91 protein-coding genes, 4 pseudogenes and 1 CRISPR repeat array are annotated in these 112,969 nt (G+C 41.4%); of the genes and pseudogenes, 46 read left to right on the top strand and 49 right to left on the bottom strand.

What is annotated here, in order from left to right:
* Positions 1-172, bottom strand: a pseudogene (locus FNW02_RS22620) (photosystem II q(b) protein); the annotation flags it as partial.
* Positions 173-347: 175 nt separating this feature from the next.
* Positions 348-698 carry a histidine triad nucleotide-binding protein gene (locus tag FNW02_RS22615; RefSeq protein ID WP_191759734.1) on the bottom strand — a complete coding sequence of 117 codons (351 nt, stop codon included), beginning with the start codon at positions 696-698 and terminating at the stop codon, positions 348-350.
* Positions 699-753: 55 nt separating this feature from the next.
* Here FNW02_RS22615 and FNW02_RS22610 point away from each other — a divergent pair, with 55 nt between their 5' ends.
* The 5 genes from FNW02_RS22610 to FNW02_RS22590 all read left to right on the top strand — a co-directional run bounded on the left by FNW02_RS22610 (position 754) and on the right by FNW02_RS22590 (position 6,361).
* Positions 754-2,283 carry a YifB family Mg chelatase-like AAA ATPase gene (locus FNW02_RS22610; protein ID WP_191759733.1) on the top strand — a complete coding sequence of 510 codons (1,530 nt, stop codon included), beginning with the start codon at positions 754-756 and terminating at the stop codon, positions 2,281-2,283.
* Positions 2,284-2,418: 135 nt separating this feature from the next.
* A complete protein-coding gene (locus FNW02_RS22605; RefSeq protein ID WP_191759732.1) occupies positions 2,419-3,435 on the top strand; it encodes a YihY/virulence factor BrkB family protein in 1,017 nt (338 codons plus the stop codon).
* 150 nt (positions 3,436-3,585) lie between these two features.
* The gene (locus FNW02_RS22600) at positions 3,586-4,128 is read left to right on the top strand and encodes a DUF421 domain-containing protein (protein ID WP_191759731.1); all 543 of its coding nucleotides are present in this window, start codon (positions 3,586-3,588) and stop codon (positions 4,126-4,128) included.
* A gap of 50 nt (positions 4,129-4,178) precedes the next feature.
* Positions 4,179-5,474 (top strand): adenylosuccinate lyase, encoded by a 1,296-nt coding sequence (gene purB / locus FNW02_RS22595; protein ID WP_191759730.1) that lies wholly within the window; start codon positions 4,179-4,181, stop codon positions 5,472-5,474.
* A gap of 332 nt (positions 5,475-5,806) precedes the next feature.
* Complete coding sequence (locus tag FNW02_RS22590) at positions 5,807-6,361, top strand: DUF4126 domain-containing protein (protein ID WP_191759729.1); 555 nt, start codon at positions 5,807-5,809, stop codon at positions 6,359-6,361.
* A 100-nt stretch (positions 6,362-6,461) separates the two neighbouring features.
* Here FNW02_RS22590 and hemH read toward each other — a convergent pair whose 3' ends face one another.
* Positions 6,462-7,628 carry a ferrochelatase gene (gene hemH / locus FNW02_RS22585; RefSeq protein ID WP_191759728.1) on the bottom strand — a complete coding sequence of 389 codons (1,167 nt, stop codon included), beginning with the start codon at positions 7,626-7,628 and terminating at the stop codon, positions 6,462-6,464.
* Positions 7,629-7,719: 91 nt separating this feature from the next.
* Here hemH and FNW02_RS22580 point away from each other — a divergent pair.
* Positions 7,720-7,902, top strand: a pseudogene (locus FNW02_RS22580) (SAM-dependent methyltransferase); the annotation flags it as partial.
* A gap of 158 nt (positions 7,903-8,060) precedes the next feature.
* Here the strand turns inward: FNW02_RS22580 and FNW02_RS22575 are convergent.
* Positions 8,061-9,317, bottom strand: a complete 1,257-nt coding sequence (locus FNW02_RS22575; protein WP_191759727.1) for an FGGY-family carbohydrate kinase — start codon at positions 9,315-9,317, stop codon at positions 8,061-8,063.
* 159 nt (positions 9,318-9,476) lie between these two features.
* On the opposite strand from FNW02_RS22575, the gene psaM reads away from it, so the two are divergent.
* Together psaM and FNW02_RS22565 are read left to right on the top strand one after the other, a co-directional pair.
* Positions 9,477-9,608: a photosystem I reaction center subunit XII gene (gene psaM / locus FNW02_RS22570; protein WP_096538979.1), complete on the top strand. Its 132-nt coding sequence runs from the start codon at positions 9,477-9,479 to the stop codon at positions 9,606-9,608.
* A 250-nt stretch (positions 9,609-9,858) separates the two neighbouring features.
* On the top strand, positions 9,859-10,263 hold the full coding sequence (locus tag FNW02_RS22565) for a slr1601 family putative cell division protein (RefSeq protein WP_191759726.1): 405 nt from the start codon (positions 9,859-9,861) through the stop codon (positions 10,261-10,263).
* 311 nt (positions 10,264-10,574) lie between these two features.
* Here FNW02_RS22565 and FNW02_RS22560 read toward each other — a convergent pair whose 3' ends face one another.
* Positions 10,575-11,300: a tetratricopeptide repeat protein gene (locus tag FNW02_RS22560; protein WP_191759725.1), complete on the bottom strand. Its 726-nt coding sequence runs from the start codon at positions 11,298-11,300 to the stop codon at positions 10,575-10,577.
* A 404-nt stretch (positions 11,301-11,704) separates the two neighbouring features.
* Between FNW02_RS22560 and FNW02_RS22555 the strand changes: the two genes are divergently transcribed.
* Both FNW02_RS22555 and FNW02_RS22550 read left to right on the top strand, forming a co-directional pair.
* The gene (locus tag FNW02_RS22555; protein ID WP_191759724.1) at positions 11,705-12,169 is read left to right on the top strand and encodes a hypothetical protein; all 465 of its coding nucleotides are present in this window, start codon (positions 11,705-11,707) and stop codon (positions 12,167-12,169) included.
* A 12-nt stretch (positions 12,170-12,181) separates the two neighbouring features.
* On the top strand, positions 12,182-12,736 hold the full coding sequence (locus tag FNW02_RS22550; RefSeq protein WP_191759723.1) for a glutathione S-transferase family protein: 555 nt from the start codon (positions 12,182-12,184) through the stop codon (positions 12,734-12,736).
* A 241-nt stretch (positions 12,737-12,977) separates the two neighbouring features.
* On the opposite strand, the gene FNW02_RS22545 is transcribed toward FNW02_RS22550, so the two are convergent.
* The 4 genes from FNW02_RS22545 to FNW02_RS22530 all read right to left on the bottom strand — a co-directional run bounded on the left by FNW02_RS22545 (position 12,978) and on the right by FNW02_RS22530 (position 15,253).
* Positions 12,978-13,469: a YajQ family cyclic di-GMP-binding protein gene (locus FNW02_RS22545; RefSeq protein WP_191759722.1), complete on the bottom strand. Its 492-nt coding sequence runs from the start codon at positions 13,467-13,469 to the stop codon at positions 12,978-12,980.
* Between the two features lie 100 nt (positions 13,470-13,569).
* Complete coding sequence (locus tag FNW02_RS22540; protein WP_191759721.1) at positions 13,570-13,965, bottom strand: MAPEG family protein; 396 nt, start codon at positions 13,963-13,965, stop codon at positions 13,570-13,572.
* A 154-nt stretch (positions 13,966-14,119) separates the two neighbouring features.
* Positions 14,120-14,623: a DNA recombination-mediator protein A gene (locus FNW02_RS22535; protein WP_162393974.1), complete on the bottom strand. Its 504-nt coding sequence runs from the start codon at positions 14,621-14,623 to the stop codon at positions 14,120-14,122.
* Positions 14,624-14,704: 81 nt separating this feature from the next.
* Entirely contained in the window at positions 14,705-15,253 is a 549-nt protein-coding gene (locus FNW02_RS22530; RefSeq protein ID WP_191759720.1) for a PadR family transcriptional regulator, read from the bottom strand.
* A 101-nt stretch (positions 15,254-15,354) separates the two neighbouring features.
* On the opposite strand from FNW02_RS22530, the gene FNW02_RS22525 reads away from it, so the two are divergent.
* Complete coding sequence (locus tag FNW02_RS22525; protein ID WP_191759719.1) at positions 15,355-15,876, top strand: DUF4188 domain-containing protein; 522 nt, start codon at positions 15,355-15,357, stop codon at positions 15,874-15,876.
* A 34-nt stretch (positions 15,877-15,910) separates the two neighbouring features.
* On the opposite strand, the gene FNW02_RS22520 is transcribed toward FNW02_RS22525, so the two are convergent.
* The 3 genes from FNW02_RS22520 to ebsA form a co-directional block, all read right to left on the bottom strand.
* Complete coding sequence (locus FNW02_RS22520; protein WP_191759718.1) at positions 15,911-17,005, bottom strand: DRTGG domain-containing protein; 1,095 nt, start codon at positions 17,003-17,005, stop codon at positions 15,911-15,913.
* Positions 17,006-17,236: 231 nt separating this feature from the next.
* Entirely contained in the window at positions 17,237-17,614 is a 378-nt protein-coding gene (locus FNW02_RS22515) for a nuclear transport factor 2 family protein (protein WP_191759717.1), read from the bottom strand.
* 343 nt (positions 17,615-17,957) lie between these two features.
* The gene (ebsA, locus tag FNW02_RS22510) at positions 17,958-18,332 is read right to left on the bottom strand and encodes a type IV pilus biogenesis protein EbsA (RefSeq protein WP_191759716.1); all 375 of its coding nucleotides are present in this window, start codon (positions 18,330-18,332) and stop codon (positions 17,958-17,960) included.
* A gap of 551 nt (positions 18,333-18,883) precedes the next feature.
* Between ebsA and FNW02_RS22505 the strand changes: the two genes are divergently transcribed.
* Positions 18,884-20,290, top strand: a complete 1,407-nt coding sequence (locus tag FNW02_RS22505) for a glycosyltransferase family 2 protein (protein ID WP_191759715.1) — start codon at positions 18,884-18,886, stop codon at positions 20,288-20,290.
* A 77-nt stretch (positions 20,291-20,367) separates the two neighbouring features.
* Here FNW02_RS22505 and FNW02_RS22500 read toward each other — a convergent pair whose 3' ends face one another.
* Entirely contained in the window at positions 20,368-22,374 is a 2,007-nt protein-coding gene (locus FNW02_RS22500; RefSeq protein WP_191759714.1) for a DNA polymerase III subunit gamma/tau, read from the bottom strand.
* 252 nt (positions 22,375-22,626) lie between these two features.
* Here FNW02_RS22500 and FNW02_RS22495 point away from each other — a divergent pair, with 252 nt between their 5' ends.
* From FNW02_RS22495 to aroF, 8 genes are all read left to right on the top strand, one after another.
* Entirely contained in the window at positions 22,627-23,310 is a 684-nt protein-coding gene (locus FNW02_RS22495) for a hypothetical protein (protein WP_191759713.1), read from the top strand.
* Entirely contained in the window at positions 23,307-23,504 is a 198-nt protein-coding gene (locus FNW02_RS22490) for a hypothetical protein (protein ID WP_191759712.1), read from the top strand. Before FNW02_RS22495 ends, FNW02_RS22490 begins: the two co-directional genes overlap by 4 nt.
* A 129-nt stretch (positions 23,505-23,633) precedes the next feature.
* Positions 23,634-27,398 carry a CHAT domain-containing protein gene (locus FNW02_RS22485; protein ID WP_191759711.1) on the top strand — a complete coding sequence of 1,255 codons (3,765 nt, stop codon included), beginning with the start codon at positions 23,634-23,636 and terminating at the stop codon, positions 27,396-27,398.
* 601 nt (positions 27,399-27,999) lie between these two features.
* Positions 28,000-28,401, top strand: coding sequence for a CAAD domain-containing protein (locus tag FNW02_RS22480; RefSeq protein WP_225225838.1), 402 nt, complete (start codon positions 28,000-28,002; stop codon positions 28,399-28,401).
* A gap of 524 nt (positions 28,402-28,925) precedes the next feature.
* The gene (locus FNW02_RS22475; protein WP_191759709.1) at positions 28,926-30,605 is read left to right on the top strand and encodes an alpha-amylase family glycosyl hydrolase; all 1,680 of its coding nucleotides are present in this window, start codon (positions 28,926-28,928) and stop codon (positions 30,603-30,605) included.
* Between the two features lie 92 nt (positions 30,606-30,697).
* Positions 30,698-30,967: a 30S ribosomal protein S15 gene (gene rpsO, locus FNW02_RS22470; RefSeq protein ID WP_191759708.1), complete on the top strand. Its 270-nt coding sequence runs from the start codon at positions 30,698-30,700 to the stop codon at positions 30,965-30,967.
* Positions 30,968-30,979: 12 nt separating this feature from the next.
* On the top strand, positions 30,980-31,450 hold the full coding sequence (locus FNW02_RS22465; RefSeq protein WP_191759707.1) for a PAM68 family protein: 471 nt from the start codon (positions 30,980-30,982) through the stop codon (positions 31,448-31,450).
* A gap of 253 nt (positions 31,451-31,703) precedes the next feature.
* A complete protein-coding gene (gene aroF / locus FNW02_RS22460) occupies positions 31,704-32,762 on the top strand; it encodes a 3-deoxy-7-phosphoheptulonate synthase (RefSeq protein WP_191759706.1) in 1,059 nt (352 codons plus the stop codon).
* A gap of 233 nt (positions 32,763-32,995) precedes the next feature.
* On the opposite strand, the gene FNW02_RS22455 is transcribed toward aroF, so the two are convergent.
* Both FNW02_RS22455 and FNW02_RS22450 read right to left on the bottom strand, forming a co-directional pair.
* Entirely contained in the window at positions 32,996-33,415 is a 420-nt protein-coding gene (locus FNW02_RS22455) for a YidH family protein (RefSeq protein WP_191759705.1), read from the bottom strand.
* Between the two features lie 58 nt (positions 33,416-33,473).
* The gene (locus FNW02_RS22450) at positions 33,474-33,887 is read right to left on the bottom strand and encodes a YidH family protein (protein ID WP_191759704.1); all 414 of its coding nucleotides are present in this window, start codon (positions 33,885-33,887) and stop codon (positions 33,474-33,476) included.
* 696 nt (positions 33,888-34,583) lie between these two features.
* On the opposite strand from FNW02_RS22450, the gene FNW02_RS22445 reads away from it, so the two are divergent.
* Entirely contained in the window at positions 34,584-36,785 is a 2,202-nt protein-coding gene (locus tag FNW02_RS22445; RefSeq protein WP_191759703.1) for an HAD-IIB family hydrolase, read from the top strand.
* A gap of 9 nt (positions 36,786-36,794) precedes the next feature.
* On the opposite strand, the gene topA is transcribed toward FNW02_RS22445, so the two are convergent.
* Positions 36,795-38,957: a type I DNA topoisomerase gene (topA, locus tag FNW02_RS22440; protein ID WP_191759702.1), complete on the bottom strand. Its 2,163-nt coding sequence runs from the start codon at positions 38,955-38,957 to the stop codon at positions 36,795-36,797.
* Between the two features lie 192 nt (positions 38,958-39,149).
* Here topA and FNW02_RS22435 point away from each other — a divergent pair, with 192 nt between their 5' ends.
* Positions 39,150-40,415, top strand: a complete 1,266-nt coding sequence (locus FNW02_RS22435) for a GAF domain-containing sensor histidine kinase (protein WP_191759701.1) — start codon at positions 39,150-39,152, stop codon at positions 40,413-40,415.
* 199 nt (positions 40,416-40,614) lie between these two features.
* Positions 40,615-41,523, top strand: a complete 909-nt coding sequence (locus tag FNW02_RS22430; protein WP_191759743.1) for an ATP adenylyltransferase family protein — start codon at positions 40,615-40,617, stop codon at positions 41,521-41,523.
* Positions 41,524-41,543: 20 nt separating this feature from the next.
* Here the strand turns inward: FNW02_RS22430 and recN are convergent, their stop codons facing one another.
* Positions 41,544-43,292 carry a DNA repair protein RecN gene (gene recN / locus FNW02_RS22425; RefSeq protein WP_191759700.1) on the bottom strand — a complete coding sequence of 583 codons (1,749 nt, stop codon included), beginning with the start codon at positions 43,290-43,292 and terminating at the stop codon, positions 41,544-41,546.
* A 285-nt stretch (positions 43,293-43,577) separates the two neighbouring features.
* On the opposite strand from recN, the gene FNW02_RS22420 reads away from it, so the two are divergent.
* Positions 43,578-45,566 carry an ABC1 kinase family protein gene (locus tag FNW02_RS22420; protein WP_191759699.1) on the top strand — a complete coding sequence of 663 codons (1,989 nt, stop codon included), beginning with the start codon at positions 43,578-43,580 and terminating at the stop codon, positions 45,564-45,566.
* 56 nt (positions 45,567-45,622) lie between these two features.
* Here FNW02_RS22420 and FNW02_RS22415 read toward each other — a convergent pair whose 3' ends face one another.
* Together FNW02_RS22415 and FNW02_RS22410 are read right to left on the bottom strand one after the other, a co-directional pair.
* A complete protein-coding gene (locus FNW02_RS22415) occupies positions 45,623-46,057 on the bottom strand; it encodes a hypothetical protein (protein ID WP_191759698.1) in 435 nt (144 codons plus the stop codon).
* A gap of 254 nt (positions 46,058-46,311) precedes the next feature.
* Positions 46,312-49,296 (bottom strand): valine--tRNA ligase, encoded by a 2,985-nt coding sequence (locus FNW02_RS22410; RefSeq protein ID WP_191759697.1) that lies wholly within the window; start codon positions 49,294-49,296, stop codon positions 46,312-46,314.
* A gap of 62 nt (positions 49,297-49,358) precedes the next feature.
* Here FNW02_RS22410 and FNW02_RS22405 point away from each other — a divergent pair.
* The 3 genes and pseudogenes from FNW02_RS22405 to FNW02_RS22395 all read left to right on the top strand — a co-directional run bounded on the left by FNW02_RS22405 (position 49,359) and on the right by FNW02_RS22395 (position 52,079).
* Positions 49,359-49,783, top strand: a pseudogene (locus FNW02_RS22405) (GxxExxY protein).
* A gap of 47 nt (positions 49,784-49,830) precedes the next feature.
* Positions 49,831-51,099 (top strand): MFS transporter, encoded by a 1,269-nt coding sequence (locus FNW02_RS22400; RefSeq protein WP_191759696.1) that lies wholly within the window; start codon positions 49,831-49,833, stop codon positions 51,097-51,099.
* A 14-nt stretch (positions 51,100-51,113) separates the two neighbouring features.
* Positions 51,114-52,079 carry an N-acetylglucosamine kinase gene (locus tag FNW02_RS22395; RefSeq protein ID WP_191759695.1) on the top strand — a complete coding sequence of 322 codons (966 nt, stop codon included), beginning with the start codon at positions 51,114-51,116 and terminating at the stop codon, positions 52,077-52,079.
* A 57-nt stretch (positions 52,080-52,136) separates the two neighbouring features.
* On the opposite strand, the gene FNW02_RS22390 is transcribed toward FNW02_RS22395, so the two are convergent.
* The 5 genes from FNW02_RS22390 to FNW02_RS22370 all read right to left on the bottom strand — a co-directional run bounded on the left by FNW02_RS22390 (position 52,137) and on the right by FNW02_RS22370 (position 58,068).
* Complete coding sequence (locus FNW02_RS22390; protein ID WP_191759694.1) at positions 52,137-52,661, bottom strand: EutP/PduV family microcompartment system protein; 525 nt, start codon at positions 52,659-52,661, stop codon at positions 52,137-52,139.
* Position 52,662: 1 nt separating this feature from the next.
* On the bottom strand, positions 52,663-53,904 hold the full coding sequence (gene argJ, locus FNW02_RS22385; RefSeq protein WP_191759693.1) for a bifunctional ornithine acetyltransferase/N-acetylglutamate synthase: 1,242 nt from the start codon (positions 53,902-53,904) through the stop codon (positions 52,663-52,665).
* 840 nt (positions 53,905-54,744) lie between these two features.
* A complete protein-coding gene (gene gatB / locus FNW02_RS22380; RefSeq protein ID WP_191759692.1) occupies positions 54,745-56,220 on the bottom strand; it encodes an Asp-tRNA(Asn)/Glu-tRNA(Gln) amidotransferase subunit GatB in 1,476 nt (491 codons plus the stop codon).
* A 378-nt stretch (positions 56,221-56,598) separates the two neighbouring features.
* Complete coding sequence (locus tag FNW02_RS22375) at positions 56,599-57,453, bottom strand: cyanophycinase (protein WP_191759742.1); 855 nt, start codon at positions 57,451-57,453, stop codon at positions 56,599-56,601.
* A 411-nt stretch (positions 57,454-57,864) separates the two neighbouring features.
* On the bottom strand, positions 57,865-58,068 hold the full coding sequence (locus FNW02_RS22370; RefSeq protein WP_191759691.1) for a hypothetical protein: 204 nt from the start codon (positions 58,066-58,068) through the stop codon (positions 57,865-57,867).
* A 319-nt stretch (positions 58,069-58,387) separates the two neighbouring features.
* Here FNW02_RS22370 and FNW02_RS22365 point away from each other — a divergent pair, with 319 nt between their 5' ends.
* Positions 58,388-60,295, top strand: coding sequence for an ATP-binding protein (locus FNW02_RS22365; RefSeq protein ID WP_191759690.1), 1,908 nt, complete (start codon positions 58,388-58,390; stop codon positions 60,293-60,295).
* A gap of 83 nt (positions 60,296-60,378) precedes the next feature.
* Here FNW02_RS22365 and FNW02_RS22360 read toward each other — a convergent pair whose 3' ends face one another.
* The 3 genes from FNW02_RS22360 to FNW02_RS22350 form a co-directional block, all read right to left on the bottom strand.
* Positions 60,379-61,422, bottom strand: coding sequence for a 3-deoxy-7-phosphoheptulonate synthase (locus tag FNW02_RS22360; RefSeq protein WP_191759689.1), 1,044 nt, complete (start codon positions 61,420-61,422; stop codon positions 60,379-60,381).
* A 161-nt stretch (positions 61,423-61,583) separates the two neighbouring features.
* A complete protein-coding gene (locus FNW02_RS22355; RefSeq protein WP_191759688.1) occupies positions 61,584-63,242 on the bottom strand; it encodes an alpha-amylase family glycosyl hydrolase in 1,659 nt (552 codons plus the stop codon).
* A 403-nt stretch (positions 63,243-63,645) separates the two neighbouring features.
* Positions 63,646-64,026 (bottom strand): DUF1823 family protein, encoded by a 381-nt coding sequence (locus tag FNW02_RS22350; RefSeq protein WP_191759687.1) that lies wholly within the window; start codon positions 64,024-64,026, stop codon positions 63,646-63,648.
* 231 nt (positions 64,027-64,257) lie between these two features.
* Between FNW02_RS22350 and FNW02_RS22345 the strand changes: the two genes are divergently transcribed.
* Together FNW02_RS22345 and FNW02_RS22340 are read left to right on the top strand one after the other, a co-directional pair.
* The gene (locus tag FNW02_RS22345; protein ID WP_191759686.1) at positions 64,258-64,581 is read left to right on the top strand and encodes a polyribonucleotide nucleotidyltransferase; all 324 of its coding nucleotides are present in this window, start codon (positions 64,258-64,260) and stop codon (positions 64,579-64,581) included.
* Positions 64,582-64,653: 72 nt separating this feature from the next.
* Entirely contained in the window at positions 64,654-64,950 is a 297-nt protein-coding gene (locus FNW02_RS22340) for an acylphosphatase (RefSeq protein WP_191759685.1), read from the top strand.
* Between the two features lie 52 nt (positions 64,951-65,002).
* Here the strand turns inward: FNW02_RS22340 and FNW02_RS22335 are convergent, their stop codons facing one another.
* Positions 65,003-65,989: a zinc-dependent alcohol dehydrogenase family protein gene (locus FNW02_RS22335; RefSeq protein WP_191759684.1), complete on the bottom strand. Its 987-nt coding sequence runs from the start codon at positions 65,987-65,989 to the stop codon at positions 65,003-65,005.
* A gap of 815 nt (positions 65,990-66,804) precedes the next feature.
* Here FNW02_RS22335 and FNW02_RS22330 point away from each other — a divergent pair.
* Positions 66,805-68,058 (top strand): Na/Pi cotransporter family protein, encoded by a 1,254-nt coding sequence (locus FNW02_RS22330; protein ID WP_191759683.1) that lies wholly within the window; start codon positions 66,805-66,807, stop codon positions 68,056-68,058.
* A 509-nt stretch (positions 68,059-68,567) separates the two neighbouring features.
* Here FNW02_RS22330 and FNW02_RS22320 read toward each other — a convergent pair.
* Positions 68,568-71,096: an NACHT domain-containing protein gene (locus tag FNW02_RS22320; RefSeq protein ID WP_191759681.1), complete on the bottom strand. Its 2,529-nt coding sequence runs from the start codon at positions 71,094-71,096 to the stop codon at positions 68,568-68,570.
* 583 nt (positions 71,097-71,679) lie between these two features.
* On the opposite strand from FNW02_RS22320, the gene FNW02_RS22315 reads away from it, so the two are divergent.
* Together FNW02_RS22315 and FNW02_RS22310 are read left to right on the top strand one after the other, a co-directional pair.
* Positions 71,680-72,219, top strand: a complete 540-nt coding sequence (locus FNW02_RS22315) for a hypothetical protein (protein WP_191759680.1) — start codon at positions 71,680-71,682, stop codon at positions 72,217-72,219.
* A gap of 294 nt (positions 72,220-72,513) precedes the next feature.
* The gene (locus FNW02_RS22310; protein ID WP_348535432.1) at positions 72,514-72,741 is read left to right on the top strand and encodes a hypothetical protein; all 228 of its coding nucleotides are present in this window, start codon (positions 72,514-72,516) and stop codon (positions 72,739-72,741) included.
* Here the strand turns inward: FNW02_RS22310 and FNW02_RS40190 are convergent.
* Complete coding sequence (locus FNW02_RS40190) at positions 72,713-73,033, bottom strand: hypothetical protein (protein ID WP_191759679.1); 321 nt, start codon at positions 73,031-73,033, stop codon at positions 72,713-72,715. The genes FNW02_RS22310 and FNW02_RS40190 overlap by 29 nt on opposite strands.
* Positions 73,034-73,216: 183 nt before the next feature.
* On the opposite strand from FNW02_RS40190, the gene cax reads away from it, so the two are divergent.
* From cax to FNW02_RS22290, 3 genes are all read left to right on the top strand, one after another.
* Positions 73,217-74,338 (top strand): calcium/proton exchanger, encoded by a 1,122-nt coding sequence (gene cax, locus FNW02_RS22300; protein ID WP_225225837.1) that lies wholly within the window; start codon positions 73,217-73,219, stop codon positions 74,336-74,338.
* A 239-nt stretch (positions 74,339-74,577) separates the two neighbouring features.
* A complete protein-coding gene (locus FNW02_RS22295; protein WP_191759678.1) occupies positions 74,578-75,225 on the top strand; it encodes a class I SAM-dependent methyltransferase in 648 nt (215 codons plus the stop codon).
* A gap of 172 nt (positions 75,226-75,397) precedes the next feature.
* Positions 75,398-77,503 (top strand): M3 family metallopeptidase, encoded by a 2,106-nt coding sequence (locus tag FNW02_RS22290; protein WP_191759677.1) that lies wholly within the window; start codon positions 75,398-75,400, stop codon positions 77,501-77,503.
* A gap of 391 nt (positions 77,504-77,894) precedes the next feature.
* On the opposite strand, the gene FNW02_RS22285 is transcribed toward FNW02_RS22290, so the two are convergent.
* The 3 genes from FNW02_RS22285 to FNW02_RS22275 form a co-directional block, all read right to left on the bottom strand.
* Complete coding sequence (locus tag FNW02_RS22285; RefSeq protein WP_191759676.1) at positions 77,895-78,593, bottom strand: DevA family ABC transporter ATP-binding protein; 699 nt, start codon at positions 78,591-78,593, stop codon at positions 77,895-77,897.
* 528 nt (positions 78,594-79,121) lie between these two features.
* A complete protein-coding gene (gene devC / locus FNW02_RS22280; protein ID WP_191759739.1) occupies positions 79,122-80,294 on the bottom strand; it encodes an ABC transporter permease DevC in 1,173 nt (390 codons plus the stop codon).
* Between the two features lie 141 nt (positions 80,295-80,435).
* A complete protein-coding gene (locus FNW02_RS22275; protein ID WP_191759738.1) occupies positions 80,436-81,656 on the bottom strand; it encodes an HlyD family efflux transporter periplasmic adaptor subunit in 1,221 nt (406 codons plus the stop codon).
* Between the two features lie 775 nt (positions 81,657-82,431).
* On the opposite strand from FNW02_RS22275, the gene FNW02_RS22270 reads away from it, so the two are divergent.
* Positions 82,432-83,277 carry a DNA/RNA non-specific endonuclease gene (locus FNW02_RS22270; RefSeq protein ID WP_191759675.1) on the top strand — a complete coding sequence of 282 codons (846 nt, stop codon included), beginning with the start codon at positions 82,432-82,434 and terminating at the stop codon, positions 83,275-83,277.
* A 211-nt stretch (positions 83,278-83,488) separates the two neighbouring features.
* On the opposite strand, the gene FNW02_RS22265 is transcribed toward FNW02_RS22270, so the two are convergent.
* The 4 genes from FNW02_RS22265 to FNW02_RS22250 all read right to left on the bottom strand — a co-directional run bounded on the left by FNW02_RS22265 (position 83,489) and on the right by FNW02_RS22250 (position 87,201).
* Entirely contained in the window at positions 83,489-83,887 is a 399-nt protein-coding gene (locus FNW02_RS22265; protein ID WP_191759674.1) for a nuclease A inhibitor family protein, read from the bottom strand.
* Positions 83,888-83,935: 48 nt separating this feature from the next.
* On the bottom strand, positions 83,936-84,640 hold the full coding sequence (locus tag FNW02_RS22260) for a DevA family ABC transporter ATP-binding protein (RefSeq protein ID WP_191759673.1): 705 nt from the start codon (positions 84,638-84,640) through the stop codon (positions 83,936-83,938).
* An 81-nt stretch (positions 84,641-84,721) separates the two neighbouring features.
* On the bottom strand, positions 84,722-85,897 hold the full coding sequence (gene devC, locus FNW02_RS22255) for an ABC transporter permease DevC (RefSeq protein ID WP_191759672.1): 1,176 nt from the start codon (positions 85,895-85,897) through the stop codon (positions 84,722-84,724).
* Positions 85,894-87,201: an ABC exporter membrane fusion protein gene (locus FNW02_RS22250; RefSeq protein ID WP_191759671.1), complete on the bottom strand. Its 1,308-nt coding sequence runs from the start codon at positions 87,199-87,201 to the stop codon at positions 85,894-85,896. Before FNW02_RS22250 ends, devC (FNW02_RS22255) begins: the two co-directional genes overlap by 4 nt.
* Positions 87,202-87,418: 217 nt before the next feature.
* On the opposite strand from FNW02_RS22250, the gene FNW02_RS22245 reads away from it, so the two are divergent.
* Together FNW02_RS22245 and FNW02_RS39625 are read left to right on the top strand one after the other, a co-directional pair.
* Positions 87,419-88,045: a TetR/AcrR family transcriptional regulator gene (locus FNW02_RS22245; RefSeq protein ID WP_191759670.1), complete on the top strand. Its 627-nt coding sequence runs from the start codon at positions 87,419-87,421 to the stop codon at positions 88,043-88,045.
* A gap of 54 nt (positions 88,046-88,099) precedes the next feature.
* Entirely contained in the window at positions 88,100-88,228 is a 129-nt protein-coding gene (locus FNW02_RS39625; RefSeq protein WP_263627818.1) for a hypothetical protein, read from the top strand.
* Here FNW02_RS39625 and FNW02_RS22240 read toward each other — a convergent pair.
* Positions 88,202-89,488: a hypothetical protein gene (locus FNW02_RS22240; protein ID WP_191759669.1), complete on the bottom strand. Its 1,287-nt coding sequence runs from the start codon at positions 89,486-89,488 to the stop codon at positions 88,202-88,204. The two genes, FNW02_RS39625 and FNW02_RS22240, sit on opposite strands and share 27 nt — an antisense overlap.
* A gap of 233 nt (positions 89,489-89,721) precedes the next feature.
* Positions 89,722-91,644 (bottom strand): tRNA uridine-5-carboxymethylaminomethyl(34) synthesis enzyme MnmG, encoded by a 1,923-nt coding sequence (gene mnmG / locus FNW02_RS22235; protein WP_191759737.1) that lies wholly within the window; start codon positions 91,642-91,644, stop codon positions 89,722-89,724.
* Positions 91,645-92,052: 408 nt separating this feature from the next.
* Between mnmG and FNW02_RS22230 the strand changes: the two genes are divergently transcribed.
* The 3 genes from FNW02_RS22230 to FNW02_RS22220 all read left to right on the top strand — a co-directional run bounded on the left by FNW02_RS22230 (position 92,053) and on the right by FNW02_RS22220 (position 96,094).
* Positions 92,053-93,480 carry a hypothetical protein gene (locus FNW02_RS22230; RefSeq protein WP_191759668.1) on the top strand — a complete coding sequence of 476 codons (1,428 nt, stop codon included), beginning with the start codon at positions 92,053-92,055 and terminating at the stop codon, positions 93,478-93,480.
* A 176-nt stretch (positions 93,481-93,656) separates the two neighbouring features.
* On the top strand, positions 93,657-94,523 hold the full coding sequence (locus FNW02_RS22225; protein ID WP_191759667.1) for a D-alanyl-D-alanine carboxypeptidase family protein: 867 nt from the start codon (positions 93,657-93,659) through the stop codon (positions 94,521-94,523).
* 62 nt (positions 94,524-94,585) lie between these two features.
* Positions 94,586-96,094, top strand: a complete 1,509-nt coding sequence (locus tag FNW02_RS22220; protein ID WP_191759666.1) for an NYN domain-containing protein — start codon at positions 94,586-94,588, stop codon at positions 96,092-96,094.
* A gap of 25 nt (positions 96,095-96,119) precedes the next feature.
* Here the strand turns inward: FNW02_RS22220 and FNW02_RS22215 are convergent, their stop codons facing one another.
* The gene (locus FNW02_RS22215) at positions 96,120-96,284 is read right to left on the bottom strand and encodes a type II toxin-antitoxin system HicB family antitoxin (protein WP_191759665.1); all 165 of its coding nucleotides are present in this window, start codon (positions 96,282-96,284) and stop codon (positions 96,120-96,122) included.
* 350 nt (positions 96,285-96,634) lie between these two features.
* On the opposite strand from FNW02_RS22215, the gene FNW02_RS22210 reads away from it, so the two are divergent.
* A complete protein-coding gene (locus tag FNW02_RS22210) occupies positions 96,635-97,210 on the top strand; it encodes a TIGR04376 family protein (protein ID WP_191759736.1) in 576 nt (191 codons plus the stop codon).
* A 521-nt stretch (positions 97,211-97,731) separates the two neighbouring features.
* Here FNW02_RS22210 and FNW02_RS22205 read toward each other — a convergent pair.
* Positions 97,732-98,028 carry a DUF3288 family protein gene (locus FNW02_RS22205; protein ID WP_191759664.1) on the bottom strand — a complete coding sequence of 99 codons (297 nt, stop codon included), beginning with the start codon at positions 98,026-98,028 and terminating at the stop codon, positions 97,732-97,734.
* Positions 98,029-98,259: 231 nt separating this feature from the next.
* On the opposite strand from FNW02_RS22205, the gene FNW02_RS22200 reads away from it, so the two are divergent.
* Complete coding sequence (locus tag FNW02_RS22200; RefSeq protein ID WP_191759735.1) at positions 98,260-100,716, top strand: ATP-dependent Clp protease ATP-binding subunit; 2,457 nt, start codon at positions 98,260-98,262, stop codon at positions 100,714-100,716.
* A 169-nt stretch (positions 100,717-100,885) separates the two neighbouring features.
* Here FNW02_RS22200 and FNW02_RS22195 read toward each other — a convergent pair whose 3' ends face one another.
* The 7 genes from FNW02_RS22195 to FNW02_RS22165 all read right to left on the bottom strand — a co-directional run bounded on the left by FNW02_RS22195 (position 100,886) and on the right by FNW02_RS22165 (position 110,779).
* A complete protein-coding gene (locus tag FNW02_RS22195; RefSeq protein WP_191759663.1) occupies positions 100,886-101,986 on the bottom strand; it encodes an AI-2E family transporter in 1,101 nt (366 codons plus the stop codon).
* A 102-nt stretch (positions 101,987-102,088) separates the two neighbouring features.
* Positions 102,089-103,522, bottom strand: coding sequence for a bifunctional orotidine-5'-phosphate decarboxylase/orotate phosphoribosyltransferase (locus FNW02_RS22190; RefSeq protein ID WP_191759662.1), 1,434 nt, complete (start codon positions 103,520-103,522; stop codon positions 102,089-102,091).
* Positions 103,523-103,696: 174 nt separating this feature from the next.
* Positions 103,697-104,296, bottom strand: coding sequence for a cytochrome b/b6 domain-containing protein (locus tag FNW02_RS22185; RefSeq protein ID WP_191759661.1), 600 nt, complete (start codon positions 104,294-104,296; stop codon positions 103,697-103,699).
* A 591-nt stretch (positions 104,297-104,887) separates the two neighbouring features.
* Positions 104,888-107,623: direct repeats of the CRISPR family, unit length 37 nt; unit sequence GTTTCAATCCCTAATAGGGATTTTAAGTAATTGGAAT.
* 369 nt (positions 107,624-107,992) lie between these two features.
* Positions 107,993-108,808, bottom strand: a complete 816-nt coding sequence (locus FNW02_RS22180; protein ID WP_191759660.1) for a DUF1838 domain-containing protein — start codon at positions 108,806-108,808, stop codon at positions 107,993-107,995.
* A gap of 118 nt (positions 108,809-108,926) precedes the next feature.
* Positions 108,927-109,619 carry a phosphoribosylanthranilate isomerase gene (locus tag FNW02_RS22175; protein WP_191759659.1) on the bottom strand — a complete coding sequence of 231 codons (693 nt, stop codon included), beginning with the start codon at positions 109,617-109,619 and terminating at the stop codon, positions 108,927-108,929.
* A gap of 173 nt (positions 109,620-109,792) precedes the next feature.
* Complete coding sequence (gene tsaB / locus FNW02_RS22170; protein WP_191759658.1) at positions 109,793-110,449, bottom strand: tRNA (adenosine(37)-N6)-threonylcarbamoyltransferase complex dimerization subunit type 1 TsaB; 657 nt, start codon at positions 110,447-110,449, stop codon at positions 109,793-109,795.
* 81 nt (positions 110,450-110,530) lie between these two features.
* Entirely contained in the window at positions 110,531-110,779 is a 249-nt protein-coding gene (locus FNW02_RS22165; RefSeq protein WP_162394043.1) for a Ycf34 family protein, read from the bottom strand.
* A gap of 85 nt (positions 110,780-110,864) precedes the next feature.
* On the opposite strand from FNW02_RS22165, the gene FNW02_RS22160 reads away from it, so the two are divergent.
* Together FNW02_RS22160 and FNW02_RS22155 are read left to right on the top strand one after the other, a co-directional pair.
* Positions 110,865-112,142, top strand: a complete 1,278-nt coding sequence (locus FNW02_RS22160) for a tRNA nucleotidyltransferase/poly(A) polymerase family protein (protein ID WP_191759657.1) — start codon at positions 110,865-110,867, stop codon at positions 112,140-112,142.
* A 40-nt stretch (positions 112,143-112,182) separates the two neighbouring features.
* Positions 112,183-112,803, top strand: coding sequence for a hypothetical protein (locus tag FNW02_RS22155; protein ID WP_191759656.1), 621 nt, complete (start codon positions 112,183-112,185; stop codon positions 112,801-112,803).
* A gap of 46 nt (positions 112,804-112,849) precedes the next feature.
* Here FNW02_RS22155 and FNW02_RS22150 read toward each other — a convergent pair.
* A pseudogene (locus FNW02_RS22150) lies at positions 112,850-112,969 on the bottom strand (IS630 family transposase); the annotation flags it as partial.

Raw genomic sequence — 112,969 nt, 5'->3', positions numbered from 1 at the left:
CGGGGGGAGCAGCGATGAAGGCGATGATGAAGCAGGTGGTGGCTGCTAGTAGGGTGGGGATCATGAGGACGCCGAACCAACCGATGTATAGGCGGTTGTTGGTGCTGGTGATCCACTCACAGAATTTGTCCCATACGTTGGCGCTAGAGCGCTGTTGTAAGGTTGCTGTCATGGTTTTATAAGTGCGTTTGTTGATGAATGAATTAGGTAGGCAAATTTGCTTACCTATGTTTATTACATTAGAACCAAAATTGAGATTTGTAAAGAAATATTACATATATATTGATTATGACAGTGAATTGTTTTTCTTATGAATCGCATCTCTAGACGCGATTCATCAGGTTTTATCAACCAGGGGGCCAGTTTAACTGCCGTCCTCCTAAGATATGCAGGTGTAAGTGAGAAACAGTTTGACCGCCGTCATCACCAGTATTGATAACAACGCGATAACCGTTTTTCAATCCAGCTTCTTCGGCAACCCGTTTAGCAGTTAACAAAAGATGTCCTAACAGAGCATGATCCTGAGATTCGGCATCAGATAGTTTGACAATGGGTTTTTTAGGAATAACTAGGATGTGAATCGGCGCTTGTGGGTGGATGTCTTTGAAGGCCAGCGTTAAATTATCCTCATAAACAATGTCAGCTGGAATTTCTCGCCGAATGATTTTGCTAAAAATCGTGTCTGTGGTTTCACTCATGCCAATTTACCAATTCATCTGCTAGAGATTCTAAAGGTTTAGAGCTGTAGAAGAAATGCTTGCCAGAGTTTGGAGCGCATCAATTGTAGGTATCGATGCCGTTAAAGTGGGTGTGGAAGTCGATATATCAGGGGGACTACCGGGAATTGTTGTCTTGGGACTGCCAGATTCAGCGATTCAAGAATCTAGAGAGAGGGTCAAGGCAACACTGAAAAATGCCGGTTTTGCCTTTCCGATGCGAAAGATTGTGATTAACTTAACTCCAGCTGATTTACGCAAGGAAGGTCCCTGTTTCGATTTACCGATTAGTGTGGGAATTTTGGCGGCTTCTGAGCAAGTTAGTGCTGATTTGTTGGGAGATTATCTATTTTTAGGGGAAGTTTCTTTGGATGGCACTTTACGGCCGGTAGCTGGCGTCCTACCGATCGCAGCTAATGCTCAAAAGATGGGAATTGCAGGTTTAGTTCTTCCTGCTGATAATGCACAAGAAGCAGCAGTGGTGCAAGGATTGGCTGTTTACGGCTGCAAACATCTGTCTGATGTAGTTAATTTTTTAAGTAATCCAGGGCGTTACAAACCTGTGCAGATGGATGTAGAGACGTCACATGTAACGTCTTTACTACATTCCGCAGATTTGCAAGATGTCAAAGGACAAGCTCATGCCCGACGTGCCTTAGAAATTGCTGCTGCTGGTGGGCATAATTTAATTTTTGTGGGGCCACCTGGTAGTGGCAAAACGATGCTAGCACGACGCTTGCCAGGAATTCTGCCACCTTTGTCATTTGCTGAATCTTTAGAAGTGACTCGTATTCACTCGGTAGCTGGTTTATTGAAAAATCGCGGTTCATTGGTACGCGATCGCCCTTTTCGGAGTCCGCATCACTCAGCATCCGGGCCTTCACTGGTTGGTGGTGGTACTTTCCCCCGCCCTGGAGAAATTTCATTATCTCACCGGGGTATTCTTTTTCTGGATGAACTCACGGAATTTAAACGTGATGTGCTGGAATTTCTGCGTCAGCCTTTAGAAGATGGCTACGTCACGATTTCTCGTACCAAACAATCGGTAATGTTTCCCGCCCAGTTTACTTTGGTTGCGAGTACCAATCCTTGTCCTTGCGGTTACTATGGCGATACCATTCAACAATGTACTTGTTCGCCACGACAACGTGAGCAATATTGGGCAAAGCTTTCTGGGCCGTTAATGGATCGAATTGATTTGCAAGTGGCGGTAAATCGCTTGAAACCAGAGGAAATTACCCAACAACCGACAGGAGAAGCATCAACATCAGTGCGTCAACGAGTACAACAAGCACGCGATCGCGCCATTACTCGTTTTCAAGAAGAAGTAAATCTGCGTTGCAACGCCCAAATGCAAAGTCGTCATCTGCAAAAGTGGTGCAAGCTAGATGATGCTAGTCGCAATTTATTAGAAGCAGCAATTAGAAAACTAGGCTTATCCGCAAGAGCTAGCGATCGTGTTCTCAAAGTAGGGCGTACTATTGCAGATTTAGCTGGAGAAGATGAGCTAAAAGCCAATCATGTAGCGGAAGCAATCCAGTATCGCACAATCGATAGAATGCAGTAGTGAAAAGCATAGAATCCGCTAAATTCTTCCTCAAGAAAGCTAGACAAACACCCTTGGGATGATGTCATGAACTAGAAAATCAGTATCCAATATATCAGGAAGTAAGCGACATTCCCTGAGAAGGAGACTGACTGGATGAATTTGCAGGCGATTTGGAAATTGTTACAAGAGACGTTTAAGGAATGGAATGAGGATAAAGCCTCACGGTTAGCGGCAGCATTAGCTTATTACACGATTTTTTCTATTGCGCCGTTGCTGATTATTGTAATTGCGATCGCAGGCGCAGTATTTGGAGAAGAAGCAGCCAGGGGTCAAATCGTCGGACAAATTCAAGGTTTAATTGGTAGAGAGGGGGCAGAGTTTATTGAAGCAGCCATCCAAAATGCTAACAAACCACAAACAGGCGCGATCGCCTCTATCATTAGTTTTTTAGTTCTGATATTGGGTGCTACTGGCTTATTTACCGAGTTGCAAGATTCTCTTAACACAATTTGGGAAGTAAAACCTAAACCTGGACGCGGTATTCTCAACATCTTTCGCCAACGCTTTTTATCATTCGCAATGGTTATAGGTATTGGCTTTTTACTTCTAGTATCACTAGTAATTAGTACAGCATTAACAGCGCTGGTGACATACTTTAGCAACATGATACCTGGTGTCGATTTCATCTGGCAGATAGTCAACTTTATCCTTTCCTTTGCTATAACTACATTGCTGTTCGGGTCAATATTCAAAGTTCTGCCAGATGTCAAAATTACTTGGAGTGATGTTTTAATTGGATCTGTTATTACTTCAATTTTATTCTCTATCGGCAGATTTTTATTAGGGCAATATCTAGGTAATGGTAGTTTTGGCTCAACCTACGGTGCAGCTGGCTCACTGGTGGTGATCTTAGCCTGGGTTAACTACGCCGCGCAGATTCTTTTCTTCGGTGCAGAATTTACTCAAGTGTATGCCAGAAGATACGGAAGTGGCATAGTCCCAAATAAGAATGCCATGCCTCTTTCTGGTAATAATAAACCCAATGATCATAATCAAAAGGTACAGCCCTCTTCTAATAAAAAGCCATCTTCTAGCTTGATTAATCGCTTAATCCGGTATTTTCGCAAACCCAAGCGTTTAAAAGAAAAAAGGAAAAATCAGAGATTTTAATGACTAAATGCTAGATATTTATGTTTACCTAGTTGGTAGATATTCAATGATTTAAAATATTGCAAAATTTAGTTATCTGAGCAAATCACAGATAATCTTATTCCGGATTTTGGCCAAAACTTTATTCAAGAATGAATAAAATAATCACTAATGGAAAAATGGTTGTTTATTGATTGGCAGGCTATCTTTATTCCTAGCATCAGCGTCTTTGAGTTAATTATACGCGGGTCGTTAGTCTACTTGGCGCTGTTCTCAGTGCTACGTATGCTTCCTAGCCGACAACTAGGAACCCTAGGAATTACTGACTTACTCGTAGTTGTACTATTTGCTGAAGCTGCCCAAAACGCAATGGCTAGTAACTATACATCAATTACAGAAGGCGCTATCTTAGTAGGAACTGTGATTTTCTGGAGTTACTTACTTAACTGGTTAGGCTATAAACTTCCCCAGTTTCAGCGTTTCCTTAATCAGCCACCACTGTTGCTAGTAAAAAATGGTCGGATGATTGAGCGCCATCTGCAAAAAGAATTGATCACCGAAGATGAGTTGATGAGCAAGTTACGTCAGCAAGGTGTGGAATTTTTAGCTGAGGTAAAATTCGCATACATGGAAGCTGATGGTAGCATTAGTATCATCACATCTGGTTTAAAAAGTAGTTCTACAGCTGAGCAAAAAGCAGAGTTAAAAAATTGATGTACATTAATTAGACTGTAAAATATGACGGTTGTATTCTGTGCCGAACTGTGATTGAGCGTTATACTTTGCCCGAAATGGGTAATCTGTGGAGTGAAGCCTATAAGCTAAAAACCTGGCTGCAAGTAGAGATTGCTGTTTGTGAAGCTCAGGCTGAACTAGGTTACATTCCATCTCAGGCGGTTGAGGAAATTAAGGCCAAGGCAGATTTTGACCCAAAACGGGTGTTAGAAATTGAGGCTGAAGTCCGCCACGATGTCATTGCTTTCTTGACAAATGTCAATGAATATGTGGGTGAAGCAGGACGCTATATTCATCTAGGTTTAACCAGTTCGGATGTGCTGGATACGGCTTTAGGACTGCAATTGGTTGCCAGTCTGGATGTTTTATTGCAACGCCTAGAAGATTTGATTGAGGCAATTCGCCACAAGGCACAGGAACATCGTCATACGGTGATGACTGGCCGATCGCATGGAATTCACGCTGAACCTATCACCTTTGGTTTTAAGCTGGCTGGATGGTTGGCAGAAGTGTTGCGAAACCAAGAACGCTTGAAAATTCTGCGCGAAACTATTGCGGTGGGTAAGATTTCTGGTGCAGTAGGAACCTATGCCAACGTTGAACCACGTGTAGAAGCGATCGCCTGCCAAAAACTCGGACTCAAACCCGATACGGCCTCAACACAAGTTATCTCCCGCGATCGCCATGCCGACTACGTGCAACAATTAGCCTTAGTCGCGGCATCCATTGAACGCTTTGCTGTAGAAATTCGTAATTTGCAAAAAACAGACGTTTTGGAAGTTGAAGAATTCTTCGCTAAAGGTCAAAAAGGCTCTAGTGCAATGCCACACAAGCGCAACCCCATCCGTTCCGAACGGTTAACGGGAATGGCGCGACTTGTCAGAAGTCATGCCGGTGCAGCTTTAGAAAATGTCGCACTTTGGCATGAGAGGGACATTTCTCACAGTTCTGTAGAACGGGTGATTTTGCCAGATGCTTGCATTCTGACCCACTTTATGTTGGTAGAAATAACCGACTTGGTGAAAAACTTGTTGGTCTATCCTGAGAACATGGAACGAAATCTCAACTGCTACGGTGGCGTCGTGTTCAGCCAGAAAGTGCTACTTGCCTTGATAGACAAGGGAAGCAGCCGCGAACAGGCTTATGCGATCGTCCAAGAAAATGCTCATGCCGCTTGGAACAAGCCAGAAGGCAATTTCCAGGACTTGATTAATAAAGACCCGCGTGTTACCCAAAAGTTGTCCCCAGCAGAAATAGAGTTGTGTTTTGACCCTCAGCAACATTTACGGCATTTAGAAGAGGTTTATAAAAGACTAGGAATTTAAATCAGTAAACAGTGAACAGTAAACACTAAACAGTTGGGGGATTTAAACCCGCCAGATAGTGCCTGCCACTAATCGGCTTTAGGTTATTAGTTTTGAGTTAAAAGTACTCATCCCCTTAGTTGTTCTCCTTAAACCCAATTATGTTTACTGTTTACCGTTTACTGTTAACTGATAAAAGAATACGCAAGTGTTGGTTAAACGATATATGTAAAGTTACTAAAAGTATTTAGTATTGCATTGCTAAATATCTTAATTTGTGCTGTAAAAATTACAAGCAATGGGTAGTATAAATAACAAATCTTGGCTTATTTATTAGCTCTTGGGATGCCTTGATGATTGAAATCCTAGCCACACTTTCTGCTTCTGCGGCAGCAGGAATGAGAATAGGCATACCTCTGCTGATCATTGGACTGTTGCAGGGCAATAACTTTTGGTCGCTTCCAATTTTATCTCATATTTACCCACCAGTTTTGCTGGGCTTTCTTACCAGTTGGTCGTTAGTTGAACTATTTGCTTCAAAAAAGCCAATGTGGCAGAGAGTAGTACAACTGGTTCAATTATTATTATCTCCCTTAGCAGGGGCAATCATGGGATTAGCAGTAGCCTCGGCAACAGCAACGCCAAACTGGCTAATTGCCTGTGTTGGGGGTTTGTTAGCTTTGGTACTCCAGCTAGTTCAAGTTGGTTGGTTTTATCGCTTGCGTGGCTTACCTTTGTGGGCAGTCTTCCTTCAAGATAGCTTGGGCGTTGCTCTAGTACTTTTTGCTTTTGATGCTCCTTGGCAAGGAGGATTAATTGCTTTAATCCTTCTGTGGTTTGCAGTTCGTAGCGCTAAGCAGTGGTATGACTGGTATCACAAAGGTAGGAGACTAGAGACTGGGGACTAGGGGAAAGGAGTCAACAGTCAAAGGTCAAGGATCATCTCTTTTCTCCTCTACTTTGATTCCTTGCTTCTTTCTCAGTCCCTAATACCTAATATCCAATCCCCTACTGCAAGATTCCGATCATGTGCAGCAAACCTTGACCGGTAATCAGCTCGATAATCAAAGCAATAAAACCTAGCATGGCAATCCGACCATTCCAGACTTCAGCGCTAGTAGTCAGACCCCATTCCCAACGCTCTTGGGGGTACATTTTTACCCTTTTCTTCATTTGAGCGGCTTGGGAAAGCTTGAAACTGGGATTTTTCAGCGCATCAATTACTAAATCTGCTAGTGCATTAATGAATACTGGATGGGTGTTAGGAGCAGGTACGCGACGGAAGTTGTGAATTCCTGATTCTTCAGCTACTTCCCGATACTCAATATCAATTTCTTGTAGTGTCTCAATGTGCTCTGAGACAAAACTAATAGGGACGACAACTAAATCTTTTACACCTTGTGCGCCTAATTCTTTGAGCGCGTCCTCGGTATAGGGTTGGAGCCATTCGACTGGCCCGACGCGACTTTGATAAGCCAAGGTGTGGGCATTGGGGCGATTGAGGGTCTGCATAATCAGGGCAGTACATTCCTCAATTTCTTGCTGGTAGGGGTCGCCTGCTTCTTCAACATAGCTCTTGGGAACGCCGTGAGCGCTGAAAAAGATATGAACCTGATCAGGATTAGGAAACTGATCAAGTTCTTGAGCTACGAGTTCCGCCATAGCTTGCAGATAACCTGGTTGTTTGTACCAAGAAGGAATGACGGTGTATTCAATGCGTTGAAGTTTGGGGTCTTCTTGCCAAAGTTTTTCTAAAAGTCGGAAGCTAGAACCACTAGTACTAATGGAAAATTGGGGGTACAGTGGCAGAATCACCAAATGTTCGATGTTATCTTGGGTAAGTTGAGCGATCGCTTCTTCGGTATAGGGATGCCAATAACGCATTCCCACGTAAATATTGGCTTCTTGTCCCAAATCACTTAACTGTTCCTTCAGGGCTTCTCCTTGCGCTTCTGTAATCCTTCGTAGTGGAGAGCCGCCGCCGATTTGCTTATAGTTTTCTTGGGATGTTTTGGTTCGCCGCGAGGCAATGAACCAAGCTAAGGGTTTTTGCAACCAGCGAAATGGTAGGCGAATAATTTCCGGATCGGAAAATAGGTTATACAAAAACGGCCCGACATCCTCTAATTTGTCGGGGCCACCGAGATTGAGTAATAAGACGCCTACACGACCCATAGCAATTGTTTTCCCCAAATCTTATCAGCTTTTTTACTAATGTTAACAATATATCTTTATTAAATAAAGTTAAACGGGGAGGCAAGATACAATGGCAACAGTTCTAAGAGACTGGAGTTACCAATATCAGTGGTTATATGATGTGATCTCAGGTTTAGCAGACTTAATTGTAGGTGGTGAAGCTCGTTTTCGGAAACTAGCTTTACAAGGCTTAACGATTCACTCACATACTCAGATTTTAGATTTATGTTGCGGTAGTGGGCAAGCGACACAATGTTTTGGTGAAATATTCAGATATTTGTGTCCTAGTGGTTGAAAAATTGACTTTTGAACCACCAAGGCATCAAGACACAAAGGTGAAAAGCCCAAAATTTACTAAATTTTTTTAGGATTTTTACCCACCTGAAAAAGCTACTACTTCTGACTCAGCACTTATTTCTCTACACTCCGCATTGCCAACAGCGCCGTTCCATAAGCCGCTTCTGTATAAATCGACGCTACTACAGGAACTTGTAAATGACGTGCCCTAATTGCAGTCCAAGTGTCATTTGCCGCGCCACCCCCAGCTGTATAAACACGGGTCAATTTGTCAGCGCCCATTTTTTGTAATAATTCATACCCGCGTGTCTCTATGCGGGCGATGCTTTCCAGCAAACCATGCAGAAATTTAATCGGATTGTCTGGGCGTGGTTCCAAGCGTGGGGGCAGATTTGGGTTGTTAATCGGAAAGCGATCGCCTACTTTCAACAGTGGATAATAATCTAACTCGCTGGCTTTTGATCCATCAATTTCATGGCTAAGGCTTTCTAACTCAGCATTACTAAAAAATTGCTTGAGCACTGCACCTCCTGTATTAGAAGCACCACCAGCGAGCCACAAATCACCTAGTCGATGACTGTAAATTCCATATCGCGCATCTTCTATGCGAGTATGACTCAAAAGTTTTAGTACCAACGTTGAGCCTAGGGAAGTCACTGCTTCACCAGGCAATATTGCACCACTGGCTAGAAAAGCGGCAATACTATCAGTCGTACCAGCACATACCAGGCAATCATGACGCAAACCAAAATTAGCTGCAATTTCAGGGCGCACTTCACTAATTGGAGTACCAGGAGGTAAAACTTTAGGTAGCTGAATTGATAGTTGCATCTTTTCCAGCCATTCTGGATATTTTAACTGTTCCACGTCATAACCCAGCTTTAAAGCATTGTGGTAGTCGCTAATGCCTAAATACCCATGCAAAAGAAACGCCAGCCAGTCGGCTTGATGTAGAAAATATTTAGCGTTGTTAAAAGAGGGTAATTGCCTCATCCATAAAAGCTTGACAAGGCTGGAGGTGGCGCTCAATACGTTATGATTGGGGGGTGCTACGCTCCTCAACTGCTCTAGCATAGATGAACCCCGCGCATCGTTATACAACAGTGGGGCATCTACAGGCTTACCAACAGCATCGCATACCAACACTGTAGAGGATGTACCATTAATTGCGATCGCCCTAATTTCTCGCCGCAATTCTTTCGGTATTTGTTCTAGAAGCTCAAATAAAGCTTTCTGCCAAGAATCTGGCATGTCACAGATAGGTGAATCCTCGAAGGCGTAACGTACCTCAATCTGGATACAAGCTTCATCGTCAATCACTATACCGCGTGCGCCAGACGTTCCGAAGTCGATACCCAAATACATATCCATGAGTTTGATAAATTTTGCTAATAAAGAATAACTAGTGACTACAGATTAAATAACTGCTTTTGTTGCATCTTGTAACAAGATATTCCACAATCTTGGCAAAACAAGGAAAAGTAGTAAACGAACTGTTCAAAATCTATTCAGTTTAGGAGGTTTCAAACCATGCCTATTTTAGATACTTTGTACCTCGCTCAAGTGTCTTCCATATCAGATACTCAAGTGTACATCGCTTTAGTTGTGGCGCTGATCCCAGGAGTTTTAGCTTGGCGGTTAGCTACAGAACTTTACAAATAACGTCCAATGTAAAACGGTTATAAAACCAATCATCCTGGCAGTACGGGGTGCATCCAGATACTTGTGGCTTTATGTCGTGAGTTATGCTGAAAAACTTGCACGTACGTAGGCCAGGTTCTTTTTAAAATCATGCGCTACGTGTAGCAATTTCCAAAAAATGAAGTAATATGGCTGCTAAATCAAGCAGTAATTAGTGCCAGGGTGCTTTTTACCGTGCTTCCCTTCACTCAAAGAGGCTTTTTTTAGCATCATGAACGCGATTCAACCGTCCAGACCCCCACTAAAACCTATACAAAAACGCCGGGTTGTCCCTCGACCAAAGCGCCACCTTCGTCAACGTTCTTACCAAGTGATGGCACTCGAAGGTACAGCCAAGATAGCGGTTAACCTTGTAATTACAGCAGCAGCGGCGTCTGCTCTAGCACAACTTTTACCTTATCACTGGTTACAGCAAGACAAGTTGCGAGAAATTCAGACTGAAGTCAAGCTGATGGAGGGACGTGTGAATAATTTGCAAGCGCAATTTAGCCGTAACTTTGATCCGCATCAGGCTAAAAGTATTATGCAAGAACAGAGCTACCGTTTCGACCCTAATCAGCGTCGGATTGCTTTTCCTAAAGAGACGACAGAAATTGAATCAACATCATCACCCTAAAGAAAATATTAAATTTTAATTTAAAGTTGTTTAGGTTTTTGTGATTTTGGCTATGTATAACATGAAATAATTTATACGAGTGCTAATAAGCAATAGTTAGTAGCTAATTTTTGAGTAGCTATGCAGGTTTCATTTATTAGCCATGAGCGATACAGCGTCGCTATCTTGCTGAAGTTCAGAATTAATAGGCGCACTTAAGCCGTGTCCGCCAAGCTTGCTTCTCTGTATAAGTGCGGCTCAGACTTATCTCCAATTTAAAATCCAAAATAAAGAATCACTTTTTTGAATCTTGAATGCTTAAAAGAGTTAATCTACGAGTTGGAATGCTGAGGAGATAGTAGTTCGTTGAGCCAATTTTCGAGTTGTAAGTGCAAGCGATAACTAGTAACATCCCTACTGTTGTCAGCGCAGGACAGTTGAGTAAGGGCGCGATGATAATCAGCGATCGCAAAATTCCAGTCACCCCAAAGATGATAAGTCCTACCGCGTTCTGCCCAAATATGAGCTTCTAATTGACCAAAAAGCAGTGCTATCTCAAAATTATCAATAGCCTCTTCGTATTGCCCTAAGTCACGTAAGGTAATACCTCGGTTAATCCAAGCCCGAACATGGCTAGGATTCAAATCTATCGCCTGATCGTAGTCGGCGATTGCTGCTGCTAATTCCCCGCAGGCTGCGTAGTAATTTGCTCGATTATTATAAGCACTAGCTAACTTGGGATTGAGTTGTAGTGCGGTATTGTAGTCACAAAACGCTTTTTGTGTTTCACCACTTTGAAAATAAATCAGTCCGCGGTTGTTATAATCAACAGCATTGTGAGGACGGCGGTGAATTAGTTGGTTTAGGAGGGCGATCGCTTCAGTATAATCTCCTTGTTGAGCTGACTTCAAAGCACAAGAGCGTAAGTAACTGTCTTTTGAAGCAGATTCGCCGCTACTTTTTGCTTCATGTTTTTGAGTATTAGCTGTACTATTTATAACAAATTCATAACGGTCACTTTGCGGGGCACCAGAAGCTAAAAATGAGTGACTATTCATATTATCTCGCCTGATTTGCCTACTCTGTGAAATCAAACTGTAGTTTTTTGATGGTGGTTTTGCCACTCTATTAAACTTATAAAGTATTTATCATTACTTAAAACCTATCTCAATACTGACTTTAAGCTCAAACTAGTGAAGGTCTTTGCCGCACATAAACAATTGATCCTCCAACCTAGTAATAGATACTTCATCCCCAAGTTGAATTCCAGAAATAGCAAATATCAACCTTAAAGACTAGTCAATTAGTAAGAGCGACAACTTGGTAGAATGCCAACAAGCCGTTCATTAGTGATTGCAAAGAGAACACAAAGGCAAGGGAACACGGAGAATGCAAAAACTATCTCTGTGCTTTCCCTAGCCTTCTCAACCACACTAGTTAAACCAAGTTACTAATTTTTCTGATGACAACTACAATTTCTTATCCCAATGCCCCCGATCTAGCCGCTGATGATTATATTGCGATCGGCTTAGCAACATGCTTCGTCAAGGAAGATGGAGAAGTTCATCAAATCGAAGTTATAGAACCTATTCCCTCCGCAGCTTTGGAAGCACTGTTAAAGGGCATTCCTACGTCCTATAAGCTGGCTTTTGCAACAACTTTGGGAGATGTGCTAGACAGCGATACATTGTGCTTACCAGATGGTTTTCCAGAGTCGGCTCAGTTCGGGGAAGAATTTGTATCAAGAGCCTTTGCAGCGGCTCGTACATACAAGCGTCGTGAATCAGCAAAATCTCTGATTCCCTTGGGTACAACCTACACTAAGTTTAAGTATTCTATTGAGCGCAAACGAGTACTAAATGCTGCTAGAGTTGTCACTAAAGAAGACAACATTAAGCAGCATTCCCACACTCACAAAGTTCTTTAGTCGTAAGTAATTATGCTGAAACTATATGGCGGCGCTCGTAGTCGCGCATCAATTGTTCACTGGTATTTAGAGGAACTAGAAGTTCCTTACGAATTTGTCAAGCTCGATATGCAAGCAGGTGAACATCGGCAACCTGAGTATTTGGCAATTAACCCCATTGGTAAAGTTCCAGCAATTGTTGATGGAGACTTTAAACTTTGGGAATCAGGAGCAATTTTGTTGTATCTAGCAGATAAGTATGGTAAGCCAGTTTCGCCAGAGGAGCGGGCTGTATTTTCTCAGTGGGTATTGTTTGCCAATGCTACTCTTGGCCCAGGAATTTTTACCGAAGCAAATCGGGAGCGAGAGATGCCCATTTTATTGACTCCGTTAAATGAAGTTCTTGGGCGGCAACCTTTTGTACTGGGTAATGAATTCACAGTTGCCGATGTGGCAGTGGGGTCTATCTTGAGTTACATTCCCATCATGCTGAAGCTAGACCTCAGTTCTTACCCAGCCGTGTTGAACTATATCCGGCGAATGTCTGAGCGTCCGGCATTTCAAAAGAGTATTGGTGCAAAGGCATAATTAAATCAGTAAACAGTAAACAGTAAACAGTAAACAGTAAACAGTTATCAGTCCTGACGGCGGATGTTGGGGGATTTAAACCCGCTAGATAGCGCATACCACTAATCGACTTTGGGTTATTAGTTTTTAGTTGGAAGTAGTTGCCCCTTTAGTGGTTCTCTTTAAACCCAATTCTGTTGACTGTTGACTGTTGACTGTTAATTGATGGAATTGGTGGGGAAGTGCCCACCGTACAAATTTTTTAACGATAATTTGTAAATTGCAAAGCAACAGGATAGTCTTCTTGCTTTAGCCGCTGGATGACAGTTTGTAAGTCATCTTTATCTTTGGCAGAAACCCGCACAGCATCACCTTGAATTGAGGCTTGTACCTTTTTGAATTCGTCGCGAATCAATTTGGAAATTTGCTTAGCGATTTCCTGGCTGATACCTTTTTTGAGTTTGATTTCTTGACGTACGCGGTTCCCGCTGGCTGATTCAACTTTGCCAAAATCAAAGATTTTTTGGGAGAGATTGCGTTTGGCGGCTTTTTCCCGCAGGATGTTGTGGACAGACTCTAAGGTAAACTCGCTGTCGGTGCTAACATTAATACTTTGTTCAGCTAACTCGACAGTAGTTTGAGTATCTTTGAGGTCGTAACGACCTTTGATATCACGCACAACTTGGTCAACAGCGTTAACCAATTCTTGTCGGTCAAAGTCGCTCACAATGTCAAAGGAATAAGTAGAAGCCATAGCAAATGTTGGATTATTTTAGATGTTGGATTTTGAATAGGGACTAGAAATAGGCGTTAGGAATAATCCCATTCCCCATTCCCCATTCCCCAGTCCCCAATTATCTAGTGGCTTGGATGATGCTCAAAAAGATGAGAGTGCCAGAGCTAAGGGAGCCAATGGCAAACATGAGCGATCGCAAAAGGGGTATATTCACAATATAAAAAATCGAGTATAACAAGCGAGCTGCAACAAAGGCGATCGCAGCCACGGCTGCTGTAGAAGAATTTACACTCGTTACATAAGCCATTAATGCAGCTGCGGCAAAGATCATAAATGCTTCAAAGGAGTTCTGATGTGCCCAAGTAGCTCGTTGAGCGTATGGTGGCAATTTATCAAACATTGCGCGAGGGGCAGAAGTATCATATCCAGTACGCGCACGGGCATAACCTACTACCAAAAATGGTATGTATATCAAAACGGCAGCAGCAGCAATAGAATACAAAAAAATTATCATTAGTTATTAGTCATTAGTTATTAATCACTAGTCATTGTCATTGGTCAAACACATAGACACACCAGCGGCTTCCCGCAGGGTAAGACAAAGCGAAAAGTTTGAACCGAGGCTTTCTCGGATCAAAACTTTTAAAGAGAAGACAAATGACAAATGACTAATCAAAATAAAACAATGTCACCACTTTTCTTTGTTCTTCTGCATCTTGGCAAGTTTGCAACAGAGTACGACTGTCGTGAAATGCAAAGCAGATTAGTTGCTGGCAACGCGAGACAATTTCCTTATTGCACAGGTAACTAGCTTCAGCAAGGGACAGATTATCATTACTAGGATTTTCTACTAGATGCATTACCTGTTCTAGTTGCTGGCGCGATTCCAAAGGCTGGCGTTCCAAGCTTTGGGGTAGGATTACTGTTAACAAATTGGCATCAGCCCGCATTGCTCCCTTGATGGCAGCTGAATTAGTACCGATAGCTCCAGAGGTAATGACCCGATTCCCTGACAAAACAAGGGCATAGGTCATCATTTCAATCAAATTCTGATGCGTAATCGGCACATGGCGAGAACCCAGCAAAGCAATTCGTTTAGAACCTGTTTGCTGGATTGTCGCTAGTTCTTGCGCTAATGTATCGAGGTTAATGAGGTCTATTGACTGGCTCAATGATGAACATAATCAGATTAAACGACCCAGATATTTTACCAAACAGCGTGTAGGTACGAAGCCAATTTGAGTTAAACGATACTACATTTTCTCGATTGTTTCGCTAAGTAACTCGATTGCTTGGTTGCACCAAGCCAGCCAATACGTTTCATAAGTAATGCCATTTAGGAGAGTTAGATAGCGAAATTTTGTGGATTCTGGTAGTTCTTGTGGATTCTGAAAATAACGCTGTTCTAAATCTTTGTAAGTAGACAATTTTTCTTGGTGGGCTTTTTGATGATGCTCTAGCTCCGCCAAGATCATCTGGCTAGGAGCAACATACCCAGCAAAGATTTTAACAAGTAAATCATCTTTAATTGGTGTGGGTTCACAAGGTTGAGCAATCCACTCTTTTAGTTGCTGTACTCCCAAGTCTGTAACCCTGTAGAGCTTTTTATCTGGGCGTGCTGCTTGGAGAATCGTCTCAGAACTGATCCACTCTTGATCTTCTAGCTTCGACAACTCCCGATAAATCTGCTGGTGACTTGCTGACCAGAAAAAGCCTACAGAGCCATCGAATCGCTTTGCTAAATCATACCCACTACATGGAGCTTCAATCAGAGCAGCCAGTATTGCGTGCGCTAAAGCCATAATTTTTAATTCACTACTTGACGTATGCAACTAATTGCATAATATTATTTTGTATGCAACTAATTGCACAATAACTTACAACAGTAAAGAGTTAACAGTATATGTCTCAAGTAATACCAGGACGATTTACCGCCGAGATTGACGAACCTTTTGTTGTGTTTCTCATTGGTATGCGAATCAATAAATTTTTTGCTTTCTCCAAATGGGTTCCTACAGCCAGAGCGATGTCACCCATGCTACGCAGCCTTCAACAGAATCCAGACAAAGGATTTCTAGGGGGAGAAACATTTATCTACTGGCGAGGGGTGGGACTGATTCAATATTGGCGATCGTTCGAGGATTTGGAGCGTTTTGCTAGAAATCCATCAGACCCACATCTAAAAGCTTGGCAAAGGTTTAATCAAGCTATTGGTGTCGATGGCAGTGTCGGTATTTGGCACGAAACTTATTTAATCGAGCCGGGAAGATATAAGGCGATTTATGGAAATATGCCTGTTTTTGGATTAGCTGCTGCAACTAAGCACGTTCCAGCTATGGGGCGGAAAGAGACAGCACGCCGTCGCCTGGGAGGTGACAACGTGCCAGGTGTACCCTCACCACCAACAGAGCCTTCTGGTATCTGAGCATGGATGCTCGCAATTGTTTGAGTTAATTGAGTTAAGGCAAAGCTGCTGCGGGAGTTAAACCGAGTTTAGATAACAGGCGATCAATGTCAAAATGCTCACTCATCAACTGGTGAATGCACTGAACCTTAATCGGTTCGTGGACACGCACTTGACCAAAAGTGCGATCAACGATTTCTACAGTGGTGAGGGTATCGAGGTCAACAGACAAAATGGGGATTTCTAGTTCTTCAGCACGACTGAGAATGAATGGGGGAGGTGGTAGTTGTCCGGTGAGGATCAGGCATTGGGTAGAAGTTTCTAAAGCAGCTTGCTGAATTTCCACCCGATCGCCTCCTGTCACCACTGCCATATTCCGACGTTTACGGAAATACTTGACAGCAGAGTTGACATTCATCGCGCCAATTGCCAGACTTTCGACCATCAAATCCAAGCGATCGTTGCGACACAGAACATCGGCATTTAACTGCTTTACCAGTTCGCCAACGCTGACGCTGCGCAGTAAATCGCTGTTTGGCAACATTGCCAGCACAGGAATACCCTGCTGTTCCAAAAACGGGCGCAAGAGAGTGTCAACAGCTTCTAGTTGTTTGGTGGGGATATCATTGATGACAACACCAATTAAGCGATCGCCCACACGCTGTTTAGCAGATAATAGCGCCTCAACTGAAAGCAGCGATTTGTAACGGGCTACTAAAAGCACAGCAGCATCTAATACCTCAGCTACTTGCAGTAAAGACAAGTCAAACAAATTGCCTTCTGACAAATCGCCAGGCCCCTCTAGCAAGACCAAATCTCCTCGGCACATTTGCAAATATTGTCGAATGAGGGACTGCTGATAATCGGTTTTGTCTTCGCCGTATAAGCGTTTTTGCACATTGGCTTCATTCAAAGCCAACATTGTGGGTGCAATGCGGTTTTCCGGCAGATTGAGACTAGAAGCAATGAACTGGACATCTTCCTCAATTACGCTTCCATCAGATGCATCTAAACAAGTACCTAACGGTTTACCGTAAGCAATGTCCAGTCCTTTTTGCTGTAGCTGATGAGACAAACCCAGAACAGTTGCAGATTTACCGCTGTAAGTCTCGGTTGATCCAATCAGCAAATATTTAGGGGATTTTGGCACACATGCACTCCTAATTTCAAAAGTCAGAAGAACCCAGTTCGGTGTTTACTAATTCTAGTTTGTTCTGACGAAAGCCTTCTGCTCTCATAAAGTGAGGTTTCCTAGGAGCTATTTTCAGTAAGGGAAATATCCAATGTTATTACTGGCATCACCGTGGTCTTTGATGCCAACCGAGAGTAAAATCGAACTTTCATTGATCAACAAAGCGATCGCTTCAGAATTTCCCAATGTTTAAGCCACCATACCTATATGGGCAGCAACGATGTGCCAAGTTCCGCTCGAAGAGACAGCCCAAACTCGTGTGAAACGAAAGTCACCATTTGCAGGGCTGCCATTATAATTACCAGACAATTGCATTCGGACTGAAACGATCGCCACCTCTCCATGTATTTGAATATGCTGCTCAGAAGGTTTCAACTCGTGTATTTTAATCAAACCAGATTCATGAGCGGCTAGATCATCTTGTTTTCCTAATAATTTTCCAAGATGATTGGTGAAGATAACTTCGGGGGCTAGTAGTTCATTCAAAACGTTTACATTAGAAGCAAGCATTGCCTGCCTAAGCCGTTCTTCGACGTTGATAATCTGAGTTTCAACTGTTGCAGTCATGGTGTTTCTTTCCTGAATATCAACAAACTTGCCTTGCGCTCTCACCCCGACCGAGGACTCGCAGTATAACTATTAAATCTGCTAAACCTTAAAGTAATGTATTTATAGCTGTTTATTACTCTTTGTTCTGTAGATGCTTTATTACAATTTTTTAACAAACTAAGTCCAGCAGCAAACACCATACACCAAAAAAACTTTTGAGTTCTTCCATAACTACTTAAAAAAGTAATCTTGTATTACTTTTTTAAATAATGATAAATCACAGGAATTAAAGTTCGTTGAGAGGTTACAGATTACAGATGTTCGGAAATAATCTGTTCTCTATAACCTGTATCCTATTCTCTTATTCTTCTATACGCAGTAGTTTGCGATAAAACCCTTGTGAAAAATCAGTTATGCGATGGCGCTTATAATTGTCCATAAGTTCAATTAAAAAATTAATAAACTCGAAACTAGCCATCATCAGTTCGTAATTTAGGTCAGCATTACCATCAAACTGAACTCGGCAACGCGTTAAGTCTGACGGTAGAGTAGCAACATTCCAGGTAGCAACAAAGGGAATATGCTCACTGGCTTCTATTTTTCGATGCCCTTCCAACACACCTTTTTGATAAAGACTGATGGCATAAGGTAAGAAATTGCGCCTAGCGCCCTGAATGTAAGGTAAGTAGACACTAGCTTGTTGTTGAGTAGCTGGCTGGATTTGCTCTATAGACATTGTTGAATATTCCTCAAGTTATTTGACAACTGGGGATATTAGTAGTTTTCAATAGTGTTCCCAAAAAATGTGTATTTGCACACAGCAGGTGGGGAGGAGCGGGGGAGTAGGGGAAGCAGGGGGAGCAGGGGAAGCAGAGGGGGCAGGGGATAGAGAATATTTAATGAATTCTGTCTCCTGTATCCAATGACCAATGATTAATTACTGAAGTTACTACTAAGAAATGTGAAAATGTCGGTTACAATAAGGCTGCATTGGCTTTTATCGAAGCTAGGGGCAATGACGCTAAAAACCTTGCTGAAAAGCAATAAGTGTTGTTATTGCCGTATATGTCAACGACAAGCTACTGCTACCTTGCTATAACTTTGCCTATCCCAGAGTTCCTAATTAATGGGCGACTCTATAAGTTTTCTCGTGATTTTAGGAGGTAAACAATTATCACCAATCTCACGAAAGGTTAAAAGTTTGTGAAGGTTGCAAAATTTGGTGTTGGATAATTTATAGCTTCTTTATGGGTGTAGACTAATACTGCTTTTTGCATCAAGTAACCTATGCCAGCGAATTCCTGGCCCGAAAAAGATTCTTATAAAGAGCTTGATCCGCTCAACTCCTTGTTGTCTGACCTATCAGTAGATGAGGAGTCAATGATAGAGACAGATACCGTGTCTCTAACATCCCGGTTTCAAGGTCGTAGACGTAAAGCCGCTCTAGTTTTGACAATCGTCTGGAGTGGCACGATCGCATTGCATTTAGCTTCTTGGGGTTCTATATTTATCTTGGGATTGACCACCATCTTAGGACTTCATGCCTTGGTGGTAGTGTTTACCAGACCTCGCCACTATCCTAAAGAAATGCAAGGAGATTTGCCTTATGTTTCTTTATTAGTGGCAGCAAAAAATGAGGAAGCGGTAATTGCTAAATTAGTCAAAAATCTCTGTAGTCTGGAATATCCAGATGGGCAGTACGAAGTATGGATAATTGATGATCAAAGTACCGACAGCACGCCACAGTTACTAGCAGAACTGGAGCAGCAATACGACCAACTGAAGGTACTTAGGCGCTCAGCCGAAGCAAGTGGCGGCAAGTCGGGGGCGTTGAATCAGGTACTCCCCCAGACAAAAGGCGACATTATAGCAGTGTTTGATGCTGATGCCCAAGTGACGCCAGATTTATTACTACAAGTAATACCTTTATTTCAAAGAGAAAAGGTGGGGGCGGTGCAGGTGCGAAAAGCGATCGCCAACGCCAAAGAAAATTTTTGGACTAAGGGTCAAATGGCAGAAATGGCACTTGATACCTGGTTTCAACAACAGCGGACTGCCCTTGGTGGAATCGGTGAACTACGGGGTAACGGTCAATTTGTCAGACGCTCAGCTTTAGATAGTTGCGGTGGTTGGAATGAGGAAACCATCACCGATGATTTAGATTTGACAATCCGCTTACATTTGGAGAAATGGGATATTGAATGTGTGTTCTACCCAGCGGTGCAAGAAGAAGGAGTGACGACGGCGATCGCACTTTGGCATCAGCGTAACCGTTGGGCAGAAGGCGGATATCAGCGCTATTTGGATTACTGGGGTTTGATTCTCAAAAACCGTATGGGAGGGCGCAAAACCTGGGATCTACTGATGTTTATGCTGATTATGTATATCTTGCCTACAGCAACAGTACCAGATTTATTAATGGCGATCGCCCGGCATCGTCCCCCAATGCTCACTCCCGTAACTGGCTTGTCAGTCACTATGTCAATGGTCGGGATGTATACAGGTTTGAAGCGGATACGTCAAGATCAGAAATTCCAGGTTTACACATACTTACTTTTGTTGCTTCAGACACTACGTGGCAATTTATATATGTTGCACTGGTTATTGGTTATGAGCAGTACCACAGCCAGAATGTCGGTAAGACCAAAGCGGTTGAAATGGGTGAAAACTGTGCATACGGGGACTGGGAATTAGGGGCTGGGGACTGGCGACTGGCGACTGGGGACTGGGTAAATCTTGCCAATACTTACATCCTCAATACTCAATCCCTGTTACTCGTCATCAAATTCTGATTCCTCTGCCCACTCAGGGGTAGTCATGGAGTCAGAAAACTCTGTGGTATCTTCTGTGAAGCGGATCACTTGTCCGTTGAAAAATTCTGCTAAGCGTTGAGCTGCGATCGCTACTTCGTCAGGTTCCCAATTGGCAGGGGGTGTTTGGGGTTGCGCTGGCGGCAAAGTTTTTATTGCACTTCCACCATTTGTCGCCATCGGCTCAGTTATTGTTGATGCTTGCTTGGCTGGTTGCGGTACTGGTGCTGGAGGCGGGATTTGACTCTTGTAACTGGGAGTAGGTGGTTGCTGAACACGAGTAGAGTCTTTTGGTGGAGGCTCTTTTCTGTCTAAGGTAGAGGTCGAAGAAATTCCTTTTTCCAGATTTACCTTGACTTCATGTTGGAAAGTCTGCTGAAAAGCCGCCACAATCATCGGTAGATCAGATTTAACTTTTTCATACCATACTTGTTTAATCGCAATACAAGCTACAGCACCATCAAACTCAATAAGATGGCACATTTGACGTAGCAGTTCTCGCCTTGAGATTGGCTGGAGATTATTAAGCACCTGTTGCCAAACTTGAGTTAAGTCATATTGTGATGTCTCAACCACTTCTGAGGTTACTGGTTCAATTCTTGCAGGTGGCGGCGGAACAGATACAGGTTCTAGACTTTGTGGTGATGAGTTAGCAGCATTGTGATTTGTTTGCGGCTCATCTGGAAGAGATAAAGTTACAGGGTGATTGTGGGCAACTGCTAGATGATGGTTGAGGGATGCAGAATTGGGATTTGTTTGCGGCTCATTTAAAGGTAAAGAAGAGACTGGGTGATTTTTAGCAACTGCTGGAGGATGTGAAGATACAGCAGGTGTATTAACTCGCGGTGAGATACTTGGAGCTTGTGGCTGAATATTCGTTGCACTGGGTAACAATCCGAGTAATGTTACCTCCAACCATAAACGTGGCTGGGTAGTATTTTTAATTTGTACTTCAGCTGTTCTGAGGTGTTGCTGTCCCGCCAAAATTGTACTCATGTCCAATTTTTGGGCAAACTCAACTAGCGCTGTCCAGGTTTGGCGAGTGCAAGTAACTAAATCGTGACGGTTAGGTGCAGTTTGAGCAATCAGTAAATCGCGGTAGAATGTGGCGAGATTTTGAAGAATAGTTAACGGTTCTCGACCAAGATCTAGGATTTTGCGGGTGCAGTCCAGAACGGCTTCTGGATTATTTTGAGCGATCGCATCTAAAAGTGCTAGTAAGTCACGTTCGCTTACCGTACCGACTAAATCCCAAACTCGGTCTGGTGTCACCTCACCCGATAACAAAGCTAATTGATCGAGTAGACTTTCAGCATCGCGCAATCCTCCCTGAGCAATTTGGGCTACCAAGGTAACAGCGTCAGGCGAAATAGTAATGTTTTCTTTAAGGGCGATGGTGCTTAAATGTCTCACCATCGCCTCTAATTGAATGCGTCTAAAATCAAACCGCTGACAACGCGAAATAATAGTTGGTAAAACTCGCTGTGGATCAGTTGTTGCCAAGACAAAAACTACATGTTTCGGTGGTTCTTCTAGTGTTTTTAGTAGCGCATTGAACGCCTGAGTACTGAGCATGTGGCATTCATCCACTACATAAACTTTGTAGCGACACTGCACAGGAGCAAACTGCGCCTTTTCAATCAGTTCGCGGATATTATCGACACCAGTGTTACTAGCGGCATCAATTTCAATGACATCTAGGGAGTAACCCTTGGTGATTCCCTGACAAACATCACACACGCCGCAGGGTTCAGCAGTGGGCTTGTCACTTTTCAAACAATTGAGAGATTTGGCAAGAATGCGGGCGCTAGAAGTTTTCCCTGTACCTCTTGGGCCAGTGAACAAATAAGCAGGGGCGATTTTAGCTGTACGAATTGCGTTGGTGAGGGTGGTAGCGATCGCTTCTTGGCCCACCAGTTCAGCAAAACTCTTGGGGCGATACTTGTGGTGCAGGGGTTCGTAAGACATGGAGAAATGGACTTCAATGCCTTTTAACGTTGATTAGTAGCACCGAGTCGAGTTTGGTATTTAACTATTTTAACTAATTCCATCAGAAGTCTGCCGCTATAAATATACTCAGTTGGCGCTGCTTTGTAGATGTTGTCATACTCTAGAAGAGATCAGGAAATTCCCGTCTACACATTTTATTGATGGGAGTAAGGTTATGATACATTGCGATCGCTACAATCTTAGGGTAAGCAATACTCAATGGTGCAGCAAATGCTCAGGCGGCTAGTTCAGTGGCTCAAAAGACTTTTTCAACGCTTGTTTGGTAAAAAACAGACTGCCTCGAAAGTTAGGATGGATGTGCAAAAACAACCAGCACCACCTCTAACTGATACAGATTTGGAATTTCTCTTCAATGAACTTCTACAAGGAGTACATCAGGCAAGAGGGCAAGCGTGGGCACTGAAGTGGCTGCATAATATTGAACATCGCATTCCAACTGAACGCTGGGTCGAGTGGTTACGGCGCTTTGGTGAAAGATTGCTAGCATCACCAACACCTAATAATGAGATAGCTGCGCGGTTGGTGCAACTGGGCGAGTTGGGTATCGGCGAAATCGGAGACGTTGCTTATGATATTGGGATGCAAATGCTGACGCGTAATCAAAGCGAACCAATTTGGGAATACGAAGGCCCGGATCATCTCAGTATGATGCCGCTTGAAGAAACCTCCCCAGTAGTCACAGAAATAAATGGCACAGAAAACCCCCCGGAGGAAGAATACCAAAGCGTCACCCTAGAAGAGTTATTTTTGATGTTGCAGCAAGATGAGAACTTACGCCAGCAGATGGCCCAACAACTGGCAATTGAGACAGATGATCCACAAATTATTGTCGATGCATTGTTGAATCAGTTTTATACTGCTGGTCAATCAAATACAGAGCAAACAGAAACTTGACCAAATCAGTTAACAGTCAACAGTCAACAGTCAACAGTCAACAGTCAACAGTCATCAGTCAACAGTCATCAGTCAACAGTCAACAGTCAACAGTCAACAGTCAACAGTCAACAGTCATCAGTCATCAGTCAACAGCAGTATTTCTTTTTCCCTTGTTCTCCTACTCCCCCTACTCCAAGGCGACTACTAGTTAAGTTTTGTGTATTTTTTGCTAGTTATGATGACAGCGTTGTCCATATATAGTGGGTTTTTACGTAATTCATGATTTTTTTAACACAACGATGGCTACAATCTAGGAGAAACAAAATCCAAGAGTGCGGCAGATGCTCAGGCGGCTATTGCATTGGCTTAATAGATATTGGAAGCGCCCCTTTGGCAGTAAGCAGACTCGTTCTCTAAAGGGTGCAAGGCGGCACAAGCTCGTAAGATCACTACCAGAACTAACCAATGCGGATCTGGAACAATTGTTTGCCCAGTTGTTGGAAGGCGTGCATCAAGAACGAGGACAGCAATGGGTATTGAGTTATCTGCGGCGATTAGAAAATCGCGTTCCGGCTGAGCGCTGGATAGATTGGTTGCAGATGTTTGGCGAAACATTGCTAAATTCATCTACACCGAATCATCAGTTAGCGACGCGGATGGTGCAATTGGGTGAATTAGACGTTGGTAGAATAGGCGACCTTGCCTATGACATTGGTACACGGTTATTGATGCAAAACTTACCTACAGAAAACTTACTACCTATAGAGTATGAAGATGAGGCGCAAGATGGTGTCGAAACCAATGTGCCTGAAGATATCCTGTCTAACTCTCCTGGGCAAGAATTGATCCGGAACTTGGGCGAACAGTTATGGGAATATGATGAGCACGATGATGTTGTCGAAACCATAGCACCTGAAGAAATCCTACCAACATCTCCTGGGCAAGAACTGATCCGCAACTTAGGCGAACAGTTATGGGAATATGATGAAGTTGCAAAGACAGTAGCACCAGCACCAGAAAACGCTGCTGTTGAGGAAAGATTGACGGATAACTTGGAAGAAATAAGAGGGGAGTATGAAGAGGATGCCCAAACTACAGAACCAGCAGGTTTCCTCGTCCCCACACAAGAAGATTCAATCACCAACTTAGGCGAACTAAAGTGGGGGTACGAAGAAGAGAATACCCCAACTAGAAGATCAACAAAAGCAGCAAATCTCATTACTCCCACTGAGCCAACCTGGGATAACTCATTGGTAAATTTAGAACCAGATGTAGCGTACACTTTAGATGAGTTGTGGATGAGGTTAGATCAGAGTACGAATTTAGTCCAACAACTGGCTTCTAATCTGGCAATTCAAACAGGCAATACCCCAAGTATAATTGAGCGACAGACTCATCAATCAAATGCAGTTACGCCAGATCAAGCATGGTTTTACCAAGGTCTTCACCAAGCCAAAACTGGCGATTTGTTAGGAGCGATCGCCTCTTATGACAAAGCTATAGAACTTCAGCCAAGTTATCACGAATATTGGTTCAACCGAGGCTTAACACTGTTTCATTTAGAACGTTTTACCGAAGCGATCGCAGCTTACGAAACAGCCATAGAACTAAAACCAGATTTTTACAAAGCTTGGCACAAACATGGTGGAACTCTGGGAGAATTAGGAAACTTTGAAGAAGCGATCGCCTCGTTTGATAAAGCCATAGAAATCAAGCCGGATTATCAAGAAGCTTGGTCTAGCCGGGGTTTAGCTCTGCTCAAGTTAGGATGGCTTAAAGAAGCAATTTCTAGTTATGACCAAGCTTTAAATCTGCAACCAGAAGACCAAGAAAACTGGTATTACCGAGGTATAGCACTGGCTGTAGGTGAGCAATATGAAGAAGCGATCGCATCTTACGACAGAGCACTAGAAATTCAACCGGAATTCCACGAAGTCTGGATAGACCGGGGTGTAGTGCTGTTTAATTTAGGAAAATGGTCAGAAGCGATCGCCTCTTGGGACAAAGCCCTCTCAGACCAACCCGATTTTTACTTAGCTTGGTATAACAGAGGTATAGCTTTAGACAACTTAGGACGGCGTGAAGAAGCGATCGCTTCCTATCGCAAAGCCATAGCCATCAAACCCGACTTTCACTTGGCTTGGTATAACCAGGCGATCGCCCTGTTTCATTTAGAACAATATACTGAAGCGATCGCCTGCTATGACAGTGCTTTGCAAATCAAACAGGACTATTGGGAAGCTTGGATTGGTCGGGGAACTGCTGCGGGACATTTAGTTAATTCCGACGGGAGTAACGCCCTACAACAAGGAGGCTTTGAGGGGAAATTAGCCAGCTACGAGGAAGGTTTGAAACATCTGCGCCCAGATACCCACCCAGAAGGTTGGGGTAGATTGCATCTGGCGATCGGTAATATTTACTATGAACAAGGAAAGAAAAATTCCAAACCTCGCGATGATTGGCGCAAAGCTGTAGCTGAATATCACCAGGCGTTGTTAACCCTCACATCAGAAGATTTTGCTCTGTTGCATCTGGAGGTTTTGCAATCTCTAAGCAAAGTGCTTGTGGGTTTAGGACAAACAACACAAGTACCAGAATTACAACAACGCGGCACAGATTTATTGCAACAATTGCTAAGTGAAGCAACTCGCTCTGATGAAAGTAAAAAACAGCTAGCTTTGAAATTTTCAGGCTTTAGTCAATTAGCAGTTGATTTAGCTGTGGAATCAGGTGATTTAGTGGAAGCTTGGGAAATGGCAGAACAAGGCAAAAATGCTTGTTTAAACTGGCTGCTCTTTGGTTGGAGTGAGGAAATCTCATCACTCAATTATGGTGCAGTTCAACAATTACTCAATCCCACAACAGCAATTGTTTACTGGCACATCAGCCCAGCAGCCTTACACACTTTCATTCTCAAAGATGGAGCGCCATCACCAATTTTGCTCTTTACACCTATACAAGATGTAGGGACAATATCTTCAGGTGAAACTGCTGTACGTCTCAATGAATTGCCTTTACCCGAAGCGGCGCGACGTTTAGTTGAATTTGAAGATTGGCTGGAAGATTGGCATCAACAATACCAGGAATATAATACCGCCCAAGATAAAGAAAGTAAAGCTAAGCATTCCTGGCGAGTGGATATGGAAGAAAAGCTGTTGCAGCTAAAAAACATCCTGAATATTTCCACAATTGTACAAGAACTTGAAGGTGTCACTCAACTGATTTTAATTCTCCACCGTGACTTGCACAGATTGCCTATTCACGCACTTTTCCATCTCTCTTCTCCATCCGAGGAAGAGTTACCGAATATGGAGGCGAATTTTACAATTACTTATTTGCCTAGCGCTCAAGTAGGTTTATCAATCAAAACCGAAAATATTCAACAGTGGCATAATCAGTTATTACTTAGTGTTGAATATCCAGATAGTGTGAGTTATCCTCAACTGAAATTTGCGAAACTTGAATCTGAAATTGTTAGTCAGATGTTCGATAATACCCAGCGGTTTCAGGGAACACAAGCCACAAAAAATCTTGTAGAAAATGCCTTTGCTGATTACAACATATTTCATTTTACGGGTCATGTCACTAACAATTTGAGTGAGCCTAAAAAATCAGAATTGGCATTAGCAGGTGAAGACAAACTGACTTTAGAAGAAATCCACCAAAAAAATCTCGCAAGTTTAAACCTTGTTACCCTGTCTGCTTGTGAAAATATCAGTACTAGTAACCACAATATCAGCACTGAATATGTAGGTTTAGTTAGTAGTTTTCTGAGCGGAGGAGTTCCTCATGTAGTTAGTACTCTTTGGACTGTAGAATCATCTGCTAGCGCCTTGGTGATGATAGAGTTTTACCGAAGGTTACAGCCAAATAAATCAGCAACTACTGCTTTAGCAGAAGCAACAGTGTGGCTGAAAAAACTAACTGCTGGAGAACTAACAAAATGGTATGAAGATTTATTAAATAACTTGCAACCAGAGGAATTGAGAATTAAAGCTTACTTGGCAACCCAGTTATATAGAAGTAGTAAAATGGTATCAGAGAAAAAGCTTTATAATCATCCTTACTACTGGGCAGCATTTATGATCACGGGTAAGCCGAATTAAAGTTTTTAGATGTTAAATAGCAGTTAAAAATCTGAAAAATTTTAAAATTAATGGTGTTAAAATCTTCCAGTCTTAAATGTGGTAATTAATAATCTCCACCCATATAGCTTTACAGAATATTACTCTATCTAAAATATTTCTATTGTGTCGCCACAGGCTAGTAATAAACATGAAATAAAAAAATTAAGCTCATCCCACCCCTAAAAGGAAATGGGATAACACGAAAGACAGTTGACTGTTAACTGTTAACAGTCAACTGTCTAAAAAGGCTTCTTTCATCTCATCCTATCCCTAGAAGGAATGGTTTTCCCAACGCCTTTTTATAACAAAAGCCAATAAAATATACTATTCATACGTATTAGTTTAGACAAGATATCTAAATAAACTAAAATCTAAATTTTTATATTTTTTGTTAATTTAAAATTAAAACGTTACCTTATAACCTTTGAGAGAGAAAACTTATTCCAAGAGGCTGATGAGAATTAGAGTAAAAAATGTAGAAATGGTATTATTACATTTGTGAAGAAATAATTTTTTCTTATAACCTATGGAAAGCCAAGTACAACAATCAGACTTCGTTGACGCTACCTCACCAAATAGTATGACAACGGTTCAAAGTTCACAGCCAGGAAATTTATCAACACTACCAAGTGCGAATAAATCTAGTGAGCGAGTCTCAGAAATCGGCAGAAAAATTTCTAATTTTTTGGAACGCCTACCGGAATACGTAGTCAACTTCTTCAATGAATACAAGCTGCCAGTTATTAGCTTTGCTTTGCTTGTGGTGGGGGTTACTGGACTCAGGATACTACTGGCAATAGTAGATGCAATAAATGATATTCCGCTTGTATCTCCATTTTTTGAGTTGGTTGGAATTGGTTACGTAACTTGGTCTGTTTTCCGCTATTTTCTCAAAGCTTCTACTCGCCAAGAATTAGCCGCAGAAATGCGTTCTATTAAAGAGCAAATAGCAGGCGAAAATGTCTCAGAACCGATGAGTTAACCGTAGCATGGTAGTGACTAAAAAAGTTTGTGCTTTTCTTGCAACGTTTCTCTGTATGGAATTGCTGCAAAATGTTGGTTAAAACGGCAATCAATAAAGCATGTCTACCTAAGAAATTTGGTAAATGATCTGGGTTGACGTGCTTTTGTATCTGTTTTATTGAAATTTGTAGATTACCAATTGCGATCGCTATATCTGCGTTTAGCTGCTTTGTTTTAGGATAGTGTTTTACTCACTGGCAATTTGCAGAATTTAGGTTTTGGGTTTTAGTCTCGAATTTTGGCGTTGCTGATTGAGAAGATGGATTTTGTGTCACGCAGAGGCGCAGCGAAAAGTATGTAGCAATATCCCGTAGGGTGCGTTTATACGGGCTAAACCATAGCTATCCGCGCTTCAGCATGCTATAAGTTCCTACCTCAGCAGATTAGAAAACACTGTATATAATTCTGACTTGAGAAAGACGCTAAAAATATTATTAGATTACAAAATGTTTTTATTAATTGTTAGTATAGGAACTCCCTTCAATGGGTGAAACACCAAGTTTAATTGAATTTAAATTGTTTGCTCCTCGAAATCAAGGAGCAAATTTAATTGGGTCTTTTTCTAGTTGGCAAGAAATACCAATGCAAAAGGGTGAAGATGGGTATTTTCGGACTCAAGTAAAACTAGAAGACGGCGTTTATGAATACAAGTTTCGCGTTCAAAGTAAAAGTCCGAATTTTGCACCTGATGAATGGGTAGATGTGATTGACCCCAACGCAACAGATGTTAATGAACAAAAAAAACTTGGACTATTGCGGATAAAAGATGGGCAACGTATTGTTGATACTTACATTTGGCAGCACGACGAAACACAGTTACCTGATAATCGAGAATTAATTATATATGAAATGCATGTTGCAGATTTTACAGGTGATGAGGTTGAGCCTGATAAACGAGGTAAATATTTAGGAGTAATTGAAAAGTTAGATTATCTCTGTGAATTGGGAATTAATGCAATTGAATTAATGCCAGTAAATGAGTACCCTGGTGACTATAGCTGGGGTTATAAAGTGCGTCACTTCTTCGCTACAGAATCTAGTTATGGTTCAACAGAAGATTTAAAGCGGTTGATTGATGAGTGTCATGGTAGAGGCATTCGCGTTTTGATGGATGGAATTTATAACCATACAGATGAAGAATGCCCTTTAATGCTGATTGACCGGAATTACTGGTACTACGAACACATGCATTATCCAGAAGACCCAGATAATTACTGGGGCCCAGAGTTTAACTATAATAATTACGATGAAAAATTAGATGTTAAGCCTGCATGGAAATACGTTGGGGATGTAGTGCAATTTTGGATTCAGGAGTATCACATTGATGGAATTCGGTTTGATGCAGTCAGTCAATTAGCTAACTTTGAATTTCTAGACTGGCTGGCTAAGCAAGCGAAAAACCACGCTACACCCAAGCAGTTTTATAATATTGCCGAACGTATTCCCGATACAAGTACTGTAGTCAAGCCAGATGGGCCTTTAGATGCTTGTTGGCATGAGAGTTTTCACTATTTTGTGGTTCCACTGATTTGTGGAGAAAAATTTGAATTAGAACAATTAAAGCAGGTTTTAGACCCCAGACAGCAAGGATATGCGATCGCCACAAATGTGATAAATTATTTGGCAACTCATGATCGCGATCGTCTATTCCGAGAATTAGGCAATCACGGCATCTTTGATGCGGCGGCATTTGGGCGAGCGAAGTTAGCAGCCATTCTGTTAATGACAGCAATGGGTATACCGATGCTATGGATGGGAGGCGAATTTGGCGAACACCAACCCAAAAGTGAAAGTGTGACTAAGCCGCAGAAAATTACTTGGTCTTTGTTAGAAGACAAGCAGAATCGAGATTTACTTGAGTTTTACAAAAAACTTATTGCTTTACGCAAGGAAAATCTAGCTCTGCAAAGTGACAATATAGAGTTTTTCCACGAAAACACCGATGCCAAAGTACTGGCTTACACCCGTTGGGATGAAGAGGATTCTTATGTCGTAGTCGTAGCAAATTTCTCCGACCAGAATCTAAATAAATATGAAATTTCAGACTTTCCAACAGCTGAATACTGGCGAGATTGGTTTGGTAACTGTGAATTGGAAGCTGGAGAGGATGGTCTAGTGACGAACTTACCAAGCTATACAGCCAAGATATTTGTTTCTCAGTAGTAGCAACAAAGGTGATTCCACATCCAGCTTAAGGGCTGTGATATTATGGGAGACTGCTGCATACATTTAGAAAACTAGAAATTAAATCGATCATGGCTCTGACGCAACTGCGAAAACAGGAAATAATCTCCAACTACCAAGTTCACGAAACCGATACCGGCTCTGCCGAAGTCCAGGTTGCCATGTTAACTGAGCGGATCAACCGCCTTAGCGAACATCTGCAAGCAAACAAGAAAGACCATTCTTCCCGGCGGGGACTTTTGAAGCTAATTGGTCAGCGCAAGAGTCTTCTGGCTTATATCCAGCAAGGAAGCCGGGAAAAGTATCTAGCTTTAATTGCTCGTCTCGGTATTCGTGGATAGGAGCGAAAGCTTATGTCTACTGAAGAATCTGAACGCAGTCGCTTGCCTTTTGAACCGAATAAAAAGCGCCCAAAACCTGCAAAAACTCAAAGTAAGCCACCAGCAAATTTAAAGACTTCTGAGGAACAGGCTCGCAAGCAACCGCCTTACACCAAAGAAGAAATGGCAATTCCCCAAGTCGTCAGCCAGCGGATGCTCCGACGAGTGGCTGGATTCTGTGGTGTACCAACAGCTTTGGGCATCACTACCCTAGTTGTCAGCTATCTACTTGCCATTTACTCCGACATTCAATTACCTCCCATCGCCGTGTTATTGGTCAACATGGGATTATTTGGGTTGGGGGTGTTAGGGATAACTTACGGCGTTCTCTCTGCTTCTTGGGATGAAGAAAGAGTTGGAAGTCTATTGGGTTTTGGCGAATTCAGCATCAATTGGGGACGAATGGTAGCGGTCTGGCGCGAAACTCGGCAAAAGAAAGTATAGTTACCAGCGCTCAGGCATCAAAATAACTGCCAGATTGGGTAAATTTTAAAGTGAATGTTGAAGTTGAAATTTTATAACTTCAACATTACTAATTAAAATTTTATAATTATTTTTGTACCCAATATTCAGTTATTCAGTCTTAAAATTACTGAGCGCTGTATCTTATTTTAATTATTTGTAATTAAGCGGATAGGTAACAATAAAGTTATGCCTCTTTACTAAAGAATTTACTTTACTAATTAGGAACTTTCATATGATTGTTGTAATGAAAAGCGGTTCCCCAGAAGCGGAAATAAACCGCGTTAGCGAGGAACTAACTAGCTGGGGATTGACACCAGAAAAAATTATTGGTCAACACAAAGTAGTGATTGGTCTAGTGGGTGAAACAGCCAGCTTAGACCCGCTACAAATTCAGGAAGTTAGCCCCTGGATTGAGCAAGTGTTGCGGGTAGAGCAACCTTACAAACGGGTTAGTCGCCAGTTCCGCCACGGGGAAGCTTCTGAAGTTGTGGTTGACACTCCTAGTGGAGTAGTTGTGTTTGGTGAACACCATCCTTTGGTAGTCGTTGCAGGCCCTTGCTCGGTAGAAAATGAAGAAATGATTGTAGAGACGGCGCGGCGCGTCAAGACAGCTGGAGCAAAATTTCTGCGTGGTGGAGCGTATAAACCCCGGACTTCTCCCTACGCCTTTCAAGGGCATGGCGAGAGTGCTTTGGAATTGTTAGCGATCGCACGGCAAGTCAGTGGACTAGGTATTATTACAGAAGTGATGGACGCCGCCGACCTGGATAGAATCGCAGAAATTGCTGATGTCATCCAGGTAGGTGCTAGGAATATGCAGAATTTTTCCATGCTGAAAAAAGTGGGAGCACAGCCGAAACCAGTTCTGTTGAAGCGGGGAATGGCGGCTACCATTGAAGATTGGTTGATGGCAGCTGAGTATATTATGGCAGCGGGAAATCCCAATGTGATTTTATGTGAACGGGGAATTCGCACCTTTGATCGCCAGTATACTAGAAATACTCTGGATATATCAGTAGTACCAGTGTTGCGAAAGCTCACTCACCTGCCAATCATGATTGACCCCAGCCACGGCACAGGTTGGTCTGAATTTGTACCTTCAATGGCAATGGCTGCGATCGCGGCTGGCACTGATTCCCTGATGATTGAGGTTCACCCCAATCCCGCTAAAGCCTTATCCGATGGCCCCCAATCTCTGACACCAGACCGTTTCGACAAGCTGATGCCAGAATTAGCAGTGATTGCTAAAGCAGTGGGACGCTGGCAACAACCAGCAGTGGCGATCGCTTAAAATTTGGTGAGCAACTTCATCTATAAAAAGTGCTAGGTTTTCATAACTAGCACTTCTTGCGTTTACTTTGTATGCGAACTTACGTTTGTGTCCCTTCAGTACATTTGCGCTGAATAATTAATCGATTCAGTAATCGCAAAAACCCGATTTATTTTCAGCAAAACGACCAATTTTCATTAACTGTAGAGAGGTTGCATTGCAACGTCTCTACGAAATAATGGGTTTTTTCGCCGCTAACCCCAGGCAATAACAGTGAAAACGGCAATTAACGAAACCAAGCCAAATAGAATAATTGAACCAATAGTAATGCTCATCAGATTATACGAGCGAATTGGTCTATATAAATAGTCATTTCGCTTCAGTGATTGAACATTCATCAGGTATATAAAAATAGCTATAATTAACAGAAAAATGCCCAAAGCAATTGAACTCAAACCAATAATGTGAGTCCATCTCGCGTTGATAACTGTATTATTCTTAGGAAACGCTCGATGGAGCGCACTAAAAATCCGATTAAAAGCAATACCAAACCCAATTAAAGATAAGCAATTTTGAATCCAGCTTGTTAAGGTTCGTTCAGCAGCAGCGCGATTGCGCTCTTTAGCTAATTCGTTGGTGAGGCTAGTTAGTTTTTTGAAAGGGTTAGAACTCATGAGCAGCTTTCTGGACTGAGCAGAATTGATAGCAAACGTAAGAATTCCATAGGCTGAATTAAAAAGTTGCCTTTACCAAAATCCCCACAAAGGCAAAAATACCAATGCAGACTAGTGCGATCGCAACGGTCAATCCCAAAGAGCGGCGCGGCGTGTAAAGATATTCCTCGTTACTCTGGATATGACGTAGTTCTTTGCCGTGTTCTATCGCTGCAACGATCATGGCATACGTACCCAGGACAATAAAAGCAATACTCAAAATCCGAGAAAGTCGCACAGGATTGATGTTTTTAGCCACTTCTAAACTATGGACAGCACTCACGATCGCATCAATCCCAAAGCCAAAGCTGATTAGGGTAAGACAGGTGCGAATCCATGCCATCAGGGTACGCTCAGCCGCAGCTCGGTTGCGCTCTTTGGCAAGTTCGGCTTGAATATTAACTAATTTGCGAGTAGGAATAGGGTCATTCATTTGACAGTGTTTTTTGTAAGGTAGGCAATGCCCACCAATATTTTAAATGGTGATCATAGAGAATTTTTTATACATTGTCCATTCTACTATTTGTAGTCTATTCATTTGCAAAGCGCTGTAAATAAACTGATGAATGCTAATGTTAAGATGCAAACGTCAGTAATGGTTTCCGGCATAAAAAGATTGCAATGAAGGAAGCTAGACCATGTTATGACATACTCCACGCACTCACCTTCTGGTGCTTCCGCTCCGCGAATGCGGCGAGTGAGAGGCTTCTTTTTGTTTTAGCTAAATATTAGCGAACTTCCTCACGAATTTTCCCTGATGAAAACATAAACGTGAATACAATCCATTAAATTTTGCAGAAACTAATTGTAGATTTCAGAAATTCTCAACTTATTTTTTCACATACATTTTGTCTATTTTGTCAATGCTTTAGTCCTACTTCAACTCTTTTTTAAACTTTGAGCCAATACTGTGTAATAAATATTAATCAATGTGTTGAAATGATTATGAAGTTACCAGCTTATTTTGTAACAGGTGTAACAAATTCGACATTCCTTAATGAAGGAAAATCTATTTTATAATCTTGCAAATACCTGCATAATTTTTTTTACACTCCAGCGATCAATACAATACCCATGTGTATGAGAAGCTTTACCTAGGCTGTCATGCAACAACATTGAGGAATGCACAATGTCAAATAGCCCAGGGTTGTATATTCTACTAGTCAGTGTTCACGGCTTAATTCGTAGTAACAATTTAGAATTAGGACGAGATGCTGACACTGGCGGACAAACGAGATATGTGCTAGAACTCGCTCAAGCTCTAGCCGCAAATCCACAAGTAGAGCGTGTAGACTTAGTAACCCGTTTAGTTAACGATCCCAAAGTTAGTTCCGACTACGCCCAACCTCTAGAACTTGTTTCTGACAAAGCTCGAATTATTCGCCTGAACTGTGGCCCGCGTCGCTATCTTCGCAAAGAAGTTCTTTGGCCACATTTAGATAACTTTGCAGACGAGTTACTCAAGCACCTACGCCAAATTGGAAAATTACCCCATGTAATTCATACCCATTACGCCGATGCTGGATATGTGGGTTGTCGAGTTGCTGGTTGGTTAGGTATACCACTTGTGCATACCGGTCATTCCCTTGGACGTGTGAAACAACAACGACTGTTAGAACAGGGAACTAAACCAGAAACCATTGAAAATAACTTTCATATAAGTACCCGAATTGAAGCCGAGGAAACTACCCTAGCGAGTGCAGCGTTAATCATTGCCAGTACCCATCAAGAAGTAACACAGCAATACGGCATTTACGACCACTATCAGCCGCAACGAATGGTTGTAATTCCTCCGGGGGTAGCGCTGGAACACTTCTACCCAGTGCCTAAAAATTGGCAGGAACCACCAATCTATGAGCAATTAAAAAGATTTCTCATAGACCCTCAAAAGCCGATTATTATGGCGCTTTCCCGTGCGGCGATGCGTAAAAATGTTAGCACTCTTGTTAAAGCCTATGGTGAAGATCCACAGTTGCGTCACTTAGCAAACTTAGTTCTTGTGTTAGGAAACCGAGATGACATCACTACGATGGAATCAGGCCCACGCCAGGTACTCACAGAAATCTTCCAGCTTATAGACCGCTACGACCTTTACGGGTATGTTGCTTATCCCAAGCACCATAGTGCCGACGAGGTGCCTGAGCTATATCGATTAATCGCGAAAACACGAGGAGTCTTCATCAATCCGGCATTAACTGAGCCATTTGGTTTAACCTTAATTGAAGCTACAGCTTGTGGTGTACCAATTATTGCCACATCAGATGGTGGGCCGCGAGATATCCTGGCAGCTTGTAACAATGGGATGCTAATTGACCCTCTCGATATCAAACAAATCCAAGATGCTCTGCGAACGGCGCTAACCAATACTGAACAATGGCAAAGTTGGTCTAACAATGGCTTGAATAGTGTGAAAGAAAATTTCTCTTGGGATAGCCACGTAGAGAAATATCTCGAACATGTGCTGCAATTGCCACAACGACGAGTCCAATCTCTGCTCAGTCCCCTGCCAAAAGCTCCAGCAACCGACTTGCCTGATTGGAAGATACCTAGCACAAACCGCTTACCAACCGCAGATCGTTTTCTCGTTTGCGAAATTGATAATACTCTATTAGGCGACCAAGAAGCTCTGCAAAAATTAATCGAGCAACTGCGTAATAAAGGTAACAATATCGGTATGGGAATTGCTACTGGGCGAAACCTGCAAAGTTCTTTACAGATGTTGGAAGAATGGCGGTTTCCAATGCCAGACCTGCTAATTGTATCGGCAGGTAGCGAAATCTACTATGGGCCTCAGATAGTCACAGATACGAACTGGCTAAGACATATTAGTTACCATTGGCAAGCTGAGGCTGTTCGCAAAGCAATGGAGGAACTGCCTGGAGTGGTAGCACAACCCCCGGAAGTCCAAGGTAAGTTCAAACTCAGCTACTTTGTTGATGAAGCCAAACCAATCTCCTTTAAGGAAATCATGCGTCATCTGCGACGGCATCGGCTCCATGTTAAAGGAATATACAGCCATAACATGTATCTTGACCTGTTACCGATCCGAGCTTCTAAAGGAGACGCCATTCGTTATTGTGCTTTGAAGTGGGGATTACCAATCAAACGTTTTTTAGTAGCAGGTGCATCGGGTAATGATGAATCGATGCTGGCCGGGAATACGCTAGGTGTAGTTGTGAGCAACTACAGTCAAGAAATTGAAAAGTTGCGTGGCTATCCACAAATTTACTTTGCTCAAGGACAGTACGCATGGGGAATTTTGGAAGCACTCGATCGCTATGACTTTTTTGGTACTCTTTCTTACACAGAATCGGAAATGATGGCAGTCTGAAAAAATATTTCACTTTAACTCGCCAAACTTGGGACTCCACCAGCCTTTGGCTGTAGTGAAATAAACCGCATCTTTATGCTTGCGGTCATTCCGGGATTGAGGGTCAGAACACCGGAGCATTGTCTTGCTCTGTCCTTCTTTGGTGTAGCTATACTCCTCCAAGGGTTTCTTACATACTGGACAGGGATATTTTGTGATCAAGGCTTTCGACTTTTGAGGATTTTCACCCTTAGCTGCCTTAGATCGAGGTGGTTCCCAAGTTTTGTTGAGATCGCTCCAAAACAAGACAGTATCTTCACAACCGCTAATACATTTGAGGAAGTATTTCTTTTTGACCTTAGTACTGGGAATTTTGGCTAGAAAGTTGTTGCACTGTTGACAGCGAGTTCTAGAAGTTTCATATTTGCGCTCTCCTACTGGTGAAGCTTTTTTAAGAGCTGAGGAACTAATAACCACAGTCTTGGCTTTTGCTAAAGCTGGCGCAAAGTAATCTTGATTCCAATCTGTAAGATAGTGCTGCCAAGAGTGTTTGCCTTGGGCGATCGCATCTAGGGCATTTTCCATCTTGGCAGTAAATTCTGCCTCCAACAAATCCGGCAATGCTTTGACCAAAAAAGCATCAACTTCTAGGCCCAAAGTTGTTGGTTGTAGATGTTCTTTTGTCAACTGCACATAACCGCGATTTTTCAGGGTTGAGACAGTTGGCGCATAGGTACTAGGGCGACCAATTCCTTTACGCTCCATGAGCTGCACTAGTTTGGGTTCACTGTAACGAGGTGGTGGCTGTGTCTGTTTTTGCTCATGTCCGGCATTTTCCAGGGTTAGCGCCTGCCCTTGCTGCAAAGAAGGTAGAATCGTATCTTTACTGAGGTTATTCCAATACCGAGCGTAACCGAGAAACTCTACCACTTGCCCACGAGCAAGCCAGAGCAAAGAACCAGATTTAGTAATCACCTGAGTTTTACGCAGTTGAGCAGCACGACACTGAGAAGCAACTGCTCGTTTCCAAATCATCACATACAAATCAAATTCCAAAGCCGAAAGTTCCTGGCGCAATTCGGCTGAGGGACGAAATACATCTGTTGGACGAATCGCCTCGTGTGCTTCCTGCGCTGTTTTAGCACTGCGATGTTTGGCAACTTGCTGCGGTACATTTTGCGGATCATGCTGTTCTAACCACTGCTTCACGCTGGCACAAAACTCTGGACTTAACATCACTGAATCTGTACGCATATATGTAATTAACCCTGCCTCATACAGCTTTTGGGCTAAAAACATGGTTTGATCTGGAGCAAATCTGAGCTTGGAACCAGCTGCTTGTTGGAGAGTGGAGGTGGTAAACGGTGGAGGTGGTTGGCGAGGAACAACTTTTCCTTCAAGCTGAATTACCTGATGAGGATAGCGCCGTGCTTCCTCAACTAAGCGTGTTGCTTCGGCTTCTGAGAGAACCCGTTTAGACTCTGGTGCATCCTTACTATTACCCGCTGCATCATCATGGGCTTCTAGTTCCTGCTCCGGTGCATCTGAGCGAGTATTCACCATTCCTTTGTAAAAAGCACGGAACCCAACAACATAATCTACCCAGACACTCCAGTAGTCTTGAGGGACAAAAGTCAAAATCTCTGTTTCTCGCTGACAAATCAGGTGTAATGTAGCGCTCTGAACTCTTCCAACACTTTTAGCTCCGTTGTTTAGCGCCCAGACTAAGGGGCTTCCTTTGTAGCCAACTAGCTTATCCAGACAATCTCGGCACAATCCCGCACCTACCAAGTTGAGGTCGAGCTTTCTCGGATTGGCGATCGCTCCTCGAACAGCCGATGCTGTAATTTCAGTATAGATAACTCGTTTCGGTTCTCTTAAACCCAGCACTTCTTTCAAATGCCAAGCAATAGTTTCTCCTTCCCGGTCTGGGTCGGTTGCTAATACAACCTCATCAACCTGCTTGGTAACTGCCTTTAGCTGCTGAATCGTTTCCTTTGCTCGTTGATCACGAGGGACATAGTTGCATCTTATACTCCTGCCATCCATAGTGAAGCCTAATGAATACTCGCCCTCATCGCTGAGTTCTCGGATGTGTCCACAACTGGCACGCACAATCCACTCAGAACCCAGAATTTGACTGAGCTTTTTGACTTTGCCAGGGGATTCAACGACTAGAAGGCGTTTCGGCATAGCACCTGCTTTTTGGGATGTTATCTAAAAGTAGGTAATTAACTCTTTATAGTACATTTTAGTATTTATGTACTATATTAAACATGTTTTTATGACCTAGGATAAGAAAAAATTAACCGAATTTCCTAGGTTAATACCGTAATATTTAAAACATAATATTCGATTTTTGAACTTACCATGCAATAGACATCCATGAGCAAAGCCAGTAATGATGAAATGTTATTGCAACAACCGTGGCAGCGTGAGCGGCAGGCAATGGCACTTTTGTCTTCTTTAAACTATCGAACTGGGGAATTAAGTAGCTATTTGCACAATATTGCTTGCGGAGTCAGTGATTTACTTGATGTCGGTTGGTCAGTTGTCACACTGTGTCAAACAGGGTTTGAGAAAGTGCTGGCAAGTAGTATTGATATGGGCGAGGGAGAACATGTTTATTCGTTACATGGTTCATTAACTGGCAGTGTCATCCAAATTGGTCAATCGTTAGCGGTGGAAGATGCTCAAAAATACCCAGAATATGGAGACGCTCCAGAAGGTTATTGCTCATATTTAGGAATACCCCTGCGGACTGCTCAAGGTGAAGTAATTGGTACTATCTGCTCTTTTCACCAGCAGCCACGGGAGTTTACTTTAGAAGAAATCCAAATTGTAGAACTATTTGCTGAACGTGCGGCAACAGCGATCGACCATTACCATCTTTATCAGCAGCAGTGTCAATTTAATCGTGTTCTGGAAGCTGAAGTCGAAAAACGCACCGCTCAATTGCGTGCAGCTCAAACTAAGCTGGTAGAGCAGGAGCGCCTAGCAGCGATCGGAGAATTTGCAGCCAGTATTGTGCATGAAATTCGTAATCCTTTGACCACAATGCTCATGGGATTAAAGTATTTCCAGAAAACCGTTTTGATTGAATCTGCTCAAGAGCGCTTATCGTTAGCACTTAGCGAAGCCAACCGTCTAGAACGTCTATTAAGTGAAATTTTACTCTACGCCAAGCCCCAAGTTTTACAGCTTTGTGAATTAGACGTGAATGAATTCATTCGCGAGTCGCTTATAGTAATCTGCGAGATGCCAGAAGCTCTAGACCGGCAAATCGAATTTATGCCAGCATCGTCTGTAATCAAAATCTTGGGTGATAAAGACAAGCTCAAACAGGTGTTTATCAACATTGTTCGTAATGCTTGCGAAGCAGTTGCAGCCGGAGATATCATCAAGTGGCAAGTAAATAACTCGCTAATAGATAAAGTCTGCATTCATGTCAACAATGGCGGAGAACCCATTCCATCGGATGTTATTGCCAAGCTTTCACAGCCGTTTTTCTCTACAAAACCTTGTGGTACTGGATTAGGACTTGCTATTGCTAAACGCATTGTTATTGCTCATGGTGGCGAACTATTAATTTGTTCTGAGCTTTTGACAGGTACTACAGTAAGTGTGCAATTACCTGTGGTAATTAGCTAGGCATAAATCAATTAAAGTTTGTAGTGAGGACTTTAGTCCTAATAATACTTGTTAAGAGCGATGAATCGCTCAATACAAACTAGGATTTTTTTATGAATTATACCTTCTTAGCAAAATCAAAAGATGAATTCGTAATTAAGACATACGAAAAAAGACTTGAACACTGCTAAAATATTTCACCATGTCGGCAGGAAAAGAAATGGTGCAGGGGAAAATATTGCTAAAACCTGGCACTTTATGGACAAGTGTCAAAGACCGAACTAAACACGCTTTACAATGCGGAGCACTGCTGTCAATACCAACAGAGTTTGAATTTGTTGAACAGAATGAAGTGCGCTTTTTGGTACGAATTTTATCCAATCTTGTTCGCAAGGACGCAGCTAAACAGCAACAGAAAAAACAAACTGCTTCTTCTAGCAAGGATTTTAATCCATTTCTTCCCTACGATGAGGATTTGTTTGTTGCGGATATTTCCGACACTCATGTATGTATTTTGAATAAATTTAATGTTGTTGAATATCACTTATTAATTATTACTCGTGTGTTTGAGGAACAAGAAAGCTTACTGACGGTAGAAGATTTTGTTGCTATGTTGGCGTGTCTGGCTGATTTCGATGGTTTAGTATTCTACAACAGTGGCAAGAGTGCTGGTGCTAGTCAGCGACACAAGCACTTACAAGTTGTACCTTTACCACTGACACCATCAGGAGTGCAGATACCCATTGAACCGTTGTTGGCATCGGCAAAATTTCAGGACTCTATTGCAACTATACCGGGATTTCCTTTTGTACACGCTTTTGCAACTATAGACCCGCATTGGGCAAAGTCTCCATTAATAACGGCTGAGGCAACTTTGGATTGTTATCACAAGTTATTACGTGCTGTGGGTTTAGATGTTGTTGATGGCAGACAATCTGGTGCTTACAATCTTTTAGCAACGAGAGAATGGATGTTGATTGTACCGCGATCGCAAGAGCATTTTCAGTCTATATCTGTGAACTCATTAGGCTTTGCGGGTGCGCTGTTGGTGCGAAATGAGGAACAAATGCAGATTCTTAAGAATCAAGGCCCAATGACTATACTCAAGAACGTTGCTTTATTAAGCTAAATTACCACGAAGGCACAAAGTTAACTTTCCTCTTGGCGGCGGTGGTTAGCAGCTTGCAATAATAGAGATTCGGCAAAAGCGATCGCATCTGTTGCAGATTTACCACCAGCTAACTGTGCCAGTTCTTCTCGGCGAGTGGTTAAATTATCTAAGGTAGTGACTCGCACAACGGTACGCTGTTCACCGTTACCATTGTTAGCTTTTTTACCCTTGTTTTGATTAATAGTTTGCTTATCTACGCGAAAATGACGGTCTGCCATTGCAGCGACTAAGGGCTGGTGAGTAACGCATAATACTTGATTGCGCTGACTTAGTTGATGTAATTTTTCGGCTATCGCTTGGGCTACTCGTCCTGAAACCCCGACATCTATTTCATCAAACACCATTGTCCCAGCGGTACTAGCTTGAGAAAAACAAGCTTTCAGCGCTAGTAAAAAGCGGCTCATTTCACCACCAGAAGCAATTTCTGTGAGAGGTTGTAGCGGTTCTCCGGGGTTAGGACTAAATATAAAAGTAATTTTGTCTGCTCCTGTAGCAGTTGGAGAAGTAGGCAGAATCTCTACTTGAAACTGTACCTTTTCCATCGCTAGGGGCTTGAGTTCGGATAGCAATCGTGATTCTAAATTAGCAGCAGCTTGACGACGTAGTTGAGTTAACTGATCGCTGGCTTGGGTAAGTTTTTCAAAACACGCCTTTTCTTGCTGTTCCAAATTTTCAATAGATTGTTCACTATCGTTCAGTTCTGCTAATTCTGCTTGGATTCTTTGGTAGTAGGCGATCGCTTCTGTAAGGGTTGGGCCATACTTGCGGCAAATTTGTTTTAATTCTCGAATTCTCTCTTCTACTTCCTCCAATCGCTGAGGATCGGCTTCTAAATCTTCTCCATAAGCATTAATTTGTCGTCCTACTTCCATTACCGCAGTTTGCGCGTCCCTTACTAAGTCCAATAGTGGTTGCAGTTGAGCATCGTACTCCACCATGTCATTTAATGTAACCTCGCTGTCACCCAACAAATCGGCTGCGGCTGGTGTCTCATGATCATTTTGATACAAAGCTTGGTAAACTTTGTAACTCATCTGTTGCAAATCAACGACATGATTCAAGCGTTCCCGTTCTTGCGCCAACTGTTCCAATTCATTGGGTTCGCTGAGGTTTGCAGTTGCCAATTCTTGAACTTGATAGGTGAGTAAGTCGAATTGTTGCAAACGTTCTCGTTCTGATGTCCGGCGTTTTTCTAATGCTAGATGGGCTTGTTGGTAAGCATTGAAGCTAGTAGCAACCTTTTGACGCTGCTGCATGGGGGAGTTACCACCATACAAATCTAACCAGTCGCGGACTTGGGCAGATTGCCCGACTTGTACAGTTTGGCCTTGGGCTGTGATTTCCACTAGGCGATCGCGCAGTCCCCCCATAATTTGGCGGTTTACCAATACACCATTTACCCGCGATCGACTGCGGATATTACTAGCGGTGGCCGTGATTTCTCGGCTAATGACTACGGAATTCTCATCGAGCAAATCAATTTCTTGTTCACTCAACCAAGCAGTTAAGGGGGGGGTTGAGGTGAAAGTGGCTTCTACCATTGCCCGATTTGTTCCAGTACGGATAACTCGACTGGAGACTTTACCGCCCAAAACAGCATCAATAGCATCTAGGATAATCGACTTTCCAGCGCCGGTTTCACCTGTCAACACATTTAGTCCAGCGCCAAATTCTAATTCTAGTTGGTCAATCAGGGCAAAGTTTTCAATCTGTAGGCAAAGCAACATCAAGCCGAATTCTCCGTGAGGGCAGATGCCAAATACTTCTAACTTACAGGACAATAAGTAAATATTTCATCAACTAGCAATACCTACTACTATTAGACTAATACGCCCATAAATTAAGTGTAGCAAAGTACTGGGGACTGGGGACTGGGGACTGGGGACTGGGGAACAAAAAAATAATTCTTTTCCAATACCCAATACCCAATGCCCGATGCCCATTCCTCAATCACTATCTTCAACATATTGTTACAATACTTAACATGATCGTTCTGACCGGTGGCTTTCTTCATGATTGTTAAGACACTTCCCCCTAGTTCCCGACCGATTCAGGAAGACAGTCGTGGCGGCACAAACCGCCCAGACGAACTGTATGATACTGAAGTAGTTCCAGAAAATGGTACACAGGCTTTAGTTGTGCGATCGCCAAGACTCTTGGCTACTCAAAATATCACAACAATAGCCGAACCTGAGACGCGTTACGATCCCGTAGAGATAAAGGCGTATTACAAAAATAGACCCCTGCAAGTTTTGCGGCGGATTTTCGCAGTTTTGCGGCCAACGCTCTCCTTAGCTTTTGGACTGTGGTGGGATAGCCGTCGGGGAATTGTCGTCAAAAATGACCGCCGCCGAGCCAATCAGCTACGAGAATTGCTGACACAACTGGGGCCTGCTTACATCAAGATTGGGCAAGCTTTGTCCACTAGACCAGATTTAGTTCCCCCCATGTACTTGGAAGAACTAACTAGGCTACAAGACCAATTACCGCCTTTTCCCAACGAAATAGCTTATCAGTTTATCAAAGAAGAATTAGGAGCGCCTCCAGAAGAAGTTTACGCTGAACTTTCGTCTCAGCCAATTGCCGCCGCCTCTTTGGGGCAAGTCTACAAAGGCAAGTTAAAAACTGGTGAGGAAGTCGCCGTTAAAGTTCAACGCCCCGACTTAAGAGAGCGGATCACTATTGACTTATACATCCTGCGCTACCTTGCTGCTTGGGTGCAGAGAAGAGTTAAACGGGTACGTAGTGACCTGGTTGGTATCTTGGATGAATTGGGCGATCGCATTTTTGAAGAAATGGATTACATCCATGAGGGCGAAAATGCCGAGCGTTTTTTCCAGTTGTATGGTCATATAAAAGACATATATGTACCGAAAATATACTGGGAATACACAAATCGTCGCGTTTTGACGATGGAGTGGATTAACGGCATCAAATTAACCCAGACAGAAGAAATCCGCGCCCAAGGCATAGATGCTCGTTATTTAATTGAAGTGGGTGTGCAGTGTTCTCTGCGCCAGTTGCTAGAACATGGATTTTTCCACGCCGATCCTCACCCTGGTAACTTGTTAGCTATGCCTGATGGGAAATTGGCTTATCTCGACTTTGGGATGATGAGTGAGATTAAGCCGCCGCAGCGTTATGGTTTAATTGAGGCGATCGTCCACGTCGTTAACCGCGACTTTGAAGGTCTAGCAAAAGACTACGTTAAGTTAGATTTTCTATCCCCAGAAACAGACTTAACACCAATTATCCCAGCTTTTTCGAGAGTGTTTGCTGATGCTCAAGGAGCCAGTGTTGCGGAACTCAATATTAAAAGTATCACCGATGAACTGTCGGCTTTAATGTATGAGTATCCTTTCCGTGTACCTCCCTATTACGCTTTAATTATTCGCTCTCTGGTAACGCTGGAAGGTATCGCTATATATATAGACCCCAACTTTAAAGTTCTCAGCGAAGCTTACCCCTACGTTTCAAAACGCCTATTAACTGACCCAGCACCGCAATTAAGAGCATCGCTACAGGATTTGTTGTTTAAAGATGGGAGATTCCGCTGGAACCGCTTAGAAAACTTGTTACGTAATGCGCGTAACAGCCAAGACTACGACTTAAACTTGGTGTTGAATCAGGGAATAGACTTTTTGGCTTCGGAACGCGGCGCTTTTATTCGTGACAAGCTAGTAGATGAATCTGTTAATGGACTTGATGCTTTAAGTAAAAATGTTTTGCATAACTTCACCTACTTGCTGCGGGAACGAGTTGGGTTGACAGCAGTCAACGAAACTCCGGCGGCGACAGTTGAGCAACAACAAACCTTGGAGCATATTAAACGTATCTTGAATATTCTTCGAGAAACTCGTGGCTTTGACCCAGCACAACTTGCACCCCAAGTTGCTCAGTTATTGGTAAATCCGGGTGTGCAGCGTTTAAGTCAACAAGTCGCTAGCCGTTTTACGCAAAAAGCTATAGCAAAGTTAATTCGGCAATTATTGGCGTCGTAGTAATTCGTAATTAGGGATTTTAATTACGAATTTGGTGACACAGATGCAAGAGCGTTTTATGCTTCATCTTTGTGATAACCGTTTTTATCGCGTTTGAGCGTTTCCTCTAGGGCTTGAATTTGTTCACGGCGGGCTTCCAATTCTAAGGAGCGACGCGCCAAGTCTTGGTTTTGCAACGTCAGAGATTGCCGCCAATGTTCTGCTCGCTCGGCTTCCTGCTGCAAAAATTCTGGTGTAATGCCGGTTGTGAGGTAATTTTCTATTAGACCTAGTACCCAGCTGGTAGCGTCTTCTAGTCTTTCAATATCGCCTGTAGGGGAAAGTTCTACCAAAACAAGCAATTTCTCACTCATGGTGTTTCCTTTGCCCAGTAAAATGAAAGCCTCTTCTGGAATTATGACCCAGAAGTTTTCAGCTTCCTGACGCGCCAACAAGCGTAACTGGTGTTGGTCTAAAAAATCGTTTTTACGCACCTGGGCTAGATATAGCATGACAGTTGCTTTACTCCAATTCAAAATTCGTCGGGAAAGTTGAGTGAGACAGAAACCGACATCGCCCAACTTTCCATAAAATTAAAACAAGATTTTTAATTTATTTTTTGGGGATAGTTAATTTGTAATGGGTAATTGGTGATCAAATTATGAATTGTTAATGATGAAGTATAAATCTAATTCATAATTCAACATTTATAGTTCATATTTTTACTATTACCCATTGCAGCTATCTTAAACTACGTAGGTAATGCCTACGATAACCCCTTCAGGCGATCGCGCAAAATTTCTGCTTGCTTCTCGGCTTCTGCTAAGGCATCCCGCGCTGCTTGTACCACATCAGCAGGTGCTTGTTCAACAAACTTAGGATTGCTTAATCTGGCACTTAGCCCGTTAATTTCTGCTTCTACCTTGCTGATGCGTTTTTGCAGTTTGGCACTGACTGCTTCGACATCTACTACACCAGCAAGGGGAATTAGCACTTGGATTGTACCAATTACACCAGCGATAGTATTTTCTGGTTCTTGTGGTTGTTGTGATTCTGTCTGTGGGAAGAACTGTCTCCAGAACTTTTGTCTAGCTTGTGTACTCAGTAAATTTTGGCTGACAAACCAAACTGTGTAACCAAAACCAATTATTTCAAAGAAAGTTCCGACTATGGGAATGTCATCAATCGCATTCCCCGCAGCTAAACCTAACCTAGCAAAGATAATCGCCACAATAATCAAGCCAATAGTCTTCAAACCCCTCTGAGGTTTCTTAGCAGCAACCATTTGACTCTGTGGTTCGGCGGTAATGGTTAAAGTCTCGACCTTCGCCAAATCTTTAATGTAAGATTGTCCAGCACTGAGGATTTGCTGCTCTTTCTCGCTTGCAGTTTGCAAATTCGCCGTCACTTTTACCCCTGGCTTGATATCTGCCTCAGCTCGTAAATTCCGAATTGTACGGATAGTACCAATCAGCAATTCAAACTGTTCTTCTAAAGCTGGATCAATTAAGTTTGCATCTACCTGGGGATAGATTTGTAAAGGTAAAGTTTGCTGGGAATCTGCTGGTTGTTGGGTGAGAGTCTGCCAAATTTCCTCAGTAATGTGCGGCATAAAGGGATGAAGTAGTTTCAAAATCCCTTCTAGCACGTAAGCGAGAGTTTGTTGTGCTGCCCTTCGGGATGCGGGATCTGCATCATTTTGGAGGCGAGATTTAACTAATTCAATATACTGGTCACAGAAATCGCCCCAAATAAATTCGTACAATCCCTTGGCAGCTTCCCCTAGACCGTACTTATCGATGTAATTGGTAGTCTGTTTAACAACTTGATGATACCGTGAGAGAATCCAGCGATCGCTCAATTCGGTTGCTAGTGGTTGACCTAATTGTTGCGGAGTTTGCCCATCCAAATTCATCATCACAAACCGGGCGGCATTCCACAACTTGTTAGCAAAATTGCGGGACGCCTCCACCGAGGCTGATTCATCCTTTTTGCGATCATATTCTAGCCGGATATCTTGACCCGCACCAGCTACTTCCCTAACGAGGGTATAGCGCAGGGCATCAGTACCATATTTGTCAATCAATAACAGCGGGTCAATGCCATTACCTTTAGTTTTAGACATCTTCTGACCTTTTTCATCCAGCACTAAGCCGTGGATGTAAACTGTTTGGAAAGGCATTTCCCCCGTAAAATGCCCACCCATCATCGTCATTCTGGCAACCCAGAAAAAGATGATATCAAAGCCTGTTACTAAGGTCGTGGTAGGGTAGTAAGTCGCTAAATCTTGAGTTTGTGCTGGCCAGCCCAAAGTCGAAAACGGCCAAAGTCCAGAAGAAAACCAGGTATCCAGCACATCTGGGTCTTGTTGTAGCTTGACATTTTCACCAAATTGCGATAGTGCTTTCTCCCAAGCTTCCGCTTCCGATTTGGCCACCACAAACGGCGTGTTATCGGTAATTTGTCCACCTGTTTCACTAACAGCGTACCAAGCAGGGATTTGATGTCCCCACCAAAGTTGGCGAGAGATGCACCAATCTTTGAGTTTTACTAGCCAATCACGGTAGACCTTTGTCCAGCGCTGGGGGACAAACTCTGGAGAATTTTTTTGGTCGAGGAATTCTAGGGTTTTGTCAGCGAGGGGGCGAATTTTGACAAACCATTGAGTAGAGAGGAGGGGTTCAATGGGTACTTTACCGCGATCGCTATAAGGAACGCTATGCTTATAATCTTCTATCTTCACCAAAAAGCCATCTGTTTCTAGGCGAGTAACCACATTCTTTCTAGCGACAAAGCGGTCTTGTCCTTGAAACTCCTGAGCATTTTCGTTGAGCGTGCCGTTCTTATTCATAATGTTGATCAACGGCAAATTGTGACGCTTACCCATGTCAAAATCGTTGGGGTCATGAGCAGGCGTCACCTTCACGCAACCTGTGCCAAAAGTGGGGTCAACAAATTCATCGCCAATGATGGGAATTTCTCGGTGTAAAATTGGCAGAGTTACAGTTTTGCCAATTAGGTGTTTGTAGCGATCGTCATTGGGATTCACAGCCACGGCAGTATCGCCTAGCATTGTTTCTGGTCGAGTTGTCGCCACCTCCACATAACCAGAACCATCTGTAAGGGGATAGCGAAAGTGCCAAAGATTCCCATTGACCTCTTGTGTTTCCACCTCCACGTCAGACACAGCGGACTGAGTAGCTGGACACCAGTTAACTAAATACTCACCACGATAAATTAAGCCTACCTCGTAAAGGCGAGCAAATGCCTCTACAACAGCTTCAGATAAACCCTCATCTAAGGTAAATCTCTCCCGCGACCAGTCCACCGAGACACCCAAGCGTCGCAGCTGATTCAGAATGGTTCCTTCAGACTCCGCCTTCCACTGCCAAGCGCGTTCTAGGAATTGCTCGCGTCCTAACTCGCTACGAGTTTTTCCCTCTGTCTTGAGTTGCCTTTCCAGCATTGTATGCACAGCAATACTGGCGTGGTCAGTTCCGGGCAACCACAGGGTATTACGCCCCTGCATCCGGTGGTAGCGCACGAGGGTATCAATCAACGCACTTTCAAAAGCGTGACCCATGTGCAAGCTGCCGGTGACATTAGGCGGTGGAATCACGATGCAATACGGTTCACCACCTTTTTTCGGGTCGGCTTTGTAGACTTGGTTTTCTTCCCAGAATTTTTGCCATTTGGCTTCTGTGGAAAAGGGGTCGTAGAGACTGGGGAGATTGGGGATATTTGCGGACATGCGGGGCAAACTAACTATGGAAGGACTCTAATAAATTTTGCCACAGGGTTGGAGAGGGTTTGATGGGAACGAACCGCCAAGACGCCAAGGACGCCAAGAGAAGAGAGCCAAGTGAGGAGGTGGATAGACTCGCCTATGCTGTGATTGGGGCAGCGATTGAGGTGCACCGGGTATTAGGGCCAGGGTTTTTGGAGGAGGTGTATAAGGAGGCGCTAATTATAGAATTTTTCAGATGCGGGATACCTCATACGGTTGAGAAGTGGGTAACAGTGAATTACAAAGGACATGAAGTAGGCAAGGGTAGATTAGACTTTCTGGTTGCCGATTGTCTAATTTTGGAATTAAAAGCTGTCCAGAACCTAGCTCCTGTCCATGAAGCTCAAGTCCTCTCCTACCTTAAAATGACTAATTACCCCCTTGCTCTCCTCATTAACTTTAACGTCCCCTCCTCAAAGACGGCATCAAACGTATTATCCTCTCTTATTAATCTTCTCTTGGCGTCCTTGGCGTCTTGGCGGTTCGTTAAATAAATCCATGAAACATCAAACAACCTCTACCCCTTTTACTTTCATCCCTACCCTATACTTCGCCTCCGGCATACCTTACATCATCATCAACACAGTTTCCGTTATCTTCTACAAAAAACTAGGAATAGATAACACTCAAATCGCCTTATGGACAAGTTTCCTTTACCTACCCTGGGTCATTAAAATGTTTTGGGGCCCAATTGTTGATATCTACTCTACCAAACGCAAATGGATACTTTATACCCAATTTGCCACATTCTGCTGTTTAGGTTTAGTAGCCTTTTGCTTACAACTGCCAAATTTCTTTTTCATCTCCCTTGCCACATTGACAATAGGAGCATTTATTTCTGCAACTTATGATATTGCTACAGATGGATTTTATCTACTAGCTTTAAGCCCAGAACAACAAGCCTTTTTTGTTGGTATTCGCTCACTTTTTTATAGACTTGCTGTTATCTTTGGCTCTGGACTTTTAGTAGTTTTAGCTGGTCAGCTTGAGATATATCTCAACAACATTCCTTTAAGCTGGACTCTAGCTATTGGCTTCTCAGCTTTAATTTTAGCAATAATTTTTGTCTTCCACCGTCTAATTTTACCTGTACCTGAGTTAGATCATCAACGACAATCACAATTTACAGAAAAGATACCGTTTTGGTCAATTATTACTTCATATTTTACTCAACCTAAAATTACAGCTATCCTAGCATTCATCTTACTTTACCGACTTGGTGAAGCAATGCTTGTCAAGATAGCTTCTTTATTTTTATTGGACAAACCAGAAGTAGGTGGTTTAGGTCTATCAACATCAGATGTTGGATTAGTTTACGGAACATTTGGAGTAATTTCCTTGATTTGCGGTGGGATTTTAGGAGGATTACTGATTTCTAAATATGGATTAAAAAAATGCTTATTCCCTATGGCTTTAGCATTGAATCTACCTGACGTGTTCTATGTATACATGGCTTACACCAAACCTTCACTTACATTAGTGTATCCTTTGGTTTCTTTAGAGCAATTCGGATATGGTGTTGGGTTTACAGCTTTTAGTGTTTATTTAATGTATATTTGCCACGGCGAATATAAAACTTCTCATTTTGCTATATCTACTGGCATTATGGCTTTAGGTATGATGCTTCCAGGATTGGTTAGCGGTTATCTGCAAAAAGCACTTGGGTATCCATTATTTTTTGTCTTAGTTTGTTTACTCACTATTCCTGGTATGATTGCTCTATTTTTTATTCCTTTAAAAGAAGAATCTAAGCCTCAAAATAATTAATATTAATCCAGTCTATGAGTTATGTTTTGGGAATAGATGGCGGCGGTAGCAAGACTGTTTGCGTGTTAATGGATGATTCGCATCAGGTACTAGGCTGCGGTGAAGCAGGCCCATCTAATTATCAGAGTATAGGCATTGAAGCAACTTTACAATCAATTGAATCTGCAATTTATTCTGCTGTAAATGAGGCAGTAGAAATTACAAAATTTATAAGAATTGAAGCGATATGTCTGGGTTTAGCAGGTATAAGCCGTTTAGCAGATATCGAAGTAGTAAAAGGTTTAGTTAAAAAGTTACAAAATAGCCAAGTTTTGCCTATAATCTGGGCATTACAATCATTTAGTATTGTTATTTGTAATGATGCTTTGATTGCTTTAGTTGGTGGAATTGGGCATAATGTAGGAATTGTAGTTGCCGTAGGTACTGGTTCGATAGTTCTTGGACGAAATCATCAAGGAAATACTAAGCGAGTTGGCGGCTGGGGGTATATTTTAGGAGATGAAGGCAGTGCCTATAAAATTGCTGTTGCTGGTATGCAAGCAGCATTAAAAGCTTATGATGGGCGTGAGATAGCAACAAGTCTTGTAGAGAGTTTCAAGCAACATCTTAATCTGACAAATATAGAAGATTTAATAGAAGTAATATATCGCCGAAGATGGGGAGTCAAACAGATAGCTGCTTTAGCACCAATTGTAGATTTAGCAGCAGCCGAAGGAGACAAAGTAGCGAATATCATTATTGACGATGCTGTGAAAGAGTTGGTAAAAGCTACATCTACAGTAATTGATACAATTTTTATTCCTGGCTCTGTTTTAGAAGTAGTCACAATAGGAAGCGTGTGGCAAGGTAGAGCAAAAATACATAACAGATTTGCCACATCAATTATCCAGAAGTTTCCTAATGTAAAAGTGATTTTTCCAAGGTATGAACCTGCTTACGGTGCTGGTTTGTTAGCGTTGCAAAGTTTAGATGCAAAATGAGAAATTTCCCTAATTGAAGCTTTAACTATCCACCACAGTCAATTTATTCCGCCAAACTCATGTTAGACTAAATACCCAATATTGTGCCGCTGACGGTGACTGTAAATGCACAATGTGAAGATGGCTATACTCAGATTCTTTGAATAATGAAGTGTATTTCCTGCGATTTTTGCTGTAAGTTTGCAGCGCCCACAAAAGTATAGAATCGCGGCTAAAAAAAGATTTTTGCCATGTCTCACGGTTCCCATTGCAGACTTCTTTTTGTGTCACTACCCGCGAAAGTGTTCGCCGTAATATCCGGCTCATAACTACTGGCCAAGAATAGTCTAGCCAAACAACGGTGTCAGCCTTTCTCCAAACAATATCACGTACTATGCTGTAATTACCGTCAACTACCCAGCTATTACCTAAAAGTGCTTGAGAAACTCTTTCGCGCATGGCTTCATTTGGTACTTCTACCCAATTAGGTTCCCAGTGCAGATAGTCTAGTTCCAAATGGGGAATGGCAAGGCGTTGGGAAATTTGCCTCGCCAACGTCGTCTTGCCACAACCACTAGTACCAACTACAGAAATGCGTTGCATTTTAAGTTGTATACTCGGCGTTAATTTTTACGTAGTCATAACTCAAGTCGCAACCCCATGCTTTTCCCTCACCATGACCATTGCCAACGCTGACGGAGATTAGCACAGTATCTTCTTCAAGATATGCACCCATTGCGGCTTGTTTCAAGTAAGCACTTGCTGCTGCACGGTCAAAGGTTAAAGGTTGACCATTTTCCAGCATTAAGAAATTGCCCAACTTAATTTGTAAGCTTGCTTGTTCAAAAGGCACACCTGCACGCCCAGCAGCGGCGGCGATGCGTCCCCAGTTGGGGTCACGTCCAAAGATTGCAGATTTAACTAAAGATGAACCAGCAATGGTTTTAGCTATTTGGCGGGCTGAGAGTTCGTCGTGGGCCCCAGTCACTTGCACTTCGATGAGACAAGTTGCACCTTCACCATCACGAGCGATCGCTTTGGCTAAATACTGGCATACTGCTGTTAGCATTGCCTCTAATTTTTCCGCTTCTATCCCCATTTCGGTAATTGCCGGGGTGCGGGATTGACCATTTGCTAAAGCTATTAAACTATCGTTGGTGCTGGTATCACCATCAACGGTGATGGAATTGAAACTTCTATCAGCTGCCCTACTTAACATCTGCTGCCAAAGGGTGGGTGAAACAGCTGCATCACAGGTGACAAATGCTAGCATGGTTGCCATGTTGGGATGAATCATCCCGGAACCTTTGGCAATGCCGCCAATTCGCACGGGGCGGTCGCCTATAGTTGTCTCTAGGGCTATGGATTTTGTTACTAAGTCTGTAGTGATAATCGCCCCGGCGGCGGCATCTGAGCCTGTTTCTGATAGTGCTGCCACTAGTTTAGGAATTCCTGCTTTGAGTTTATCCATAGGAATCCGTTGCCCGATTACCCCAGTGGAAGCTAATAACATAGATTCCGAGGGGATGTTTAGTGCTTGGGCTACTGCCATAGCAGATTCTAGGGCATCAACCCAACCTTGAGTACCTGTAGCGGCGTTTGCTTGTCCGGCATTGCAGAGAATCGCCCTAGCACTATGTTTGGTTCGTAAATGTTGGCGACAATAGTCTACACAAGCGGCTTTAACTTGGCTGGTGGTAAATACACCAGCTGCGATCGCTTCTACCTCTGATAATATCAAAGCTAAATCTGGCAACCCTGAAGGTTTGAGTCCTGCGGTAATTCCTGCCGCCTGATAGCCTCTTGGGGCTGTGATGCCACCATCAATTTTCTGCCAATCTGTCATTATTGTTCCCCACAACTATCAGGTTGGGTAGGCGCATTCGGCTGAGGTTAGTCATTCAGTTACTAAATAGCTAACTCTTTTTAATCAAGTATTTCTACTGATGGCAATAATAATGCACCAATTGGCGATTAGCATAATTTTTTTTACCTTTCTTATGACGAAGCAGTATGCAGTGAGAGCATCATCATAATTAGTAATTCGTAATTACTAGCTGTTAAGCTCATCTCACCTCAAAAAGGGGATGGGATTTCATGTTAACTGTTGACTGTTGACTGTTAACCGTCAACCGCCTAAAAAGGCGTCTTTCATCACCTACCGAGAAGGAATGGGTTTTCCCGACGCTTTTTTATAAAAGATAGCTAGTTGCTCTGAAGCTCACCAAAAGATCAAATTTTTGACGATGCCACCTTAAACAGCACAAAAACAAAAAAAAGAGAGCTACTTAGGCAGCTCTCCAGATCATCAGGGTGCATCTACTTACCACAGTATAGCATCTTAGGCATGAGGGTTGTCACCCTTCTTCTTGGTTGTTTTTGTAAACATTTTGTGAAGAAATTACAGGGAAAACACCTGTTTAGAGGTTCTTGTTTTTACCCTTTAGCCTAACTCCAGGACTGGGGATTGGGGATTGGGGACTAGGTATTGGGTATTGGGAAGAATTTAGTTCCCAGGTACTAGTCCTAATTCCTATTCCTCACTTCCCAGCGATGCACTGAGCTTGTCATACCCCTACGCTTAAGCAAGCAAGCTACGCGGAGCGTCTGTCTGCGACACGCTGCGCGAACGCAGAGAAATGTCCCTAGTCTCTAGTCCCCAATCCCTAGTCCCTTTTACCAAAAACTAGGCATTCAATTTCTGATCTACCAATTCGTTAGTCAGCTTCGGATCAGCACGTTTGCCAGTCTTTTTCAAAACTTGCCCAACAAAGAAGCCTTTAAGATTAGTGTTACCGTTGCGATACTTTTCTAGTTCTTTGGGGTTGGCAGCAATGACTTCATCAACGATAGGTTCCAGTACACTAGGATCAGTGATTAACTCCTGACCAGCAAAAGCTTTTTCAGGAGAAATACCACTCAGCAAATCTGGCAGTTTTTCTTTAGCTTGAGCATTGCTAATTTTGCCTTTTTCAATGCGAGTGATCACATCAGCGAGATTGATCGGAGTTAGGGCAATTTCTGTGATCCCAAGTTTTTGCTTATTGAGGTGTGCGGCAATATCTTGAGTAATCCAGTTAGCCGCGGCTTTTGGATTTGCTCCAGCTGCGATCGCAGCTTCAAAATATTCCGATACAGGACGATCTTCTGTCAAGACTCGCGCATCGTAAGCTGAAAGTCCCAACTCACTTTCATAATGATGGCGTTTTTGGGCTGGTAGTTCTGGTAGTTCGCTACGCCACTTCTGTAATTGTTCTTCTGACACCTCAATTGGTGCTAAGTCTGGTTCAGGGAAGTAGCGGTAATCACTAGAACCTTCTTTAACCCGCATACTAATTGTGCGTTGAGCGCCTTCTTCCCACAGACGAGTTTCTTGTATAATGCGATCGCCTGCTTCTACCGCTGCAATTTGCCGCTCAATTTCATAGTCAATCGCCCGTTGAATGGCGTTGAACGAGTTCATGTTTTTAATTTCTACCTTAGTGCCAAACTCCTTTCGTCCCACTGGACGCACGGAGATATTGACATCACAGCGTAGTGACCCTTCTTGCATATTCCCATCACTCACACCGAGATATCGCACAATGCGGCGCAATTCTTCGGCATATTCAGCTGCTTCAAGTCCCGAACGCAAGTCTGGTTCAGAGACAATTTCCACTAAAGGTATACCTGCGCGATTGTAGTCTACCAGAGAATAAGTAGAACCAGAAAGGCGATCGCTGCCTGCATGTACCAACTTTCCCGCATCTTCTTCCATGTGTAAACGCGTGATTCCAATGCGTTTACGAATTGGGTTTCCCTCAGCATCTACCAACTCAATTTCTAACCAACCATGCTCTGCAATTGGTAGGTCATACTGAGAAATTTGGTAATTTTTGGGTAGATCAGGATAAAAATACTGTTTACGGTCAAATTTGCTATATTTAGCAATTTGACAATTCAATGCCAAACCCGCCTTAACAGCATATTCCAGAACTTTTTGGTTAAGTACGGGTAATACCCCTGGTAAACCCATACAAACCGGGTCGATATTAGTATTAGGGTCAGCACCGAAAGCTGTAGAACTAGTAGAGAAGATTTTGGTGTTGGTACTCAGCTGACAATGGGTTTCTAAACCAATAATCGCTTCATACTCAGTTTTTACAGTCGTAGTAGAAGTCATAATATCGCTATTTGGGCATAATTCTGCTTTAGGGTACTATTGTAGCGGTGTCCTGAGTTGCAATGAAGGTTCAAAGCTACTTTAGTGTTTTAGCAACTCGCTTCATTTATCTAGTGTAGCGATTGAGGAACTACTCCTGAGTAAATATCTAGGTTTTCGGTTTCTAAACTCCTACTCTCTGCGTCTCTAGTTTGAAAAGTTCTATCGGCGAAAGCAGACAGCAAGGAGTATGCTGTACAGAATATAAATAATCCTCCCTTATATTCTGTGAAAAGAGGGATATATTCCCCTTTTTCGAGTTGCTTGGGAGGATATTTAAGAGATGAATATCACGAATTTAGATATATCAACTACTAACTTAAATGCATCTGCTGAAGGTTAGGTGTTAGTTGAACCAACTGCTACAGAGCCATCTGGCACAGTGCCGTTATTTAGGATAGGTTGGCGGGTTTTGAGGTCAAATTTATAGCCATTTGGCAGAATATGAAGCTTTGAGCCAAAAATTGCTAAAGGCTCATCTTTCAATATTTCACCGAGATTATTATACGTAGCCTCTGATTCATCTACAATCGTGACTACACCTTCTCCAATCACTTCAATTTGGTTATCGGTAACAACCATAGCTGTGTTTTCGTCAATACCAAATCCCAAAACAGCAGGCTCTTGTAGCAAAGCTGAAATTAAGCGTCCTAAACGTCCGCGCTGGGAAAAATGTTGATCAATTACTACTCCTGGCAAGAAACCAAGACCAGGCCCCATTTCCACAACTTCAATTCGAGGGTTTGTCTGGGAGTCCCCTTCCACAATCATTTTATCAGGCATTACAGCAGCCCCGGCGCTTGTGCCTGCCACAACTATGCCTTCAGAGAAGCGTTTATGAATAGCTGTATCGATTTCAGTGTCTTTGAGGATACTGGTAATCCGAGCTTGGTCGCCCCCTGTAAAAAATACGCCAGTTGCTTTTTGAATAGCTTCCAACGCTGTGGATGAAGTTGCATCTTCACGGGTTTCGGTGTCAATGATGCGAACATTTTCGGCTCCTAGCCGCTCAAATACTCTTATATAATTCTCTCCCACTTCTCTTGGTAGTTCTGTCGCTGCTGTCATAATTACGATGTTTGCCTTCGTACCACCAGCGCGACGCACAAACTCTCTGAGAATTTGGGAATCATTCTCTTTATCTTCAGCTCCTCCAATAATCACTAGTTGCCGTTTGGTCGTACTCTCCACAATAATGCCTCCTGATTTGGTTGATAAATTTCAATAAAGCATGACAATTAAAACTGTAGAATCACCCATTTGGTAGATTACGATACAAAATTTAAGAGTAAAATATGAGGAATAAATTTAGCATGAAAAATTTTAAGGAAAAGAATAAAAATCATCACTTCTTAAAAAATAATTCTTATATACAAAATTTAAATTGTTCATTCAACAGCCTCTAGAACTGTGATCTAGAGGCATGGTTGGTTTTATTTATTGTGAATTTATCAAGGTAGATTTATTGTGCAATTTTGAATAATTTATCTGTAATGACTTTTGCACAATTTCTAATTAGCAAGGTGAAAATTCTAACTAAATTTTGGTATTAATCTTAGCTGACTGTAATTGAATATTTGCAGCTATGTATTTTACTTGCAAACTTTAGTGAGTTTGACTTCTGTAAAGCAAGTTAGTTAAGAAAAGGCGAGCCTGTTCTAGTGGGAGATGTCTAGGTTTACCTTGGTAAACAATTTGATACTCACTTAAATCTGGCCCATCCCCATGCCCAGAAATCAATCTGAGATGAAAAGCTTCCTCAGCAAGTTGTCGAACTTCATATCTTAGACCCGTTTGTGTGCTATTCATAGTTTGCTGTCTTTTTAATAGCCTAAATATTATTTATACAAATTTGAGGCGAGTCTTGCACCTCTCAAAGGTTATATCTTTGAGCACTCCTGATGATTTTATACGCACTGGTATTTATTGTATACTGACTTATATAGGTTGAATTATGCCCTGAGATAGTTGAAAATGCTGAGTATTAGGGTTAAGTTAAGGCTGGCAAAATTAATAGCAAAGCCATCGCTTCCTAAAAAGCAATGTGAATCAATCTACAATCAATAAGTCTAAGTAACTGTAACTCGGCGTTTAAATTTCAGGGTGTTTAGCCAAAGGTTTGCAATCAATGGTTCAACAAAAAAGCGATGCTGTCCGTGTCAATGCGAGAAGAACTGATGTATTCGATATTTTCAACTTCAAGCATTACATTGGGCCTAATTTCTACTTGGATACAGGGGCACTAGTATTTGATTTTGCTCTGACAGAGTATAGAGAGCCTCTGCCCCTAGAGGATTATATTTCGATTATTGGCGATCGCTATCCACATCTGGGTGAGCAAACTTATGAATCTTACGCCCATCTGTTTGCCCAAGTTGTTTCAGAAGTCGGAAAGCTGGACATGGACTTACACCTCAACCGTTGGAGTGTCAAGCCATACCCAGATTTTGTCAGAATCAGCGTTCAATCACTATATGAACGTACAACTAGAGAGGTAGTTTACTTTGTTTGGGATTGGTTTGAAACTATTACCCAAAAAGAAAACTTCCTTTTTGATGAACAGCTTGTGAGACTTCAAAGACGATTCCGACAATCTGTCTATGGCGGCCCCACTGTTTACGCCTTATTGCGAACAGCCTACGAAAAAGGTATTCCCACTTTTTACTTATGGGAAGAAGGACTAATGCAATACGGTTTTGGCAAAAAACAAGTTAGAGGGGTAGCAACAACATTTAACTGTGATAGCCATCTAGATTCAGAATTCACCACCCGCAAAGACGACTGTAAAGCATTCTTAAAAACTTTGGGTTTTCCAGTACCGGAAGGCGACATTGTTGTTTCTGAAAAAGGAGCCTTAGCAGTAGCAAAAGAAATTGGCTACCCAGTCGCAGTTAAGCCTGTAGTAGGTCATAAAGGAATCGGCGTAACAGCAGATGTGCAAGATGCACAAGAACTGATATCTGCTTACAATAGGGCAGTGGCAGCAATTCCAGAAGAACAGTCAACACAAATAATTGTCGAGAAAAGCATTCCAGGAGCAGATTTTCGCTTGCTGTGTGTCGATGGCAAATTCGTCGCCGCCACAGAACGCCGTCCAGCCTCGATTGTCGGTGATGGAAATTCAACTATTGATGAGTTAATTCGCCAAGAAAACCGAAAACCTGGACGCTTGGATACACCCACCTCGCCGATGAGTAAGATTCAGCGTGATGAGGCGATGCAACTCTACCTAGAAGAACAAGGTTTGTCACTGGACAGCGTTATTAAAAAAGACCGTGTTGTTTACCTTCGCAAAGTCGCTAATCTTTCTGCTGGAGGTATGAGCATCAATGCTACAGATATAGTTCACCATGACAATATTATCTTGGCGCAAGACATTGCCCAACACTTCCAGTTAACTTGCCTCGGTATTGATGTTATTACCAAGAGTCTCGCAGAATCCTGGAAAACCAGTAATTTTGCCATTTTGGAAATTAACGCTGCACCTGGTATTTTAATGCATCTTAAACCGGCGGTTGGTGGCAGCGTTGATGTGCCTTCCCATATCTTAGAAACATTTTTTGAGTCGGGTACGGATGCCAGAATACCAATTATCACCTTTAATAAAATCTCAGTTGAGGAGCTGCAAGAAACAATTGATCATATTCTTTTGCAACATCCTGACTTGACAATAGGTGCTGTTTGTCATGATGCAGTTTTTGTGAATCGGTCAAAAAAAGTATTCAGCACAGATTACAACAGCAACGTCCAAATTTTGCTGCGTCATCCAAAACTTGATTTGCTAATAGCCGAGTACAATGAAGACGTACTAGAAAAACAGGGTATGTTTTATCAGAATAGTAATATGGTTGTTCTGAATAATCCTACCGAAATTGAGATGATGCTAGTGCGGGATGTCTTCGACGGTTCTACTGTGGTGATTAAAAAAGAAAACGACATTTCTATCCGTCGCAAAGGGTTGATTGAAGACTACACCTTGGGAGAAGACGAACCATTTACGCGGGTTTACTTGAAAGAAACTGGGACAGTTTTATAGTTTTTTAAACGCAAAGGAACGCAAAGTAAGCGCAGAGGAACACAGAGAAATAACTCTGTCTACCTCTGCGCTGAAAAATTTGATTATTTAAGTTTTTCGTAGGCAGCTAAAATAATTCTTTCAGTTTCTTCCCAATTAATACATTTATCAGTTACAGAAACACCATATTTTAATTCTTCTCGCTTATCAGTAATCGGTTGATTCCCTTCATACAAATTAGATTCCAGCATCATTCCGACTATTGATGTATTCCCATCTACTATTTGCTGAATAACATTTTCTAAGACTTGAGCTTGTAATCTGTAATCTTTATTTGTATTGCCGTGGCTACAGTCAATAACAATTCTTGGTGATAAATTTCCTTCTTTTAATTTCTCTTCTACCAGTTTTATATTTGCTGCATCAAAGTTTGGCTGATTACCACCTCTTAAAATTACATGTCCGTAAGCATTACCTCTAGTTTGAAAAACGCTTACTTGTCCATTTTGGTTAATTCCAATAAAATTATGAGGATTTCTAGCTGATTGCAGAGCATTCAAAGCTACTTGAATATTGCCATCAGTACCATTTTTAAAACCTACAGGCATCGAAAGTCCACTTGCCATTTCACGATGAGTTTGTGATTCAGTTGTTCGTGCTCCAATAGCAGACCATGTAATCAGTTCACTAATATACTGTGGTATTATTGGATCTAATGCTTCTGTGCCAGCAGGCAATCCCAACTCCGTAATTTTTAATAACAGGCTACGCGCAATTAATAAACCATTTTCTACATGGAAAGAATCATCCATATCTGGGTCATTAATTAAACCTTTCCATCCTACAGTTGTTCTAGGCTTTTCAAAGTATACTCTCATAATTAATAGCAGTTTATCTTTGACTTTCTCAGCCAAAGATTTCAACCTCTCGGAATATTCAATTGCTGCTTTTGGGTCATGGATTGAGCATGGGCCAACTACTATAAATTTTCGCCTATCTTGAAAATCTAGTATATGTTCTATTTCCTGTCTGTAGTTTAAAACTGTTTGTTCAGCTGATGGTGTTAAAGGTAATTTTGATTTGATTTCATTAGGAGTTAATAAAACGTGATCATTATCAATATTAGTATTAAATAATTTATTTTGCATGGCCTAGTCCTCATAATAACTTATGCCATTCTATTTTAAACAAAAATGTAATATAGAATTATAAATTTTTTTCAAAGCAACTATTTTGTCTATCTTTTTTGTTATATTCCCGACTTCTTAAGAAGTCGGGAATCTGGTAATCTGGTAATCTTGTTAAGTGACTAATGCCATACAAATACTTTAGCTTCGTATGGGCCCAAGTCTGTCAGGATACCATCATCACCAGCTTCAACATCATAATTACCTGTCCACTCGTGCCATGTACCACTACTAGGAAAGTTAGGAACGTGATAGCCACCCAGGAAATTTTCTGAGAAATTGGTTACAACAACCACACGAGAACCTTCATCATTCCAGCGGCTATAAGCTAGTACCTTAGCCTCTGGATTTTCGTGGATAAAATCAATATTCTCTGTATAGAGAGCATGATTATCTTTACGTAGATTGGTTAAGCCTTTGTAGTATTCAAACAAGCCTCGGTTTAGGTCATTACCTAACAGAGTCCAATCGATTTTGGCTGATTCTGGAGTTTTGGGTTTGTACTCGCCAAATTCTTCACCCATCCAAATCAAAGGAACTCCGACCGCTGTCATGAGAATTGCTGCTCCCAGTTTAGTCCGTCTAAAAGCTTCTTCGTCAAAAATCTCACGATTTCCCAACTCTACCATAACGTGGTTGTGGTCATGGTTAGTTAAGTAATTTACCACATTTGTCGCACCCATAAAACCTTGACGTTTGCAGTCGATGACATCTTTAAGGCGCTCTAAATCAAATGTATCGCCGCAGATATGTTCGAGAATACAGTGATAGAAACTGTCATGCCAGCAACCATCCATTGGCCCGTCTACATTGGTGATGCTGGTAGTTTCTGGAATATGTTCAGCAACATTGTAAAAAGGCTTCATGCTAGCAGTATTTTTTGCTTCTTGAACAATCCAGTGCATGAAGTCGTAGTTGGCAATTTGTCGTGCCGCATCATAACGGATACCATCTATGTGATATTCGCCAACCCAAAAACGGATTGTATCACCAATAAATTTGCGAGCAGGATAAGTGTCTAAATTCTCGTCATAATGTTCGTAATTAAATTCAGGGCCCCAGTTATTGTCAGGGTCACGTGGCTCATGATGATACCAGTAATCATGGTCAATTTGTGTTAAGGGACTGCCTGCTTCTGAATGATTATAAATACCGTCAATAATGACGCGAATACCTCGGCCATGACACTCATCAATCAGCTGCTTTAACTCAGCAGTAGAACCATAACTAGATTCTGTTGCAAAGAAATGGCGGGGGTTATAACCCCAGCTATAATCGCCAGGATATTCTTTGAGTGGCATCAACTCAATAGCATTAATTCCTAATTCAGACAGGTGATCTAACTTTTCAATAACATGTTTATACTTTCCTCGTGCATAGGGGTCATCTTCACCACCAGAAAAGTCAGCTACGTGTAGTTCATAGATAACTAATTCATGGTCAGCCGGGAGAGGTTTATCATCATGTTGCCAGATATATGTATCAACAATTCTTTCACCATCTTTAATTCGTACAACACCGTTATCTTTTCCAGTTGATTCATCAATATCAGTTGCATAAGGATCTGTGACATCAACCCATTGTTCTGGTTCAAAAAACCATGAATTTGATTGAACACGGAATTTATATTGATAAGTGCCGTCTTCTAGATCAACAGTTGTGCGAAAATAACCATCATCACCTTTTTCCATTTGGATTTCTTGCCAATCAGAAAAAGAACCTATTAATGAAGCTCCTTTGTTGTACGGTGCAAATAAGTTAAATTCAATTGGCTTTGCCATAGAAGTGTTAGGAATATAAAATGCTGGGTAGCAGTATTGTCTGATGATAAATTAAATTTGAAAATAGCTCGTCAGAAATAGTTAAGTAAGTATAACCTCTATCTTCAGGAATAATTAGTTAGTTTTTACAGATAGTTTTTTATTTTTAACTAATTTTGGTACTTCGTTATTTAATGTGAGTTTATAAGCCTATTTCTGCCTAAAACTAAGGTTCAAGTCTTTACTTCTCACCCCTTGAAAGTGACGATTTTGCGTAATAAAACCTCTGATAATTATTTTTTTACGGCTCATTGAATAAATATTCTACAATTCGCCGAACTCACACTTGTTTCATTAGCTATGTATATATTAATACGTTTTAATCAATAGTTAGTACTTGAGCAAAAACAAGACTAACTACAAGCTACAAAATATTTTCATTATCAGTTTGTTGCAGATAACTTAATAACCAATTTGCTGCTGTCGCCCTGCGAGTTTGTCGAGGGCCAAACTCACCGATTTTGTAGCCTTTAAAACCAAGTTTTTGTTTTAGTAATTGTTTATTCTCTGAAGGAATAGAACGAGTTAACTTGACTATTGCCGGGCGACTATCTATAAAATCTGGCGGTTGTGGATATTCATGCCGCCATTCAGGATTAACTGCGCTAGTATCCCATGTTTCAGTTGAGGAGTGGTAGCGGTAGCCTAAATAATGCCATATCATCTGGTTGACTATGGCGTCATCAACTTTATCTTCAAGGATTGCCCAAATGGTTTCTGTATTGAGTGGTGGTAGGTTAGACATAAGCAATTTACAATTTAAAAACTGTCAGTTGTTTTGCTATGGATGTGTGTGATTGATAACTGACTAATGAAATGCACAAAAAATACTTTATCACTACTTTGGCAGACTCCCAAAGATAGGGATGATTTTATCTTGATTTACACCTGCTGGAAGATTTATTTGCTACAAACGTTAGACACACTGCTTAAAGTAAGCATAAATAAAAAGACTTGCTAACTTAGGAGAAAAGCTATGGGAATAGGTGATGTGTTCAGAAATATAGTTGGTGGCAAGCAAAAACGACGTGATGATGAATGGGACGATCGCGATCGCCAATCTAGATATCGTGACGATGAAGACGAAGACCGCAAATACAAACGTCGTGACGACGAAGATGAAGATCGCCAATCTAGATATCGTGACGATGAAGACGAAGACCGCAAATACAAACGTCGTGACGACGAAGATGAAGATCGCCAATCTAGATATCGTGACGATGAAGACGAAGACCGCAAATACAGACGTCGTGACGACGAAGACGATGAAGATGACGAAGACGACGAAGACCGTGATTAATTTCGTGAGCTAAAAACAGGTTGTGCATACACAAACTAGGTAGACTGGAAATCGTAAAGAATAGACCAGTGTATGCAGAATTCCACACCACTGCCAAAGTTAATTCGTGCCCATGTATTCATTTCTGGCCGAGTCCAAGGAGTTGGCTATCGCTATGCCACTGTGGATACAGCTAGCCAGTTAGGATTAACTGGTTGGGTGCGAAATCTCCCCGATGATCGTGTGGAAGCAGTCTTTGAAGGGACGCGGGAAGTTGTGGAAGAAATGGTTCGTTGGTGTCACTCTGGGCCACCGGCGGCTGTGGTGAAAGAGGTTGTGGTTGAGTATGAAGAACCTGAAGGATTGCGGGGGTTTGAGGTTGGACGGTAGCGCGATCGCTCATAAGATCGAATAATAAATCTTACAATCTGCTTTCAGACTCCTAATCAATTACCAAAACAGCCGAACCTTCAAATTTACCACTGCGAAGTGCATCCAAAGCTTGATTCGCTTCGCTCAACAAGAAAGAATTTACCTCTGTAAGGATGGGAATTTTGGGGGCTAACGCCAAAAACTCCTCTCCATCTTGGCGAGTTAGATTCGCAACAGACCGCAACATCCTTTCTTCCCAAAGAATTTCATAGGGAAAAGAGGGAATATCACTCATGTGAATGCCGGCACACACTACAACGCCACCTTTCGCTACTGCACGCAAAGCAGCCGGCACTAACTTTCCTAGAGGTGCAAAAATAATCGCTGCATCCAGGGGTTCTGGAGGTAACACATCTGAGTCACCCGCCCAAGTTGCACCTAGTTGACGAGCAAACTTTTGTCCTTTAATATCACCAGAACGGGTAAAAGCAAATACTTGACGCCCTTGATAACGAGCTAGTTGAATTAGAATATGGGCGGCTGAACCAAAGCCATAAAAACCCATTTTTTCAGCATTACCAGTCATTCTGTAAGCACGATAGCCAATTAAGCCACCACATAACAAGGGTGCAGCTTGCAAGTCAGGATAGCTAGGGTCTAGAGGAAAGCAAAAGCGGTAGTCGGCTACAGTATACTCAGCATAGCCACCGTCAAGGTTGTAACCTGTAAACTCGGCATAATCGCAGAGATTTTCTCGACCAGAGAGACAATAACGGCAGCGATCGCAAGTATGACCTAGCCAGGGAACGCCAACCCGCTGACCTATAGTAAATTTATCAACTTGTTCACCTATCGCCTCAATAGTACCCACAATTTGATGCCCAGGTATCAAAGGTAGTTTGGGGTGCGTCAACTCCCCATCAACTATGTGTAAATCTGTACGGCAGACAGCGCAAGCATGAACGCGAATCAGCACTTGCTCAGAATTAGGTTTTGGCACTGGTAAATCAACTAAGCGCAGAGGTTGACGTGGTGCTTCCAAAATCATTGCACGCATAGCAATTTAAAATCTTATAACTAAATGGTGGCAAGTATTCATGCTGAAATCGAAATGCACAGTTACCTATAGCCACACCTCTATATTAGATGAAAAGCTTGATTAGCAACTGTTTCTCGTTGCCATGCTGAGCATGAAAATGAATTAAAGAGGGCTCTTAAGCTAATGCGCGTCTAAATTGCATAACTACTCTTTGTAATTGTTAACTGTTGGCTGTTGACAGTTAACCTTAATGTCGAGATTAATGTGCAATTTAAATGCATAACGGTTTACCTTGATTGTGATAGAAGATTGTGTCCCTGCGATCGCTTAACACAACAAGCGCAGGCGTAATTATAAAAGAAAGCAGTGATTTCACAGATCTGTAATTAGCAAAACGCTCAGTTAGAATTAGTAACACTGCAAAACTAGTAAAAATCGCATAATTTGTATTACTAATTTGCCCTATTGGCGAAGTAAGTTAATATTTGTTTAAGTCGAATTAAAGCCTAAGTTAACTTCAAAAAGATAATCAACAATATCCTTCTAAAGGCGCAAGTAATTCAATGTTTGAGTATAGTAAGTTCTTAATGTCTACTAATTAACAAAAATCTGGATTGTATTAGATATGATTCACAATACTTAAATCATATAACAATCCTAAATTATTTGTGCAATCTTATTTTTAACGCTAGATATTTATCTGGGCAATTTCTTATGCTCAGAAACTCCGCTGAGAATTTGCCAAAATAGTAGTTATTTATTCACATTTTTGCAACAAGTTTATTTATCTCAAGATTCAATATTTTACCAAATATACAAGGGTTAAGAGAACTATGTTGTTATTACGAAATCCCAAGAAAAGACTACTTAATATGCTCATCTTGAGTTTTCTAGTTTCAGTTTTGGTTGTTTCACCTTCTTTATTAGAAAACAATTTTCAGTTATTTAATGCATCATCTTCAGAAATTAGTGTTAACGCTCAGACTCCTGAAATAGAAGCGCAACAGAATAACAGTAATCAAGCTCAGAATTCTGGTAAAGAAAAGGAAAATAATCAGCAGAATCAAGGCGCTGATTCTAAGGAAGAACAAGGAATAAATATTTTCAAAATAGTCACTGGTGCACTAGCTGGACTTGTGCTGTTTTTGTATGGTGTGACGCGAATGGCTGAGGGACTCGAAGCGATCGCAGGCGATCGGGCGAAAAGCCTAATTAGCAAATTCACCACCAATCGCTTTGCTGGAGTAGCAACTGGCACGGTAGCGACAACTATCTTGGATTCATCTTCAGTGACAATCATCATCGTGATTGCAATGGTAAGTGCTGGTTTGCTATCTTTTGTAGAATCTCTTGGAGTAGTTTTAGGTTCCAATATAGGTACGACAATCGGTGCTCAAATTGTCGCTTTTAAAATTAATGAGTATGCGCCAATAGCAATGTTCATTGGTTTCTTATTAATTTTTTTTGGTAAGCAAGAACGCTGGAAGCAAATCGGTTTAATTACGCTTGGCGTAGGCTTACTGTTTTTCGGACTTGAGATAATTGAAAACGCAATGGAACCTTTCAAGGACTACAAGCCATTTCTCAAACTGATGGAAACCTTGGGGAACAACACCCTGCTAGGCGCTGGAGTTGGAGCGCTGTTTACAATCTTAGTTCAATCTTCTTCTGCTACCGTTGCTATTGTCGTTACTTTGGCTAGTCAAGGATTAGTCTCTTTACCCGCAGGCGTTGCCTTGGTGTTGGGCGCGGAAGTTGGTACGTGCGCTGATACACTTGTGGCTACCGTTGGGCGCGAACGTCCAGCTGTGCGAACAGGTATCTTTCATTTACTATTTAATGTTGTTTCTGCCTCGATAGGAATTTTATTTGCCAGTCAGTTGGCTGGATTTGCTCAGTGGGTCTCTAGGTTAACGGGGGCTGGAGATGATGTTGCTCGTGAAATCGCTAATGCACAGTTGATATTTAACTTGCTGGGTGTGGCATTAATTATTGGGTTTCTGCCTTTAATCGCCCGTGGGCTGGAACGACTAATTCCCGATGGAAAGAAGCAAGACAAATCAGCTGAAGCTAAGTCTGGGGTATAGAAGACATAAAGATCTGTCAAAGCTACCAAAGTACCTTTTTAATCTCTTTAATTAAAGTGCAGTAGCGTCTAGGCAGTGCTTTAGTGCCTCTGTTTGTGCTGTGGGAGACTGCTCCGCAACAGATTCTATCACTTGTTCATGTGGTGGCTTAGGGCTACAACAGCCGTCCTTCCACGCTTTCCCCGGTTCGTGCTTACATACTTTCTTGATTTGTTTGCCCATATACAACAGCCATTGTTTAAATTCTGTGGTCTACCTATGCATCATAGTACTAAAAGGTAACTTCCGGCAACAAGCGGTAAAAAATGGCAAAACTCATACACCAAAAGTTGCAGATAATGTTGGCAATCTTTTTTAGGTTTGCCAATATAAGCTAATGCGCGTCTAAATTGCATAACTACTCTTTGTAGTTGTTAACTGTTGACAGTTGACAGTTAACAGTCAACTGTCAACGGCGTCGGGACGTCTTTCATCCATCCCTACAAGGAATGGGTTTTCCCGACGCCTTTTTATAAAAGTTTTGATGGAATACGTTTATATGGCAGTAACAAATGGTCAATCAGTTGGTCACGTAACTCTTTAGAAGAGTAGCTATCTCCTTTAATACATTCTATAAGTAGAGTGTTTGCATAAAAATAATCTTCCAAACTTTTAATTTGCTGTTGTGAAAGTGTTACATCATCAAAGCCAATATGTAAATACAGCCTCATCAACCCTTTCAAATTTTTTGCCCACTCTTGCCACTCCCATTTAGGAGCATTATCAGCAGGAAAACAATCTTGCAAGTACATTAATTCATCTGCTAAATCATCGAAATTAAGTTGTTTAGCGGTAGCGATAATATCTTCTTCACTAATATCAGTTCTATCTCCAGAACTAGCTTGAACATGGAAATGCTCTTTATCAAGCGTGATTTCGCCTTTTTGCTTATTAATGGTAATTACACCCTTTTCTTTATCAATAGTTACTCCACTTTCTAGTAAAGAAATAGCGGCTATATGATCACTAATAGGAAGTTCTTTTCTCAGTAGTTGGCTCATTTTTTGAGGATCAAATTCCTTTTCACTGGCTTTAGCAGCAGCTTTAGCATAAGTATCAACTAAATTAAACGCGAAATTGGATAATTGCGATCGCGGAATCTTTTTTTTCTGTTTCTCGTTTAACTCTCTCAACATTGAAGCGAGTCTTTCAGCTAAAACTAAAGTATAATCATTTTTTGAAAGTCTATTGATGTATAATTCAAACTCCTGGTCAACAAATAGATAGAATGCTCTCCATGAACTAGATTTCACTCCATGTAAGGTAGTTACATCATCTAGCCAAGTCAACATATCTTGCAAGGCTTTACTTTCTACTAACGTATTAATCTCATAAAACATGAGTTTTAAAAATTCATCAGTATTTGCGAGTCGTCCTGTAATCATTAGAAACACTTCTCGCCATTGACGATTTTTTAAGTTGTGTTTGATAATCCTGGCTAAAGTTTCAGAATTCCCGTTCTCTACTACGTACTGAGCTACGAAGTACTCTTGAAAAGTTAGATGTGAGAATGAATATAAATCTTTAGCTTGCTTAACGAGTAACCCATGATTGGCTTCAATCGCTTTTAAAATTTCTTGGCTATCAAAAGCGAGAGTATTAGGTGAAACTTCTAGAATATTTTCAATATATTTCTGAATTAGTTTTTCTAATTCTCTTTGCTGCCAAAAATACTTTTGTGGTTCTTGGTTAAAAGCTTCATAAGCTATCTGACTAAGTAAGTTTACTTTTCGTTGATATGGGAGGTTTAGATTATTAATTGCATCACGATTTATTCGCCTATTAGCATCCCATCTGCGTAAAAGTATATTTACAGCATCCTCTGTCAGGGAGTATCGATTTCTGGGAAATTCATAATTATCTTCAAACACCAAACACAACATAGTTAGGAGTAATGGGCTTGCCGTTAACTCTTTGATAGATCTATTCTTTTCTATTTCTTCTAAAAATTTGTCTTCTAATCTTGGTTCTTCGCTAAATTCAAACCATTTTTTGACAAAATTTAAAACTTGGTCTTCATTAAAATCTGTCATTTCCACTTCTGTGAAGTGTTCAAATATATAATCGGAAGCTCCAGAGCGACAAGTCATCACAAAGTTATTTTTGGAAAATTGTTCTACAAAAGTGATAATATTTCGATATATTCGATCGCTTTCTGCATCTGGAACTTCATCTAAACCATCTAATAAAATCAAGCAACTACCTTGTTCAAGTAACTCCTCAACAATCTGAGATGGCTCAGTCATACATGTAAGAAACTCTCGCTTGATTATATCAATAAGGTTCGGTTTATCGTCTGCATCTGCAAATGCCTTTAATGAAATAAAAATTGGGATAATTTGCTTTCCTAATTCTGTAATACAATGTATAGCTAGGTGCTTGAGAAATGTAGTTTTACCTGCTCCTGGTCTACCCCATAAAAAAAGTTTTTGGTAACGTTTTACTGCATCTAAAGCTACAATATTTCTATCGCTCACCCGATAACTAAGACGGCTAAAACTGATACTTTCGTTAGATATATTAGCCAGCAAATCTTCAATTGTCTTTTGCTTCTTGCTTTTAATACTTTCTAAAACATTTACATTGGCATAAATACTATCTAACTGCACGGGCTGAGTCATAGTGAGCACCTTCATTGTGCCGCACTTTATCCTGATATATTCTTGGTAGCGCTGAAGCCACTCTGCGTTTACATTGTCGTGTATCTGCTCTACTAGTCCTAAAGCTGCATATTGTCTTAAAGCTTCTTGATAGCTTTCACATTCCAATAATACGCCACATAAGAAATTAAGATTCTTCTCTTGCATCTTCATTGGTTCGGGATTATTGAAGAAGTTGCGGATGGTTTTGTCTGAAATTACATCTTTTTGGTTGTTTGTTTTATCTTGATAAACGTGATTCAGCTCAGTAATTAAAAGCTTTGGCGATCCACCAAACTTTTCTGTGTAAGCTTGTTTGAGTCTTTCAAAAACTTTTGGCTCAACTACTGCTGCTGTCATTTTAATTCTCTCTTAACTACTTTAAATATTTGAATATTCTATAAATTAAAGTCTATTTATAGAGCCAATTTTAATAAAAGATTGCTGTAAAATTTAGATATTTACTATTTCGTAAATTTTATGGATGATTATTAACTGTATTTTGAGGTATAAATACTTATACTACTAGCTGACTCTTACCTAACGCTTTACTTTTATATTTACTTTATAAAGAGACTTGTAGCAACGCTTGAGTAGATTGGGTGAAAATTCCAAAAAAATTTACCGAATTTTGGGCTTTTCATCTTTGTGCCTTAGTGTTTCAAACATCAATTTATAACCACTAAGACACCAATAAAAATACATTACACCTTAAAAGGGCTACTTTTTCTTCTTACTACTATACAAAAATTGGTACTTTGTGATATCCCCAGATTTTGAGGGGTGTCATCAAACTTTTCGTGTTGTTACTCCTGAAGATACTGGACAAATCTGCTTATAGAGATAGAGACACTAGTATAAAAAACTTGTAAATTAATAAAATACCGATGAATACCGCTTTTTACCGTTTTTTGCCGTATATTCTTGATATAAGAAGCATGTTATGAGTAATAGTACGAACAGTATTAAGGTACAGGTAGATTACATCAATCAACAATTTGAACAATTTCATTCTCCTCTGTCTAACGAATTCAGGTTGTGTCTCGACTGCATACTTCGTTGCACTCATGTTTTACGCCTGGACAGACTTGATCAAAGGACTACAGTTGAGGCTTTTAAAGTCATTGAGCACAACATCAAAATTCAGAGTCTACTCCTTGACAAACTTTTAAGCTGGCATCTTACTTCCGACGAACTTGACCCTAAACAGCCACTTAATATAGATCGTATTAATCAACAATTTGAACAATTCAAATCTGCTCTCTCGGTTGAGTTCAGGTTATCCTTTAACTGCACACTTTGCTGGATTCATCTTCTGCGTTTAGGTCGCCTGGATCAATGTACTACAGAGCGTGCTTTTAGAGTCATTGAGTACAATGCCAAACTTCAGACCTTACTCTTGAACAAACTCCTAAACTGGTATCTTCGCCAAAACAGACTCGATGCAGTCTTTAGTGAACTATCTAGTGGCGCTGAGTTATGAGACTGAAATTTAATCGTCTGGGTCATGCCCAAATATGTGCAAAAAGGGAAAATCAAGATGTTATGAACATCAATAAAATAAATACTGCCTGTTTTTGGGACTCTGGATAATTCCGTGTCACCAAACAAAAAAGCCCGAACCCAAGTTATGAATTGCAGGATTCGAGCCGAATAGATAATTTGTTTTTTTCAGGATATCACAAAGGCGTACCATTTAACCGTTTTTGTGTTCGGTTAAGCCATAAATCATAACTTGGGCATAGGGATATCACTAGCAAACAAGGAGAAAAAAATAGTGAATCTCAATAGCCGTAATACTTGGATATTCCTCTACTGTGTTTTGTTCGCTACCCTATTAGCTGTGCTGGCAGGGTTTGATGGGAGCGTCACCGTACATGTGACGCCTTTCGGCGGCTTAAAAGTGCTAATAAATGGTCATTCTGCTGACTGTTTAATTGATCCGCAGCTACCAGAGGATAATGGGCAATCTCAACCTAAGTTGCCTGAGCAGAAAATTGCTTAAGATTAGCAATACCTTCGCCAAAAAAAGAGTATGAACAGAGGCTAATGTAGTAGAGTTGTTGTTTTCCAAAACGACAACTCAGAAACCACAAACAGCCCATGTTCGCCATCTTAGCAAGATTACAATGCCTACTACCGCAAATAAGTGCAACTCCAATGTGGCAATTGAATCGAATAATCACGGTAATGCTAGCAATGAACCGGAGAGTAACGATGTTGGGAATATCTCGTTGGCCTGGTAAATGAATAGTACTTGCGGCAGTCGAAAGGATTAGTTTATCTGCCAGCTTCATCCATCTTGAGCCAGTTAGCTAGGTTTGACGCTGCATATAAAATGCTTTAGGAAAATCAGATTTCTATACTGATGAGTTCTTTAGTAATTGTTACAGACAAGAAAGATTGCTTCTCTTGTGCAGTTGTTTCAATTAATTAAGTGATAATTAGTGTCAAATAATCATTATTAGAGCTATAAACCTATGCCAACTGTACTGAAAAATATACAAATTAAAAACCTAATTTCAGTAGGTTTGCTAGCTTTCGTTCCTATTGCCATTGTGGCAGAAAAGCTGAACTGGGACGCATTAATAGTGTTTGGACTTTCAGCGATCGCAATCATTCCGTTAGCAGTTTGGCTGAGTACGGCGACAGAAGAGATTGCCGTGGTTTTAGGGCCTTCTATAGGAGGCTTATTAAATGCAGTCTTCGGTAATGCCACTGAGTTAATTATTGGTTTAGTAGCTCTCAAAGAAGGCTTGGTAGATATTGTAAAAGCCAGCATTACGGGGACGATTATCAGTAATTTACTGCTGGTAATGGGGCTATCTATGCTATTGGGGGGATTGCGCTACAAGGAGCAGACTTTTCAGCCAATGGCAGCACGAGTTAATGGTTCGACAATGACACTAGCTGTGACTGCAATTGTTCTGCCTGCAATGGTGATTACTACATCTAATGTGGTCGAGCAAAGCGCTATTACTAAGCTGTCGATTTTTGTAGCAGTCATTTTAATTGTAGTTTATGGTTTTACACTGTTGTTTTCTCTAAAGACTCACAGCTACCTCTACGATGTTGGGGTTATAGAGCTAGAAGGTAAAATTTCTGAGGATGAGGTAACAGAACAAGATAAACATTCAAAGCCAAACCTGAGTCTTTGGGTTGGTATTTTGCTTGTGGCAACCATTGGTATAGCGTTCGTGTCCGAGATTTTTGTCGGTGCAGTTGAAGAAGCAACAAAAGGACTAGGATTAACACCTCTATTTACCGGAGTAATTTTGTTACCTCTAGTTGGAGGTGCAGCCGAATATGTAACCGCTGTCCGAGTAGCAATTAAGAACAATATGGATTTGTCGGTGTCTGTAGCAATGGGGTCGAGTCTACTGGTTGCTTTGTTGGTTGCGCCAATCCTTGTGCTAGTTGGGCAGGTGATTGGACAACCAATGGACTTAAACTTTAACTTATTTGAGGTCGTTGCAGTGATCATTGCTGTGGTCATTGCTAACCTAATTAGCTTGGATGGCCGCTCCAACTGGTTAGAGGGAATGCTACTACTAGCAACTTACGCTGTACTAGGGGCTGCCTTCTACTTCCATCCTGTTTAAGCCTAAGTAGGTAGACCTAATTAAATGTAAGATAAAATTTTTGTTCGTAGTGAGCGATTTATCGCTCTATATAAAGTTCTTAAGGGCTAGAGCCGCTTACTCTAGCTCTGATTTAATTAAGCCCTTCTACTTAATCTATTGAGATGATGTCTTTTCAACTTCAAATTCAACAAATGATTCCCCTTGCATTAAACTGTTAGAAAAATAGTGACCTAAGTAGTTCTATTGATTAGAAGTGTATGCAAGTAGCTAAGGTAATTGAAACCTACAATCAGGGAGCAGCGGATTATGAATCGATTATGCTGCGTTACTGGAATATTGATCGCAAACCACTTATTGCTTCCTTGCGGCTTCAGCCAGGACAAACTGTACTTGATGCTGCTGCCGGAACAGGTCTTAATTTCCCAGCCTACCCTGAAGGAGTGAGTGTTGTAGGCGTTGATCTTTCAGAGAAAATGCTGGATGAAGCCCGTAAAAAGCCTGTATCCGCAGACATCACTCTTAAAGTCACGGATCTTCAAAACCTTGATTTTCCTGATAATAGCTTTGATGCAGCAGCGTCAGGCTTTACCTTATGTGTTGTTGCTGACCCAGTCCGCGCTCTTGAGGAGATTTTACGGGTTACTAAACCTAATGCATTGATCGCCATTCTCGATTACTGCAAATCGCAAAACCCGGAAGTTCAGAAATGGCAGGAGCTAATATCTGATGCAGCTTTAGAATTAGGCTTCCCAACTGGCAAGATTAAGTGGAATGCATTGATGGATTACGACGAATTAATTTACAACAGGAAGCTTGCGATTGAGGTGCTTGTGGACGAGCGTATAGAAAGCCCCAACCCGTTTTCATGTGGTTGTCAATTACTACTGAAAAACTCGAAAACTTAAAATCGCCTATACTAAGCGCTTTACACAATCGCACCTTAATCAGAGGTGAGGGTATCACTAGTTGCTCTAATAGAGTTAGCCAGTAACAAAACTGCGCGGCGATCGCTACATTAGTAGATATATAAATAAAAATCATTGTTCGTTGCTATTTAACCGCATCACACATAAAACCATGAGTGCAAATGTCATTATTTCCCACAATCCCTTACTCCAGGGCTACGGTTTACCTCTTTTCGCAGAAATTAAACCAGAGCAGATAGTACCAGCCTTCAACCAGCTCCTAGCAGAACTTGACCAGCAGCTTACCACCTTGGAAGCTAATGTACAGCCTACTTGGACGGGTTTAGTAGAACCACTTGAAAAGCTTACAGAAAGGCTTTCTTGGAGTTGGGGAGTAGTAAATCATCTAATGGGTGTAAAAAATAGCTCTGAACTGCGAGAAGCTCATGAAAACGTACAACCACAGGTAGTACAGTTTATCAACAAGCTTGGTCAAAGCCAACCCATTTACAACGCCTTTAAGGCACTCCATGCCAGTGAGACTTGGGCAACTTTGGACTCAGCCCAGCAACGCATTGTAGAAGCCGCCATCCGCGATGCACAACTTGCCGGTGTTGGTTTAGAAGGAGAAGCCAAAGAGCGTTTCAACGCCATTCAGATGGAATTGGCAGAACTTTGCACTAAGTTCTCTAACCATATACTGGATGCCACTAAAGCCTTTAGTATCACCCTAACAACACAAGAGGAAATCGACGGTTTACCCAATAGCTTGTTGAGTTTAGCGTCACAAGCTGCTCGTGCTGCTGGAGCAGAAAACGCCACACCAGAAAATGGCCCTTGGCGGATTACTTTGGACTTCCCCAGCTATGGCCCTTTTATGCAGCACAGCACCCGTCGCGATTTGCGTGAAAAGCTCTACAAAGCCTATATCACTCGTGCTTCTAAAGGCGATTTAGATAACAACCCGTTAATTGAACGCATTTTGGAGTTGCGCCAAGAACTGGCAAATTTACTAGGCTTTAAGAGTTTTGCCCAATTAAGCCTTGCTAGTAAAATGGCTCCTAACGTTGAAGCAGTCGAAGCACTGTTAGAAGAACTACGTCGTAGCAGTTATGATGCTGCTATTAAAGACTTAGAAGAACTCAAAGCCTTTGCAGCGTCAAAGGGAGCAGCAGAATCTCAAGATTTAAAACACTGGGATCTCAGCTTTTGGGCAGAACGCCAACGAGAAGAAAAGTTTGCCTTCACTGCCGAAGAATTACGCCCTTACTTCCCGCTCCCCCAAGTATTAGATGGCTTATTTGGACTTGTCAAGCGGCTGTTTGGTGTTACTGTTACCCCTGCCGATGGTCAAGCCCCAATATGGCATGAAGATGTTCGTTATTTCCAGATTGCTGATGAAACTGGTTCTCCCATAGCCTACTTCTACTTAGACCCCTACAGCCGTCCTGCGGAAAAACGCGGCGGTGCTTGGATGGATGTGTGCATCAATCGTGCCACAATCACAGAAAATGGCGTAACTACCATCCGCTTACCTGTGACTTATTTGATATGTAACCAAACTCCCCCAGTAGATGGTAAACCTAGTTTGATGACTTTCTATGAAGTAGAGACTCTGTTTCACGAGTTTGGTCATGGATTGCACCACATGCTCACCAAGGTTAACTATTCTGGAGCCGCAGGCATCAATAATGTGGAGTGGGATGCAGTAGAATTGCCTAGCCAGTTTATGGAAAACTGGTGTTATGAGCGACCCACTTTGTTTGGCATGGCTAAGCATTATAAAACTGGTGAAGCTCTACCAGAGCATTATTATCAAAAGCTGCTAGCAGCGCGTAATTATATGAGTGGTAGTGGCATGTTAAGGCAAGTTCACTTTAGCATTGTGGATTTGGAATTGCACCACCGCTATCGTGTCGGTAGTGATGAAACGCCTGCTGATGTGCGTCATCGGATTGCCAAGACTACAACTGTTTTAGCACCTTTACCTGAAGATTCATTTTTATGTGTTTTTGGACATATTTTTGAGGGTGGTTATGCAGCTGGCTACTACAGTTACAAGTGGGCTGAGGTACTAAGTGCTGATGCTTTTGCCGCTTTTGAAGAAGCTGGGCTAGAAGATGAAGAAGCTATAAAAGCTACAGGTCAGCGTTATCGGAATACAGTATTAGCACTTGGTGGTAGCAAGCATCCAATGGAAGTTTTTAAAACTTTCCGGGGACGTGAACCGAGTACGGTTGCTTTGCTCAGACACAATGGTTTAGCTACTGCTAAGTAATGAGTGCTGAGTTAGTTCTTATTGGGGGGAAATGAGCAATCGAACAGATAGTTACGTTAAGGCTTAAAAGCCTACCTAAAGCATCGATTCAGTAATTGCAAAAACCCGATTTCTTTTCGGTAAAACGACCAATTATCGTTGACTGTAGAGACGTTGCATTGCAACGTCTCTACTAAAGAATCGGTTGTTGTCGCCCCTATATTGAATACTGAATTGGTGTTCTAGTGCTACTGTGGAGAGTGCTGAGTAGAAATCTTGCAAAAATCTTAGTTTTTTATTTAGAACCACAGATTAACACTGATAAACATCGATAAATTATCTGTGTTCATTGGTGTTTATCTGTGGTTAATTATTTATTCTCGTACCTCAATCAAGTGACAACTACTGTAACTTAGGTAGATAGTTTTACTTTGGAATTAAGCTTGCCATCTTCCATGTGAACGATGCGATCGGCAATGTCTAGGATACGGTTGTCATGAGTAACTATTAAGATGGTACAGCCTTGTTCTTTTGCCAGTTTTTGCATGAGATTGACTATATCTCGGCCTGACTGACTATCAAGAGCGGCGGTGGGTTCATCTGCTAAAACAATTTTAGGATGACTGACCAGAGCGCGAGCGATCGCAACTCGTTGTTTTTGTCCTCCCGATAGTTTATCTGGATAGTAATGCAGGTGATTTCCTAATCCCACCTGCTCTAGCATTTGGGCTGAACGAGTTTGTATCTGTTGTAACCCTACATACTTGTGTAATTCCAAACTCATTTTGACGTTCTGGAGTGCCGTTAAACTACCATGCAGGTTATTTGCTTGAAAAATATAACCGTTATGACGTCGTATCTGCATTAGTATTTCAGTACTAGCACTGCAAAGTTCTCGCCCTAACACCCGCAAACTACCGAACTGGGCGGAACGTAACCCACCCACCAAGGTCAACAGCGTTGTTTTACCAGAACCAGAAGGCCCGGTCATGATAATAACTTCACCAGCGTTAATCTCCAGGTTGATGTTAAAAAGAACTTGTTTGCGGAGTGAACCGTGACCAAAGTAGTGGTCAAGATTTCTAATAGAAATGACAGGTTTATTAGTCATAAGTAAGTTAATTAGTCTTGATGACTGTCATTTGTCATTCGTGATTACAAAGGACTAAGGACAAAGCGAAAAGTTCTGCGGGAGGGTTTCCAACGCCAGTCGCTCATGGGGAGCCACCCCCTTGCGGAGGTTCCCCCTCCGTTGTGGCTACGGTGTACACAGATCTCTGTACAAAACTAAAATCGTTGTAGATCCTCCTAAATCCTCCTTAAAAAGGAGGACTTTGAGAGGTTTTTGCCCCCCTCCGTTGTGGCTACAGTGTACACAGATCTCTGTACAAAACTAAAATCGTTGTAGATCCTCCTAAATCCTCCTTAAAAAGGAGGACTTTGAGAGGTTTTTGCCCCCCTTAAAAAGGGGGGTTGGGGGGATCAAAAGCCTGTGGGACAACTCTAGAAGATTTGTGTGTACACCGTAGCTCCGTTGTGGGGAGTGGCGTGGAGACCCCCTTGGCGCAGCCTCAAAGTAGAGAAGACCGCGCTGGCTCCTCCGCAGGAAACTTTTAAAGACAGGACAAATGACAAATTTCTAGAACATATCAGCAGGGTCAGCACCTTGAAGTTTGCGGGTAGCGATCGCCCCGGAAATTGCACACATCATGATCGTCAGTACTAGCACTTGTAATCCTCGAATTGCAGTCATGTACATCGGCAAATTTGTGGCATGGCGAGTCAACTGGTAAAGTGCCAAGGATACACCCAATCCAGGAAAGAACCCCAATGCTGCTAAAATCACTGCTTCTTCAAATACCACACCTAACAAGTAGTAATGACGATACCCCATTGCTTTGAAAGTGGCATATTCTCTAACGTGAGAATTGACATCTGTGGAGAGGACTTGATAAACGATAATCACCCCCACTACAAATCCCATCGATACACCTAGGCTGAAAATAAACCCAATTGGGGAGTTTGTTCTCCAAAAGTTGTTCTCAAATTCAATAAATTCTGCGTTGGTTAGCACTTTGACATCATCTCTCAAGTAAGCTTTCAAGACTGCTGCTACCTTTTTCGGGTCGTAGCCTGGTTGTACTTGAATCAAACCTAAGCTGACACTGCTTGAGTTTCGTCGCGGAAATAGCCGCAGAAGGTTCTGATCGCTGGTGATTAAGCTACCATCAGTTCCAAAAGAAGCCCCAACTTTGAATAAACCACTAATATTAATCGTACGTCCTTCTATTTCAGTAGTTAGAGTTTTACCTTGGTCAATTTGGGCGATCGCTTTTTGGTATTCTCCTCTAGCACCACGGTCAAATAAAACGGTATTTGGTAGCTTAATCGTTTGCAATTGCTGGTTAACATCTAATAAGTCAAATGCTGGCTTATCTGGATCGAATCCAATCAGTAACACCCCTGTCTCACGGCGCGTTTGGGGATTTTTCCAGGTGATGTAATTAAAATACATTGCTTGTGCAGACTTCACCCCTGGTATATCTGTTGCTTGATACAGTCGCCGACGAGAAAACATAGACAAGCCTTGCAGATTACGAGCTTGGGGACTCATTAAAACAATGTCTGCTTGTAAACTGCGATGTAGTCTGGTGTTACTGTCATACAACGCCGTCTGAAAACCCAGCTGCATAAACATCAGAACATCAGCAAAGGCAATGCCTGACAATGCTACCAACAGACGACTTTTTTCATGACTCAGTTGCAACCATCCTAGAGGTGTTCGCCGCCGCAATTGTTGGAGTAGTCTCATCATACGAGGTGCTGAGTGGAAAGAAGTGGGTAGAGGGGTAGGGGGAGCAGGGGGAGCAGGGGGGCAGAGGGGAAATAAAAGAATTTCTTCCCAGTCCCCAATCCCCAATCCCCAGTCCCCAGTCCCCAATCCCCTTTAATCTCAAAGTTCAATTACCGCTTTAACTTGCATATTGGTTAAACTGGCAGCTTTTCGGCTGGAGGCATCATCAAGCCGGATATAGACTTCTACTACTCTGTTGTCGATATTACTAATAGGATCAGTATTAATTACACTCTGCCGCCGCACTTGTAAGCCTAGACGCTCCACCGTTCCCTCTAATTCAATGGGAAGGAAATCGCCTATTGCTCGCACCCGCTGCTTTGGACGCACCTTGGTGATATCGCTTTCGTATACTTCAGCTATGATATACATCTGGCTAGTTTGCCCAATATCGGCAATACCATTATTTGATACCAATTCTCCAGGACGAGCGTGAATCTCGAATACTTGCCCATCTTGGAGCGATCGCTCCCCCAAGGCCTTGGGCCAACGCACGTAAGCTTGTTGCAAATTTGCTTTTGCCAGATTCATGGCTGCTACAGCCCGATTGACTTCTGCTTGGGCAGCCTCCACATCGACTTTCGGCACATCCGTAATCTTATCTAGTGTTGCTGTAGCTTCTTTAATTTGTTGCTGGCTAGTTGACTGACTGCGATTTAACTGCGCTTGCGCTTCTTGCAGACTTTTTTGGGCAGTTTCTAGAGTTAAGCGCTTGCTGTCTCGCTGGGAAGCAGAAATTGCTCCCTTTTCATACAATGTTTGATAACGTTGTTCTTCGGCTTCGGCGTTATGCACAGTAGCTTGTAATCGCTCAATTGTGGCTGTTTGAGCGTTAATACTGCCTTGACGTTCTGCTTTGAGGCGGGCGATCGCCGCTTGTTGTGCTGCAATCTCGCCACGTTTAGCGCCCGCTTGCGTTCGCATTAGGTTTGCTTGCGCTACCTTTACTTCTTCTTGGGCCTCTTTTAACGCTGCTTGCAAGCGATCGCGACTGTCCAAAACTGCAATCACCTGCCCTGGCTTTACCCTATCACCCTCCTTCACTAGTAACTGTTCTACCCGACTTCCTTCACTAGACGCGGTAGCAGAGAGTTTAATTACCTTTCCTCGCGGTTCGATTCGCCCTAGGGCTGTTACAGTTTTTAACTGTGGTAATTTTGTTATCGGTGTTTGTACCTCTTGATTTGCAGAATTTTGCCAGCGTTTTACTGTATAAAAACCTATCCCGCCAACCAATAAAGATGCGATTATACCGATCAAAACGGATGGACGCAGAATAGACTTAGGGGACAATGTGTACCCTAGTTTTGAGTTTCGCACCATAGATTACCTCTTAACTAGTGGCGCAGAAAAAGACTGAAAATGATAGGCTTTTCTCAGTGCTTATTTGTTAATATTTACTCCTTAGTTAGTGATTGTTGATTTATGGCTTCTAAGTCCATAAAAAAATGAAAATTGTTGAGGATTTACTTAGACAGCGTAATTTAGCTGGAGGAAATAGCAACAAAGTCTTATACCAAATGAGAGAATTATGTTTCTAATGAACTACTTTTGTTTTATGAAAGTATTCAGGTATATTAAACTTTTTCAAAATGATAGGTTGTAACAGCGCCAACAATCAGCCTCAAATTAAGCAAATAGGCAAAAGTATTTGATGTCTTTAGTAGCAAAGCAATACAAAATACTGGCGATCGCGACTATATAATAAATAGTAATTGCGTATATATCACCCTGGCAATAATATAGTTAAATTTAATTATATTTACTTATTTGCTAGATTTAGTAATACTTTTAAAGCATCATAATTTTGTCATGGAAATTTAAAATTATATGCATAGTTAAAATATTAAATTCGTTCTTTTGATGTAGAACTTTATAGAGAAATTTTAGAGGAAAGTAAAAAATTAATAAAAAAGAGTATCTTAAGTCCCTAACTGGAAATATGCACTATCGGTACTAACTAAGATTTAGCTCTGTATTCATAGCTCTCGAATAAACCTAATAATTTTTAGCTTTTATACTTTTTGTATCTCTGAATACTTGATGTTTAAAGCGTCAAGCATAGACACTAATCGTGTCTTTGAATACCAAAATCATGAGAAAAACCAAGCTTTTTAAATTTCTGCTGCCTTCTGTAGCTATAGCCCTGCCTATAGCTCTAATTGGGTATTTACGCCCAACTAAAGCACAATTTTCAAGTGTGCATTTAACGTTAGGCAATCCTAGTAATGCAACAACTAGCGTCTCATCCCCAAATAATTATTTATTATCAAAAGCTCAGTATGCGCTGAGTTACAGCCGTGACAGAGGAACTCCAAATTGGGTGTCTTGGCAACTAAATTCTTCGTGGCTCGGTTCAACACCAAGGCAAGACGACTTCCGCGCCGATACAACTCTCCCTACAGGATGGTATCGAGTAACTGGCTCTGATTATTCTGGCAGCGGGTTCGACAGAGGACACATGACACCTTCAGCCGACAGAACAAGCACAGTAACGAATAACTCTGCAACTTTCCTGATGACAAATATGGTGCCACAGTCACCAGATAATAATCAGGGGCCGTGGGCTTCACTAGAAAACTACTCTAGAGACTTAGTGAGACAGGGAAGAGAACTATATATTATTTCTGGCACATACGGTATTGGTGGAACTGGCTCGAATGGTAGAAAATATACAATTACTAATGGCAAGGTTCAAGTTCCTAATAGAGTCTGGAAGGTAATTGTAGTTAGTAACCCAGGTGTTGGAGCCTCTGGAATTACAACTAATACGAGGGTTATTAGTGTTGATCTTCCCAACACTCAAGGTATAAGAAACAACGATTGGAGAACATATAGAGTTTCTGTTGACTCAATTGAACTCAAAACAGGCTTCAATTTATTATCTAATGTGTCAACATCTGTTCAATCTGTAATTGAATCTAGAGTTGACAATTTATGAAGAAGGGTAAGGGGAAAAGGGTAATGGTAAAACCGGACTTCTCTACGAGACGCTTCCGCGAACGTCCCGCTACGCTAACGCCCGAAGTTAAGCGAAATAATCCTTATATTACGGGGAAGGTAAAAAGCTTTTTGCTATGGTGGGCGACCATTATCATCTCTTTACCCTTTACCCTTTATCCCTCTTGTTTATATAACTTCCAAATTTGCTGCTAGGTTTCCACAACTTTCGTGGAAAGTCCTGCTAAATCTCCAGATGAAGTCTTTCCGATGATATAAATATCAATGTTTATCGTACCTATGCGATAAACTTTGATTTCATTCAGGTTATTTTTAAGCGTCTGGACAAGTGTTTGAAATTTTTTGACATTTTGTTTCTGTTGTTCGTCATGCCACTCTTTTTCATAAGCACAATTACGAAACAAATCATCTAGAGCCACTTCCTCGACTGGTGACTCTTGGGGATGGTTTGTTAGCTGGAGTAGTTTTTGAGTTGTCAGACCGTTAGCTTGACTAGTCCATAAAAAGACCTCAAATGGATATTCTGACTCGCTCATCATTAACAAACCAGCACAAGACTGCTTTAACTTTTCAGTAATTTCGTTAGTCATTAGCCATTAGTGTTTGACAACGCTCATACTGTATCATTCGTGGTTCACTTAAACCGCTGAGACAACAGCCTGGTCATTGACTAGCTTGCCATCTTCCATGTGGACGATGCGATCAGCAATATCGAGAATGCGATTGTCATGAGTTACTAAAAGAATGGTACAGCCTTGTTCTTTTGCCAGTTTTTGCATGAGTGTTACCACATCTCTACCCGATTTACTGTCAAGGGCGGCGGTGGGTTCATCTGCTAAAACAATTTTAGGATGACTGACTAGAGCACGGGCGATCGCAACTCTTTGTTTTTGTCCCCCCGATAAATCATCGGGATAGTAATTGATCCGCTCTTTTAACCCTACCTCCTCTAACATTTGGGCTGAGCGAGTTTTCATTTCTGGCAGAGACATATTTTTGTGCAATTCCAAGCCCATTTTGACGTTCTGGAGTGCTGTCAAGCTAGCGTGCAAGTTGTGCGCTTGGAAAATATAACCATTACTACGTCGCGCCTGAGTAAGTTGTGTTGCATTAGCACCACAAAGTTCTTGTCCCAATATCTCCAAACTACCAGATTGGGCAGAACGCAACCCACCTACCAAGGTGAGAAGTGTGGTTTTACCAGAACCAGATGGCCCAGTCATAATAATAATTTCGCCAGTATTAATCTCCAAGTTAATATCAAACAAAACTTGCTTACGCAGTTGACCCTGACCAAAATAGTGGTCAAGATTTTTAATAGAAATAACGGGTTCGCTAGTCATAAGTAAGCGGATTTCTCGTAATAACCGTCATTTTCCTTAATCCTTAGTATTAACAAATGACAAATGACAAATGACAAATTTTTAGAACATATCTGCGGGGTCAGCAGATTGAAGTTTACGCGTGGCGATCGCACCAGAAATCATACACATAATCATAGTCAGCATTAGTACCGTAATGGATCGTGCTAAAGTCATGTAAAGTGGCAGATTGGTGGCATTGCGAGTTAGATGGTAAAGTCCAAAGGGGACGATCGCTCCTGGTATAAAACCCAATACGGCCAGAATTACTGCTTCTTCAAATACCACGCCGAGTAAGTAGAGATTGTTGTACCCCATTGCTTTAAAGGTGGCGTATTCTTTCATGTGGGCATTCACATCAGTAGAAAGGACTTGATAGACGATGATCACGCCCACTAAAAATCCCATTGTGACACCTAGGCTGAAAATAAACCCGATCGCAGTATTTTCTTTCCAATAATCTTTTTCAAATTCAATAAATTCTTCGCGGGTTAATACTTTGACATCTTGACCTAGATAAGCGTTTAAAGTTGCTTTTATCTGCTTGGGGTCATAGCCTGGTTGCAGATTAACCAAACCTAAACTGACGCTGCTTGCTTCTCGCCCAGGAAATAGTCGCAAAAAGTTTTGGTCGCTGGTGATTAAATTACCATCGGCAATGAAGGAAGCCCCAACTTGAAATAAGCCGCCAATGCTAACCGTCCGGCGATCAATTTCAGTTGTAACGGATTTTCCTTGTTCAATTTGGGCGATCGCTTCTTTATAATCTCCTCTGGAGGCACGATCAAACAGAACGGTATCTGGTAACTTAACCATATCTCTCTGGCGGTTCACATCAGCTAAGCTAAAGGCTTGCTGATCAGGATTGAACCCCATAACTAATATTGTTGTCTTCTGTTGTGTTTGGGGATTTTTCCAATCGATAAAGTTGACATACATGGCTTCTGCCGACTTTACCCCTGGTACATCCATTGCTTGAAACAGTCGCCGCCTTGTAAAGGTGGACATGTTTGCCAAGTTACGTGCTTGGGGACTGATGACAAACATGTCAGCCTGCATACTGCGATGCAGCACAGTGTTACTTTCAAACAGAGCATCTTGAAACCCTAACTGCATGAACATCAGGACATCAGCGAAGGCAATACCTGACAATGCTACCAACAGACGACCCTTTTCGTGACTCAGTTGCAGCCAACCTAGGGGAGTTCGTTGCCGCAATTGCTGAATAAATCCAATCACAGTTCAATTACCGCCTTAACTTGTAGATTAGTAAATTGAGAAGCTTTTTGGCTAGATAGTTTATTCAGTTGCACATGGACTTCCACTACCCTGGCATCAATATTGCTAGAGGGATCACTGTTGATCAGATTTTGCCGCTCCACTTGCATACCAATCCAATCCACCCTTCCTTGTAATTCATTGGGTAGGGAATCACTGCTGATCCGCACCGACTGCCCCTGACGCACTTTATTAATATCACTTTGGTAGACTTCTGCCACTGCATACATCTGGTCGGTTTGACCTAAATCCACAATTCCTTCTTCACCTACTGTTTCCCCAGCTCGTGCATTAATTTTGAGAATTTGCCCAGTTTTGGGAGCGTGGATATATGCTTGAGCCAGTTGCGCTTTAATTTTCTCCACGGTGGCTTGAGCGCTCTCTACTTCTGCCTGTGCGTTTGCTATATCTGTGGGACGGATTTCTGCGGTTTGATTCAGGGTAGCTTTGGCTTCGTTAATTTGCTGTTGCAAGCTGGCGAGGGTTTGGTTTCGGTTGGCTTTGGCTTCGTTAAGCTGTTGTTCTAGGGTGGCTATAGTTCTGGCTTTGGTGGCTTGGCTTTCGATTAACTGTTGAGAAGAAGTTTCGGCGTTTAAACGTCTGCTATCAACTTCTTGACTGGAAATCGCGCCATTTTTGTATAAAGTCTCGTAGCGTTGAACATCTGCTTGGGCGTTTTGCCTCTCGGCTGCGACGCGAGCAACTGTTGCTTCTAGTTGTTGTTTTTGCCCTTGTAGTTCTGCTTCTAGGCGATTAATTGTGGCTTGCTGAGTTTTGGTGTTTCCTTCTAGCTCGACTTCTAAACGTTTTATGGTAGCTTCCCGCGCTCCAATTTCTCCCTGTTTTGCGCCTGCTCTTACCTGGTTAAGGCGGGATTTGGCAACTTGAACTTGTTTTTGTGCTTCACCTAAACTAGCTTGAAGGCGATCGCGACTGTCCATAATGGCAATTACTTGGCCAGCTTTGACGCGATCGCCTTCTTTGACTAACAGTTTTTCCACCCGACTCCCTTCATTAGAAGAAGGTGCAGAGAGTTTTATCACTTCTTCGTTTGGTTCCAACCGCCCCAATGCTGTGACTGTTTTTACTACTGGCTGAACGGCTACTGGTGCTTGTTGCTTTTGATTAGCTTTAGCCTGAAACTGTAGCACCGTGTAAACACTAGCTCCACCTAAAGCTAAAGATGCAATTATGACTAACCAAATATGCGATCGTAAAAAATTTTGGGAAGACCTTAAACTCTCTATCTTCCGGTTTTGCGCCATAGTATTCCCCTCTTACTAGTAGCCAGTTGTACTAAACCGTTCAGTTTGTCATATGCTAAACTGAACGGACTAGTTTAGTCAAGGTATGCAGCCAAAACTACAACTTATTGGATAAGTCTGGAGTTATCTGCCAGAATGCTTATCACAATTGGGATTAATTGCGTAGAGTATTTTGCAGCGTCTATTAAAATTATTTATAGAAGAGGACAATTAATAAATGGCACACATCAAAGTTGGCGAAGTTGACCGAGATAATTCCGTTGATAAAGTGGAACAAATTCTGCAAGGGGCGATGCAGGAGTTTCTCAAACAAGGCTATGCTGGCACAAGTATGGATCGGGTAGCAGTAGCAGCGGGTGTTTCTAAAGCGACAGTCTACAGCCACTTTCAAGATAAAGAAGGACTATTTAAAGCGCTGGTAGAGCAGCTAGCACGCGAAAAGCTTGACTTAATCTTTGGGACGGAACCTCTTGAGGGAGAACCACTAATAGTATTGCGCCAATCAGCCACTAACGCATTAGAGCAGATGACTAAAGACGAAGAACATTGTGCATTTATGCGAGTGTTAATCGGTGAATCTGGTCGTTTTCCTGAGTTAACTCAAATTTGTGTTCGGGGGATGATTAAACCCTTGCTAGAAACGCTCACTCAATATTTGGCTGCTCATCCAGAATTGAATATAACTGACCCAGAGGCAACAGCGAGGATTTTTTTAGGAACATTAGTTCATTTTCATATTACTCAGGATGTGATGCATGGGAAAGATATTATTCCCATGAAAAGCGATCGCCTGATTGATGCTTTGCTCCACTTGATTTTTAATTCTGCCGAGTCACATCAATAAGGGCAGGGGGCAGAGAGCAGGGGGAGTGATTTGTATTTTTGAGGACTACCCAGAATGAGTACCGCAGCTGCTCAAATTCCGGTTAATACAATCATTCCTATATTTACCGCGATTGGCGATCGCCAGTGGCAAGTCTTCAAAGACCTAGAAAAGGCATTAAAATTTCTGCCCTGCATAAATTGAGCGCACTTCGCCATTACGACGAATGACAGCTTCACCGTTACTGACATCTACTAATGTCCAACCACTTGAACCAATACTTTCACCTACATCGACGCGGCGAGTTACACCACCGATTTTAAACAAAGCAGCAGATTTGTTGCCTAACTCTAGCAATCCCTCTAAGGTATCGCTAGGAGCATCTGCAACAGCAGGAGGCAAAAATACTTGGTGTTGGGTGATAGTTGGCGCGGCTTCCGGTGTGGGTGCTGCGCGTAATGGGACAACTGGTAATGCAGGTAGAGGATTAGATGGTTGTCGTAAGGTAATTGGTGCGGTTTTAACAGCCACAGGTTTGAGTTCTCCGCGCACAGCAGCTAACATGTTGACATTTATGGGCTTAGCAGCTTGCTGCACTGTATTTAGGGCGGTTTTCACTACATTAGGTTTAGAACCCTGTGAGGTGGCAACTGGTGGTAATTTCGGACTGCCAGGAATGCTGGGAAGCGCGTAGCGCATTGGCGATGGCGCTTGGTAAACAGGGATGTAGATGCGCTCAACAACGCCTCCAGAACGGTTGGGGGCTGGTGGTATACCGTTAGCTGCTAGAAGTGGTGGTAGATTACCAGCAGGCGCAACACTAGCTGTTTGATTAAGAGTTTCCTGATTAGAGAATCCAGGTCTGACAGATTTTTGGTTTTTTGCCTCTTGCTGCTCTATAACCGCAAGTGCTTCTAACATGTAGTCAACTAACTCCGCCTCAATTTCTGATCTTGTAGGCAACTTTGCCTGTGGTTGCGATGCTGGAAGATCAGATTGGGTCGGTTTGGTATTTAAAAGATGTACGACTCCAGACTGTACCAAGTAAATAATACTAGCGATCGCCACACCTAAAGTTGTACCTACAATCAGCAGCTTGCCTAAAGCACGTCTAGTTTTCTGAGGTCTTCTACTCACTGCGTTTACAGTGGGAGTGCCAACCACAACCGTACTTAATTGCTTGTGCCTACCTTGAGAAGGTTGGTTCAGTGCGTTTGGCAAGACAATTTGCGGCACCGTAACTGTTTGCACAGGCATGTATTCTGGAGGCAGTGGCGCGGGTCGATTGCCTTGTCTAATGGTTTGGGAAGGCAGATTCCTACTACCATCCAGAATGTAGTCTATATCGGCAAAGAGTTCATCCATCAAGCCATCAGCATACATATCTATCGACCAAGGTTCATTGGCGATTAAGTCTTCTGATGGTTCGGAAATAAGGAGATGGGTGCTAGCTGCTTGTGACATAAGCGTTGTGGGTTGTGGCTACTAGGACGGGGAAACGCCGCCCCTATTGCCTCTTAATCAGGATTATTAATCAAATATTCAATCCCCCGTCTTATTTAGACGAGTTGATTGAGCGGTGGTATTAAACTCAACTTTCATCCGAGGGTTGTTGATGATGCCACTACTAAAGTGTATGTCATCTATCATACCAAACCTCCTTCCTACTACTATACTCAGTCTTTATGAAGTTGGAGTTAAGCTAACGCTGGAAATCCTGACTGGCTCTTGGTTTTACGCAATTCTAAATATAATAGCAAGGCATTTACATCCGCTGGGTTTACGCCACCTATACGTGCAGCTTGACCGATAGTGAGTGGTTTTACTTGAGTGAGCTTTTCCCGTGCCTCTTTGGAAAGGGTATCAATTTTTGTATAATCCAGATCCGCAGGTAAGTGGCGATGCGCTTGACGGGAAATCTGCTCAATTTGATGTTGTTGTCTTGCGAGATAGCCAGAATACTTAATGTCGATTTCTGCACCTTCTTTTTCGGCTCGGTTGAGGTTGGGGTTTCCTAGTCCGTACCTGTCGAGGTCAACGTAATGCAGTCCCGGACGCCGTAGTAAATCTGCTAGGGTAATTGAACCTTTAATTGCTTGTTGGGTATCAGATGCGATCGCTATTCCGATTTGATCATGTTCTTTCACCCGCGTGGTGTGCAGCCGTTCTTTTTCTGTGGTAATCTGTGTTTGCTTTTGGGTAAATAAATTCCAACGGCGATCGTCAATTAAACCAATTTCGCGCCCCAAGGGTGTCAGGCGTTGGTCGGCATTATCAGAACGCAAGATCAACCGATACTCAGACCTACTAGTGAGCATCCGATAAGGCTCCCGTAAGTCTTTTGTACACAGGTCGTCAACCAACGTACCGATGTAACTTTGCTCACGTGCGAACACAATCATCTCTTGACCACGAGCAAAGCGAGCTGCATTGATTCCCGCCACAAGACCTTGAGCTGCGGCTTCTTCGTAGCCTGTTGTGCCATTAATTTGCCCCGCACAAAACAGCCCGGAAATCTTCTTAGTCATGAGTGTGGGATAACACTGAGTCGCTGGTAAATAGTCATACTCCACAGCATAAGCCGGACGAAGCATAGTACATTTTTCTAAGCCGGGGAGAGTCCGCAACATTTGCAGTTGCAGATTTTCGGGCAAGCCTGTAGAAAACCCTTGGATATAAAGTTCTGGTATATCTCTTCCTTCCGGTTCAATAAAGATTTGGTGACTTTCCTTGTCAGCAAAGCGCACAATCTTATCTTCAATACTGGGACAATAACGTGGCCCCTTGGCTTCCACCCAACCGCCATAAACGGGCGACAGGTGTAAATTTTCCTGAATCAAACGATGAGTCTCAGTAGTTGTACGGGTAATATAACAAGGCATTTGTTCCCGTTCTACCCACACATCTGGGTCAAAGCTAAACCAGCGGATATCTTCATCACCTGGCTGGATTAACATTTTACTGTAGTCTACCGATCGCTTGTCTACCCTTGCTGGAGTACCAGTTTTGAGCCTTCCGGTTTCAAATCCTAAGCGATTCAGGGTTTGTGTCAATCCCTCCGCCGCAAATTCTCCAGCACGTCCCGCTGGCATAGATTTGTTACCTACCCAAATTTTGCCCCCCAAAAAAGTGCCCGTTGTTAAGATGACTGCTTTGCACTCAAACGCCATGCCAAAGTAAGTTTGAACGCCGATGACTTCATCGTTAGCGCCCAACACCAAATCTGTCGCCATCCCTTCGCGGATGGTCAAGTTTTCTTGATTCTCAACAATCACCTTCATCACCGCCGCATATTCGCGCTTGTCCGTCTGGGCGCGTAATGCCCAAACCGCAGGCCCTCGTGAAGAGTTGAGGATGCGCTTTTGCAGGTAGGTGCGGTCTGCAACTTTACCAATTTCCCCGCCGAGTGCGTCTACCTCATGGGTCAACTGGGATTTGGCTGGGCCTCCTACTGCTGGATTACAAGGTTGCCAAGCGATTTTATCCAAGTTGAGTGTCAATAGCAAGGTACGACAACCGAGGCGTGCAGTGGCAAGGGCCGCTTCACAACCGGAGTGACCTGCACCGACGACAATAACATCAAAAGCGTCTTGGAATTCTATGGAATTGTGCATGGTCATACTTAGAGGATCAGCAAGCTGAGAGTTCTTTTCAATTTTAACTGTTCCAATGGTTTCATGGATGTATCTTTTATAGATAAGGCTAACAAAACGACTATCACTGCTCTGCAAAATTTAAAACTCAAACAATCAAATGATTTTCAATTGATTACGTAATGGACTTAAAGTCAATGCTCATAAATTTAATTTAAATCTAATTTGTTTATTGATTATTTACCGACTAAGTAAATATTATGTCTAGCTTTATCTTATTGACGCTGCTGTAAGTAAGTTTAGGGAAAAGTTTTTAGTTTACAAAAACACTTTTAAGTATAAAAACTGAAGTCAAAAATGTTTGATATATTTATGCTGTGTTACAGGATAAAAAGTATCTAAAAACTTTCTTTTAAAGAGATTAAGCTAATTTTTATGCTGGATAAAATTACTAATAAAGCAGAGTTCTCTGCTTTAGCAATAAACACCATGATTAAGTGGGTGTTAGAAAAACTTCCATTATTAAATGAGGAAGTATATGCCGAAAAACAATCTCCACAAGAATTAGCAATAATTTTAAATAACAATATATTGAATATTGCTCCATATCCAGAAAATGTAAATCCAGATGATGCCAAAAAATTGTTAGTAATTTTAGGTATATTTGGGAGTTCAATAGAAAGGCATACACAGCAATGTTTTATTAAAAAAGAGCTAAAAGCTGTTGAGTGCAGAGAAAAAACTCAACCAGATGTAGTAGAACCAGGAAAAGGTTTAGATTTATTATTGATTCGTAATTCCCAAAGCTTTATTAATTACTTTCAGCAGATTGCAGACATAATAGGTCATCCTTATCGGGATTCATTTTTTACTTTTATAGAATGTAATGGCCCAACAGTGCAGGTAATGCACCCTAAAAATCAAAAAATTATACATAATGTGCCAGCATTATTTTCCGATGGTTGTTTTGTAACGTTTTCTGGTCAGAAAGCTGAAATTGAGTTTATTAGCTTGTTGAAGAAATCTTTTGCGATTCAAGAGGCTGCAAATGAACATCTTGAATATCTTCAAAAAACGAAAGGACTTAACGAACCTCAAGCAATTGAAGCAGCCTTGAATGCTAGCATACTCATGCTCAGCATAAAATCTAATTTAGTAGAATTCATGAAAAAGTCTCAATTTAATACAGATTTTTTTCTTGATATTTTAAGGCAATATGCCTGTTCTTGGTATCCTATTAATCAGTATCTTAAACCTCCTAGTGGAGCAAACGATTATGCAGTATTGCATCGAGATATAATGCTATTTGAGGATTTAATGCCACCTCATGGAAAGTTTATTGGATACAAAAAACATATACAGGAAGTTTTTTCTGTATTAATGCCTAATGCTATCAAAAAGTTAGAAAATTCAATGAATATAGATAGCATTGAAAGCAAAATTTTTCAGGCTTTGGGAATAAATAAAGAAACTTTTAATCATTTGACTGAAAATGTCTTATTACTTCTGCTACAACAGAATTATTGGTTAGTAGCATATTTACAACTATATAATGCCCAAAAAATATTATCTCACGTGCATTATAGTTCAATTCAAAAATATTTAGTTCGCCCTAAGATTTCTAGAGATATTAGTTGCGATCGCAGAGAAGTAATTACAGTTGTTTCTAATTCCTATGGCACAACTGGTATGAGTCCAAAGGGTATATTATGGTTGCTTGATCAAGCAAGAGCTAATCATCCACTGGCAAGAATGAACTCAGGAGTAAAATTAAAGCAAGAAATAAATATTTTATTAAATCAATTTGATTATAAACAATTAAAACATACCGAATTATTAAGTATTTCAAAATTTGACAACTAAATTTAACATAAGGTTATGAAGTTTTCCTCAATTCTCTTTCTAAGAGGTTTGAGGATTTATTTTACCTAAATCTTATTTATAAAGATATCTAGACCTATTTTCAAAAGTACTAAGTATTGGAAACTAAGTTAGGGATTTAACCCATGACTAAATTCTTACCATAAGTTACAGGTAATATGAAAAAGAAAATTTTTTGGCAAAGACAGCGAACTCCCAAAAGGATAATTTTTATTACTACAGTTGTATTGATTATTTTTACTTTGGTGGCAAGTAATGAGATTACTCACCCACAAATATATATAACTGTCCAACCATTGAATGAATGCTTGAATACTGCTTTTGTTTCCTGTAAAAATACAAGTTCATCTTCTATGGTTACGCCATTTATTCCCAACCAGCAATTGAATGATCAAGAGCGTTTTTTGTCTGCAATTGCTAGAAACTTACCTACAATTCCTCAGCCTGGTACTTTTGAATATATTTTGCTACGAGCATACGGCGCAGTATTTGTAAACCCAGATATAGAAATTAAGCTGCCACAAAAAGATATTTTCGCTAACGAACAGGAAGCTCAAGAATTTCAAGATACCCTGATAATGGGTCAAGTTGATGGTACTAAAGATTGTTATTTACAAAAATCGGCGGCTGATGCTTTAAATAAAGCGCGATCGCTACAAAATATTCCGTTAAAATCTGGTTATGGTTCTGGTGATTGTACTCGTAGTTTTGCAACAAATTTAAGATTTTGGCACAAATATGCTAATAATCAAATGTTGGCAAAAGTACAACAGGGTAAAGAAACAAAGATTCTTGGTTTAGTTGCACCTCCTGGAACTTCACAACATCTTTGGGGATTAGCAATTGATTTGCGCGTATCAAATCAACAGCAAAAACAAGCTCTTAATCAAAACGGCTGGTTTCAAACTGTAGAAAACGATATCCCACATTGGACTTATGTAGGTTTACGTGAAGAAAATTTATCTCAATTTGGTTTTAAAAATCATATTGTTCGGGGTATTAGCTATTGGGTGACACCGCTTTAATTGTTAGATGTAATGCAAAGTGGGGAATACTCAATTAAAAGGTATATTGTCAGGGAATAATTATGCCAAATGAAGTTGCTAACCAGAAACAAACCTTCCTGCTCGAATTATTAAAAGCTACTTATCAAAATCAAGAAATATACCCAATTTTGCAACATAACTTAAATAAACTCAATGATGACTTGGCTTTGATATTGCGAAAATGGGTAAGCGATCGCTTTGCTAAAGAACCTGCTAATGCTGTTAATATAGCTCGTGTTATTCTTAAATTAAGTATAATCATTCAAGAATTTACACAAGGGAACCCTGCGAATAATTTAGAAATTGCCATAGCTGGCTATGAAGCTGTTCGACAAGTTTTTACCCGCGAGGCTTTTCCAAAAGAGTGGGATATCATCCAGCAAGCTTTGGTAATAGCTTATCAGCAACGCCAGCAAATTCTCTCTAGAACCGTTGGCGAACTTTGTGAGCAGACTGTCCAAACTCAGACTCAAATCAATACATTAACTAATAAGTTTCAGCAAGAATTACAACAGGCAAAACTACAAGTTAATAACTTACAAGCAGTAATTACGCAGTTTAAACAGCAATCAGTTAGTTCTGAGTCAACTCACGAAATGTCATCTTTAATAGCTGAGTTTAGAGAGCTAAAGCAGTGTCAGAATCGTTTAGAGCAGTTAGCTACTCAATCTAATATTTCAGCTAAAGCTGAGCAGTTTAATACAGCTATTTTTTATGATATCGAAAACTTAACAATGGGTAGAAGCAACCCAAATTTAAATTTTTCTCTTAAACAAATTCAAACAAATCTTGAAAAAATTAGCTTAGTTAATAAAATTGCTATTCAATGCGCTTATGCTGACTGGAGCGATTCTCGATTAAGGCTTCTAAAAAATGAAATTCAAGAACTTGGCATTGAATCAATTCAAATTTTTGATTACAGTCACAAACGAAATGCAGCAGATATGCAACTGGCGATTGATGTTATGGAATTAGCTCAGAGCCGTTCTACGTTGCAAGTTTTCGTTATTGTATCAGGTGATGGTGCATTTGCTTCCTTAGCTAAAAAGCTCCATGAGTATGGAAAGACTGTAATTGGATGTGCTTACGAAGGAAATGTTAATCGTGTTCTCAAGTCTGTCTGTGATTACTTTTTACCTATACCTGCTACCCAAGCAAAAATAGAGGAAGCTCAAATTAATGAAGTAAATAACGATAGCAATTTAAATGATGATATTTTTGTAATAACAAAGAAAGTTTTACAGGCATTGAAGCAGAATAACGAGCAAGCTAGTCAACTTAGACAAGGTGGTATTCATATGTCTCAAATCCACACAATTTTAAGAAAAGAAATACAAAATTTTGACCAGAAGAGACAAAAACATGGCAGTACATTGACAAGTTTTTTGAAAAAAGCTCTTGAAGGAACAGATGTTTGTCTATCTATTGACAACAATAAGTTAATTCTCGAAGACAATACAAACTTGAGTAACTCATCAAATAAGAGTCAGAAAGCTATAATCAACTCTAACGGTAATTTAAAGGAAACTGTTGTAACTGGTAAATCTTAAGTTTGTTGTCTCAACTCAATTGTCTCTACTTAGTTAATTCCTCAACAGTCTCAAGGTAGGCTTGAATAGCATCTTTGATATTTTCTAAAGCTTCCTCTTCTGTCTTTCCCTGCGACCAACATCCGGGTAAAGCAGGACACCAAATAGCGAATCCTTCATCTGTCTGATTTAACTTTACTTTGTATCGCATAATTAAATCACTGTTTTTGTCTGCCCACTCTATCTTGTTTAATCATACAAAAGACTTTCTCATCCATATTAACCATAGGGAAAAACTCAACTTTACTGCGGTCTATATAAACAATGATCGCCGCAGACTCTACACTTTCCATAGCACAATTTTAAGTATCTACAATAGCGTAATCTTTATAATAATTTGTGCTTTTTTTGACAACTAATCTGATTTGATATTCGTAGTTTTTGATTTTTATATCAGCTATTTAAATTGCTTTATAACTGAACTGTTGAAATCTACTATCCGCGCACCATAATAATTACTACAATAAAATAGTTACATACCCGATGTCTGGAGTTCTGGCAGTGGGCTTATTTGATGATTTGAGTCGGTTTCTGGAAAATCGTTTAGAAGAATTCTTGCGTAGTAATCCACATTTGGAGTTAGAGGCGCTGTTAGAACAGCTGCGTGAGCAAGAAGAAGATACTTTAAAGTTAGTAGCAGATTTAAAATTACAGGAAAAGCGATCGCAAGAGGATATTCTGGCCACTGCTCAAGAAATTCAGCGTTGGCATATCCGCGTTCAAAAAGCCAAAGACGCTGGTAGACAAGATTTAGCAACTCCGGCGCAAGAGCGAGAAGCCGCCTTATTGCGCGAAGGAAATCAGCGTTGGGGACAAATGCAAGGACTCAAAGAACGCATTACCCAATCTCAGGAACTACTGCGGAAAATTCAGCAGCGGCGACAGGAGGTGCAAGCCAAAGCTGCGGAAGCGCAGACAGTGCGTGCTCAAGCTCAAGCCCAGCAACGTTTGGAAACTAATGGCTGGTCGAATCAAACTAGTAGTTATTCTAGTGGTTTCGACGACTTAGAAGATAAGTTCCGCCGCTGGGAAACCCAAGATGAGTTGGAACAAATGAAGCGGAATATGGGGAAATAATTACCAAGGCTGGTACAAAATGAAAGCTCAAGAGGAAGTGGGGCAGAAGGGCAGAGGGGCAGGGGGGCAGATTTGCTGCAATTTACTCCTTGCTCTCCCCCATCTCTTTCACTTCTCCATTTCCTCAAATCGGCACGCTTTTGATGCCTACATCTAAGTAGTCCTTGCTCTCCCCCATCTCTTTCACTTCTGCATTTCCCCTGCTCCCCCTGTTCCCTCATCTTCCCTAATTGCGACAATACTGCAAACTAAATGCATATCACACTTAATAACAATTTCATCCTTCCAAAAATATTAAATTTAGATACAAAAGTTTACATATAGACCCAATAAATTTAATATTAAGATGAGCAAAATTGTGATATGCATAGCAGTTTTTGCACTTTACTTCAGGGCAGATAGCGATCGCAAAGCTGATTTTAATGCTCATCAAGGCATTGAGCGAATAATAGAGTAATTGAGGATGTAGAGCAACTAAATTTCTTAATGGAGAAGTTGCCAAAAATCGTCATCCAGCTATCCTAATTCCAGTCTTGCTCCTCTTTCTTCCCGCGACTTTTGTAAATACCTCCCAAGTTATGGATTTGGCGACTTCTCTCATAAAGTTCAGCTTCGCTCAAACCCCACTGCTGTAAGACTTTATCCAAATCTTGTTGGATGTCTCTAGCCCCTGGAAAACCTTGATAACGCATTCGTAGTCTAGCTAATTCTGCTAAATTGTAATCCGTTGCTTCTTGAGCGAGTAAAATATCAATAAGGGGGCGATCGCGATTGTAAAGTGGATGTTGTTGGTCTTTACCTTTGGTTGCTTCAGTCATTTTTTATACCTGTAACTGGACGTGGATTGATTAAGAGTCAAGTGTTAAGAGTCTTTGCATCTCACCTGAATTATCTGAAGACGGCAACTACACCTGAGCTAATACGGCTCTCCCCACTGCCATTCAACTTTAAATAAAGATACATTGTCCTTAAGAAAATACAAAAAACTTTAGATGAGGGTGAATTTTATCTCACCCAAAGTCCAAGCAGCAAGGGAGCAAGAACCCGCTATGTTTGAACACTTCACTTCCGAAGCTATTAGAGTAATTATGCTCGCTCAGGAGGAGGCACGTCGCCTAGGACACAACTTTGTAGGAACTGAGCAAATTCTCCTGGGTTTGATGGGAGAAGGAACCGGGGTTGCTGCTAAAGTGCTGACCGAATTGGGCGTGACACTAAAAGACGCACGTCGCGAGGTAGAAAAAATAATTGGTAGAGGTTCTGGTTTTGTACCACCAGAAATTCCTTTTACCCCCAAGGTGAAAAGCCTCTTTGAGCAATCGTTTAAAGAAGCTCATAGTCTGGGACAAAATTACATTAATACTGAACACCTACTCTTAGGATTAACTGAGGCTGGTGAAGGTGTCGCCGCTAAAGTACTGCAAAATCTAGGGGTTGACCTTAAGAGTGTCCGTAGTGCTGTAGTTCGCCGTTTGGGTGACAATGCCTCTGTATTCGCTGGTAGTAGCGGTGGTCAAAAGCGTACCCAAACGCTAACTATGGAAGAGTTTGGTAGAAATCTTACTAAACTAGCGCAAGAAGGTAGGCTTGACCCCGTAGTCGGTCGCCAAAAAGAAATTGAGCGTGCTATCCAAATTCTGGGGCGTCGTACCAAGAATAACCCAGTGTTGATTGGGGAACCAGGAGTTGGTAAAACTGCGATCGCTGAAGGTCTAGCTCAACGTATTGTAAATCAGGATGTACCTGAAACTTTACAAGATAAGCAAGTCATTAGCCTCGATATGGGGTCGCTAGTTGCAGGCACTCGCTTCCGGGGCGATTTTGAAGAACGCATCAAAAAAGTCGTGGAAGAAGTCCGTACTGTAGGCAATATCATCCTGGTAATTGACGAAATTCACACTTTAGTTGGTGCTGGTGGCACAGAAGGTGGATTGGATGCAGCCAATATCCTCAAACCTGCCTTAGCACGGGGCGAACTCCAGTGCATCGGCGCAACTACCCTTGATGAGTATCGTCAGCATATTGAGCGCGATGCTGCTTTAGAACGTCGTTTCCAACCGATTATGGTAGGGGAACCTTCAGTAGAAGAGACTATTGAGATTCTTTATGGTTTGCGCCAAGCTTACGAGCAACATCACAAAGTGACAATTTCTGATGCAGCAATTGTAGCAGCAGCGCAGTTGTCAGACCGCTATATTAGCGATCGCTTCTTGCCTGATAAAGCAATTGACTTGATTGATGAAGCTGGTTCTCGTGTTCGTTTGCGGAACTCTCAGATTTCCAATAATAAAGAACTCAAGCTTGAACTGACTGGTGTCACCAAAGCCAAAGAAGCAGCAGTACGAGTCCAAGATTTTGACAAAGCTGGACAACTGCGCGACCAGGAATTAGAACTCACAACACAATTACAGGCAATATCATCACAAGACGATAAGCCCGTCAATTCTACCATCGTTGATGAAGAAGACATCGCTCAAATCGTTGCCTCGTGGACTGGCGTACCAGTTAACAAGCTGACTGAATCGGAGTCAGAATTGTTGTTACACCTAGAAGACACTCTTCACCAACGGCTAATCGGTCAAGAACAAGCAGTCTCGGCTGTATCTCGCGGTATCCGTCGCGCCAGAGTTGGTCTAAAAAGTCCTAATCGTCCCATCGCTAGCTTTATCTTTTCTGGCCCTACTGGAGTCGGCAAAACAGAACTAGCCAAGGCATTGGCTGCTTACTTCTTCGGTTCAGAAGAATCGATGATTCGCTTGGATATGTCCGAATACATGGAAAGCCATACCGTCTCCAAGCTCATTGGTTCGCCTCCTGGTTATGTCGGATATGACGAAGGGGGACAACTAACGGAATCTGTGCGGCGCAAACCTTACACAGTGTTGCTATTCGACGAAATCGAAAAAGCTCACCCTGATGTATTCAATATGCTGCTGCAAATATTGGATGACGGACACCTCACCGATGCCAAAGGTCGAAAAGTAGACTTCAAGAATACCCTAATCATCTTGACTTCTAACATTGGTTCTAAGGTAATTGAAAAAGGTGGCAGTAGTTTAGGCTTTGAGTTTGACAATCAACCCGAAGCTAGTTACAACCGCATTCGCACTCTGGTAAATGAGGAGTTGAAAACTTACTTCCGTCCTGAGTTTCTCAACCGTGTTGATGAGATTATCGTCTTCACCCAGCTTTCTAAGGATGAAGTCAAGCAAATCGCTGATATTATGCTTGGTGATGTTTCTACTCGCTTGACTGAAAAGGGAATTACCCTAGAAGTAACAGAACGCTTCAAAGAGCTTGTAGTACAAGAAGGTTATAATCCCAGCTATGGTGCTAGACCATTACGTCGGGCAATTATGCGCCTTTTAGAAGACTCTCTTGCGGAAGCTTTGCTATCTAGTCAAATCACAGATGGAGACACAGCCATTGTTGATGTTGACGATGACGGTCAAGTGAGAGTTCAAAAGTCCGAAAAACGAGAATTGCTATTAGCAAATGTTGGCTAAGATGCATACCTTTTATACCTGATCACTTTTTGCTGTAATATTTGATCAACACTCCAGCCTCTTGCCTAGAGCAGAGGCATAGACGGGGGCATCTCCGGCAAACATAAAGTGAAATGGTATTAATTCTTACCCCTAGTAGAAATGCTAGGGGTTTTCTTCTATCCACAACTCATTGCGATATTGATTCTTTTGCCAACAATTCTGATGTTGCTTCACTCTCAGTTACATTCTCAGAATAACCAGATTTAGCAAAACCATCTATCGCATCTTTAATAAAACCAGCTACAGGAACCGCAACTAGCAAACCTAATACCCCTCCAATATTGGTTCCTGCTAGCAAGGCAATTAATACCCAAATTGGTCTTATCCCTGTAAATTTACCTAAAAGCCGTGGTGCGATCGCCTGATCAATTAACTGGTCGATTATAATAGCTACTGCAAAAACCTTTACTGCTAGCCAAAAGTTGTGTGAGGCGATGATTAAAGTTATGACAACAAGACTAACAACATCCCCAAAGGGAACTAAACTCAAAAGCCCAACCCCAAAACCAAAGAGTAAACCGAACTGGACTTGAAAAGCTAAAAACATTAATGTTTCTGAAACCCCCATCAGCAAGGCCAAAGTTCCTTGACCAATCAAAAAATTTTGAAAGTTTTGCTGAATAGATTGGCTGACCCGCACAGCAAAAGTTCCAGGCAATTTTTTAAATAACCCTTCCCAAAGTCTTGGCCCATCTAACAAAAGATAAAAAGTCAGTACTACTGTGATTAATGCTTCAGATATACTATCAATAGTATCTATAATAATGCCTAAAAGTTTATCAGAAAGATATTCAAATTCATCAGGCAAACCTTCAGTTACTCGTGTTAATATTTGACTGAAATTCACCCTTAATTTATGACTAGCAGCCCAATCATTTAATCTCTGAAGTTTTTCTTCACTAGAATCAATCCATTGGGGAAGTAGCTTAGCCATTTCATGAAATTGCTCTAAAATAATTGGTATTAAAGTAATACCCAAAGCAACTAAAATTACTAAGGCTAATATAAAAACTAAAGATACTGCATAGTTACGTTGAAGTCCCCGCTGTTGGAGAGCTGAAACAGGGTAATTTAAAATAAAAGCAAATAAAGTAGCTAAAATAAGAATTGTTACTAGGGGTTGAAAATTTTGAAATAGCCGAAACGCTAGCCAACCATTGAGAAAGACTAAAGGAAATAGCAGCGTCAAAATTAACCATTTAAGTAGTTGCTTGAGAGAAAAAATCATAAATTTATTCAAAATTCAAAGTTATTCTGATGCCCAAGCATTGCTTAGGCATTAAATATGCTCAGTGTTAGTAATGATACAATATAACAGGCGATCGCTACCCTAACCTTCGTTAAAGGCTAACAATTGCTCATCATTTATTCTTCCTGCTTGATATAGAGTTGTGGTAATTTCCGAAATAGTTAAAACCGCATGGCTACAGTAACCATTATTTTGTAACCTGTCTCTTACTCCTTGTTCATGATCGATAAATACCACAATATCGTTAACATTTAGTCCCGCTGATTTCAACTTTTCTGCCCCTTCCATCACGCTTTTGCCACTGATGAGAATGTCATCAACCACCACAACCGTTTCACCAGGCTGAAAGTTACCCTCAATTACTCTCCGAGTTCCATGTGCTTTCACCTCTTTACGAGGAAAAATCATCGGACAGTGAAGACGCAAGGCTAAACCAGTAGCAGTTGGCAAAGAACCATAGGGAATACCTGCTACTCTATCAAAGTTGAGGTTTTTCAAAATGCCTTCATAAGCAGTGATAACTTGACTAAAAACTTGGGGATTAGAAATAATTTTGCGTAAGTCGATGTAATAAGGAAATATGGCTCCTGATGCTTGGACAAACTTACCAAACATAATGCAGCCAATATCATAAAGTTGTAAAATCAAATCCTGTTGAGGATGCTGATTTAAAAAACAAACATTAGGCAGCCATACAGAGCATGTAGAATTTTCCTGAATAATTTCAGCTTTTATTTGGTTAATTTCTGCACGTAAAGACTGAATTTGCTCAGATAAATCTGTGTTTCCCAACATATCTTGAGGAACCGGAATCAGCAAGCCATCACCACTATCATTCAAGCCTGCTTCTAAAATTTGCTTCAGGTTTCCGCCTTCAGCCCAGATACTACGCGCCATGATAATTCTTTCAGGAGCAACTCCCCGAATGAGCGCCAAAACTTCAGGATTTGTAGTTCCCACTTCTAAACCTAATTGTTCTGGAGTTCCCCAAGTTTTTGATTCTTTTACCACCTGCAAATAAAGAGGTGATTGGTTCGTAGGATATTGTTGTAAAGCTTCTGCGCCTAGATTAGAAGTACAGCATAAAATAAACACTGCTTTATCAGGATATACCAAAAAAGGTACTACATGATCTTGCCCATTATAAGGACTGAGAGTGATTGCATCGACATGCCATTGTGTAAACACAGCGTGAGCAAAAATGCTGCTGGTATTTAAGTCACTGTGTTTAGCATCTAAAATAATTGGGATGTGGGCTGGAATAGCTGCTAAAGTTTTATGCAGCAGTTCTAAACCTGGAATGCCCAACGCTTCGTAAAAGCCAAGTGTCGGTTTATAAGCACAAACAAAATCAGCAGTCTCAGCGATAATAAATTGCAACCACTTCCACAACCCAGCGATGATATCTTGAGATTCATAACGGCTAGGCATCATCTCTGGATTTGGATCAAGTCCTACAAATAGTAAGCTTTGATTTTGTGATATATTACCATTCAATTTATCAAAAAAGTTCATTTTTGTAGTTTATAAAAGGGAAATGCTTAGATGATTACAGCGCTTTTTAGGTAAATTAACTACATGTTTTTCACGCAGAGGCGCAGCGAAAAGTTCTGTAGGCGGGTTTCCCGCCGTAGGAAACTTTTCAAGACAGAGTCGCAGAGAGGGATATAAGAGCGTGATCTAAAAAGTTCACCAAAACATTGATTCTGTAAGTTGGGAACCTCCGGCTTTACGTCCTAATAGAGAGTGAATTACTGTAAAGAGGATAAACAATGGTACTGAGGCAAAGTGAACAATACGCAGTGCTTGCCAACTGCCAAACATACCCACAATCCAAGGAAATTGAGCAGGTTTATACATTCCTATTCCTGTAAATAACGCCAGTAGTAAGATAGGAATAATGGCTGTATAAACAATGCGATGCCACGCGTAAACTAAACGCTGAGGATTTTGAGTTTTTTGCAATGCTTTGAGGTCATTGACTCCCACAAATCGATGTCGCCAACGTCGGGTAATTAAAACATAAATTCCATACCATAAGAGATTGAGCGAGAATAACCACATTGCTGCAAAATGCCAGTGTCTACCTCCCGCAAGCCAACCTCCTAATGTAAATATGGGAGGAATGTGTAAACCTGCGCGTCCACCAAAAACAGGGTTGGCGTTGTAAATTTGTAGCCCACTTGTCATCATGAGCGACAGGCTAACGATGTTACACGAGTGGAAAATCTTGGCTCCTATCGCTTGGATTGGTAACTTCCGAGTTTTAACGGGAACGGTCGAAGTCATAAAATATTGACTGATAAAATTTTCTGTTTATCTGTCTTAGGCAAATAACCCAGCAATTTAGGGGATGAGCATTGCTCACCCTTATTTTCCCACCCTATGATTCAGTTGAAGCTATAAACTTATGCCGTAGATGCGTGCGATCGCATCTCTTTTATACGTAATATATAGTTAAATATATTGCCTGCAAAGCTTACTATGTAAGCTTTGTATCACATTTATTTTGTACGTAAATATAGAATTAAGCACTACACGGCTTCGATAAACCCTATTGGAAAGCTTTACACGCACGCTGTCAAGTCTCGATAGATATAATTCGACTATGTTGATGCTAGGCGTTGCTTATTAAGAGTATGAATTTAGTCGCACGCATAGACGCGGAGCAGCTTCCCGCAGGGTAGGTGAGCCATTGGGGTTCTCCTCGTTGAATCAATTGGCGTCGCAAAGATGCAAACAGAACTTACGCAAAAACTGCTAAAAAGCTTAATGTATCGAACCGCTAAGACGCCAAGAACGCCAACGCGAAGCGTCTAGAAGAGAAGAATTCGTAGAGTGTGCTTGTAATACTTTTAGAGGCTGGGTGAAAACGGATCAGTTTCAATCCCTAATAGGGATTTTAAGTAATTGGAATGACCATAAACAGATAGAAACAATATATGTTGGAGGTTTCAATCCCTAATAGGGATTTTAAGTAATTGGAATTGCGCCGAATACGTTGGCGATCGCTCAAAATGAAGTTTCAATCCCTAATAGGGATTTTAAGTAATTGGAATAATCATGTGCAGGGTGCGAAGCGTAGTTAGGTTTGTTTCAATCCCTAATAGGGATTTTAAGTAATTGGAATCATACACCGCCATTTGTCGCCCGTTGTCCAAAAAGCCTGTGTTTCAATCCCTAATAGGGATTTTAAGTAATTGGAATTCCCAGTGACTTTACCTCAACTTGTAGTTAATGGGTTTCAATCCCTAATAGGGATTTTAAGTAATTGGAATCTTAGTAACTTGCTCTAAGTTATCTGGATTATCCTTAGTTTCAATCCCTAATAGGGATTTTAAGTAATTGGAATTCTAAATCTAAGGGGGTTGTTTCAGAGTTTCCGGTGTTTCAATCCCTAATAGGGATTTTAAGTAATTGGAATAATTTAGGTATTTGATAATGATCACAAATATCATCGTTTCAATCCCTAATAGGGATTTTAAGTAATTGGAATAAGAATAACATCATATACGGATGTCTATGTTAAAGATGTTTCAATCCCTAATAGGGATTTTAAGTAATTGGAATAACGGATTACCGATAATGGTATACTCATAACCCATAAGTTTCAATCCCTAATAGGGATTTTAAGTAATTGGAATATTACCATAGTGCAATGGAATTACTTCTTTTGTAATGTTTCAATCCCTAATAGGGATTTTAAGTAATTGGAATACTTTCATAAAATGAGTATTATATATGAAGTAAGAAGTTTCAATCCCTAATAGGGATTTTAAGTAATTGGAATTAACATCTCCTGAAGATTATGCAGAAATTGAAAATTTGTTTCAATCCCTAATAGGGATTTTAAGTAATTGGAATCCTATTCCATTTACAGTACTAACTACAGCACGTTTGTTTCAATCCCTAATAGGGATTTTAAGTAATTTGAATCCTCCAGGATATATAATTTCTATAAGTGTATCGTTTGGTAGTTTCAATCCCTAATAGGGATTTTAAGTAATTGGAATTTTCTCACACTACCTTTTTGAGCAAACCCATTTTAGTTTCAATCCCTAATAGGGATTTTAAGTAATTGGAATCTTCACATTAGCGATAGCAGATTGTTTGTCAGTAAAGTTTCAATCCCTAATAGGGATTTTAAGTAATTGGAATCCACTTTATTAATATCCCTTCTTCCTTCCACCCCTGGTTTCAATCCCTAATAGGGATTTTAAGTAATTGGAATCCATTAAATGTTGTTCCTAAAACCTGACCAGATGGCGTTTCAATCCCTAATAGGGATTTTAAGTAATTGGAATAACAGTCTATTTTGAAAGCCAAATTGAAAATGAATGCAAAGTTTCAATCCCTAATAGGGATTTTAAGTAATTGGAATGATTACTTATATATTAGCTTCTAACTTTGTAAATGTTTCAATCCCTAATAGGGATTTTAAGTAATTGGAATTGGTTACTTCTTTAGGAACAATTGCGGCTGGTGTGTTTCAATCCCTAATAGGGATTTTAAGTAATTGGAATCCTGGGCGATCGCCTCGCAGCAATCGTCAGCGCGTTTCAATCCCTAATAGGGATTTTAAGTAATTGGAATAATTTTCTTTGTTTCTGTTGTTTCGATAGTTGCTTTTTGTTTCAATCCCTAATAGGGATTTTAAGTAATTGGAATGCTTTGGCGTTAATAGTATAGTTTCAACACGTATTGTTTCAATCCCTAATAGGGATTTTAAGTAATTGGAATTTAACTAGTTTGGCTCTTTTATTTTCCCTTAACTGTTTCAATCCCTAATAGGGATTTTAAGTAATTGGAATTTTACTGACGTGTCTAGCAATCTGGGCATGACTAGGTTTCAATCCCTAATAGGGATTTTAAGTAATTGGAATATACCTGAACCTTTAAAGCCAGCGATGGAAAATGTGTTTCAATCCCTAATAGGGATTTTAAGTAATTGGAATTTGCGCTGTAACTTACTGCTACTTAGCAATTCAAGAGCTGTTTCAATCCCTAATAGGGATTTTAAGTAATTGGAATTGAATTTTCTGAGCCAACGGAGTTGGTACAATAATCAGAAGTTTCAATCCCTAATAGGGATTTTAAGTAATTGGAATTCCTGGGATTCAGGAAGCTGATTTCTGGGTTAATGAAGTTTCAATCCCTAATAGGGATTTTAAGTAATTGGAATTGGCTGTAGTACTCATAGTTTCAGGCGGACAGCTTTGGTTTCAATCCCTAATAGGGATTTTAAGTAATTGGAATGAAAGAGTTGATAATTATGGCGAATGGTATCAAACGTTTCAATCCCTAATAGGGATTTTAAGTAATTGGAATAAGACGTCCAAGGTAATGGCGATTTGTCTGGTGTAAGTTTCAATCCCTAATAGGGATTTTAAGTAATTGGAATCTGACTTCTTCTGAAATTGCTTCTCAATATCAGTTTCAATCCCTAATAGGGATTTTAAGTAATTGGAATTATAATCTTGAGCCTCATACCAAGCTGAAGTAAAAAGGTTTCAATCCCTAATAGGGATTTTAAGTAATTGGAATCCGGTAAATCTTTTATTCAGCTTAAATATGCACTTGTTTCAATCCCTAATAGGGATTTTAAGTAATTGGAATCGCTGGAGGCTGAAAGCCTTGTGTTATTTGGTTTTCAAGGTTCTGTTGCGCGAATAGAGAAATCATAACATAAGCAGTTGTAATTTGGCTAGATGCAAATGGCTAAAAGCCAGTGCTGATAAGGTGCGCGGATGATTTAAAGATGCTACTGTCTTCAAATTCTTGCATACAGAGAGATTCAGCCGTTTTTTCAATCATCTTTTTACCAACACCTACCCATCCGCGCACTGGATACAAAAACTGGTCTTATTCAATGATCGCAAACATTATAGCGATCGCTTACTACCTTGACTGAAGTATAAGCGATCGCAGCTTGGAGAGATTACCATATCTCTCCAGTCAAAAGTTAAATGTTGATTTGAAGCTAAATTACTCCTCCTCTGGTTGTGGAAGCGGGAAGGTTTCGCCAGCCAAATAAGCCTGAAAGTGCTTTTGAAAGTACAACCAGGATGTCATATCTTCCCCTTCTACAAAGGCTTTTGGGGCTTGCTTATACAAAGGAATGCGGTTATTAATTTCGTCTTGCAGCAGTTGGGGTAATTCAGTTAAACCGCTGACTTTACTTCCAAAAGCACTATAGATGAGATTACCAGGGCGATCGCCCATTTTCATCCAAGGAAGCCATTGACCAATTCTATCCCAACTCAACTGAAGTTGAGAAACGGAGGGGAGTGCTGAGTTAAATAAATCTGCGGTTGGCACGGTCAGTTTAAACAATTCCGCTGCCTGATAAATTGGATATGGAGTGTATTCGGCAAATTTGCGATCGTCTGCCAGAGGATTTGGGTAAGTAGGAAATAAATCAAACACAAAGGTTGTGTTGTCTCCTTCTACTTGCGCTGGAAACTTGCCCTGAAATTTACCTTGCACAGGATTATTAGCAACATGGAGTACCGATACTGTCTCACCTGTCCAAGGATTCTCCCATTTGGGCAAAATCTCATCTGTTTCTGGGTTTAGGTAATAAGTCAGTTCCCTAGAGGTAAAATCCCAGCTACCTTCTTGTGTAGGAATACACCTGCTAACGCTTAACCCCAGTATTTTAAACAGGAGTTGTCTCTTCTCGCCGGGAATAAATGCGTAAATTTTACCTTTCCAGGTCAGAAAAGTGGATTGGGAGGGGTCGAGGGAAGAACGAGTTTTTACCCAGTGCTGGGCTTCAAGTTCTTGAGTTTGTGCAACCATCTATAGCATCCTTATTATTTGAATAAAAAAACAATACCCTCTAAATCGCACTGCATTCAGATAAGTGATTAATTAAGGAGTGTTAGTTACCAATTTACACTTATAAATTTATGTTTTTTTAATTAAATTCCAATGAAACCTCTTCTGTGCAATATTTCAATTGTTGGAAAAATAGTTTGAGCTTATACTCATCTAATTTGCCATTACTGCGAACCGCACTACACAAATCAAGTCCAAAAGGAGCGACTTGTTTAACTGCAATAGCGACATTTTCAGGTTTCAAACCTCCAGCTAAAAAAATTGGCACATCTACCTGTTGGCGAATTTTGGCGCTCAAGTTCCAGTCGTGTAAGCGTCCTGTGCCTCCCAACTCTTTCACCAGCAGTGATTGATTGCCAGAGTCCAATAGAATAGCATCTACGTGGGGTGCTACGCTGATTGCCTCTTTCAGAGATTCTTCTGTAGTCACGTGAATTACTTGGACAATGGAAATTCCAGGTAAGGCTGCTCGGATGTCTTGGTAGCTTCCTGATTTTAAATAGTCGCAGATTTGTACAGTATTTGTCCGGCAGTTTCTAACCTGCTGAATAATCTCCTGAGCATCTTGGCTGGAAGTAAGTAAAAAAGTGGCGATAGGGGGTGGTACACAAGCAGCAATTTTCGTAATTAGCTCCTCAGAAATCACGCCAGGGCCACTTGGCATATAAGAAACTAAACCAAGAGCAGATGCACCGTAACGGATAGCAGTCCATGCTTCTTCTGTACTGCTGATACAGCAAATCTTGACTCTTGGGATTGCTGTTTTTTCCATTCTCTCCTAGCTCCTAAAGCTCTCCATTACAGCTATTTTCAAATGCGTAGATATTGTAGGAGCATAATATATTGTGCCCTTACGCGTGTGGTTTATTCAATAGAAATCCTGTGTAAAAGTAGTTGATAAATATGATTTCAAAATACTTTGTCAAATGTCATTATGCTATCTGCTCACAGGTCTACCGGATGTTGTCCATAATACGGCAAAGCCTCTGACCAATGAGGACGCTTTCCTTGCTGCCAATCAAGATAAGCTAATTCCAAGATACTTGTTGTTGTCGATGCTAACCCAGATTTTGCTTCAATTAGCTGATAACTGGTATTCCAGTTAGCTAAAGTTTCCTGCCATGCTTGTGGTGTCAGGACTGTATCTGGTAATAAGGCGATTAATCCACAAGTATCTGGCATCATTTGATAAATAGCTACAAAAATTTTACCTCTTTGTGCTGGCATTTCCACAGCAAAAGTTTTGGCATTTTGATTTTTGCTTGCTTTTGACCAAGCTACCGCCGCTAAAGTGGAAATAGCAAACACAGGAATATTTAACTGTTGTGCCAAAGTTCGGGCAGTGACAACACCTATACGAGTTCCAGTAAAGCCACCCGGCCCTTTTGCCACTGCGATAAACGCCAAATCTGTCCAATTTTGCGGTTTGATAAACTCAATTAAATATTGATGTATATGACTGGATAAATCTCGCCCCAAATTCCAAATATCAGAGCGGTTTTCGCCTGCAAAATTACTAATTACTAAACCCAATTCGGGAGTAGTAGTGTGCAGTGCTAAAGCGTATTTTGTTGGTTCGAGTTGTTCTAGGTCAGTTGTCAAAGTAAATATAGATATCTATTTTTTAAGGCTCAGATTCCCGACTTCTTTAAAAAATCGGGAATCTTGTTTCTTGTTTTGTTTTCACGTTGGTACTAATTCACCCGGACGCAATTTCGACCACTTACCCATTTCTCGTTTAAAGCTGAGACAACCAACAACATCCCACTCCATTTCAATGAAATCGTCTTTGGTACGGATGTTAACATTGATGGAAGGTTCATTCGGATCAAAATCTGGGGTTTCGGTCAAATGGGGCTGTTGGTGCTGCGTTTCTACAGCATTGTAGGTTGCACAGCGGTCTACATAGTGGCAATTCACGCAAATACACATAATAGAACCAACTCCAGGGCCTTTATTGTTAATCTAGCTTAAGCCAAACTGTTATTCATTAACTGCTGGGTTGATTTTTATTACAATGCACGGTTTAGTCCCTTCTACCTTAGCTCCTGAAAATTGGCCTTTTAGCCTGGAATGGTTGCCAAAACCCGCTTACATGGTAGGTGGTGCTGTGCGGGATGCGATTCTCGGCAGAAGTCGCGAATATCTAGACTTAGATTTTGTTATACCATCTGATGCGGTAAAAGTAGCAAGAGCGATCGCTCGTCATTATAAAGCTGGTTTTGTCTTGCTCGACCCAAAACGCCGAATTGCTCGTGTGGTTTTTCCTCACGCCACAGCTGATTTTGCCCAACAGGAAGGAGTTAGTTTAGAAACTGATTTGCATAGAAGGGATTTTACAGTAAATGCGATCGCCTATAATCCCCACACGCAAGAAATCATTGATCCTCTGCAAGGCTATACCGATTTACAACTGGCTACTTTGCGAATGGTATCACCCGCAAACTTAGTAGACGACCCTTTGCGGTTAATGCGAGCTTATCGCCAAGCCGCTCAATTAGGTTTTACCATTGAGCCAGCCACCCAAGCCACAATTCGCTCATTGGCATCACATATCAGCACAGTCGCCGCAGAACGAGTTAGGGTAGAAATTGGTTACTTGCTAGCAAATTCTCAGGGTACTCCTTGGATAACCAGTGCATGGGAAGATGGTTTACTTGCTCCTTTCTTCAAAAATGCCACCCGTGAAAGCTTGATTAAACTAGCAGCGGTTGATAAAGCAGCTAATTTAGTTGCTCAAAACTGGCAACAATTAGGGGCAAAACTGCAAGAGTCTGTGCGCGATACTATTAAAACTACTTGGTTAGGTATTGCCAAACTTGCTTGTTTAGTAAACTCAAATCCAGAATTAGCAGAAATTGAGCTACAAGAATTAACTTATAGCCGTGCGGAAATTCGAGGTGTAACTACATCTTTGAGATTGTTCCCGCAACTCAAGGTAGCTAACATGCCTTTGCGAGAACAATATTTTTTGTTCCGGGACGCAGATATGATGTTTCCTGCTACAGCGGTGCTAGCCATAGCACTTGATAATTTGGTAGAGGTGATGTCTGGCGACAAGCTGCTACACACTTACGCGCCGTTGATCAACCGCTACCTGAACCCTGATGATCTGGTTGCTCATCCCATCCCCTTAGTGAGTGGGAAGGAGCTGATTATAGCATTAGATATTCCGGCTTCACCAACAATTGGCAAATTGTTAGCAGAGATTAGCATAGCCCAAGCTGAGGGGAGAGTGGTTACTGTGGAGGATGCGATCGCATTTGCACGCCAGCTACTTGAGAGTCTAGAGTAGTTTTAAGGAAAGCGCATAACCCACATCAGGTAGATAAAAGATGGTACACAGCTTCATATTCCCACAAGAAACAATTGCCAGCATTCAGGAAAGGATAGAAGTCCTGGAAAGATGCCTAAATGATGCTAATCCGCAAGATAAAGCACTGGCGGAGATACTTGAGTTGGCTAATAGTCGGCAAATATCTCTTAATCAGCTTAAAGAGGAAGCAAGACAAATGCTACATCAGCTTCATAAATTTATGAAGTTAGATAAGAAATTAAAAGAAAAAGAACAACAGGGTGATTTATCTATTCTGCTTTTTGTTAGATACAATTTCCTATACAAAGAAATTATGGATAATTACTGGGACTTTTTTCTAAACCAAAAAGGTAAAGAAGCAGTTAAAGCAATGACCTTGAGCTTAGGCAAGTTTTATATGGAATTGAAAAAAGAATTTAGCTTTAAAGATTATGAAAAAGATGAACTATACATTATTGTGGAAACCCTAAAACACATAACACAATCTGTAATCACGGTTGCATTAAAGATCAATATATTAACTGAAGAAAAATTTAAGGCACTTAACTTGAAGGATATCACTCCTCAAGAAACAGAAACTATGCTAACTTCTTTGGCATCTATGAAAAAATGGGATCAGGTGTATAGAAAACTTGCATAGTCCTAAATTTATTGAAAAAGCAGATGTATTAAGTATACATATAGGGCTAGTATTTGATTTCTGAAAAAAATCCGTACATCTGGAGAGACATAAAATCAAAAGTAGTGTTTTGGATAAACCATTCAAACATCCACTTTAAATGAGAGAATGTTGGAATTAAAGCGCA

It is taken from the genome of Komarekiella delphini-convector SJRDD-AB1, assembly GCF_014831675.1.
Lineage (GTDB): Bacteria > Cyanobacteriota > Cyanobacteriia > Cyanobacteriales > Nostocaceae > Komarekiella.
The sequence above is the reverse complement of the archived record's forward strand: the minus strand, read 5'-3'. Positions and strand labels throughout refer to the sequence as shown.

Coding starts and splice junctions, on each gene's coding strand:
- FNW02_RS22430 (WP_191759743.1), top strand. CDS start 40,615: ATGGTGCAGGGGAAAATATTGCTAAAACCTGGCACTTTATGGACAAGT.
- FNW02_RS22530 (WP_191759720.1), bottom strand. CDS start 15,253: ATGGCTTTAGCGCACGCAATACTGGCTGCTCTGATTGAAGCTCCATGT.
- FNW02_RS22315 (WP_191759680.1), top strand. CDS start 71,680: ATGAGTAATAGTACGAACAGTATTAAGGTACAGGTAGATTACATCAAT.
- FNW02_RS22155 (WP_191759656.1), top strand. CDS start 112,183: ATGGTACACAGCTTCATATTCCCACAAGAAACAATTGCCAGCATTCAG.
- FNW02_RS22550 (WP_191759723.1), top strand. CDS start 12,182: ATGCTGAAACTATATGGCGGCGCTCGTAGTCGCGCATCAATTGTTCAC.
- topA (WP_191759702.1), bottom strand. CDS start 38,957: ATGCCGAAACGCCTTCTAGTCGTTGAATCCCCTGGCAAAGTCAAAAAG.
- ebsA (WP_191759716.1), bottom strand. CDS start 18,332: ATGTCTATAGAGCAAATCCAGCCAGCTACTCAACAACAAGCTAGTGTC.
- FNW02_RS22285 (WP_191759676.1), bottom strand. CDS start 78,593: ATGACTAATAAACCTGTCATTTCTATTAGAAATCTTGACCACTACTTT.
- FNW02_RS22180 (WP_191759660.1), bottom strand. CDS start 108,808: ATGGTTGCACAAACTCAAGAACTTGAAGCCCAGCACTGGGTAAAAACT.
- psaM (WP_096538979.1), top strand. CDS start 9,477: ATGCCTATTTTAGATACTTTGTACCTCGCTCAAGTGTCTTCCATATCA.
- FNW02_RS22465 (WP_191759707.1), top strand. CDS start 30,980: ATGTCTACTGAAGAATCTGAACGCAGTCGCTTGCCTTTTGAACCGAAT.
- FNW02_RS40190 (WP_191759679.1), bottom strand. CDS start 73,033: ATGAAGCTGGCAGATAAACTAATCCTTTCGACTGCCGCAAGTACTATT.
- FNW02_RS39625 (WP_263627818.1), top strand. CDS start 88,100: ATGAGTACCGCAGCTGCTCAAATTCCGGTTAATACAATCATTCCTATA.
- FNW02_RS22205 (WP_191759664.1), bottom strand. CDS start 98,028: ATGACTGAAGCAACCAAAGGTAAAGACCAACAACATCCACTTTACAAT.
- FNW02_RS22610 (WP_191759733.1), top strand. CDS start 754: ATGCTTGCCAGAGTTTGGAGCGCATCAATTGTAGGTATCGATGCCGTT.
- FNW02_RS22330 (WP_191759683.1), top strand. CDS start 66,805: ATGTTGTTATTACGAAATCCCAAGAAAAGACTACTTAATATGCTCATC.
- FNW02_RS22515 (WP_191759717.1), bottom strand. CDS start 17,614: ATGACTGCAACAGTTGAAACTCAGATTATCAACGTCGAAGAACGGCTT.
- FNW02_RS22160 (WP_191759657.1), top strand. CDS start 110,865: ATGCACGGTTTAGTCCCTTCTACCTTAGCTCCTGAAAATTGGCCTTTT.
- FNW02_RS22420 (WP_191759699.1), top strand. CDS start 43,578: ATGATTGTTAAGACACTTCCCCCTAGTTCCCGACCGATTCAGGAAGAC.
- FNW02_RS22505 (WP_191759715.1), top strand. CDS start 18,884: ATGCCAGCGAATTCCTGGCCCGAAAAAGATTCTTATAAAGAGCTTGAT.
- rpsO (WP_191759708.1), top strand. CDS start 30,698: ATGGCTCTGACGCAACTGCGAAAACAGGAAATAATCTCCAACTACCAA.
- FNW02_RS22335 (WP_191759684.1), bottom strand. CDS start 65,989: ATGCGTGCAATGATTTTGGAAGCACCACGTCAACCTCTGCGCTTAGTT.
- hemH (WP_191759728.1), bottom strand. CDS start 7,628: ATGGGTCGTGTAGGCGTCTTATTACTCAATCTCGGTGGCCCCGACAAA.
- devC (WP_191759739.1), bottom strand. CDS start 80,294: ATGAGACTACTCCAACAATTGCGGCGGCGAACACCTCTAGGATGGTTG.
- FNW02_RS22480 (WP_225225838.1), top strand. CDS start 28,000: ATGACAACGGTTCAAAGTTCACAGCCAGGAAATTTATCAACACTACCA.
- FNW02_RS22320 (WP_191759681.1), bottom strand. CDS start 71,096: ATGACAGCAGCAGTAGTTGAGCCAAAAGTTTTTGAAAGACTCAAACAA.
- FNW02_RS22545 (WP_191759722.1), bottom strand. CDS start 13,469: ATGGCTTCTACTTATTCCTTTGACATTGTGAGCGACTTTGACCGACAA.
- FNW02_RS22350 (WP_191759687.1), bottom strand. CDS start 64,026: ATGTCTAACCTACCACCACTCAATACAGAAACCATTTGGGCAATCCTT.
- FNW02_RS22295 (WP_191759678.1), top strand. CDS start 74,578: ATGCAAGTAGCTAAGGTAATTGAAACCTACAATCAGGGAGCAGCGGAT.
- FNW02_RS22565 (WP_191759726.1), top strand. CDS start 9,859: ATGAACGCGATTCAACCGTCCAGACCCCCACTAAAACCTATACAAAAA.
- FNW02_RS22215 (WP_191759665.1), bottom strand. CDS start 96,284: ATGCGATACAAAGTAAAGTTAAATCAGACAGATGAAGGATTCGCTATT.
- FNW02_RS22340 (WP_191759685.1), top strand. CDS start 64,654: ATGCAGAATTCCACACCACTGCCAAAGTTAATTCGTGCCCATGTATTC.
- FNW02_RS22230 (WP_191759668.1), top strand. CDS start 92,053: ATGCTGGATAAAATTACTAATAAAGCAGAGTTCTCTGCTTTAGCAATA.
- gatB (WP_191759692.1), bottom strand. CDS start 56,220: ATGACTTCTACTACGACTGTAAAAACTGAGTATGAAGCGATTATTGGT.
- FNW02_RS22615 (WP_191759734.1), bottom strand. CDS start 698: ATGAGTGAAACCACAGACACGATTTTTAGCAAAATCATTCGGCGAGAA.
- FNW02_RS22260 (WP_191759673.1), bottom strand. CDS start 84,640: ATGACTAGCGAACCCGTTATTTCTATTAAAAATCTTGACCACTATTTT.
- aroF (WP_191759706.1), top strand. CDS start 31,704: ATGATTGTTGTAATGAAAAGCGGTTCCCCAGAAGCGGAAATAAACCGC.
- FNW02_RS22555 (WP_191759724.1), top strand. CDS start 11,705: ATGACAACTACAATTTCTTATCCCAATGCCCCCGATCTAGCCGCTGAT.
- FNW02_RS22415 (WP_191759698.1), bottom strand. CDS start 46,057: ATGCTATATCTAGCCCAGGTGCGTAAAAACGATTTTTTAGACCAACAC.
- FNW02_RS22165 (WP_162394043.1), bottom strand. CDS start 110,779: ATGTGTATTTGCGTGAATTGCCACTATGTAGACCGCTGTGCAACCTAC.
- FNW02_RS22560 (WP_191759725.1), bottom strand. CDS start 11,300: ATGAATAGTCACTCATTTTTAGCTTCTGGTGCCCCGCAAAGTGACCGT.
- recN (WP_191759700.1), bottom strand. CDS start 43,292: ATGTTGCTTTGCCTACAGATTGAAAACTTTGCCCTGATTGACCAACTA.
- FNW02_RS22200 (WP_191759735.1), top strand. CDS start 98,260: ATGTTTGAACACTTCACTTCCGAAGCTATTAGAGTAATTATGCTCGCT.
- FNW02_RS22195 (WP_191759663.1), bottom strand. CDS start 101,986: ATGATTTTTTCTCTCAAGCAACTACTTAAATGGTTAATTTTGACGCTG.
- FNW02_RS22345 (WP_191759686.1), top strand. CDS start 64,258: ATGGGAATAGGTGATGTGTTCAGAAATATAGTTGGTGGCAAGCAAAAA.
- FNW02_RS22445 (WP_191759703.1), top strand. CDS start 34,584: ATGTCAAATAGCCCAGGGTTGTATATTCTACTAGTCAGTGTTCACGGC.
- FNW02_RS22605 (WP_191759732.1), top strand. CDS start 2,419: ATGAATTTGCAGGCGATTTGGAAATTGTTACAAGAGACGTTTAAGGAA.
- FNW02_RS22540 (WP_191759721.1), bottom strand. CDS start 13,965: ATGATAATTTTTTTGTATTCTATTGCTGCTGCTGCCGTTTTGATATAC.
- FNW02_RS22450 (WP_191759704.1), bottom strand. CDS start 33,887: ATGAATGACCCTATTCCTACTCGCAAATTAGTTAATATTCAAGCCGAA.
- FNW02_RS22495 (WP_191759713.1), top strand. CDS start 22,627: ATGCTCAGGCGGCTAGTTCAGTGGCTCAAAAGACTTTTTCAACGCTTG.
- FNW02_RS22435 (WP_191759701.1), top strand. CDS start 39,150: ATGAGCAAAGCCAGTAATGATGAAATGTTATTGCAACAACCGTGGCAG.
- FNW02_RS22370 (WP_191759691.1), bottom strand. CDS start 58,068: ATGAATAGCACACAAACGGGTCTAAGATATGAAGTTCGACAACTTGCT.
- argJ (WP_191759693.1), bottom strand. CDS start 53,904: ATGACAGATTGGCAGAAAATTGATGGTGGCATCACAGCCCCAAGAGGC.
- FNW02_RS22220 (WP_191759666.1), top strand. CDS start 94,586: ATGCCAAATGAAGTTGCTAACCAGAAACAAACCTTCCTGCTCGAATTA.
- FNW02_RS22410 (WP_191759697.1), bottom strand. CDS start 49,296: ATGTCCGCAAATATCCCCAATCTCCCCAGTCTCTACGACCCCTTTTCC.
- FNW02_RS22390 (WP_191759694.1), bottom strand. CDS start 52,661: ATGCAACGCATTTCTGTAGTTGGTACTAGTGGTTGTGGCAAGACGACG.
- FNW02_RS22575 (WP_191759727.1), bottom strand. CDS start 9,317: ATGGATATGTATTTGGGTATCGACTTCGGAACGTCTGGCGCACGCGGT.
- cax (WP_225225837.1), top strand. CDS start 73,217: ATGCCAACTGTACTGAAAAATATACAAATTAAAAACCTAATTTCAGTA.
- FNW02_RS22225 (WP_191759667.1), top strand. CDS start 93,657: ATGAAAAAGAAAATTTTTTGGCAAAGACAGCGAACTCCCAAAAGGATA.
- FNW02_RS22485 (WP_191759711.1), top strand. CDS start 23,634: ATGCTCAGGCGGCTATTGCATTGGCTTAATAGATATTGGAAGCGCCCC.
- FNW02_RS22475 (WP_191759709.1), top strand. CDS start 28,926: ATGGGTGAAACACCAAGTTTAATTGAATTTAAATTGTTTGCTCCTCGA.
- FNW02_RS22590 (WP_191759729.1), top strand. CDS start 5,807: ATGATTGAAATCCTAGCCACACTTTCTGCTTCTGCGGCAGCAGGAATG.
- FNW02_RS22365 (WP_191759690.1), top strand. CDS start 58,388: ATGGTTCAACAAAAAAGCGATGCTGTCCGTGTCAATGCGAGAAGAACT.
- FNW02_RS22600 (WP_191759731.1), top strand. CDS start 3,586: ATGGAAAAATGGTTGTTTATTGATTGGCAGGCTATCTTTATTCCTAGC.
- FNW02_RS22290 (WP_191759677.1), top strand. CDS start 75,398: ATGAGTGCAAATGTCATTATTTCCCACAATCCCTTACTCCAGGGCTAC.
- FNW02_RS22185 (WP_191759661.1), bottom strand. CDS start 104,296: ATGACTTCGACCGTTCCCGTTAAAACTCGGAAGTTACCAATCCAAGCG.
- FNW02_RS22500 (WP_191759714.1), bottom strand. CDS start 22,374: ATGTCTTACGAACCCCTGCACCACAAGTATCGCCCCAAGAGTTTTGCT.
- FNW02_RS22525 (WP_191759719.1), top strand. CDS start 15,355: ATGTCTCAAGTAATACCAGGACGATTTACCGCCGAGATTGACGAACCT.
- FNW02_RS22400 (WP_191759696.1), top strand. CDS start 49,831: ATGAAACATCAAACAACCTCTACCCCTTTTACTTTCATCCCTACCCTA.
- FNW02_RS22265 (WP_191759674.1), bottom strand. CDS start 83,887: ATGACTAACGAAATTACTGAAAAGTTAAAGCAGTCTTGTGCTGGTTTG.
- FNW02_RS22245 (WP_191759670.1), top strand. CDS start 87,419: ATGGCACACATCAAAGTTGGCGAAGTTGACCGAGATAATTCCGTTGAT.
- FNW02_RS22395 (WP_191759695.1), top strand. CDS start 51,114: ATGAGTTATGTTTTGGGAATAGATGGCGGCGGTAGCAAGACTGTTTGC.
- FNW02_RS22355 (WP_191759688.1), bottom strand. CDS start 63,242: ATGGCAAAGCCAATTGAATTTAACTTATTTGCACCGTACAACAAAGGA.
- FNW02_RS22360 (WP_191759689.1), bottom strand. CDS start 61,422: ATGCAAAATAAATTATTTAATACTAATATTGATAATGATCACGTTTTA.
- FNW02_RS22455 (WP_191759705.1), bottom strand. CDS start 33,415: ATGAGTTCTAACCCTTTCAAAAAACTAACTAGCCTCACCAACGAATTA.
- FNW02_RS22190 (WP_191759662.1), bottom strand. CDS start 103,522: ATGAACTTTTTTGATAAATTGAATGGTAATATATCACAAAATCAAAGC.
- FNW02_RS22270 (WP_191759675.1), top strand. CDS start 82,432: ATGAGAAAAACCAAGCTTTTTAAATTTCTGCTGCCTTCTGTAGCTATA.
- FNW02_RS22175 (WP_191759659.1), bottom strand. CDS start 109,619: ATGGAAAAAACAGCAATCCCAAGAGTCAAGATTTGCTGTATCAGCAGT.
- FNW02_RS22250 (WP_191759671.1), bottom strand. CDS start 87,201: ATGGCGCAAAACCGGAAGATAGAGAGTTTAAGGTCTTCCCAAAATTTT.
- mnmG (WP_191759737.1), bottom strand. CDS start 91,644: ATGACCATGCACAATTCCATAGAATTCCAAGACGCTTTTGATGTTATT.
- FNW02_RS22240 (WP_191759669.1), bottom strand. CDS start 89,488: ATGTCACAAGCAGCTAGCACCCATCTCCTTATTTCCGAACCATCAGAA.